We start from the raw sequence: 111,125 nt of genomic DNA, 5'->3' as shown, positions 1-111,125 counted from the left end.
CCGTCCCGTCGACGCGGACCGTCAGGTACGACGACCACGCGTCCCCGCCGCCGTACAGCAGGTCGGCGGTTCCGTCCCCGTCCGGCGCGGCGCTCTGGAGCGTGAACGTCCCGACCCCGCCGCGCGTCTCCGGGTCGTCGTCGACGTAGAGGACGAGGCGGGCGTTCGACACCGCGAGGTCCCCGTCGGGCGTCGGGGCGAGCGACGACGCGTTCGTCGTGTTCGTCGCGTTCGGCGTCCAGCCGGCGTCGTCGACGGGCGTCCGCTCCGGCGGGGCCGACACGCCCCCCGCTCCCGCTCTCTCCGGCCCGTCGTCGGCCGCCCCGGTCACCGCGGTCGCTCCGGGCGCCGCGACGGCCGGACCGACGCTCGCCGCCGCGAGCGCGAGACAACACAGCGCCACGGCGACGCCGCGCGTCAGCCTCCCGGTGTTCGCTCGCTCCTCTCGCCCCGTCTCCCCGAAGGACTCCCCCAGCATCGATGGTACGCGCGACGTGGTGCGAGCGGACGGGTTAAGCGCACCGCTCCAGTTATCATCGATCGATATTCGCGGCCGCCTTCCGGTCGGACCGACTCAGTACACGACCTCGCGTACGTCCCCCTGGCCCGCGCGCCGGACGACGGCGCGCACCGGGTCGCGGACGCCCGCGAGGTTGTCGGAGTCGCCGTCGAGGACGAGCAGGTTCGCCGACCGCCCCACCTCGACGACGCCGCAGTCCAGCCCGGCGACGTCGGCCCCGTTCGCCGTCGCCATCCGCAGCACCTCCACGGCACCGGCGTCGGTGAGTTTCGAGAGGAACTCCATCTCGCGGAACATCGACGGGGAGTTGAGCATCACGTTGTCCGTCCCGAGCGCGACGGTCGTCCGGTCGAGCAGGTCGCGGACCGGCGGGAGGCCGACGTCCGTGACGAGGTTCGAGCGCGGGCAGACGACGACCGGCGTGCGCGCGTCCGCGAGGCGGTCGAGGTGGTGCGGTTCGGGGTGGACCATGTGGACGAGGAACGCCGGCGAGAGGTCCATCGCGGCGTCGATGTCGTGCGGGTCGCGCTCGCCGGCGTGGATGCCGAACAGCTTCTCCGCCCCGGCGGTGGCGGTCCGCTCGCGCTCGAAGTTCGCGTCGCGCGCGCCGCTCGCGCCGAACCCGTCGGCGAACTCGTGCTCCATCGCCTCCACCTCCCCGCGTCCGAAGACGACGCTCCGAATCGGGACGTCCGCGCCCGCCTCCCGGAGCATCTCGACGCCCTCGACGCCGCCCTCGCGGAACTCGAGGTGCGCCGCGGTGCCCGTCTCGACCATGAACCGCAGCGAGCGGCGGACGGCAGCCACCTTCTCGCCGCGCGGGGTCTCGCGGAGCAGGCGGTGTTTCAGCCCGTCCGGCGGCGCGACGAGTTCGTCGAGCGACAGGCCGCGGCCGGCCTCCTTGGCGATGGAGTCGCCGACGTGCGTGTGGGCGTTCACGAACGCCGGGAGGACGACGTCCGTCGAGTCGATCGCCGTCTCCTCGACGCGTGTAATCTCGCCGTCCTCGACGACGACGCGCCCCCGGACCGGCTCGAACTCCCGGCCGCGGAGTATCGTCCCCTCGAACGCGTGCGTCCCCTCGCTCCCGTCGGTGAGCGTCGCGCCCTCGTCTCCCGCCCTCCCGCGGGTGCCGTCTCGGGACACGTCACTCGACCTCCCCGAACTCGTCGAGCGTGGTGTGCGCCCTCCGGCGCACGTCCGAGACGAGTGCGCCGTCGATGTCGAGTCCGAGCGCCGAGGCGGCGGCCGGTCCGACCCGGCCGGTGGCGTCGGCGGTGGTGTACACGCCGAGTCGCCACTGCTGGCGCTGTGCGGTCCGGAGCGCGGTCACGAGCGGCGACTGGTCCTCCAGCCGGCGGACGTCGCCGTTCACCAGCACCTCGGTCGTCGACTCCTTCATCGACGGCTCGTCCGGGACGTCGAGGATGACCGTCTCGGCCGACAGCCCGCAGTCGGCGGCCACCTCCGCCTCCACCTCCCGCACCTCGTCGTGGGCCATCCCGCGAACCGCCGCGGGCACGTCGTCGTACTCGGCCCAGACGGCGCGCTTGTACAGGTCGCGTGCGTCGTACCGCTCGGCGAACGCGCGGGTCGCCTCGTTCGCCCGGAGCGCCACGACCAGGTCGTGGTCGTCCATCCGGCGAACGTCGTCCGGGTCGATGTCGGGCGCGTCGAGCAGGCGCTCGGTCGCCCGGCGGAGCATCGACTTGCTGATGCGCGCGACGTGGTGGGTGTAGACGGTGGGGTTCATCAGCGCCCGCGCGAGCAGCAGCGACTCGGCCGTCTGGACGTTCCCCTCCGCGAGCACGAGTTCGCCGTTCACGAACGTGAGTTCGCGCACGAGTCGCTCGTGGTCGATGGTGCCGTAGGGGACGCCGGTGTGGTGGGCGTCCCGCACGAGGTAGTCCATCCGGTCCACGTCGAGTTCCCCCGACACGAGTTGGCCGTACTGCCCCTCGCCCCCGATGAGGCCGGCGACTCTCTCCGGGTCCAGTCCGTGGGCGTCGAGGACGTCGGACACCTCGCTCCGCTCGATGAGGCCGGCCACGTCGTCGTGGTAGAGGCCGGTCTCGCGGTGGAGCAACTCCTCGACGTTGTGGCTGAACGGCGCGTGCCCCACGTCGTGGAGGAGGGCGGCCGCGCGGACCCGTTCGGCCTGCACGCCGGCGACGCCGAGGTGCGAGAGCGCGCGGTCCGCGAGGTGGTACACCCCGAGCGAGTGTTCGAACCGCGTGTGGTTCGCGGAGGGATACACCAGCTTCACGGTGCCCAGTTGGGCGATGCGGCGGAGTCGCTGGACCGGCCGAGTGTCGAGCAGGTCGGCCGCGACGCCCGTCACCTCGATGTGGTCGTGGACCGAGTCCTTGATGGTCGTCACGGCTCCCCCCCTCCCGGCCTGAACCGAGCGCCGGCGGTGCCGCGGACGAACGGGGTCATGCCCGGGGGTTGGCCGCCATCGGGTAAAAAGGGTCGGCGACGAGAGCGCTCCGGAGCCGCGTCGCGTCGACGGTCGGTCGCGCCGGGAGCGGCGGGGTCGTTACCGGGTGGCGTGGACGCCCAGCACGTCCTCCGCGGCGACGGTCACTTCGGGGACGTGCTCGGCCGGCGCGTAGACGCCCAGCCGCCAGCCCGCGCGCTGTGCCGCTCGGAGCCCCGAGACGAGTTCGGAGGCGTCCTCCAGCCGCTGGGGGACGCCGTCGACGACGACCCGGCTGCCGGCCTCGGTGAACGCCGGTCGGTCGGGCACGTCGACGATGACCGCGTCGTCGTCGACGCCGGCGCAGGCGGCGATCTCCCGCTCGGCGTCGCGCTCGTCGTCGTGGTCGAACTCGACCACGTCCGCCGGCGTGTCGCCGAGGCCCGCCCAGACGGCCCGCTTGTACAGGTCGCGGTACTCGATGCGCCGACCGAGGTCCGGCACGTCCTCCCGGAGCGCCACGAGCAGGTCGTGGTCGGCCATCCGGCGGAACGCCTCCACGTCCGTGCCCGCCGCGAGCAGGCGCTCGGAGGCGCGTTCGAGCATCGCGCCCGCGATGCGCGAGACGTGGTGGCGGTACACCGTCGCGTCCATCAGCGCCCGCGCGAGCAGCAGCGCCTCCGCGGTCTCGAGGTTCCCCTCCGCGAGCACCAACTTCCCGTCGCGGTAGCCGAGTTCCCGGACCAGCCGTCCGTGGTCGATGGTGCCGTAGGGGACGCCGGTGTGGTGGGCGTCCCGCACGAGGTAGTCCATCCGGTCCACGTCGAGTTCCCCCGACACGAGCTGGCCGAGTTCCCCCTCCCCGCGGACGATGGCGGCCACCCGGTCCGGGTCGAGTCCGTGGTCGTCGAGCACCGCGGCGACGTCGGTGCTGGCGAGCAGGTCGCCCACCTCGTCGTGGTGCCGACCGGTGTGACGGCGGATGACCTCCTCGGTCTGGTGGCCGTACGGACCGTGGCCCACGTCGTGGAGTAGCGCGGCCGCGCGGAGGTGACGCGCCCGGTCGCCGGCGACGCCGAGGTGCGAGAGCGCGCGGTCCGCGAGGTGGTACACCCCGAGCGAGTGCTCGAACCGCGTGTGGGAGGCGGAGGGGTAGACGAGCCTGACGGTCGAGAGCTGTTTGACGTGTCGGAGCCGCTGCAGCGCGCGCGTGTCGAGCAGGTCGGTGGCGGCGCCGTCGAGGGTGATGTAGTCGTGGACGCTGTCCTTGATGGCCTTCATGCGCGGACGTACGCCCTGGGTGCGGTCGGCGTGAAACGGTGTCGGTCCGACCGACGGTTGTCGACGGGCGGCGACGAGCCGGGACGCGCCCCCTTCAGATGAGGACGCCGGACGCCTCGTAGTCGGTCCCGAGGATGACCATCGTCTGCGAGCGGTCGAACCCCTCCATGCCGGCGATGCCGCCGAACATCAACTCCCGGAGCGCGTCGGTGCTCTCGGCGTACACGCGCAACAGCACGTCCCACTCGCCGGTCGTCAGGTGAACCTCCCGGACGCCGTCGATGCCCCGGAGCCGTTCGAGCGTCTCGTCCTCGTGTCCCTGCTGGACCCGCAGACCGACGAACGCCGAAACGCCGTATCCGAGCGCCCTGGGGTCGACGTCCGCGTGGTAGCCACGCAGCACCCCCGCCTCCTCCATCCGCGAGACGCGGTCGTGGACCGTCGCGCTCGACATGTCGATCTGGCGCGCGATCTCGCTGAACGGCGTGCGCGCGTCCTCCTGTAAGATGCGGAGAATGGCCCGGTCCGTCTCGTCGAGTTCCATACGCCTCCTGTGAGAGCGGACCACTTCGTCGTTGTGTTCGAAACCCAATACAATCTGTCCGCGACCACGGTTCGTGGATGGCCTCGTCCGACGCGAGGGGTGTCGTGTCGGCGGTCACGCTCGCGCCCCGGACCGGTCGGACCCTCTTTCCCGATTCCACCGTACACGCCCACGCAGACTCGTTCCGGCGACGTATGGTCGGGATTTACGGTGGTCGGGGGTGAAATAGGGGACATGCACGCGTCCGATTCCCGGGGGGCGAGTTCGCCGTGAGCGACGAGGACGCCGACGTCCCGGCGGACGTGGACGACGCGCTGGTCGGTCTCGTCGAGGAGGCGCGGAACCACGCGCGCGACGGCGACACCGACGCCCTCCTCGAGTCGCTCGACGCGGTGGCAGCCGTGGCGCGCGAGCGACTCCCCGACGGGGAACGGAGGGACCAACTCCTCCACGGCTGTGAGCGCGTCGCGGTCAACGCCGGCGACGACTACGCCGTCGCCGCGGAGTACCTCCGCGCGATGGAGTCGGTGCTGGAGTGAGTCCGATTTACTCGATTTCGACTCAGAGTGAATTTATGAACGAGGGGACAGTACGCGTTCACATGCACTCTCCCGAGGCCGTTCGCCAGCTCGAATACGTCATCGACGCGACCACCACCGACGGCGGCCGTCGCTGCGCAGCGGGCTACCGCGCCGTCTTCGAGCGCGTCGAGGCCGACGCCGACGAGGCCGCCGTGTCTGACCTCGCCGCCGCGCTCGGTGCCGAGGTCCGCGCCGGCGCCCGCCCCTCCCCCGCCGAGGCCGAACGCGTCGCCGACCGGGTGCTCGGCGTCGCGACCGACGGCGGCGAGTAGGCGAGTAATCGAACTCTCGGACTATCGAACTCCTCGTTTCCGCCGCTGGGCGGCTGTAGTGTGTCGAACAGGAACGAGTTCTGGAGTTTTGCGAGGGAAGAACGCCCCTGGGGCGCCTTCCGCACTTTTTACAGTGCGAGGGAAGGGATTTGAACCCTTGGACCTCTACAGGAGCGGATCTTGAGTCCGCCGCCGTTTCCGGGCTTGGCTACCCTCGCACGCGCGCCGCCGAACAGCGGCGGTCGTGTCGGTCGTGTTCGTGCCGGGACTCTCGTCCCCGTCTCACCGTCGGGTACCGACTACATAAACTCCTGCGGAATCGACGCGTCTCCGGCGCGGCCGACCGGCGCTTCGACCGGTCGTGACTTCCCCGTCTCGGCCCCCACTCACCGAGCGTCGCCCACCCGACGGACCGGGATCCGACGGCGTCGAGCGGACTCCCGGAGTCGGAACTAATCGTCCGCGGCTTCGTCCGGCGGCACCACCAGGACGCTCCCGTCGTCGCGCACCGTGACCACGGTGCCCGCGTAGCGGAACGAGACGGACCAGTCGCCCTCGGTCGACCGCTGAAAGAGCGCGTCGAGCGCCTCCGGGTCGAGGACGTCGTAGAGAACCGGTAGCTCCGTCGGCGACAGCCCGGTCACGTCGGCGACGCTCGTCACCACGCGGTTGCTTACGTGCTCTGCGTCCGGATTCGGTGGGGGGACCCCGCCGTCGGTATCCCCGTCCCACTGAGTGTTTTCCATAGTGGCAACGTCAGTCGCTGGTCTGTTCCTCGGTGAGTACACCGAGCGGAAGTCGCTCGGAGGAGGTGATGGCCTCCACCGGGAGCTGTTCGACGATGGGCGTGAGTACGATTCGCTCCTCCTTCCGGTCCCACTCGACCAGACCCGCCGCGGCCAGTTTCGGGAGGTGGAGGTGGTGGAGTGCGACGACGATGCGGTCGAACTCGTCGCCCCCGTCGTCGCCGTCCCTCTCGAGGAGGTGTTCGGCTACTTCGGTCACGGTAACCCCCCCGGGCGTTCCGGCCAGATACCGGAGGAGAGCACGCCGTCGCTCGTCGGCCAGCGCATCGAACACGGCCGTCCAGTCGGTTCCGTCTTCCCGAGTCATACACACGGGAGTCGACATGGGGAGAGCGAGAAGATGGCGCTTGATATTTCAGGCATGATAAATCGAGTCCCTGTTAATCTCGGGTCCGCAGGTCGGACGCCGACCGGTCGAGCAGGAGTTTCTTCAGGACCTTGTTCGCGCCTCGCCGGACGTTCTCGGAGACGGACTGTTCGGTAATGTCGAGTCGCTCACTCAGTTCTCCGAGCGTGGTTCGGCGCGGCACTTCGAAGTAGCCCCCTTCGACGGCCATCACGAGCGCGCGCTGTTGAGCCTCGCTGAGGTCGAACACGTACCCGCCCTCCTGTTCGTCCTGGAGGGTGTACACCCGGTCCAACTGGAAGTGGATGCCGTGGTCGGTACAGTAGTTGTGGAAGGCGGTCAGTCCCGAGTGGTCGTCGAAGCGGATTCGGAAGAACCAGGCCTCGTTCCCGCGTGCCTCGAGGATTGTGGCGTCGGTCTCGGCCATGCCGTGGATGAGGCTCTCGACGCTCTCGTCCCACTCGACCCGGTAGAGCGCGCTCTCGCCGACGGTGTCGAGGGCGACGAGACTCCTGACGTAGTCGCTCGACCGGACCGCGGACTCGAACGCCTCGAAGCTCCCGCCGTGGACCCAGATGTACGGCATGACGCGGCGCGACGCCGGGACGACGCGCTCTATCTCGATGTGGGTGTTCGGGTCGCGGGCCAGGACTCGCCCGAGGACGAACTCGTCGGAGTCGATGGTGAACTCCGCGATGACGGTCATGACTGGTCGTACCGCTGACCGATGCATGAGTCCTTTGGCGCTCCACGTTGCGGACGCCGGGTGGGGCGGCGGCGCGGAACCCACGTCCGGGTCCGACTCACCGTCGCCGCCGGCCGCCGCCCGTTCCGGCCTGCCGGAGCGACATGTAGAAGATGACCCCGAGCGAGCCGAGTTGGAGACCGAACTCCGCGTCGGTGGGAGAGCCGCCGCCGCCGAGCAGGTACGAGACGAAACTCAGCGCCGCGAGCGCCAGCGCGAGCAGGTAGAGCGCCGCCGGCCGCGCCGCGTCGTCGGTCAGGAGGCTCCACAGGCCGGCGACGACTCGGACCGGGAGCGTGACGAGCCTCCGGAGCGTTCGGCGGAGGTACGCCGAGAGGGCGGAGATGCGTCGCACACGCCGGATTTACGGCCGAACGTGCATAAATCTCACTCGCCCGGTCGTCCGGTCCGCCCCGGCACCGGAACCCGGCTCGTCCGCCGCCCGAGGAGGACCGGCCGCCGATGGAGTTACGACCGCGGCCCGACCACGGACGCGCATGGACGACCACACCCGCGACCCGAGCGTCGCACCGCCGCTGGGGGACCCGACGGGGTGGCTGACCGAGCGGCGCGTCTGGGAGCACGCCACCCTCCGGCGGGCGACCGAACACGGGGTGCGGCTGTTCAACGCGGGCGAGTACCACGAGAGCCACGACTGCTTCGAGGTGGAGTGGTACAACTACGGGAGCGGGACCACCGAGTCGGCGTTCCTCCACGGGATGGTGCAGGTGGCCGCGGGCGCGTACAAGCACGTCGACTTCGAGGACGACGACGGGATGCGCTCGCTGTTCGAGACGGCGCTCCAGTACCTCCACGGCGTCCCGGACGACTTCTACGGCGTCGACGTGGCCGACGTGCGCGCGACGCTCCGGGCGGCGCTCGAGGACCCCGACGCGCTCGACGGCCGGCGCATCGCCATCGACGACCAGACGCCGGGGGCGTACGACGCCGACTACGAGTACGCCGAGTCGCTGGACCACTGATCGGGTGCCACGTCGAGCGGGGTCTCACAGGGGCGCGGCCGTGAGCGTCGTCGGCGCCCGCCGCTCAGTGGGGCCCCGCCTCGACGGTGGTCTTCAGGTTCTCCACGGTACGGCGGAGGCTCGGGGCTATCAGCCAACGAGCCACCCGTCTCTCGATCCACCGGCCGAGCGGACGAACCTCTGTCAGCGGGCCGAGTTCGACCGCTTGCCGGTACTCCGTCCCGCCGGCGGTCGGATCGAGGTGGATGCGGAGGAGCATCTCCGCTCCGGCGAACTCGCTCCGGTGGACCTGCCGGCGCGGCGGCTCCCAGTCGGTTATCAGCCACTCGCTCTCGAACGTGACCGGCCCGACCCCGCCGCGCTCGCGGTAGGTGGTCCCCTCGCCGACGGTGGTCCCGTCGACCGAGAGCATCTCGAGCGTGCCGACCCGCAGGAAGCCAAAGAGCCGCGCTTGTGCCCACTCGGGAACTCGTTCGAGATCGGCGACGTACTCCCACACCCGGTCCGGCGGTGCCTCGATGGTAGCGGTCGCTTCGACACGTGTCATGGTGCTGCTCGTGGAACGTTCGTCGGCGACACTATCAACGCTGGCACGGCGGCGAGGACCGACGCGGGGACAGGGTCGGGTTGTGGAGTCGTCCACCGTCGCCGTGCGGATGCGCCACACGCGTCCGGACCCCCGTTCCGCTTCCCGCGCGTTTTCCTCCGACGGCCGAACCGGTCGCCATGGACGAACTCGACGGGTTCGGTCTCCTCCGCGACCTCGCGGAGTCGCACGGCCCGGTCGGCTACGAGGACGAACCCCGCGAACTGGTGGCCGGCGAACTCGCACGCTCGACCGACCGCGTGCGGACCGACGCGATGGGGACCGTCGTCGGCACCGTCGAGGGCGACCCCGACGTCGACGCCGACCTGCTCGTGGCGGCACACGTCGACGAAATCGGGTTCATGGCAACGCGCGTCGACGACGAGGGGTTCGTCTGCGTCGACGCGCTGGGCGGGTGGAACCCGGAGGTGTTGCGCGCACAGCGGGTCCGCGTCCACGCGGACGGGGGCGCGGACCCGGTCGACGGCGTCCTCGGCGCGGTGCCGGCGCACGTCCGCGACGCGGACGAACCCCTCTCGGTCGCGGACACAGCGGTCGACCTCGGGCTGACGGCCGCGGAGGCGCGCGAGCGGGTGGCCGTCGGCGACGTGGTGACGATGCGCGCGCCGACCGAGCGGCTGGGCCACTGCGTGACCGGCAAGACGCTCGACGACCGGGCCGGAGTGTGGGCGATGCTCCGAGCGGCCGAGCGTGCGGACCCGGCGGCGACGGTCCACTTCGCCGCCACCGTCCAGGAGGAGGTCGGGTTGCGCGGCGCGGCGGCGGTCGGCGCGGACCTCGACCCGGACCTCGCGCTCGCGGTCGACGGGACGCTCGAGCGCGCGGTACCCGGCGTCGACGACGCCGACCGCGTGACGGAACTCGGCGCGGGCGTCGGCGTCAAACTGAAGGACGCGACGGTCCTCCCGACGCCGGCGGTCGCGCGTCGCCTCCGCGAACTGGCGGACGAGCGGGGAGTCCCGTACCAGGTGGAGGTCGCGTCGAACATCGGCACCGACACGGGTGCGCTCCAGACGGCGGCCGGCGCGACGCCGGTGGGCGCGCTGTCGGTGCCGGTCCGCTACCACCACTCGCCCGTCGAGACCGCACACGTCCGGGACCTCGCGGCGACCGTCGACCTCCTGACCGCGGCGGTCGAGGCGGGTCCGTCGGGACTGGTCTGAGCGCGGACGCCGAATCGGTCCGCACAAATACGGGACGGGCGGAGTCGGTGTATGCGGATTCACCAGCTGGGCGAGGGCGTCCCCGAGGTCGCCATCGTCGGGGGGATTCACGGCGACGAGCCGTGCGGTCCCGCGGCGGTCGAGCGACTCGTGGCGACCGACCCGGACGTGGAGCGGCCGGTGAAGCTCGTCGTCGCCAACGAGGAGGCGCTGGCGCGCGAGACGCGCTACCTCGACGAGGACCTCAACCGGGCGTTCCCCGGCGACGCGGACGCGGACACGCGGGAGGGGCAACTCGCGGCTCACCTCGCGCGGGAACTGGAGGGGTGTACGACGCTCGCGCTCCACTCGACGCAGTCGTACGCGGAGCCGTTCGCGCTCTGTGACACGGTCGACGAGATCGCCCGCGCGGTCGTGCCGTCGCTCCCGGTCGAACACCTCATCGAGACGGACCTGTTCACCGAGGGGCGGCTCATCGAACACCCGCACACGCTGGAGGTGGAGTGCGGGTTACAGGGGAGCGACCGGGCCGCGGAGAACGCCTACTGGCTGTCGCGCGCGTTCCTCACCGCCACGGGGGCGCTCCCCGTCCCGACGGCCGAGGAGGCGGACAGACTGAACGGCGGAGAGACGAGCGAGGTGTCGGTGTTCCGGCTGCTCGACCCCGTCGCGAAGCCGCCCGCCGAGTCGTACGAGGTGTTCGCGCACAACTTCGAGCGGGTCGCCCCCGGCGAGCGGTTCGCGACGGCCGACGGCGAGACGTTCACCGCGGACGAGCCGTTCTACCCGGTGCTCATGTCTGCGCACGGGTACGCGGACCTGTTCGGCTACGCCGCCGAACGGTGCGGCACGCTCGCGTGACCGGGCGGCGGTCCGGGACTCCGTTTCCTACTCGCCGACGTCGTCCAAGTCGTCGAGGTCCTCCAGTTCGCTCAGGTCGTTACTCATCAGTCGCTTGACGACGAGGAGGACGACGGCGACGAGGAGGAGCGCCCCGAGCGCCGCCAGGACGCCCGAACCGTCCGACTCGTCGTCCGTCTCGTCGACGTCCGTCTCGAGGTCCTCCTCGTCCGCGGGGGCGAACCCCCCGATGGTCGAACTGGGGCGGAAGTCGAACCCGTCGTTGAAGTTCAACTCGAAGAACGTGATGTCTGTCACGTCGTCCGGCTACGGCGCGAGGTGGCTTATTCGTTCGGGCGGCGGTCCGGCGGTGGTCCGGAGCCGACGGACGAAACGCGGCTCGCCCCCTCGCTTTCGCCGGCTTCTTGCCGCCTCCGTGGAAACGCCAGGCATGGACGCCGACCGCCGCGCCTTCCTCGAATCGCTGCTCGAGACGCCCTCGCCCTCCGGGTTCGAGACCGAGGGGCAACGGGTCTGGACCGAGTACGTCCGCGGGTTCGCCGACGACGTAACGGTCGACGCGTACGGGAACGCCGTCGCGGTCCACGAGGGGGGTGGTGAGGGACCGCGTATCGCCTTCGCCGGCCACGCGGACGAAATCGGGTTCGTCGTCAGGGACGTGACGGAGGACGGCTTCCTCCGTCTCGGCCGCGTCGGCGGGTCCGACCGCACCGTCTCGAAGGGCCAGCACCTGACGATTCACGCCGACGAGCCGGTTCAGGGGGTCGTCGGCCAGACCGCCATCCACCTCCGCGACCCCGCTGACGACGAGTACGAGGAGGTGACCGAGCAGTTCGTCGACGTCGGCGCGGAGAGCGCGGCGGAGGCCCGCGAACTGGTCGAGGTCGGCGACCCGGCGACGTTCTCGACTGACACGTTCGACCTCCACGGGACGCGGATGAGTGCCCGGGGGATGGACAACCGCGTCGGCACGTGGGCGGCCGCCGAGGGTCTGCGCCGCGCGGCCGAGACGGAGGTCGACGCCACCGTGTACGCCGTCTCGACCGTCCAGGAGGAGGTGGGGCTGAACGGCGCGCGGATGGTCGGGTTCGACCTCGACCCCGACGTCGTCGTCGCGGTGGACGTCACGCACGCCACGGACAACCCCGACGTGGAACGGGCGAAGCGCGGGCCGGTCGAACTCGGCGGCGGTCCGGTGGTCGGGCGCGGGAGCGCGAACCACCCGGCCGTCGTGGACCTCGCTCGGACCGCCGCCGAGGGGGCGGAGGTCGACTACCAGCTACAGGCCGCCGGGAGTCGGACCGGCACCGACGCCGACGCGTTCTTCACCGCCCGCGGCGGCATCCCGTCGCTGAACGTGGGCGTCCCCAACCGCTACATGCACACCCCGGTCGAGGTAATCGACACGGACGACCTGGTGGCGACCGCGGACCTGCTCCGCTCGATGGCCGAGCGCGCGGGCGAGTTCGCGCCGTTCCGGGTCGACGTGTAGGCTCGCGGGCGCGGCGGGCCGTCTCGCCCGGCGGCCCGCTCGCTCAGTAGCCGCCGCGCCACTCGTAGAACCACCACGCCGCCCCGAACAGCAGCAGGCCCGCGCCGAGCGTCGTGGTCGCCGGTTCGGGGATGATGAACAGGACGAACCCGACGAGGAGGACGGTCGTCGGGGCGATGTCGTCGGCGTGGTCGGACCAGTCGAATGCCATCGTCCGACCAGTGTGCGGGGACGGTCTTGTGCGTTTCCGCCGACCGGCGGGCCGAGTGGGTCGCGTCGACCGGTGCCGGCGCGCCAGTCCGGTACGCTACGCCCGGTCGAGCCGTATCTCCTGCCCCTCCAAGTCCTCGAGCGCCGCCACCAGGCCGCCGACGGTCACGCGGCCCGCCTCGGGGTCGTGGACCGTGAAGGAGGCCACCTGCTCGGAGGGGTCGTACTCGTACTCCACGACGGGACCCTCGACTCGAATCTCGGCGGCCGTCTCCACGTCCCGGCCCGAGACGACCGCCTCGAAGTCGCCGCCCAGGTCGTGAACGTCCTTGACGGCGCGCCGGATGGAGGCGTACGTCCGCGGGAACGGCCGCTCCTCGCCGTCCGTCGAGATGTTCTCGGCCGTGCTCCATAGCACCGTCCCGAAGAACCCCGAGACGAGGAAGCCGAGCGCCGAGCGGTTGAAGATGACGCCGTAGCGGTCCCGGTCGTCCCGGAGTGCGTCCTGGGTCGCGTACACCGAGTACTCGCCGTCGGCGACGGCGATGATGGGCGTCGTGATGCCGCGGCGGCCGCGGGCGGCCGTCGAGACGGCCTCGTAGTCGAACTCCGCCGGGGCGGGTGCCCGCGAGGCCGGCGTGACGAGCAGTTCGACGGCGACGCCCGCGTCGACGCGTTCGGCCAGTCGGTCGCGGAAGCGCCGGAGCAGGTCGGGCGTGAGCGACACCGCGAGTTCGTACTCCGCGCTCTCGATGACCTCCTCCAGGTACCGGAGGATGGTCGAGCGCGACTTCACCAGCGACACCGCCTCCGTGTCGCGGGCGGGGGCGGTGTAGCGCGCCTCCAGTTCGTCCACCATCTCCGAGAGCGACGACCTGATGTCGCCGAACGCCTCGTCGGGGTCGACGGCGACGATCTTCATCGGGCGCGACTCGCGGAGTTCGACCAGCCCGCGGTCGGCGAGGCTCCGCACAGTGTCGTACACGCGCGGCTGAGGGATGTCCGTCTGCCCGGCGATCTCGCTCGCCGTGAGTTCGCCGTTCTCCAACACCGCGAGGTAGGCGTCGATCTCGTACTCGCCGAGGTTGAACCGCTCCCCGACGCGTTCCATCGTCGAGCGCAGGTCGTCGGCCATACTACCCCCACCGTCGCCGGGTACAAGTGATTTACTGACACGCGAGTAGCACGGGGTTCCGAAACGTCCTCCACTCCGAGTCCGCCGCCGCACCGCCGCCCGTCGCGAGTCGTCGTCCGCGCGGGAACTGTGGACTTCGACGGACTACAAACTGGGGACTTCGACGGGCTACATGTACATCCGGTCGAGGGGCTGTTCCTCCTCGTGTTCCTCTTCCAGCCTGTCGGCGAGGTTCTGGTAGTACTCCTGCACCTCGGCCGCGAACGACTCCAGCGGTGCGGTGTCGACGTCGAGTCCGTAGACGGTCTCGACGGCGTCGAGCAGGCGGATGGCCGCCTCCACGTCCGGCACCTGCGCGTGGACCGGGGTGACGTAGACGCAGACGCCCATCTCCGTGTCCATCCCCCGCGCCATCAGCGCGGCGTTCGTCCCGTCGAGGAACCCGGTCCCCATCGGGCCGACCGGCGGGTCCTCGCCGCCGAAGTGACGCTCGCGGTAGTCGTCGGTGGCGACGTAGAACGTCCGGTGTTCGTTCGGCCCGTGGGGGACGGGGACGCCCGAGAGCACTCCCACCTCCCGGACGCCCGCCTGCTCGGTCCAGTCGAGAATCGCGTCGGAGAACGACTCCGCGGTCGACACCGGGACGAACAGCTCCCCGACGAGTACCGTCACGTCGAGGTCGGGACGCGAGTACAGCCGGGTCGGGTGGCGCGGCCGTCCCTGTTCGAACGGCGTGATGGACGGGAGCCCGTCGGCGCGGATGTGTCCCGTCTGCTCCAGGTTCAGGTGGTCGACCAGGAAGTCGACCGCCGTCAGTCCGGCGAGTCCGTACTGCGAGAATCCGGCGAGCACGACGGTCCCGGGTTCCGGCTGGCTGTCGACGTGAAAGGCGGCGCTCCGTCCGACCTGCGTGGGGGCCATACCGACGCGTAGGCGCGACCCGCTGTTAGTGATATCGGTGGGAGGTGTTCGGCGACGCCTCGGGAGCGGAGCGCCGGACTGCGTCGGGGAACGCGACGAGGACAACGCTTTTTCACCGGCGTTCCGTCGCCGGTGGTATGCAGGCCACGAACGCCACGAACCCACTCGGGGAGGTACTGCCCGACGCCGTCACCGCGGTGCCCGGGTGGGAGGGGGTCGCGTTCGCTCTCTCCGTGGTCGTGGGCGTGGTCGTCTCGAAGTACGCGGTCCGGTTGCTCGGTCGGCCCATCGCCCGCCGGTTCGTCAGACAGAGCGTCGCGCAGATCGTGCTCCGGGCGACGCGTCTCGGTATCGTCCTGCTGTTCTCGTTCGCCGGCGCGAGCGCCGTCGGGTTCGAACTCAGCAACATCGTCCTCTCGGTCACGGTGTTCTCCGCCGTGCTCGGTATCGTCCTCGCGCCCATCGTCGGCTCCGTCATCAACGGGCTGTTCGTGCTCGCGGACCGGCCGTACGAGATCGGCGACATGGTCGAACTCCCCGACGGCACGCGCGGGTTCGTCGACGACATCACGCTCCGGTACACGAAGGTCATCACCCTCGACAACACGTTCGAGGTCATCCCGAACTCGGTCATCCGCGAGGGCAAGGTCGAGAACTACTCCGCCGAGGACGAACGAACTCGACTGCGACTCCCGATAATCGTGACGTACGAGTCCGACATCCCGCAGGCGCGTCGACTCGTCGAGCGGAGTGCGGCCGACTGTGAGACCGTCATCGAGGGCGGTCCGGACATCCGTATCGGGAGCGCGCGTTACCCCGCAAAGCCCACGTGTTACATCGACGAGTACGGCGACCACGGCGTGAAGCTCACGCTTCGCTACTGGGCCCGGACGCCGTACAAACTACTCACGGTCCGCTCGCAGGTCCAGACGGCCGTCTGGGACGACCTCGAGGACGAGGACGTCGCCGTGGAGATCGCGTACCCGCACAGCCACCTCGTGTTCGACGACACGAGCGGGACCGCCCGGGTCGCGCTCGAACGGGAGACCGACGCGGTCGCCGACCCGGCGGCCGAGAGCGCGTCCGTGGACCGGACCGACGGCGCGCCCGGCGAACTCTCTGGCGACGGCGGCTGAGCCGGCGCGCCCGGCGGCGTTACTCCTGCAGTTCGAACGCGACTTCGACCTCGGCCTGGTACTGGCGGCCCTCGACCGACGCCACCTCGACGCCGAGTTCCGTCACCTCGACCCACTTCACGTCGTCGAGCGTCGCCTCCGCGCGGTCGATGGCGTCGTCCGTCGCGTCGTCGAAGCTCTCGTCGCTGCTGCCGATGAGCGTGATCTTCTTGAACACCATAGCGGCCCAAGCGTCGACGGGCGAGGACAAAAAGCTACCCGCACGGCTCCGCACCGTCGGGCGCCCCGACGGAGGAACTTCCACGCTCGCGTCTGTCGCGTCGCCGGCAGTACTCGACCACTGGCCTCTGGGTCTGGGTCGCCGGGTCGCGGTCACTCGCGCGTGTCGCGCCGCCGCCGGGACCGGTCGAGTCGCCGGGTCAGCGCGCCGGCCACGTCCGTCAGGTACGCGGTCCCCCACGCCGCGACGACGACGCCGCCGACGGTGTTGAACACCAGATCGAGCATCGTGTCCTCCAGCCCGTACTGGGTGAGCACGCTCCCCCGCCGACGAGGCTGGCGGCCCCCGAGAGGCCGAACTCGACGACCTCCCACGCCACCCCGAACGCGAGCACGAACAGGAGGATGAACACGAACATGAACTGCGGCGGGAGCGACACCGCGTCCGTGTGCTCCTCGATGGCGCGCGCGACGGTGTACCCCGTCGCGGCCACGACGGACGCCGAGAGCGCGTGCGTCACGTGGTCGTAGAACGGCAGCGGGCTGTCCGTCCCGTAGAAGCTCTCGACGAGACCGGGGATCCCGACCGTCCCGAGCGCGTGGAGGAAGACCGCCGAGCTTATCCACAGCGTCAATCCGGCGTCCATCGACAGGTCGTACTCCCGTTCGAGCAGCGCCGGCACGAACGTCACCCCGAGCGCGACGACGGCGTTCACGATGACCCCGGTGTTCCCGCGTTCGAGGCCGACACCGACGAACATCACGAGCAGGACCTGCATGACGCGGACCGCCTGTCGCTGGCGCGCGTCGGAGATGTGGAGTCGGTCGCGGACTCTCACGTCGGACCGACCTCCTCCGGGAGGCGCGCGGCGGGGTCGGCCCGGCGACGGAAGTAGTACTCGAAGAGGAACCCCGCGGCGACGCCCGCGAACGTCGCCGCGACGAAGTCCCACATCAGCGCCAACTCGACCACCCGCTCGGGGCGACTGTCGAGCAGGAACGTCGTCCCGAGGAACGTGTCGGAGGCGAACCGGAGGACCGCCCACACCCCGGCGGCCGCCATCGTGGCGAGGGTGACGAAGAAGACGGCGAACGAGTAGTTCATCCGCACGGGCGTGAACACGTCTATCTCCACGGCGACGATGAGCGCGACGGTCGCCACCGCGAGGTACGTCGTCACGCGGCCCGTGAACGGGATGCCGCCGACCGTCTCGCCCACGATGAGCGTCCGCACGACCGCCGGGAGCGCGGCGAGCGCGAGCACCTCCCACGGCAGCATCGCGGTCGGGTCCCGGAACGCGACCGGCGGAATCAGCGCGATGGCCGCGGCGACGAGCACGAGCACCCCCCAGACGAGTTCGCCGCCGACCACCTCGGTCGCACCCGCCGCGACGAGGAAGACCACGACGACCCACCCGAGCGCCGCGTTCGGGCGCCGCCCCTCGACGACGCCGCGCAGTCCGCTGGTCGACATGGCGGTGGGTAGCGCGTGGGGGGTAAAAAGCAATCCCCTCGCGGGCCGGCGAATCAGGCGACGCCGACGGCGTACGCCGCGGCGTACGCCAGGACCGCGAGCGTCACCGCGGTCAGCCCGGTGAACAGCGCCCGCTCGATCTCCGGGCGAGCGACCCGCCGGGTGCGGAGTCGGACGCGCGGCGCGAAGCCGACGAGACCGACCGCGAGCACCGAGAAGACGAACGGGTACGAGAGGTCGAGCGTGGGCGCCGGAATGACGAGCACGCTCGCCGCGTAGGCGGCACCCACGACGGCGCGGGCGTCGACCGCGGGGAGCCGCCGAGTCGACTCCCCGTACCGGCGGTCGGCCGCGGCCGACAGGCGGGTCCAGACGAGCGCGGCCGCCCACACGGTCGCGAGTTCGATGCCGAACGCCGCGAGCAGGTGGAGCGTCGGGTCCGGGCTGAGCGCCACCCGCTCGGTCACCAGCCGCGTGGCGAACGGGTAGAGCATCCGCGGCGGTTCGCCGGTGAACAGGTCGCCGAACGGGTGCGAGGCGAGCCCGAACAGCGCGAGCGCGAACACTCCCCTCGACGAGACGGTCGTCCGTCGCGCCACGGCCGCCGCGACGGCGAGCGCCGCCGTGACGAACGCGGCCGTGACGAACGCCGCGAGCGCGCCGTCGACGGCGAACACGACGGCGGTCGCGCCGACCGCGAGTGCCGGTGCCAGCGCGCGGGCGGACCGTCGGTCGTCGACCCACGCCGCGGCCGTCGCCGCCACGACCGGCGCGAGCACGAGCGAGTGGGTCACCGAGCGGTGGACGACGTTCCCCGTCTCCCAGAAGGAGGCGGCCATCCCGAGCGGGCCGGTCCCGAGGCTACCGGCGAGTCCGACGAGCGCGTAGCCGATGTCGACGTCGGGGACGGCCGCGAAGGCGGCGGCGACGACGCCGAGCGTCAGCGCCCGCCGCGGGCGGGTGCGACGCCCGGCGAGACCGGCGACCAGGGCGAACGCGATGAGCGCGTGCCCGACGAACATGCGCCAGGATTCGGCGCGAGGAAAGATAAGCTTCCTGTAGGGTTCGTGTCACGGTCACACGGCGCACCCGGAGCCGGACGCGGCGAGCGGCGGGGTTCCCGGCCGCGTCTCACGCCGGGCCGTCGGTGTCGTCCAGTTTCCGCCACTGCTTCTCGATTTCGGCGTTGCCGCGGACGACGGTGTCGTCGTCGACCGAGAGCCGGGTCTTCCGGAGTTCGATGCTCTTGACGACGCCCGTCGTCCCGCCGACCTCGACGGTGTCACCCGGCATGAAGTCGGGGTCGCGCAGGAGGTAGACGCCGGCGACGGCGTCGGCGATCATGCTCGACAGCGCGTACGAGACGCCGAGCGCGACGAACCCCGCGGCGGTGCCCAGCGACGCCGCGATGCCGTCGAGACCCACCACGGAGAGGAACGACAGCCCGACGGCGAACCAGAGGAACAGCGAGACGACCGTCGAGAGGAACTGACGGTAGACGGGCGACTCCTCGGGGAACGTCCGTCGGAGCGCGAACCGGACGACCACCATCACGACTCGCACGAGCACGAGCGCGACCACGAGAAAGACGATTCCGGCGAGCACGGTCGGCAGCGCGTTCGCCAGGTCGTCCACGAAGCCCGCGAGCGCCTGACGGACGATACCGGTCACCGACTGGAGCGGAACCCGGAGCATGCGCTCGGGTGCTCACGGGCGGAGTATAAAAGCGGTCGTCCGTTCGCCGGCCGGGGGCGGACGAACGGCGCGACGGTTACTCGGCTGCTCCGTCGAGGCGGACGCCGGCTTCGCGCGCCCCGGCGTCGACCGCCCCGGACTCGCCTCCCTCTCCGCCTTCTTCGTCACCTTCTCCGCCTTCTTCGCCTCCCTCTTCGCCCCCCTCCCCACCTTCGCCCGTGGACCCACACCCGGCGAGGGCGGCGAGCGAGAGGGTACCGGCGGCGGCGGCGGTCTTGAGCAGGTCGCGTCGTCGCGTCGTCTCGCGGTTCTGCACACGCGACGCAACCCGACCCGGCCGATTAACCGCTGTGGCTGACTACATACCGGTCGTCCGCTTCCCGACGACGAGATGGCGGCAATGGGCCGGCGTCACTCGTGTGCGGCGTCCCACTCCTCGGGCTTGCGGATGTTACCGCACTCGTTGCACTCGATGCGCCCCATCGCGTCCATCGCGTTGTTCACCGTCTCGCAGTTCCCGCAGAGGTATCCCCACCGAGTGTCGCCCGCCTCGTCGGCGTAGACGTGAAAGAACGGGGCTTTCGCGCCGCGCTCGCCGTCCGCGCGGTCGACGTAGAGGTCCCCCGCCGGCGTCTCCACGACGTCGAGTTCCATACGACCGGAAGCCGGTCGGCGGGGAAAAAGCTTCCCGAGCGCCGACGGCGCGTGAGCGACGGCGACGGCTCTCGGCCGGGTCGAGACGGACGAGTACGAACGAGCGCTCGACCGACGGGAAGCGGGGACTACGTCCGGAACGACTCGCCACACCCGCACTCGGCTTCGATGTTCGGGTTCTCGACGTGGAACCCCTGCGACTGGAGTCCGCTCTCGTAGTCGAGCGTCGAGCCACCGATGTAGTTCAACGAAGCCGGGTCGACGAACACCCGCAGGCCGTGCTGTTCGGTCACCCGGTCGTCCTCCTCGGGTTCTGTGTCGAAGCGCATCCCGTACGAGAGGCCCGCACAGCCGCCCTGTTGGACGAACAGTCGGAGTCCAGCGACGTCGGTGTCCATCCCTTCGCCGTCGAGGAGCGACACCGCCTCCTCGGCCGCGGCGGGAGTGACGGTCACGGTCGGTTCCGCCTCCACCCCGTCGGACGCGTCAGTGCTCATGCGAAACGCTACCGCACGGACGCGGTTAACTGTGACGCCGTCTCCCCTCTTCCGACGCTCACACGCGCGCCGAGACGACCAGCACCCCCGGCGAGGCGGGGCTCTCCTCCACCTCGACCGCCCGGAACCCGGCCGTCTCGACGGTCCGGGACAGTTCGACGGCTTCGAACGTCCGAATCGGGATGCGTTCTCGCGTCGTCGCCGACTCGTCGGTGACCCGGTCGGTCACGCGGTAGTCGGCGAACACCGCGAGGTCGCCCGTGCCGTCGCCGGCCGCCGACACGTCGACCGAGCGCTCGAGCGTGTAGCGCTCGCTCCGGTACACCGCCGGGGACGACTCGTCGACGGCGCGCGCGCGTCGGCCACGGCGTCACAGACGAGCGTACCGCCGTCGTGGAGGTGTTCTCGGAGGGTGTCGAGCGCGCGCCCGAACGCCTCGTCGTGGAGGTGGGCGGTGAGGAACTCCAGCGACACCGCGGCGTCGAACTTCCGGTCGAGGTCGAGTCCGGTTCGGTCACGTCGGCCTGCACCAGGTCGATTCCGGCGCGCGCGGCCACCCGGTCGGCCGCGACGGAGAGCAGTTCCGGCGAGTCGTCCAGCCCCACGGCGACGCCGTGGCGCTCCGCGAGGGCCGGGAGCAGTCGACCGACCCCGCACCCGACCTCCAGAATCGTGCGCGCGCTCACCGGGACGTGCACTTCGACCGTCCGCAACTGGGCGGCGTACTGCTCGTCGGAGGCGGCCATCATCCGCTCGTACAGTGGGGCGAGCGTGGTGTACAGCGAGTGGTCCCCACCGGGGTCCCGCAGGACCTCCTCGCACGCGTCCGCGAACGTCGGCATTCGGGCTGCGTTCGCCGGCATCCCTCAAAGCTCTACCCGCCGGTCGTCCGCCGTACCGATGTGCGGTCCGTTCGCCGGCGTCCGCCGTCCGGTGCCGTTCGCCGGGGCGGCGCGCGACTACCCCGCCAGTCGGATGAGCACGAACAGCGTCGCGACGGACGCGAGCGTCGTGACGAAGACGTTGAGCGAGGCGAACTCCTCGTCGCCCCCGAGTTCGTTCGCGAACACGAACGTGGAGACGGCCGTCGGCGTCCCGAGCATCACCACCACGGCGGTGAACGTCGCGTCGTCGACGGGTAGCACGGAGAAGGCGACCCACGCGAGCGCCGGCATACAGCCCGTCTTGAGCGCGACGACGGAACTGGTCGTCCCCAGGTCGACCGACCGGGAGCCGACGTCGAGCGCCGACCCGACACAGAGCAACGCGACCGGGAGCGCGAGCGTCCCCAGCGCGTCGAGGCCGCCGGCGACGGGGGCGGGGACGCCGACTCCGACCGACCCGACGAGGATGCCCGCCACCAGCGCGACCAGCACCGGGTTGGTCGCCAGCCCCCGCAGTTCCCCCCGCAGGGCGGCGTCCGCGTCGTTGGCCGCCGAGAGCACGAACACCGTCATCGGCACCTGCACGAGGGACAACACCCCGAGCACGACGCTGGCGACGGCGGTCACGTGCGCGTCGAACGTCGCCGCCACGAGCGGGAGACCCAGGTACCCCAGGTTCGAGTGGTACGACTGCACGACTGCGACGCTCCGTCGGGGGGTCGACGGGTGGCCCCGGTGGACGAGCCACGCCAGCCCCGCCGTCGCGAACAGCACGGACAGCAGACCGGCCACCAGCGCCGGCGAGAGGAGCGACCCGAGCGACCGGTCGTACGTGGCGACGAAGACGAGCGCCGGCAGCGCGACGTAGTACGCGAACCCGTTCAGCAGGTCCGCGCGCCGGTCGTCGAGGACGCCGCCGGCCCGCAGGCCCGCGCCGACCAGCAGGAGCACGAGCAGGGCCAGGAGGCGTTCCACGACTGCCATGGGTCGGCTCCACCGCCGAGTGGCTTCACAGTTGTCATTCGGTCCACTATTCGAGTATATCGTCCGTGAACGTTCACGAATATCCGGTTTATATCCGGAGACGTACGACGAGGGTCGCTCGAACGGTTCGTCCGGGGAGAGATGTCGACGACCGAGACGAACGGGCGGCGGCGGAGTGGGGGCCGACCGCCGTCCCGGTCACTCCTCCGCGTCGAACCGCGCGCGGACGCTCTCGGCGTGCCCCTCCAAGCCCTCCGCCGTCGCGAGCGTCGTCACCGTCTCCGAGAGGTCCGCGAGCGCCGCCTCGTCGAGTCGCTGGACCGTCGCGGAGCGCAGGAACGTCTCCGTCGAGAGGCCGCCGAACGACCTCGCGCCGCCGTTCGTCGGCAGGACGTGGTTCGGCCCGGAGGCGTAGTCGCCCGCCGCCACCGGCGTGTACGGACCGAGGAAGACGCTGCCCGCGTTCGTCACCCGGTCGAGCAACGCCTCGTCGTCGGCCGCCTGAATCGAGAGGTGTTCGGCGGCGTACTCCTCGGCGAACAGCACAGCCTCGGGCATCGAGCGCGCGACGAGCACGCCCGACGCGTCGTTCGCGAGCGCCGCGGCGACGGTGTCGGCGCGTTCGCGCTCGGGGACCTGCCGTTCGAGTTCCGCGACCACGCCGGTAGCCAGGGCCTCGTCGTCCGTGACGACGACGACGCTCGCGTCCGGGTCGTGTTCGGCCTGCGCGGCCACGTCGGCCGCGACGAACGCCGGGTTCGCGGTGTCGTCGGCGAGTACGAGCAGTTCGCTCGGCCCCGCGAGGAAGTCGATCTCGACCGTCCCGCGGACCTCCGCCTTCGCCGCAGTCACCCACTTGTTCCCCGGGCCGACCACCTTCCTGACGGCGCTGACCGTCTCGGTTCCGTACGCGAGCGCGGCGACGGCCTGCGCGCCGCCGACGGCGTACACCGCGTCCGCGCCGGCCTCGTGAATCGCGGCGAGCGTGACGGGGTTCATCTCGTCGGCGGGCGGCGTGGCGACCGCCACGTGTTCGACGCCCGCGACCACCGCGGGGACGACGCCCATGATTGCCGAGGAGGGGTACGCGGCCGTGCCGCCGGGGACGTAGACGCCCACCCGGTCGACGGGACGGAATCGCCGGCCGAGCGTCCGACCCGCCGAGAACTCGCGGCTCCAGTCGTCGGGAAGTTGCGCCTCGTGGAACTCCCGGACGTTCTCGACGGCGGTCCGTATCGCCGCGAGCGCGTCGTCGTCGACGCGGTCGGCGGCGCGTTCCGCCTCGTCGGTCACGTCGAGGTTGCCCACGTCGACGCCGTCGAACTCGCGGGAGAACTCCCGGAGCGCGGCGTCGCCCTCCTCGCGGACTCGCTCCGTGACGTCGCGCACGTCCGAGCGGACGGCGTCCACGCCCGCGTCGCGCTCGAAGAACGCCCGACGCTCGTCGGGCGAGAGGTCCGCGACGGCGCGGACGTCGATGTCGATGTCCATGTCCGCCCTCCGGCCGGGAATCGAAAAGACGTTCCGATACCCCTCACCCGTGAGCGGACGGCGCACCCCCCGAGCGCCGGCCGCACGGTGGGTGAGGGAGGGAGAGGAGCCGACTCGCGCGAATCGACCGGGAACCGCGCCGCGGTGGGAGCGTTTTTTCTCGGGTCGCGCCTATCGACTGACATGATCGATTCGCGCCCGACGGTCGCCGTCCTCGGCGGCGCCGTCGCGGGTCTCGCGGCCGCCGAGCACCTCCGGCGGTTCGGCGAGGTCACGCTGTTCGAGCGGCAGTCGTACGCCGAGAAGCGGGTGAACTGCGGAGAAGCCGTCAACGACGCCGGCCTCGTCCCGCTGGCGGAGACACCCGATAACGGCTTCCTGAACCGCGTGGAGGGATTCGACCTCGAGCTCCACCCCTCGACCGAGCGCGACCCGGGCGCCGCGCCGGTCGTTACCCCCCGGCTGGGGGTCGAACGCGGGTACATCACCGACAGAAACGTCGTCGAACGCCACCGGGCAGAGCGCCTCCGCGACCGGGGCGTCGACGTCCGCGAGGGGACCAACGTCTCGCCCGGCGACTACCCGGACGTCGCCGACGCGTACGACTACGTCGTCGACGCGACCGGCCAGCCGGCGCTGTCGCTGAAGGCGCGCGGCGAGACCGACCGCTACACGGGCGACATGGTCGCGCTCAACGCCGACGTCGCGGGCGACTTCTCGAACCACCGCCGCGTCCCGCGCATCGTCTTCGAGAAGTACGTCGGCTACGGCTGGGTGTTCCCCAAGTCCGACGACCGCGCGAACGTCGGCGTCGGCTGGGCGGGCGAGGAGCGCCCGGACGACTACCGCGCCGCGCTCCACGGGTTCTGCGACCGGGCCGGCGTCCCGCGCCCCGCCGACGGGACCGTGAACGTCTACACCATCCCGCGCGGTCCGTCGCTCGCCCCGGCGCTGGCGCACCCCGACCCGACCGTCTTCCTCGTCGGCGACACCGCCGGCATCGCCAACCGCTACCAGGGGGAGGGCATCTGTCAGGCCATCCGCTCGTCGCGGCTGCTCGCCGAGTGTCTCGCCGACGGTCGGGGGAGCGAGTACCCCGACAGGCTGTACGACCTGATGCGCGACGAGTACCGACTCGCGACGCTGCTGCGCGGCGTCTGGGAGGAGACGCGCGACCCGACCTTGCTCGCCGCGGTGGCGGACGCGGTCGACGACCTGACCGTCGACGACGTGACACGCCGTCCACGCCGCGTGTACGCTCGCCTCGCCGCCCGTCCCCGCTGCTCTCGCGGCTGGCGCGCGTTCCCGGCCTCCGGCGGCGGTTCCGCGACCGGTGGGAGTACGACGGGGTGACCCACTGATGGGGCGGCGCGACCGGTCGAACGACGCGGCCGAGGTGTCCCCCGGTGGAGCGGCGGACGCGAACGCGCGCGTCGACCCCCGCGAGCGGTACGACGACCTGTCGGTGACGCGGAGCGAGACGGAACTCCCGTCCGACGAACTCCGACGGCTCGCGGCCGAGAACGAGGCGGTCCGCGTGGGCTGGGTCGCCGTCGGCGTCGTCCGCGACCCCGACGGCAGAGTACTCCTCGTGGACATCGATGGGTACGACGGCTGGGTCGCCCCCGGCGGGGCGGCGGAGCGGGGGGAACCGCTCGCCGACGCGATGGTGCGTGAGGTGCGCGAGGAGACCGGCGTGACCGTCGACCCGACGCGTCCGTACGCCGTCCGGGAACGGGTCTTCGCGGCCGCCGACGGGAGCGTCGACCCGGTTGGGTTCACCGTCGTCTTCTTCGGCGGGCGGGCGGGCGACCCGGCGACGGGCGAGCCGTCGCGGCTGGGCGAACCCGGCGAGGTCGTCCGCGCCGTCGAGTGGTTCGAGTCGCTCCCGGAGGCGGTGTACGACCGCGAACGCGTCGAGCGGGTGCTCGACCGTCACCGCGCGTGAGGCCGGCGACTACGCCCCCGTCTCGCGGTCCATCGGTGCCTCCTCGCTCTCCTCGCACGCCTCGCTGACGTCCCGCCAGTAGAACCGCGGGCCGAGCGCCGCGTACCCGAGCGCGAGGAACAGCAGCGCGAACGCGAACACGCGTCCGGCCTCGCCCGGGAGGAGGACGGCGAGCGCCTGTACCGCGCCCATCACGAGCGCGTCCTGCGCGTGGAGGTCGGGGTACCGGATGGGGGTCACCATCAGCACCGCGAGCACCCCCGTCAGCGCGACGAGGACGGCGGGCGTGGCGAACCCGGCGAGCGTGCTCGCGGCGACGACGGTCGCCGCGAGCGTGGTCTGGACGCCGTGAGTCGTCTTCGCGCCCTCGTCGGTGACGTTGTACACCCCGAGGCGGACGACGCCCATCGCGACGAACAGCGCGGGGACGACGACGGCGAGGGAGAACAGGACCGGCGCGGCCGACCGGGTCCACGCGTCGGTCGCGACGACGGTCACGAGGAGCGCGGGCGCGACGCCGAAGGAGGCCACGTCGGCGAGCGAGTCGAGGTGCGGCCCGACGGCCGTCCCGCCGTACCTGCGCGCGAGCACGCCGTCGAGTCCGTCCGCGATGGCCGCCAGCAGGACGAGGCGCGCCGCGAGACCGGCGTCGAACGTCGCGGCCGCGGCTGCGCCGAACCCGAGCGCGGCGTTCCCCACCGTGACGGCGTCGGCGACGCCGAGACGGCTGAGAAAGCGCGGCCGGTTCGACATACCCCCATGGTCGGCGACCCCGGGCTTACGTCTTTACATCCATCACTCCCTCCGCGTTCGACGGCCGAACCACGCCGCCTAAACCCCGCGCCACCGAACGGAGGGTATGGACAGACGCGGGTTCCTCGCGGCGCTCGGGACCGCCGCCAGCCTCTCGCTCGCGGGGTGTGGGGGCGCGACCGGACGCGACGACTACGACGTGGGGATGACCGCCAGCGCGTTCCGCCCGTACGACCTCACCGTCGACGCCGGCGAGGAGGTGGTCTGGAAGAACACGTCCACGCGCGCACACTCGGTGACGGCGTACGCCGACGGCCTCCCCGAGGGCGCCGCGTACTTCGCCACCGGGGGGTACGAGTCGGAGGCGGCCGCCCGAGAGGCGTGGGACGGGCGGAACGGCGCCATCACCAGCGGCGAGTACTTCCGGCACACGTTCGAGGTGCCCGGCACCTACGCGTACTTCTGCATCCCGCACGAGCGCGGCGGGATGACCGGCAGCGTGACGGTCGAGGAGTAGCCCACCGCGGCCACACCCCACTCGACCCGTCGTCGAACGGGACCGGACGGAGCGTCGGCTCGCGACGACCCCGACCCGAAAAGTGAACGCGCGAACTACCGCACCCGACGCGCCGGCCGCGCCGGCAGGTCGCCCGACTACTCCTCGTCGTCGTCCTCGACGGCCACGTCCTCCTCGTCGACGTCGACGGCCGCCTCCTCCTCGGCGGCGACCTCCTCGGGACGCGCCTCGAGCGTGAGTTTCTGGACCTCGACGCGGCGCAGCGGGTACACCTTCTTCGCCTCGCCGTAGATGGCCGACGAGAGCCGACCCTGCACGACCGAGTCGACGAGTTGCTCGAACGTCCGCTCGCTCGCGGCCTCCTCGACGAGGTCGATCATGATCTGGCGGATGGCGTGCTCCTGCGAGCGGTCCGCCTTCTTCGTCGTGAACGCGACGGGCTGGACGCGCGCGCGGTAGTCGTCGGTCGTCCGCACGGTGATCGCGAGGTCGACCTTCGAGGCGCCGCGGCGCACCAGCGAGCGCAGGTAGTCGCGCGTGAGTTCGTGCTTGATGAACTCCGTGTACGCCGTGTCGGAGCCCACGTCGGTGATCTTGAACTCGAGTTTGGTGTTGTTCTGTCCCTGGTCGTCGGTCAACTCACCGAGCGTCGTCTCGATGGTGCGGCCGACGACCTGGTCCGGTTCCTCCGCGAGGGTCTCGCCGAGTTCGGCCCGGTCGAACTGCTCGGGCGCGAGCACGGTGTACCACCGCTTGTTCTGTCGCTGTCGTGAAACTGAACGTTCGCTCATGTGTCTGTGTTGGTCTCTGTGTCGTCCGTCGTATCGTTCGTCCGTTCGTCTCCGTCCGTCGCGTCCGTCCCCGCCGTCCCGTCGGCGGCGTCACCCGCCGCGTCCGACCCGTCGCCTCGCGCGTCCGCGACGACCGCCGTCGCCACCGCGAGGTTCACCAGGTAGTCGTCCGCGGAGGACTGCAGCCCGCCGGTCCGGTCCCGCTCGATGTGCGTGCGGACGGTCGACCCGTCCGCCTCGGTGCGTATCTGCGGGGTGTTGTCCGGTCGGAGCGCGGCCGCGACCGTCGCGGCCGTCGCCGGGTCCGCGTGGCGCGTCTCGAACAGCGCCGTCCGCACCCGTTCGCTGCTCACAGCGCCTCCCGGAACGCCCCGACGAACCCCTGCACGTCGTCGACGAACCGCGCTTCACCTCGACGGGCGTCGCCGGTCGCGCGCCCGTCGGTGGCCTCGGCGGCCGCCGCGAGTGCCGCGCGCGCGTCGGCGTCGTCGGCGCCGGCCGCGGCGGCCGCGCCCGTCGCCTCCCCGTCCACGCTGTCGGCGTCCGCCGGGACGCGAGCCACGACGAGCGCGAGTGGTTCGGGCGCGTGGAAGTCCCGAACCAGCCGCGCGGCCGTCGGGAGCGCCGGCACCGTCGCCGGCACCGCGTCGACCCGGACGACGAACGCGCCGTCGTAGCGGGCCGTCGTCGGGTCGTCGAGGAAGCCGTGGGCCGCCCGCGCGTGCGAGCGCCAGCAGTCGAGTGCGTCCTCGCGCGCCGCACCGTCGTCGAGACACAGCGACACGCCGAGTCCCGGCCGTTCGCGCGCCACGGCGTCGAGCACGTCCGCGTACCCGCCCACGGTGGCGAACGGGCCGGTCGGCGTCGCGTACGGGCGCAGCGCTCGCTCGACGGCCGCGACCGCGCGTTCGGGCGCGCCGGCCGTGGCGTCGAGTGCGACGACCGATGCGAGGTCGCGCGCGGCCGCCTCGTCCGAGTCGGCCGGGTAGTCGAGGTCCGCGAGCAGCGCGCGTGTGGCCTCCGCATCGCCGGAGAACGGCGCGTGAAACAGCGTCGAGTAGGCGAGTCCGTCGGCCGGGTCCGTCGGCGCGAGCGCGACGCCCGGCCGGCACTCGACGCTCCCGCGCCGCTCGGCGGTCTCCAGCAGCGACCCCGAGCCGTCCGCGCCGGGGACCGCCCCCGACGCGACGACGCCGGCGAGACCGACGAGCGGGTCGGGGTCGCCGCCAAGTGCGTCGACGGCGGCGGCCGCGACGGCCGAGACCGGGACGGTCCCGCCCGGAATCGAGGCCGCGCCGGGAGCGGTCCACCCCAGCGCGAGCGCCGCGCCGTCGCCCGCCGGGGGCGAATCGGCGTCCGTCGTCCGGACGTGGAACGGGACCCCCTGCTCGCGGAGACACCGGGCCAGCAGCCCGGCGGCCGCGAGCGCGTCGCCCGTCGGGCGCGCGCAGAGCCGAGCGAACTCGGCCCCGCGCAGCGCCGCGGCTACCTCCTCCGCGAGGTCGGTCGGGTCGGTGCGTCGTGCGGTCGACATCGGTTGGTCGGGTCGTGTGTGTCCGGTACGGTCGGCTGACTGACGGGGGCGACTGTCGGCTTACTCCTCGTCGAGGACGTCCTTCGCGACGTCGTAGCTGTACGTGAACTCCTCGTCGAGCGCGCCGCCGCGGTGGTAGTTCACCAACCGGCGGATCTTCGACTCCGTGTTCTGGAGCGCACGCTTGTTCTGTGCGTCCTGCGGGTTCGCGTCCATGTGCTCGCGGAGGCGGACCGCGCGCGCGAAGAGGTTCCGGAGGTCCTCGGGGAAGTCCGACGCAGCGTCGTTCTCCTCGAGGATCTCGGTGACTTTCTTGCCGGTCGCGAGTTTCACGTCGGGGACGGGCGTGCCCTTCACGCCCTCGTCGCGGAGCTTCAGGCCGATCTGGCTGGGGTCGTTCCCCTGCTCTGCGAGTTCGACGACGCGTTCCTCGACGTCCTCGGCGTCGACGTCGCTCCACTCGGGGGGGTCGTCTGCCACCGGGTGGTCCGAACCGGACGAACCGCGGCGGCGGGTGTGCATTCGTGCCATCGTTCTGGTTGGAACGTGGGCCGCAGAAGCGAGCCGCCGCCGACCCGACACCGCACGGGCGCCTCCGGCGCCGCGCGGCTGGTCGACGGGGGCACCTCCGCAATCTCGAGAGCCCCGCGCGAGCGGGACGGGTCAGATTTGCGGCCGTGCTGTTCCCACCGGAGCGTGGTGGCGACGCACGGTAAACCGTTTCGGGTTCGAGTCGTCGGGCGCTCGATTCGGAACCGTCCGTGTGTCGGTGTCTCGCGGCGTTGGACGAGTCGAAGGGCTTATTTACCGAACCGCGGTACGTGAGGGTGCAGCGCGGGCTCGTAGATCAGTGGTAGATCACTCCCTTGGCATGGGAGAGGCCCCGGGTTCAAATCCCGGCGAGTCCATCACCCTTCCTCCGCCGTATCCAGGGTTCACGACGACAGGCGCGTACACTGTCTCGGACCGACTCGTGTTCTCCGGGTAATGACCCCTCTCTCGGCTCCGAAGTTCAGTACCGATTTTCCGACGCGATTGCCGAGGGGGCATCGATCGCAGTGGTCCAGTCAAGGGCCGAGACGTGTGTTACTACGAACTTACTATTCGAACACCAATTAAAGACCCGACAGTATCAGCGCCAAGTAGCGCGGCGCTAGCCTCGTACATCGGTGAAACAGCGAATCGTACCATGCCCGTCACGTTCACCGAGGGAGACTACCGTACAGTCGTGGGCCTGCGTGACCAGTTCGATGCGAACGGTGACGAGGAGGAGGCACAGTTCTGTAGGAAGATTCTCGAATGACTCGAGCGGAACTAACGAAGGGAGGGGGCGGTCGACGGCCGTCCTCGGACGAGTTGCCGTCCCTCCTCGGCTGATATTCAACGGCGCAGATAGACTAAGATAGGATAGAATCGAATCGGAACGCTGTCGAGCGGTGGGTAAACACCCTACCTGAGGGACGGAGGGGCGCTACTTGTGGCCGCGACTGGCTTCGTGATACGACCAGACGGTGTCCATCGCTTCCACGAACGCGTCGAGATCGATGGACGTCGTCTTCCAGTCGCGGTCGTGCGCACGTCGGTACCGCTGGTCGCGTTCACGGTCGATCCGACGCTCGATGCCCGCCTCGTGGATCTTCTCGGCGAACAGCGGGCGAAACTCCGCGTCGTTCCGTGCGCGGACGACGTCCGACGGCGTGACGGCGCCCTCCTCGAGGGCGCGGACGACCACGCCGTTCGCGAAGTCGCCCTCGGCGAGTTCACGCTCCCACGTCGTCAGCCAGTTACCGATTCGTCCCAGCGGCTCGACCAACTCGATTGCCTCCCTGAGCGCCGGTTCGTCGTCCGGGTCGAACCCGGGCGAACAGAGCACGTCCACGGTCGCGAGCGCGTCCATGCACATCGTCGACGACTGGGCGAGGAGACACTCCTCGTAGTCGGCCGACCCGGGGTTGTCCGCGACGGTCACGGAGTGACGCTGTGCGTCGGCAGTGGTCGCGAGCGCGTCCCGGAGCGGTGCCAGATAGTCCTCGAAGTTCGGCGCGTCGGCGAGTCGGTCGACGAGCGTCTCCCACGCCGAGGCGGCGAGCCGGACCCCCGGCTCGTCCGCGGGGCTGCCGGCTTCGGGCGGCCCGTCGAGCGGAACCCGCGCGGCCGCTTCGAACGCGGTGTAGTCGGAGCGACGGTCGGAGAGGTCGTTCAGCGCCGTGACGTACACGCTGACGAGGAGCCGCCCCTCGTGAGCCAGATTCTGATACCTGGGCGGGACGCAGTCGAGTCGGAACTCCGGGAGGACTGCGTCGAGCCACCCCCACATGTAGCGGTCGCGACAGCCGAACGCCGACTCGTACTGGTCGACGAGTCGTTCGACTGACGACGGTAGCTGCCTGCTTCGTAGGTCGTCGGGCGTCGGTGCCGTCGTCCCCCCGCGACGGTGTGATGACATCCTGGCCGCGAGTTCGTTTTACCACGTATAACGTAACTGGCAGGTATGCGAGATATGATAATCGAGAATCGACGACTTCGAGAGCGGTCGAGCGCGTCCAGTCGGGGGTCCCCCTCCGTCGTTTACGGAATCAAGAGAGACGGGAGTGGGAAGGGACGGCGAATCATCCGGCTTCCCGTTCGCTATCCTTCGAGTTGTAGGTGTTGTCCACCCCGCGTGGACCCCGAGAGCGTCCGGGGGGCGTGGAATCGCGTCAGGTCACCCGCCGACCTTGCTCGACGAGGGTGGAGAGCGTGTGAGGCGTGTCTCCCGATAGACCCCCCTCGGCCATCCGAGCAGGGGTGCTGGCCGCAGAGGGTGAGGAGGACTCGAGAGGTGCGAGGGTGAAACGCCCGTCGGACCCGTCCTCTCGACTTCACGTCCCGTCTCCGGCACCGAATCCCGCTGGCGGCCGCCGATGCCCCGACGCCTGCTCGAACCCGTACCCCAACTCGAACAGGCGCGGTTCGGCGAACTCGCGCCCCAGCAGTTCGACGCCGACCGGGAGGCCGTCGTCGGTGAAGCCGGCGGGGAGGACGACCGCGGGTAGTCCCGTGTGCGCGGCCAGTTCGCAGTTCATCTCCGCGAACGGCTGGTGGTCGGGAATCTCGACCGGCGGAACCCTCGACGGGGGGTACAGCAGGGCGTCGAGACGCTCGTCGGCCATCCGTGCCAGAACACCGTCTTTCAGCCGCTCGCGGCGACGGAGCCGTCGGAGGTAGGCGGCGTTCTCGTCCAGTGACGCCGCGTCGACGTCGAGGATGTCGCTCTCGTCGAACCGCGCCGCGACCGACGGCTCGATGTCGCCAGTCTCGTACACGGCCGCCAGCGAGTCGTGCGGCGCCGCGTCGCCGAGTTCCGCGAGGTACCGGTCGAAGTCGCGGGCGAACTCGTACTCGAGGACGCGCGCGCTCTCGAGTCGACCCACGTCGACGACGTCGACGGGGTCGACGACCGTCGCGCCCGACGCCTCCATCTCCCCGATGGCGTCCTCGACGACGCTCGTCACCGCCGCGGCGTCGGCCGCCGAGCCGCTGTCCTCGTCGTGCAGGCCGAAGAACTGCCGGGCGACGCCGATGCGCGCCCCGTCGAGTCCGTCGGCGTCGAGGTGCGAGGCGTATCCGCCGTCGGGCACCCGGTCGACCCCCCTCGCCGTGACGGGGTCCGCGGGGTCGTAGCCGACCATGGCGTCGAGCGTCCGGGCGGCGTCGGCGACCGTCCGGGTGATGGGTCCCGCGGTGTCTTGCGTCTCGCTCAGCGGGACGATTCCCGTCCGGCTGACCAGCCCACGCGTCGGGCGGACGCCGACGAGGTTGTTGAACGCGGGCGGCGACCGGACCGAGGAACAGGTGTCCGACCCCGTCCCGACCGTCGCCAGGTTCGCGGCGACGGCCGCGGCCGTCCCGCCGCTCGACCCCGAAGGTCGCCTGTCGAGGTCGTACGCGTTCCGCGCCGCGCCGCCGAGGGAACTGACCGTGTCGACGCCGAACGACAGTTCCTGCAGGTTCGCCTTCCCGAGGACGACGGCGCCGGCCTCGCGGAGTCGCTCGACGACGAACGCGTCGCGCGGCGGCCGCGACTCGGCGAGGGCAACCGACCCGGCGGTGGTCGGCATGTCGTGGGTGTCGTGGTTGTCCTTGAGGAGCGTCGGAATCCCGTGGAGCGGTCCGACGAGGCCGTCGTCGTCGTCGAACCGCTCGTCGAGCCGACGGGCGCGTTCGCGGGCGCCGTCGTTCAGGGTCAGAATCGCGTTCAACTCGTCGTCGTACGCGTCGACGCGCGCCAGGTAGCGGTCGACGAGCGCTTCGGCGGTGACGCGTCCGTCCTCCATGGCGGCGTGGACGTCGGCGACGGTCGTCTCGACGGGGTCGAACGAGTTCGGGGTCGGTGTGGGCATCGTGCGGGTTACTCGCACAGAACAGTTCCGGACCGGCGAGGTGAATGTATCGTTCGCGGAAACGGAGCGGTCCAGTCCGGCGACGGAGACGCCCCCGGGAACGGTCGACGGTCGAGTGAAAGGATGGGCGCGCGGTCGATCGTCCGAGGCGGTTCGGGGTGTCGTCACCGGCGCCCGACGAGGATGCCGAGCAGGAAGCCGATGCCGACCGCGAGGGCGAGCCGCTTCGTATCCGTAAACCGGACGAACCGCGTCTCGTCCTCGGTGATTTCGAGCACCCCGACCGGTCGGGTGAACACGCCACCGCCGCCGCCGGCGCCCTCGCCGCCGTCCTCGTCCGTCTCGGCGCTGCTGCCGAACCCGCCGCCGAACCCGTACACGGCCCGGGCGACGGGGACGACGGTCTTGCCCTCGGCGACTATCGGGTCGCCGTACACGGTCTCGACGGTGGCGCTGTCGCGCAGTCCCCGGACGGCAGTCTCGACGAACCCGGCGTACCCGTCGTCGCGCTCGTCAGTCTGTCTGTCGATTGATTCGGTTGCCATGAGTCGCTCTCCGCGAGGGGCGGCGTCGGTGGTCCGGACCGGCCGAACTGGGGAACCCAGCGGACCCCCCGTCACCGCCCTGCTCACCGGGAGATACGGCTCCGGTCGGCTTAACCTCGCGCTCGGGGTCGTCCGTGGAGCGTCACTTCCCGCACGATGCCGCCGACGCCGGCGTGCTCTCGGCGGGAGCGACTTCGACGTGTTCCCACTGGGCCGGGCGAGCGCCGATTCGAATCCGCCCTCAGAACTCGTCGACGACGGGAATGCCGACGGTTTCGAACTCGGTCATGGCGTCGAGTTTCTCCGGCACCCGGTCGAGCGACACCGTCTCCGAGACCACCGCCATCGGGTCGAGCTTCCCGTGCGCTATCATCCGGAATATCTCGTCGTAACGAGGGCGGGGCATCCCGATGGTGCCGACGAACTCCAGTTCCTTGGCGACGATCTGGTCCGTCGGGAGCGACACCTCCCCGCCGTCCTCGCGCGAGGTGAGCCCTATCTGGAGGTGCTGGCCGAGTTTCCGGAGGCTGTCGACCGAGTTCCGGCAGGTCTCGGTGATACCGAGTGCGTCCACCGAGACGTCCGCGCCGCCGTCCGTTACCGCCCGTACCTCTCCGGGTACGTCGTCGACGGTTTCGGCGTTGACGGTCTCGACGGCGCCGAGGTCGGTCGCGACGTCCAGTTTCTCGTCGAAGAGGTCGACGGCGACGACGTTCGCTCCCAGCGCGTCGGCGATGTGGACCGCCGACAGCCCGATGCCGCCGCAGCCGTGGACCGCGACCCAGTCGCCGGCGGTCACGTCGGCCCGGTGAACCAGCCCGTGGAACGAGGTCATGAACCGACAGCCGAGGCCGGCCATCTCGACCGGCGAGACGTCCTCCGGGAGGGGGACGACGTTGAAGTCGGCCCAGGGGACGTGGAACCGCTCGGCGAACGCCCCCCGCGACTCGGGCGCGAGACCGAGCGGGATGCGGTTGTCGCAGATGTTGGCGTGGCCGTTCCGACACGACGGACAGGTCCCGTCGCCGAGGTTGAACGGGACGGTGACGCGGTCGCCCTCCCGGACGTGTTCCACCTCGTCGCCGACGGCGACGACGACGCCGGCGGGTTCGTGCCCGAAGACGTGCCCCTCGGTGAACCCCCGCGACTCCCAGAGCGGGTCGCCCTGCCAGGCGTGCCAGTCGCTCCGACAGACGCCGCACGCCTCCGTCTCGACCACCACCCCCGTCGGGTCGGGCTCCGGTTCCGCTACCTCTCTCAACTCCAGCGGCTCCCCGTGTCCGGTGAACACTGCTGCGCGCATCGTACCGTGCCAGTCGGTGTCGTGCATCATAATTGTAGAGGGACGCTGCCGTTGTCGATTCAGGTAGAGTCATGTACCCGGTCCCGGAGGGTCCGCGTAGGAATGGCCGAGGACGGAGTCTCCGCCGAGTCGTACACACTGCTCGCACTCGCCAGCGTCGGGTACTTCCTGTACACGTTCTCGTGGTTCTCGCTCGCCGCGTACCTCGTGCCCGTCATCGAGGACCTGGGGCTGTCGGGCACCGAGGCGGGCGTCGTCACGGGTGCCGTCCAGCTCAGCTACATCCCGCTCGCGCTCCTGTCGGGGCTGGCTATCGACCGACTCGGCTCGCGGACCTCCCTCGGGGCGGGGCTGTTCGTCATCGGGGTCGCGCACGCCCTCCGCGGCTCCGCGACTGGCTTCGTGACCGTCGTGGCCCCGACGCTCCTCCTCGGCGTCGGCGGGACGGCCGTCACGTTCGGGCTGCCGAAACTCGTCTCGGAACTGTTCCCCGCCGACCGGGCCGGGACGATGTCGTCGGTGTACATCGTCGGGGCGACGCTGGGGAGCGCGACGGTGTTCGCCGTCGCACGCCCGGTCGTCGACCCGCTGGTGACCGGGTGGCGGCAGTTCTTCGTCTACACCGGGGCGCTCGTCGCCGGGTTCGCCGTGACATGGCTCGTCGCCTCGTGGCTGCTGTGGGACCGCGCCGAGCAGTTCTCGGCGGGCGACGACGACCGGACCTTCTCGCTCGCGTCGATGGGGGGCGACCTCCGGCGCGTCCTCACCCACTCCGGCCTGTTGCTCCTCGTCGTCGTCGGGACGATGCGGCTGTTCATCAGCCACGGCCTGTCCAACTGGCTCCCGACCATCCTTGAAGCGCGCGGGGTGGCGCCGGCGCTGGCGGGGGCGCTGACGAGTTCGTTCGTGCTCGTTCGGGTCCTCGGAATCGTCGCGATTCCCGCTCTCTCGGACCGGTTCTCCACGCGACGTCTCCCCATCATCGCGTGCGGGGTGGCCGGGACCGTCGGGATGGTCGGCCTGCTCGTGGGGGGTGGGGTCTGGACGCTCTCGGCGTCACTCGTGCTCGTGGGCGTGTTCGTCATCGGCGGCCTGGCACCGCTCGTCCGCGCCATCCCCATCGAGATGGAGGGTATCGGTCCCGGCCTCACCGCCGTGGCGACCGGGCTGATATTCACCGTGGGCGAGGTGGGTGGGTTCCTCGGGCCGTTCTCCGTCGGGGTCGTCTACGACTACACCGGGGGGTTCGAGCCGGCGCTCGGGCTGCTGGCGGCGGCGAGTCTGGTGACGGCGCTCGTCGGGTACTACATGGACGAACCGGCCCAGGCCGGGCGGGGGGAGCCGTCCGGTGGGGTCGACGAGGCGGGCGAAGCGAGCGGTGAGTGACCGCGTCGAGCGTCAGCAGTCCAGTCGGCCGAAGTCGGACGCCTCGGCCTGTTCTCCGAACCGGACGGTTCCCTCCCGTCGGTCGTACTCGACCACGCCGCTCCGAGAAGTGCGACTCGCGGCGGTCCGCCGCAGGTGGTTTCGTTCCTCGGTCGTCACCTCCTCCGAGCCGTCGGTCTCCCGTGTCACCACCTGCCCGGTCAGCGTCTGTATCGCGACCGCCTCCCCGGGCCGGTACATGATACTACAGCGCGTATCGACGGCGCGGGCTGGAGGGAAGTCGCGGGATGGCGTCGACAGAGAGCGACGCGACTCCGTCCCGTGCCCCCTCGTGTCGGAGGCGTCGGGGGAGTGACCCGGCCGAGACCGGTCGCCGAGGGTCGCTCGGCGCACTCCGATTCGACGGAGAGTGCCGCGTCGATGCGGGACCGGGGCCACCCACGCTAAGCGGTCTCTCCGTCGACGGTGGTTTCGGTCCGCCAGAGGTCGACGAGCCGCTGGAGTTCCTCGAGGCTCACGGTCTCGCCACCGGTGTTCGGGACCGCCGCGCCGGTCCGCCACCAGTCGATGGCGGTCTGGAGTTCCTGGAGGCTGACGGTCGTGTCGTCCCCGTCACCGTAACTCGCTACCGCCTCCGCGACGGACGTGGTCTCGTCGGCGGTGTCCTGAACGGTAACGGTCACGGTGTCGGTGTCGGTGGCTCCCTCGGCGTCCGTGACCGTCACCTCGAACGTGAGCGTCGCGTCGGTGTCGACGTCCGGCGCGGTGAACGACGGTTGTGCGTCGTCCTGCGCGCTGAGCTGGACGGCCGGTCCCGCCGTCTGCACCCACGAGTAGCCGAGTTGGTCGCCGTCGGGGTCGGTCGACTCCGAGGCATCGAGGGGGACCGTCGACCCCTCGTCGACCGTCAGGTTCGACCCGGCGTCGGCGGTCGGTGCGCGGTTCGCGTCGGGTTCCATCACCGTCAGCCGGTCCCACGACACGGAGAACGTGTCGTCAGCGCCGTTGGCCGTGCTGATGAGACCCACCGCGAGTCCCCGGGTGTCGTTGGCGTACCAGCTGTCTGGCATCGTGAACGTCTGGTCGAGGTACGTTCGGTCGCCGTCGTCGACGGCGTAGCTCGCGACGACGGTGTCGTTCGACGGGTAGACGTCGAGGTAGAGCTCGATGGTCTGACCGCTCCCGAACACCGCGCTCTCGGAGCGCACGTGGTCGCCGGTTGCCGTCCCGTCGACCTCCTTCAGGAACTGGACGCCGCCGGTCGGAGCGCCGTCGGCGTCCTGTGCGCCGGCGACCAGTTTGATGTAGTTGTCCTGGTCGCCGAGCCCGATGTACATCCCGGCGGACTGGTAAGTCTCGGGCGTCGTGTCGTCGGAGAACGGCGACTCGACCGTCGAGTGGACGGTAAACGGTGCGTCGCCGGTCGCGTTCACGCCGTACTGGAAGGCGTACGCCTGCGTGTTCGTGCTCTGGTAGGCGTCGCCGAACGGCACCCCGTCCACCGACAGCCGCTGGGTCGCACCCCCGGCGCGAACCTTCGACTCGTCGTACAACTCCGCGTAGTCGGTCCCGTTGGTCATCAGACCGGTGAAACCGAGACCGAACAGCGACCGGGGATGCTGGCCGGCCACGAACTGCCGGTCGGTCGGGAGGTCGGTGTCGAGACCGTTCTGTGGGTCGAGCGCGAACGGGTCGGTGGCGTCGGGGAGTCCGTCGTCGTCGTCGTCCGAGTCGAGCGAGTCGGGAGTGTAGTCCCCGTCCCAGTCGGCGGGCTGGGAGGCCTGCGAACAGGGATTGGTCCCGACGGCGTTCTCGTCGGCGTTGGTGTATCCGTCGTCGTCGTCGTCACCGTCGGGGTCGTAGGTCGGCGACCCGGTCTCGTCGGCTGTACACACGCTCCCGGAACTCTCCCCGTAGTCGGTCGGTTCGAACACGGTAATCTCGTTGCTACCGTACGTCGCCGCCCAGACGGTGCCGGGGAACGCGTTGTCGTCGCCCTGCGCGTGAACGTCGAGCGGGTTGCTCCCGATGTTCTCGAAGACGGGGCCAGAGGAGGTGGCCTCCGTCCCCTCCGCGTTCAGTTCGACGCGCTCAACGTCGCCGGTGTTCCACATGGCCAACAGCAGGTCGCCCTGCATCGCGCCGTCGAAGTTCGACGCCGAGTAGACGTCCATCCCCTGCGGCGTCGGTCCGTACGTCACGAGCGCGGCGCTCTCGGTCGAAGCGTTCGTGGGCGAGACGTAGTCGCAGTTCACCGGGTCGTGGAGGGGCGCTTCGACCGCGGCAGCGAACTCGCTCGTCTCGTTCCCCCGCGTGGGGTTCGGGTGACCGCCGTAGTAGTCCTCGCCGTCGACGCGGTAGACGCCGGGCGGGGAGAACTCGTCCTGCTCGTTCTGCTCGTTCGTACACTCGCCCTGGGGCCCCTCGCCGGCGACGACACCTCCCCAGCCGGGGTTGGCACCGTTGTCGGTCGCGTACAACCGTCCGTCGTCGCTGAGCGCGATGTCGTACGGGTTCCGGTAGCCCGGGGAGTACACGTCGACCGGGCTGTCGGTCGTCCACATCGCCATGTTCTCGCCGTCCTGTCCGCCGAAGGGCGTCTCCGTGTCGTTCAGCGTCGGCAGGTCGTACAGGTACGTCGCGTCCGTGTTGGCGGCGTCCTTCTCGGGCATCGCGTTTATCGCGTCGAGGTCGACCGAGAGGATGGCCGCCGAGAGCGCGTACTCCGGCGTCAGCGCGAAGTTGTCCGAGGGAGCGCCCTTGTTCGTGTGCCCGCCCTGAGCGACGTAGAGGGTGTTGCTCCGCGCGTCGTACTGGATGCCGTTGGTGGCGTGATTCTCCTCGGACCGCGGGAGACCGCGCACGAGCATGTCGTGGTCCCAGCCGGGGTCCGTCCACGTGAGCCGCGAGATGACCCCGGAGTTGGTGTCGAGCCCCCTGTCCGTGTGACTGCCGCCGGCGCCGACTCGGATGTCGCTGGAAGTGACGTAGACGACCGGCGTCGACGCGTTACCCTCCACTGTGAGGCCAGTCACCTGTCGTCTGTTCACCTCCGGGTTGTACGACCCGTCGTCGTCGTGGTTCGGAATGTTCTTCACGGCCTCGATGACTTCGGTGTCGGTCACGTCGTAGTCGCTCGAACCGTTCCGGGTGATTTCGAACGCCTTGATCACTCCGTTCCGCTGTGCGACGTACAACCGGCCGTCGGGACCGAAATCGAGCGACGTCGGGTTCCCGAGCGCAACGTCGAGGCCGCTGACGTCGAAGCCGACCGGCACGTCGCTGGTACCCTCACCCGTGAGGTCGACGGTCAGCGGACTGGTGGTGTTCGGCGCGTCGTGTGCTACTTCGAGCCGTGCGGCTTTCGGTTTCGCGTCCATCGGCGCGAACGCGACGTCGACGTCGACCGACTCGCCCGGCGCGAGCGTGGTGTTCCCGGCGTAGTCGGTGGAGAACTCGCTCTTGTCGGCGCCCGTGACGGCGACGTCCGTGACGGTGATGGTCTCGTCGCCCGCACCGCCGGCGTTCGTGACCGTGACCGACTCCGTCCGGCTCTCGCCCGTGACGACCGTTCCGAAGTCGACGGCGCTCTGTGCGCCGAGTTCGCCGCCGTCGGGGGTCGACTTCACGATCTCGATGGCGTTCACCTGCGGGTTCTCCGTCACGTGCGCGAAGTCGACGTCGATCGTCCCGTCGCTGGTGACGGTGAACGCCTTCGTGCCGGCGGTCTGGTCGCCGTACTGTTCGATGACGTCGAAGTCCTCGGCGGTCCGGTCCTCGACGCTCACGTCGAATACCCGGTCGCCCACCTCACTGGTGCCCGAGAATCCGTCGTAGAAGTAGAGTCGGACCGTCACCTCCTGGCCCGCCGGGACGGGGAACTCGTACTGCATCTCCCCCCCACTGGACGGGTCGTACCGTTCGTCGGTCCAGATACCGGCCGGTGTGGTCTCCGGGACCGACTCGTCGATCAGCGTCGGCGCCGGGCTGGAAGCGACCTGACTGTTTCCCGCGACCAAGTACTCCGAGTCGTTCTCCCAGTTCGGACCGTCGCTGACGGACACGCTCCCGCCGGCGTTCGCCCGGTACAGCACGTCGCTGTCTGCCGGCTCTGCGCTCGCCACGCCGACACCCGACAGCGCACCGACGCCCACTGCGGACGTCACCAGTAGTGCCGCGAACGCGACCGCCAGGGAGCGAGTCACGTGTTTCGAACTGTCCATCCCGTCTCCGTTCGCTTCGGTGTCTGTGTTCCGAATCTCATGGTCGTTCGAACGCCGACAACCGTCCCCCCGACCTGTACGGTAGGCGGGGTGGGGCTCGTCACGGCCGGAAAACCAGTACCGGTGGGGTGACGGCACTCCGGCCCGAACCGCAACGGCTGGCGGGGGTAACTGATAGTCCAGACGACACGATTTTGTTATGACCCGCGTGACGGACGTCTGACCGACCGAGAGGGCCGTCCGAGACGAATCTGGTTGGGCGAGAAGGCGCTAGTCGGGTCCTACGTCCCCTCGGCCGACGAACGGAGGGAGGGGAGTCGGGTCAGTGACCGTCGGGGTTCCCGCCATCCCTCAGGGACGGGTCGTCTACCGGGCCGGGAGCGCCCCGAGGTGGGTCGACACTGGCGGCTACTCCGCGATGCCGTACACGTCGCCGGTCCAGTCGCGCGCTGGCGTGTCGTAGACCGGTTGGTCGCGGTCGAGCGAGTCGAGGCGCTCGCGGTCCGCCTCGTCGAGGTCCCAGTCGAACAGGTCGACGTTCTCCGCGATGTGGTCGGCCGACGACGACTTCGGGATGACGACCACGTCCTGCTCGACGGCCCACCGGAGCACGACCTGTGCGGGCGTCTTGTCGTACTCCTCGGCGAGTTCGGTCACGGTGTCGTCGCCCAGTATCTCCGTGCGGGCGAGGGGTGCGGCCGCCTCGACGACCACGTCCGACTCGCGGCAGTAGTCGACGAGGTCCGGCCGCTGGAACCACGGGTGGAACTCGATCTGGTTGACCGCGATGGGGACGTCCGAGACGTGGAGCGCGTTGCTGAGTTGGTAGGCGCTGAAGTTCGAGACGCCGACGTTGCGCACCAGCCCCTCCTCGTGCAGCGTCGCCATCGCGTCGAGCGTCTCGCGCAGCGAGACGGCCGGGTTCGGCCAGTGAATCAGGTAGAGGTCGAGGTAGTCGGTACCCAGTTTCTCCAGCGACGCCTCACACGACTCGACGACCGAGTCGTAGTTGAGGTTCGACGGGAGCACCTTCGAGGTGAGAAACAGGTCCTCGCGGTCGTAGTCGGTCAACACCTCGCCGATGTCGGCCTCGTTCCGGTAGCCCTCCGCGGTGTCGACGTGCGTGTACGACCCGTCGAGCGCGGCCCGGACGGAACTCTCGACACCCTCTCCGTCGAGGTCCCAGGTCCCTGCGCCCACTATCGGCATCTCGTCGCCGCTCGGCAGCGTCACGGACGGAACAGACATGCGGTCGACGGATTCGGCCAACGGGCGTTAATCGTTGTCGGCCGCGGCAGACGCGCGGTCCGCGAGGAGTGCCGGGGCGTCACCCGACCCAGACGCGGCCGAACGAGTCGAAGAAGTCCGCGCCGGTGTCGACGAGCGTGTGTGCCGCCCGGAGGCGACGACAGCGCTCCTCGACGGCCGAGACGTGCGCGTCGAGGCGCTCGCGGTACGAGGCGCTCCGCGCCCCGCCGAAGTACGTTCGGAGCGTCTCGGTCGTCTCCGGGTCGCGAAACAGCGTGTCCCCGCTCGGCTCCGGACGGAGTTCCCGCGGGGTGAGCACGGTCCCGACCACGACCCCGCTGCGGCTCACGCCCGCCAGTCCGGCCTCGACGGCGTCCGGGTCGGCGAGGCAGTCGCTCAACACGACCACGAGCGAGCGGCTCCGGATGGTGGCGCCGTAGCCGTCGAGCGCGCCCGCGAAGTCGCCCTCGCCGCTCGGGTCCACCTCGTTCACCCGGTCGACCAGCCGGAGCAGTTCGCCCCGGTTCGACCGCCCGGTGTCGAGGCGTTCGACCCGGTCGCCGAACAGCGAGAACTGGAAGTCGTTGTTCTCCTCGACCGTGAGGTACGCGAACCCCAGCCCGAGTCTGGCGGCGTACTCGAACTTGTTCTGGTCACCCTCCCCGTACGCCATCGATCCGCTGGCGTCGACGAGGACGTGGACGGTGAGGCTCCGCTCGGCCTCGAACTGCTTGATGAAGTACTCGCCCGTCCGGGCGTACAGCTTCCAGTCGACGAGCCGCGTGTCGTCGCCGCGGACGTACCGGCGGTAGTCGCTGAACGTCAGCCCCTCGCCGACGCTCTTCGAGCGCTGTTCGCCCTGCCGGACCGACGAACTCTGGCGTTTCAGCGCCGAGCGGAACCGGTCGAGTTCGTCGAGGAACGCGGGGTCGATCATCCGTCGGCGAGCAGCGACGCGACTGCGTCGTCCGGGGTGGTCCCCTCGCGTTCGGCGCGGAAGTCGACGAGGATGCGGTGGCGCAGGACGGGCGGCGCCATCGCCTCGACGTCCTCCCAGCTCACGTGCGTGCGGCCGCGGAGGAACGCCCGCGCCTTCCCCGCGAGCACGAGCGCCATGCTCGCGCGGGGGCTGGCGCCGTACTCGATATCGGGCGAGTCGCGCGTCGCCCGGACCAGCGTGATGGCCCGGTCGCGGATGTCGCTCGCGATGGGCACCTCCCGCACGAGCGACTGTATCGTCAGCAACTGCTCACGGGAGACGACCCGCTCGACCGGCGGCGCCGCCGTCCCCTCCGTGTAGAGGTCGACGATGTGGCGCTCCTCCTCGTACGTGGGGTAGTCGAGCAGGATCTTCAGCAGGAAGCGGTCGGTCTGCGCCTCGGGGAGCGGGTAGGTTCCCTCCTGGTCGATGGGGTTCTGCGTCGCCAGCACGAAGAACGGGTCGGGCAGCGCGTGCGTCTCGCCGGCGGCCGTCACCTGCTTCTCCTGCATCGCCTCCAGCAGCGCGGCCTGCGTCTTCGGCGTCGCGCGGTTGATCTCGTCCGCGAGGACGACGTTCGCGAACACGGGGCCCTCCTCGAAGACGAACTCCCGGCTGCCCGCAGTCTCGCGGATGATTTCGGTGCCGGTGATGTCCGAGGGCATCAGGTCCGGCGTGTTCTGAATGCGCGAGAAGTCGAGGTCGATGGCCTCCGAGAGCGCCCGAATCATCGACGTCTTCCCGAGACCGGGGTTGCTCTCCAGGAGCGCGTTGCCGTCACACAGCAGGCTGACGAGCAGTTGTTCCAGCACGTCGTGCTGGCCGACGATTCGCTTGCCGACCTCCTCGCGCACGCGCCCGAGGCTGTCCTGGAGGCTGTCGATATCGTCGGTCGCGGCCATCTCGCCGCCGTCGGTCTGGCTGTCGTCAGTCATCTGTCTGGTTGCGGAGTTCGAGGTTGTAGTCGCGGATGAGCTCCGAGTCCTCGACGCGCTCGGAGTCGCTGAAGCCGGCCTGCTGTCCCTCCACGTCGCCCGTCGGCAACCCGCTCGACTCGTACGAGCCGGGGACGCCGCCGGACGGTCCGTCCCCCTCGCCGGAGCCGGGGAGTTCGGCGTCGATGTCGTTGTCGCCCGCCGAGACGTTCTCGGCCTCGCCGAGCACCTCGTCGCCGTCGCGCAGCCCCTCGAAGTCGGGGTCCTCGGCGTCGCCGGGGGTCGTCGGGTCGTCGCCTGCGAGGCTCAGGTCGACGAGGACGACCTGGATGCCGGCGACGCTCACGAGCACGACCACCAGCAGCGTCGCCGACAGCCGGCGGAGGTCGACGAGGCCGAAACTCGACGTCTCGCGGAGGCGGTCGAGTACGTCCGCGTACAGCGCGCGGGCCATCCGCGAGTCCCGGTCGACCTCGACGGCGTCGCGGGCGGTCCGGAGCATCTCCCGGACCGCCGGGTTCGCCGCCTCGAACTGTTCGACGACCGGGCGGCGGAGCCTGAGCGCGACTTCGCCGCAGAGCACGAGCAGGCCGACGACGACCGCGGCGAGTACCGGCACCGGTACGGCGACGGACGCCAGCGCGACCGGACGAGTCGCCCACGCCGGCTCGCCGACCCGGAGCGCGAGGTTCACGAGCAGGACGGCGAGTGCCGCGTCGACGGCGGCGTAGACCAGCGCGACCTTGACCGCCTCGCGCCGTATCTCGCGGAGCGCGTCGGCCACCTCGCGGCCGGGAGCGCTCCGTCGCTCCTCGGGGTCGGACCCCGACCCCGCGTCGGCGTCGGACCCGAACTCGTCGCTCATCCGGGACACTCCTGTGGTCTCTCCCCCTCGATGGCGTTACAGACGCTCCGCAGGTCGGCCTGTAGGTCGTCCACCTGCGACTGGAGCGACTCGACCTGCGACTCCAGTTCGGTCACGCGGGTTTCGAGCCGGTCCAGCTCCGCCCGCTGTTCGGTGACCGTCTCGTTCAGTTCGTCGCGCTCGTCGACGAGGTCATCGCGCTCGTCGCGGAGGTCCTCGACCGTCGTCGTGAGGTTGTCCACCTGGCTCTCCAACGTCTGCACCCGCCTCGTGGCAGTCTGGAGGTTCTGGCGCGCCTCCAGAAGTTCCTCCTGGGTCCGCGACAGTTCCGCCTCGGTCGCGTTGAGCTCCGCCTGCGTCTCGGACAGCTCGTTTATCGTCTGGCTGAGCTGGCGCTCCGTCCGCTCGAGTTCGTCCGAGACCTGCCCCACGTCGCCCTCGGTGTCCTCGAGGGTCGCGTTCGCCTCCCTGAGGCGCGCTCGCGTGTTCGAGAGCGTCTGGCGCGTCGTGGAGAGCTGGTCTTCGAGTTCGGCGTTCCGGTCGCGGAGCCGCTCGTTCTGCCGTTCGAGCTGGTCCGCCGAGTGCTGGTAGAACAGCGACGCTCCGGCCGTTCCCGCGACCGAGAGGACCACGAGGACCACGAGTGCGAGGTTGATGGATCGTCCCAGATAACTCATGTGAGCCCACCACCGTCGGAGGTGCGTCCGGTGTAGACCCGGATTCGACGGGCACCCACTTCAAACAGGTAGACGAGCAGCCCGGCGAGGAGGAACGCCCAGTCCCACGTCCGCTCGACGTCGCGGACCCGCGTCGACTGCTCGCGGGCGAACGCCGCGATGTCGTCCGCCTGTCCCGGGCGGAACTGCGTCCCGTTCGTCGCCTGGACCAGGTCCGCGAGCGCCGGGTCCTGCCCGAACGCGGCGTACTCGGTGCGGTAGTTGACGGCGTACGTCGCCCCGAACAGCGAGTCGTAGCCCGCCTCCGAGGGCGTCACCGTCGCCCGGTACGTGTCGGGGGCGACCTGTCTGAGGGGGACGTCCTCGTCCTCGGTCTCGGGCGCGTCCGCGCCGCGGTAGGTGACGGTCGTCGGCTGGCCGACGCGCGTGTCGGCCGCCTCGGCGACGCCGGTCGCCTTGCGCTCGGGGTCGCCGATGACGTAGTTCGTCGACTTCGTGAGCAGCAGCGAGTCGGGCGGGGTCAACAGCCCGTCGAGCGTCCCCTGGTCGTCGTAGGCGGTGATGGTGGCGACCCGGCCGAGCCCGTAGCGCCAGGAGGCGACCGCCGGGCTGCCGGACCCCGACGCGACGAGGTAGTCCGCGCCGCTCCGCACCGACACGTCGTTCGTCCGCGGCGGGTTCGCGGTCAACTCGACGCCGCTCGTGACGAACGAGTTCCGGTCGACGACGGTCAGCGTCTCCCCCTCGTAGCGCCGGGAGGAGCCGCCGAACAGCAGCCGAAGGCGGTCGGTGTCGGTCGCGCGGAAGTAGCTCCCGCCGGACGCCTCCGCGACCCGCCGGAGCGTCGCCTCGTCCGGGTTGGTCCCCGTTCCGATGGCGATGACGCGGACGCCCTGTTCGCCCAGCCGTTGGGCGGCGGCCGTCGCCGGACCGACCGGGCCGTACCCGTCGCTGACGAGGATGACGGAGCCGCGTCGACCGCCGAGCATCTCCTCCGCCCCGAGGATGCCCGCGGCGAGGTCGGTGCCGCCGCCGCTCTCCAGCCGCCGGATGCGGTCTGTCACCCGCTCGCGGTTCTCCGCGAGCGGCGCGAGGCCGGCGACGGCGTACGCCTCGCGGTTGAATCCGACGACACCCACCTCGTTCTCGTCGCCGAGCTGGTCGAGCGCGTCGAGCGAGACGGCCTTCTGGACCCGCATCCCGGTCTTGGAACTCCGGGAGACGTCGATGGCGAGCACGAGGTTCGTGCTCCCGCCGACGCTCTCGCCCATCGTCACCGGGAGCATCGAGGCGACCGACGACCCTTCGTAGCCGCCGTTCTCGAAGGAGTTGTACCCGCCGACCGCGAGCAGGCCGCCGCCGTCGATGACGAACCGCTGGAGCGCGTCCACGTTCCCCAGGTCGGGCGCGGCGACGTCCTGCACCACCACCGCGTAGTACGGACTCAGGTCGTCGGGCACGGAGTCGGTCCGGTTCACCCGGTAGAGGTCCTCCAGGTAGCGCCCGAACGGGTAGTCCTGCCGGGAGACGTAGAGGATTCGCGGCTTCTCGACGACGCGGACCGTCTTCCGGAACACGTCGTTGTCGTCGAACGCGTCGTCCGCCTCGATTCTCGCCGTGACGCGGTGCGAGCCCGTCTCGTCGAACGCGTGGGAGAACTCGACGCTGCCGCCCGCCTCTGCCAGCGGCCGGTCGACCACCGTCTCGTCGTCGACGGTGACCACGAGACGGGCGTCGCCCGCGAGGTCGACTCCCTGCACCCGGGCGAGGAAGGCGTTCTCCACGCCCGCGCTGGTCTTCGCGGGTCCGGCGACGGTGACGTACCGCTCGGTCCGGCGCGGGTCGAGCGCCACCGACGCCACCGTCGCGTTGAGCGACGCGGCGAGTTCGCCGACCTCCGCGAGGTCCCGCCCCTCCGTGACGCGTCCGTCGCTGACGACGACGACGGTGCCGTTCTCCCGCAGGTTCGCCGCGATGCCGTCGCCGACGGGCGAGCGCGCTCCCTGCGCGATGGTCGACGTCGTCACCGGGACGCCGGCCGCCTCGACGTCCTCGGCGAGTCGCTCGCCCGCGTTCGGCATCACCTGCATGCTGTCGGAGTCGTCGACGAGCAGGGTCACTCGCGGGTCGCCGGTCGTCTCCGTCCGTTCGACGGTGTACGGGCCGGCGGCGGCGACGACGAGACAACAGACGACGAGGACGCGCGCGAGCGTCAGCAGGCGGCGCTCGCGCGCCGTCGCGGTGCCGTCGGCGTTCCGGTAGACGAGCGCCCACACGGCGAGCAGTCCCAGCGGCAGCGCCAGCAACAGCAGGGGCCGTGCGACCCCGACCGTGACGCCGTCGACGACGACCGACCAGCCGTCGGTCCACCCGGTCTGGAACGCCTCGAACGCCTCGAACAGGCCCGACGGGTCGAGCGAGTCCAGGACGTCCGATATCCCGGTCTGAAGCGCGAGCGCTCGCGTCACGACGGCGAGCGGGAGCGTCACAGGTCACCCCGCCGGCGCAGCACGCCGAGTTCGGCCAGTGCGACCCCGAGCGCCGCCAGCGCGACCCACTCGGTGAGCGGGTCCGGCACCCGCCGCTCCTCCTCGCGGCCGCGGACGACGCTGCCGTTGCGCGACTCGAGCGGTTCGGCGGCGACGGCCGACTCGGACTCGCTCACCAGCGACGCGCCGTACCGGCGGTCGCCGACCGCGTAGAAGCCGACCCGGTCCAGCGACAGCGCCCGCGCGGTCACCCGTCCCGTTGGGGTCGTCACGGTCCGCTCCCCGTCGAACCGGAGCGTCTCGCCCGTCGGTCGGTTCAAGACGGGCAGCGGGTCGCGGCCGGCGAGGTAGAACATCGCGCGCTTCCAGAACACGGGGTACTGGTAGTTGTACTTGAACGAGGACGCCTCCTCCATGTAGCCGTAGTAGAGGAGTCGCCCGCCGTTCCGCTCGGCCGTCGCGACCAGCGGCGACCCGTCGACCAGTCTGACGAGCGGCCGCGCGTCCGCCGTCGGCTCCGCGGTGAGGTAGCGTTCGGGCGGGGGGAAGTTGATGTCGCGGGTGAGTTCGTCGCTCGCGACGGCCGCGACCGACGGGGAGTCCGCGAGTTCGCCCGTCCGGACGGGGAGCAGTTGCGAGTAGCGGTTCGGCATGCTCTCCTGCGCCTGGACGACCACCCCGCCGCCGCGCTCGAGCGCCTGCCGGCCGTCCTCGACGTTCCCGCGGAGCAGGCGACCCCCCACGATGTTGCTGTACACGACCACGTCGTACCGCCCTTCGACGTTCGCCGGCGGCTCCTCCACCGTGAGTTCGACCTCCGGAATCACCGACAGCGCCGTCGAGAGGTACCGGTTCCGGTCGTTCGTCAGGAGGAGTACGTCGATGGTGGCGTCGTCGGGCGCGGCGACGTAGGCGACGTCGTCGGTGGGGAACGAGTCGCGGGGCGTCATCTCGACGGTGCCCCCACCGGTCGGCACCGGGAGCGTCACGGTCGTCACGTCGCCGCTCCCGAGCGTCACCGTCCGCCGCTGGGTCCCGAACCTGAGCGTCCGCTCGGCCTCGGTCTCGCCGTAGTTCTTCACCGTCAGCGTCACGTCGGTGCCGGTGAACGAGCGGTCGACGATGCCGACGTTGTTCCCCCCGCCGCCCGCGAACTGCCGCAGGTCGACGAGCAGCCCTCTGGCGCGGGCCGCCTCCACTGCCTCCTCCCAGCCGCCGTCGTCGGCGAAGTCGCTGAACACCACGATTCGGGCGTTCTCGCCCGCGACGGCCGTCGCCTGCGCGATGCCGTCGCGGAGGTCGCCCGCGGCGTCGGTGACGGCGAGACCGTCGAGCGCCCGCCGCGCCTGCTCGGACGTCCCGCCGCGGAGCGTCACCTCCCCCTCCTGTCCGACGAACACGACCGACGTGGTCGAGGTGGGTTCCTCGCTCGCGGCCGCGACGGCGCGGGCGAAGCGCGTCGTCCCCCCGTCCTCCGTCGCCATGCTCGCGGTCCCGTCGACGACGACGACCGTCTCCTCGACCGTCGACGCCTCGGAGACGAGCGTGTACGGCGTCGCCAGCGACGTCGCCAGCAGGACGAGCACCGCGAGCTGGAGCAGCAGGAGCAGGTCGCGGCTGAGTCGCTCCATGATGGGGCTGGACGCGTCTTCCCCCCGGTCGTCGCGCAGGAACCGCATCGTCGGCAGGTCGAGTTCGCGGGGGTCCGGCCGGATGAGGTACAGCAGCAGCAGGGGGACGACCGCGAGGAGGGCGACGAGGCCGAGCGGGGAGAGGAAGACGCCGTCGAGGACCATCGTCGTCCTTCACGACCGGCCGGGGTTTGGAAGTTGCGCTGCGTCGGTCGGGTCCGAGCGCGGCGGCGAGCCGCGTCGAGGACCGGCCGCGAGCCTCGCTCCGTGCCCCGTTCTGTCGCCTTCCCCTCCGTTCCCCTCCGCCCGAGCGTACAGCTACGTCGTCAGGGCGCGTACACGACGCATGGCAACCGGACGAGACTCGGCCCCCCCGGAGGCGTGGATGCTCGGCCCGCGCGACGGCGACCCGTACTGGTCGCTCGGCTCGCTCACCGTGCTCAAAGCGACGGACGAGAACACCGGCGGCGCGTTCTCGATGATAGAGGAACTCGTCCCCGCCGGGGCGTCACCGCCGCTGCACGTCCACCGCGACGACGACGAACTGTTCTACGTCCTCGACGGCGTCGTCACCTTCGAGGTCGGCGGCGAGCGGTTCACCGCGGCGGCCGGGTCGACGGTCTACGCTCCGCACGGTCTCCCGCACAGCTACCTGGTCGAGGAGGAGACGCGGTGGCTCATGTTCGTCCAGAACCCCGGACTCGAACGCCTCTGGGCGTCGGTCGGTCGCCCCGCGGAGTCGTGGACGGTGCCGGACGACGCGGACGCCGACCTCGCGGCGCAGATGGGGCGAGTCGTCGACGAGATGGACCGCTACGGCATCGAAATCGTCGGCGACCCGCTGACCGCCGAGAGCGACGGGACGGGGTGAGCGTCGTCCCGCAGCCCGCGCCATCCCCGGTCTCGCCCGGTTCGTACGTTCACTCCGCCGGACAGCCGACGTAGACGACGTGCGCCGTCTGGGGGGCGCCGCCGAACGGCGCGCCGACGACGAGCCCCGTGGTCGCGCCGCCGTGGACGGCGGCGAACCCGCTGGCGTGTCCCACCTCGTCGCCGGCCTCCGAACCGGTGTACGTCGCCGTCGCGTCCGCGAGCGACGTACTCTCGTCGGTGACGACGTACGTCGCGCCCGCGTCGCTCCCGCCCGCGTCGGTGCCCGGCGCACCCACCAGCACGTCGGGCCGGCCGTCGCAGGTGACGTCGCCCGCACCGCCGACTGTCCACCCGGCCTGGTCGCCCGCGGACGCACCGGTGTACGTCGCCGTCGCGTCCGCGAGCGACCCGCTCCCCCCCTCGCCGCTCGCGAGGAACGCAGCACCGGTTCCCTCGTACCCGATTGCTCCCACGAGCACGTCGCCGGTACCGTCGCCGTCCACGTCGCCCGGGCCGGCGACCGACCAGCCAGCCAGCGCGCCGCTCCCCGGTCCGCGGAGGACGCGTCCGGCGTCTCCGAGCGACGCGCGCCCGTCGAACGGCCCGGTGACGACGTACGCCGCGCCGGCGTTCTCCCCGGCGTCGGCGTTCCGCGGCGCGCCGACGAGCACCGCCGGGTCGCCGCCCCCGGTGGCGTCCGCCGCGACGCCGACCGACCAGCCTGCCTCGTCGCCCGTCGTCTCGCCGACGAGCGTCGCGTCGGCCTCGGACAGCGAGGAGAGCGCTCCCGCCCGCTCGCCGTCGACGACGTACGCCCGCCCCGCGCCGGGCCCGGCGTCGGTGCTCCCACGGGGCGACCCGACGACGACCTCCGCCCGCCCGTCGCCGGTGAGGTCGGCCGCGGCGACCGAGAAGCCGGTCAGCGAGTCGGGTACCGGTCCGGGGAGTTTCGCGTCGGCCGACCCGAGCGACAGTTCGCCGTCGAGATTCTCGCCGCCGTAGACGACGTACACCGCGCCGCCGTTCCGCGCGCCGCCGCTGTGGCGCGGCGCGCCGATGACGGCGTCGTCGACGCCGTCGCCGTTCACGTCCGCGAGCGCGACGCTGTTGCCCGCCCAGCCGCCGCGCGACTCGCCGACGAGCGTCACGTCGGCGTCCGCGACGGAGCGGTCGCCGGTGACGGGACCGAAGAAGACGAACGCGGCACCCGACCGGGGCGCGCTGGCGTTGTGGAGCGGCGCGCCGAGGACGACGTCGTCGACCCCGTCGCCGTTCAGGTCGCCGACGGCGGTCCCGAAGCCGAGTTCGTCGCTCCCGTCCCCCTCGACCGTGACCGCGGCGTCCGCGAGGCTCCGGGTCCCCCCGAGCGGGTCGCCCGCCGGGACCGACGCCGGCGTCTCGGGGGGTGCCGCCGTCGTCGCGGGGTCGGCAGTGTCGGACGGAGCCGACGTCGTCGCGGAGAACTCGCCGCCCGAATCGGTGCCGTTCGGCGTCGGTCGTACCGTGTCGTCCCCAGGAGGAGAGCCGCCGAGGAGGGCCAATCCGCCGCCGATGACCGCGATGCCGACGACGAGGAGCGCGCCCAATGCGAGCGCCAAGACGCGCCTGTCGTCGCCACCGCCGAGTCCGGACATACGTGCCGGTTGCCGAGGAGGCCCTTAGTTCGGGCTGTTCTACGCCGGGTAGGCGGCGTCTTCCGGCCGTCCGCGAACCGCGGGTTCTTGTCGGTCGGGGGCGTCGTGGCGGCCGTGCAGGTTGCTATCGTCACCGTCGGGGACGAACTCCTCGCCGGCGACACGGAGAACACGAACGCCTCGTGGCTCGCGCGGCAGGTGACCGAGCGCGGCGCGACGGTCGCGCGCGTCCTCGTCGTCCCGGACGACCCCGCGGTCATCGGCGAGTACGTCCGGCGGTGGAACGCCGAGTTCGACGCGGTGGTCGTCACCGGCGGCCTCGGCGGCACCCACGACGACGTGACGATGCGGGCGGTGGCCGACGCGTTCGGCCGCGAGTTGGTCGTCGGCGACGACGTGCTCGCCGACGTGACCGACACGGCGCGCGCGTTCGCGGAGGCGAACCCGGACGTCGTCGACGAGTACGACCTCGACCTCGACCTGGAGGCGTGGGCGGAACTCCCGGCCGGCGCGCGTCCGCTCGACAACCCGGCGGGGCTCGCACCGGGGTGTGCGCTCGACGGCGTGTACGTGCTCCCGGGCGTCCCCGCCGAGATGCGGGCCACGTTCGAGGGGGTCGCCGACGAGTTCGGCGGCGACGTCGTCTCCGAGACGTTCCACACCCCCGCTCCCGAGGGAGCGCTGACCGAGACGCTCGCGGCGGCCCGCGACCGGTTCGACGTGGCCGTCGGCAGCTACCCCGCCCCGAGCGGCGACCCCGGCCGCGTGAAGGTCACCGGCACCGACCCCGACGAGGTGGAGCGGGCGATAGCGTGGCTCCGCGAGCGGGTGGAGACGGCCCCGCCCGCGGAGAGCGCCGAATCGGAGTCGGCCCCTGACCCCGAGTCCGGGTCCGACGCCGAGTGACGGACCGCCGCTCGCTCTCGGACGCGTGACCGCTCGGCTCTCAGTTCTGAGTCGCGGGGGCCAACCCTTATCGGCCGACGTGACGCAGCGACGGGCGTGTCTCGGGGACGCTCGTGGGGAGACAGTCGTGGGGTCAGCGAGACGGTCGGGTTCGTCCTCGTCTTCTCGCTCGTGGTCGTCTCCGTCGGGACGACGTACGCGGTCGGGTACGCCGGCCTGGAGGAGGCGCGCGACGAAGAGCGGGTGGACAACGCCCAGCGAGCGTTCGACGTGCTCGCGAGCAACGTCGAGGACCTCACCCGGCGCGGGGCACGGAGTCGCGCGACGGAGATACGGCTCGCCGAAGCGGACCTCCGGGCCGGCGACCCGGTTCTGCTGAACGTCTCGGGCGACTACCGAACCGGGACCACGTCCGCGGCCGACTTCTACACGGGGAACGTGAGCCTCACGCCGCTGGTCTACGAGGCCGACGGGGCCACCGACCGCGTCCGATACGTCGGTGGGGCGGTGCTGCGCGGCCGCGAGACGATGGCGCTCGTCCGGGAGCCGAACGTCGTCGCCGACGACGGGACGTTACTCGTCCCGGTCGTCCAGACGTCCGTGACCGGGTCTCGGTCGGTCGGGGGGTCGACGACGGTGCTCGTTCGGACGCAGCGGTCGCTGTCGGACGTCGTCGTCGCGGAGAACGACCGGTACGACGCGGTGAACGTCACGCTCTACACGCCCCACACGCGACCCTGGCGTCGGTACTTCGAATCCGAGGGGTTCTCGTGTACGGTCCCGGCCGCGGGGACGCTCGACTGCACGGCGACGGACGTGACCCGGCTGTACGTCGTCGTCTACGACGTGGACGTGACGCTGGAGTGAGGCGGCGCGGCCGGACGCGTCGGACGAGTCGTCGAGACTCTCGGTAGTTGGGTGGTAGAGAAGGGGTCGGAGTCACTCGGCCGACCGGACGAACTCGACCGTGACTCGGCTCTCCGTGACGTGGAGGTAGGTGACGAACCGCGGCGACTGCGCGGTGTCGTACTCCAGTTCTCCGGAGGAGGCGTCCGGGTTGACGCGCGGGCCGTTCCCGGGACCGTAGTTCACCGTCAGGTCGACGTCCGGCCCGAGCAGCCCGAGGTAGTGACGCACGAGGTGGCGACTGCTCGTCTCGTCGCCGGAGCGAAACCGGACGGGTTCGCCGCTCTCGGTGTGGTTGAAGTCGGCGTGCGGTCGGACGCCGCCCTCCCAGTCGTGCCGCCACGTCGACCCGTCGTTCTCGGTCGTGAACCCGCCGTACGTGAGCGGCGTCCCTCCGGTGAAATCCGCGCGTAACTCGACGCCCTCCGCGCCGCACTGCAGGCGAATCGGGCCGTCGTTGCCGTCGACGGAGCCGTTCGTCCACGCGTGGTGTCCGCCGCTGTCGTCGGCGTAGTACACGTCGTACTCCAGCGTGACGGCGTCGTCGATGCTCCCGTCTTTGCAGGGGTTCCCGCCGAGACCGCTGGGGACGTGAATCAACAGTTCGAACTCGCCGTTCGCGTTCGACGCCGAGAAGGAGAAGTACATGTTGTTGAAGTTGTTCCCCGGGCTGAGCGCGACCGAGAAGTCCTGAACGGCGTGTCCCGACGCCATGCCGCGCGCCTCCACGGCGTTCGTCCGCGAGGGGAGTTCGAACGCCCCGACCTCTCCGCCCGTCTCCAAGACGACGTGGGCGGTTCGGTTGGTCCCGTACTCCGTCACCGTCCCCTCCGTTCGCGTCCGGAAGTACTCCGCCCACGCCCGGTAGTACTCGCTGTGGACGGTCACCTCGACCGTCCCGTTCTGGACCGTGTTCGAGTAGGTGCGCCCGTTCGGGTACGCGTTCGACTCGTTGGGGTACACTCTCTGCACGGGGCTCGTGCTCGTGATCCGGGCGACGGCCGACCCGGTGGCTCCGCCGTCGCCGCGGACGCGGGCGACCGGGAGGGTGAGCGTCGCGTCCCGGTAGTGGAACTCCGGGGGCGAGACCATCACCGACCCCTCGCCCGTCTTCCGCCAGACTCCCCCGCCCTGGTAGGCGACCGTCGTGTCGCCGCTCCGGTAGCGGACCGCCCCGAGGCTGGCGTCGTAGACGACGTGGTCGGTCCCCGCGGTGTAGTTGTGGTGGGTGACCCGAATCCAGCCGGCGTCCTCGTCGACCGCGAACGTCCCGTCGCCGCCGGAGGCGAACCGGACGGTCTGGGAGGGTGACCCTCCGAGCGCGACCATCGCCGTCCGCGAGTCGAACTGCGTCATTCCGTGTTCCACCCGGTCGACGTGCGTCTCCCGGCTCGCGTCGTCGAACGACTGTCCCCCCAGGGCGACGACCGTCGTCGCCCCGAGCAGGGTGAGTCCGATCAGGAGGACGAACCCGATAGTCGTCGACTGTGCACGCCCCGTCGGCGACCCGGCGTTCACGAGACGACCCCCCCGCCGAGCGTCGCCACTCCCGACGCGACGGTCTCGACCACGAGTTCGTCGGTCCCGTCGCCGTCCGAGTCGCGCAGCGTGACGGCGACGGCTCCCCCCTCGACCGTCCGCTCGACGAGTGCCACGTTGGACCGGATGGTGAGTTCTACCGTCGCCCCGACCGGGGGGCTGGTGAGCGAGAGCACGTACTCGCCCGGCTGGTCCGAGGGTTCGGTCACCTCCGTCACGCGGATTCGGTACCGACTCCCGGCCACGGTTCCCGGCAGGGCGACCCCGACGGAGACGTTCTCGCCGGTCGCGGCGAGGCGTTCCGCGTCCCCGATTCCGCCGGCCAACTGCTCGGCGCAGACGTCGAGTTGGTGGCGGGTCACCGAGTCGCGTTGCGCACCGAGGTAGTCCCCGCCGGCGACGAGCAGTCCGGATATCAGCAGTGCCGTGATGGCGAGCGCGAGGACGTAGTTGACCGTCACGGACACGCCGCGGTCCGTCCCGCGAGCGCGGAAGGGGGTCACTGGACCGCCCCCGGCGCGACGCGCGTCTGGGACCGGTAGTACACCGACGGACTCCGGTACACGACCTCCAGTTCGACCGCGTAGACGGCCGTCGACCGGTACGGACCCGGTCCGCCGAAGCCGGCGTAGTGGCTCGCGTCCACCTCGTCGACCGGGCGCGACACCGTGAGAGCGTACCGCCCGACGACCTGGTCGGTTCCGTGGAACGAGAGGTCGTACGTCCCGTCGAGCGTCTGGAAGAAGTCGAGGTCGTCGCAGGACGCGCCGCCGAACGTCGCTCCGGTGAGGTCGACGCTCACGGCGCTCCCGGTGTGTGCGCACGAGTCGCCGTCGACCGGTGCCCCGCCGGGTGCGAAGGTGCGGAGCGCGAACGCGTCGGGCGCGGTCCGGTAGACGTACACGGAGTAGTTCCCCCCTCCGCTCGCCGTCACGTTCAGGTGGAAGGCGGTGCCGGACAGCGTCGAACGCGTCTCGTCTGCGACCTCGGCCGTCCCGCCGCTCTCGACCACCATCGTGACGTTCCGTGCCCGCGCGTCCGAGACCAGCCGCCAGTCGGGGGCGCCGGTCGCGTCGGTGAAGTTCCGGGCGTCGGTCTGGACGATTCGCGTCCCGTCGTGCACCGAGGAGACGGAGACGTCCGAGACGCTGCCGCCGGCCGCGTGGTGTCGGCCGGCGGCGGCCGCCCACACCGCCATCCCGCTCGTGAGGTTCGCGTGCATCGAGGCGTACGTCTCGTTTCGCCCGACCGAGAGCGCCGTGAGGCTCCGGCCGGCCGCGTCGACCGCGCCGGCGCGGTACCCGAGTACGCTCCCCGCGCCGGCACCGGTCGAACGCGCGGCGATGGTCTCCGTGTAGATGGCGGCGTTCAGGAGGAACGCGAGCGAGACGAACACCACCGCGAGCCCCAGCGCTCCGACGAGCATGAGTTGCCCCCGGCCGTCCCCCCGCCGGCGGGTGAGACTCACATCCGCCATACGGTCACCTCCACCTCGAGGACGTTGTACACCGGCGAGTTCGGAGCGATGTCGGACGCGAAGAAGTCGTCGGTGTTCCGCAGCCGCGGTCCCGTCGGCGCACCCGACGCGTCGCGCAGGCGGTCGTCGTCGTACAGGGTGACCGTCCGCGAGACGACGGCGGCGTTGTCGCTCGGCGCTCCGAAGTTCACGAGTTCCACCCGCTCGCGCGTCCCTCCGTCCCGGAGGAAGTACACCGTCACGTCGAACGCGATTCCCCGCGAGCGGAACGTCCGGTCGAGCGCTCGTCCGAACGCGGTCGGCGGACCGCCGTTCACGTAGCCGTCGTCGCTCGCGCCGTGGAACTCCTCGCTGCTCGTGTTGTAGTAGAGCACCGTCGGCTTCAGGGTCCCGTTGGCGGCGTGTCCCGCGAGGATACCCTCGGCCATCGCGGCTTGCTGGCGCTCGATGTGCTGGTTCGACGTGCTGCCGGTGAGCGGGGTGACCGCAGTCACCTGCAGGGCGAACACCACCGACGAGAGGAGGATCATCGCCCCGACGACGGCCTCCAGCGTGTGGGCCTGCCCGCGGTCGGTCACCACACTCTCACCACCAGTCGGTACTGCGCTCCCCCGAGCAGGACGACCCGACGTGCCGTCGTGACACTCGTCGTGGTCCGCGGGGCACTCCCGGCCGCGAGCACGGTCCCGTCGAGCGTGGCCACGCCACCCGAGAGGTGTTCGACGGTCACGTTCACGTCGGTGGTGGGCCGACCGGTCAGCCGGGCGGGGTCGTGGACGCTCGCGTCGAACCGACATCCCGGGGGCGCGCTGGCGGCGTCGGTCCGCAGTTGCTCGAAGAAGCCCGACGTGCAGGTCTCGTTCAGCACGTACGGGGTCCCCGGGTCGCCGAGGCGGTCGGTCGCGAGCGATTCGGCGACCCTGTCGGCCGTCCCGACGTCGGAGGCGCCGTCGAAGGGCGCGAATATCCCCGGGACGAACGCGACGACGAACGCGGCGACGACCACGAACAGCCCGATTCCGACGGTGAAGTCGATGGTCGTCTGACCCCGGGCCGACGTCGGCGGCCGTCCGACGCTCACGCGACCACCATCCAGACGGCGAGTGCGACGGTGAGCAGGCCGACGACGAACTTGACGCCGGCGACGACGTCGGCGCTGCGGATGTACCCCGCGATGATGCCGGACATGACCGCCTGGAGCGTGACCGCGTGGAAGAACAGCACCGAGAGTTGGTCCACATCGACGTTGCCCGCGAACCCGCCGCTCGCCATCCCACCGCCCGCGCCGCCCGCGGCCGCCATCCCGCCGCTGCTGGCGCCCGCCTGGCCGGTCAGGCCGGTCATCACGTCGAGGAACTTGAGCTTCAGGATGGCCATCACCGCCAGCAGCGTGAGGTACGTCATCAGGATGATGGCGACCTGCATCCGGGTGCGCGACTTGCGCTCGCGGTCGATGTCGTCCTGGTTCTCGCTGGCCTGCGCGGCCGTCGTGAGCACGTCGGTTATCTGGCTGGACGCCTCCTGCGCCTCCGAGATGAGCTTCACCGTCCGCGCCAACCGAGGGATGTGGTACTCGTTGTTGAACTCCACGAGCGCCTCCCGGAGACTCATCCCGTAGTTGACCTTCGCGTACATCACCTCGAACTCCGCCGCGAGCCGCCCCGACGAGGTGTCCGCGACCGTCTCGATGGACTCCAGCAGCGTCTGTCCGGTGTCGTTGGCCGAAGAGAGCTTCCGGAGCACGTCCGAGAGCCTTCCGGTGATGCCGCCGCGGCGGTGCTCGTGCCACCCGTGGAACACCGCCAGCGGGACGAGCGTGACGTACGCCGGGACGTAGACCCACGCGAACGTCGCCCAGACCGGGTTCGCGACGAACCCGTCCCACGACAGCGGCGCGGACCCCGAGAGCACGGCGAGACCGACGAACACGAGCGCGGCGGGCGCGGTGAGTGCGAGCGTGTACAGCGGGTTGTCGCGGAAGAACCGGTGCGGGGCCCGCAGCAGTTCGCCCGTCTTGTGCGTCCCCTCGCGGGCGCGGATGCGGTCGAACACGCCGAACGACCCGGTGAACGACTCCACCAGCCCGAGGTGCAGCAGCCCCTCGCGCTGGCTCTCGGCGAACCGGTCGTCGACGCCCGACGGGTCGAGGTAGCCGTCGCCGGGTTCGTCCTGTTTGACCGTCGAGACCAGCACGAGGAAACCCACGCCGATGAGCGGCGTGAGCAGGTACACCGTCGCGAAGAGCAGGAACGGGTCGCCCTTCCCCATCATCGACATGATGACGAGGATGATGATGAGCAGCAGAGGGAACAGCGAGAGCGTCATGTACATCTCGCCGAACAGTTCGAGGGTCTCGAGCGTGAGTTCCTGCTGCTGTTTCGCCGTCCGGAGGTGCTTGTCCTTCTTGTCCTTCAGGAACTGCTCCATGTCGCCCCCGGAGTTGATGATGGAGAGCATGTCCGTGAGGAACTGCGAGAGTTCGTCGCTCGGTGTCTCGATGGCCTGCTCGCGCACGGCGTTCCGGTAGTCGGTCCCGAAGTACGTCGTCTCCTGGACGATGCTCTGGAACTCGCGGGCGACTTCGCCGTACGTGTCGTCCGCCTCGGCCATCGCTTCGAGGATTTCCAACTGGTTCAGCCCGCCCACGGACAGCGCGTACATGAATGAGACGGCGTCCGACAGCAGCATGTTTATCTCCCGCTCGCGGGCGCTGGCCCGCTGGTACGGGATTCCGAGGAGCGCGCCGAACCCGAGCCCGAACCCGACGCTCCCGAACACCATCCCGCTCGCGAACACGCCCACGGGAACCGTGAGACTCCTGAGCAGGTGGGCCGTGTCCGCCGACGAGACGGGAATCCCCAGACCGACGGACTCCGGCGAGACGACGCCGAGTGCGAACAGCCCGTAACCGAGGAGACAGCCGAGCAGCCAGAGCGCCCCCCCGACCAGGACGCCGACGCCGAGCGCGCGCGAGACGTAGAGTTCGACCGGCTGACCCATCCGCGCCTCCGTCAGCTTCTCGTCGACGCCCGCGACGAAGTCGCCGTCGGGATCGAACAGCCGCTTGAACAGCGGGTAGAACGCGTCCGCGAACCCCCGCGCGCCGCCGAAGTTCCCGCCCGCTTCGAGACTCATCTACGACTCACCCGAGCGCTCGACGTCGCCGAACCCCCAATCGTCGATTCCCTCCCCGTCCGTCGCGTCCGCGGTGTCGTTCGCGGTCGTGTCGTCCGCACTCGGTGTCCCGTCGGCGGCGTCGAAGTCGTCGACGGCGTCGAACGACGACTCGACCGGGGTCGGCTCCGCCTCGGATTCACCGCCCGTCGCACCGCCCGCTGGGTCGTTCTCGCTACCGACCGAATCGGTCGCCTCGTCCGACGGAGCGAGGTCCGCCCCCGCGCCCGTCTCGGCCTCCACGTCCGCGACCGGACGCCCGACGTCGAGCGCGTCGGCCACGTCGGCCGTGACCTCGTCGCGGTGTTCGTCGAGAATCGGTTCCGCCTCCGCGAGGATGTCGTCGACGAGCGCCGACATCTCCTCGCTCGCGTCCGGGCGGGGCACCATCTCCTCCTCATCGGGGTCCACGTCGATGAGGACCGACTCCATCTCGCGGAGGTCCTCGAGGCTCGACTCCAACCGGTCGGTCGCCATGAGCGAGAGGATGGTCTCGGGGTCGTTGATGAACGCCTGCAGCGTCGCCGCGACCTGCGTGTACGTGTTGAGCCCGCGGTCGATGAGGTACGCGAGCACCGCCCGGCGCCTGAGCAGTTCCTCCTCGAGCGTCTCGCGCGTCCACCCGCGGTCGAACTGAATCTCCCGGAGCGTGTTCGACTCGCCCATGTCCAGGAACTCGTCGGTCTCGGCCTGCCACTGGTAGACGTCCTGGACGTTGATCTCGTCGTTCTCGGCGTCGTAGTGGTTGATCTCCGTGAGCGACTTGTTCCGGCGGACCTTCCGCCCCTGCACGCGCGTCGCCGACTGGATGGAGACCAGGTCCAACGCCGTGAACATCGTCTTCGAGACGTTGATGGGGTCGGTGGTGAACCGCTTGAGCACCTCGCCCACGTTGTCGGCGTGGAACGTCGTGTACGTCGTGTGACCCGTGGACATGACCTGAAAGAGCGTCCGCCCCTCCTCGCCGCGCACTTCGCCCATCACGATATAGTCGGGCCGCTGGCGGAGCGCCGCCTCCAGCAGGTCGAACTCGTCCACGTCGCCCTTGTCGTCGTCCGAGAAGGAGGGCCGGGTGACGCTGGCAATCCAGTTGCGCTGCGGGAGTTCCACCTCGCGGGTGTCCTCGATGGAGACTATCTTCGAGTTCGAGGGGATGAACAGCGAGACGGCGTTCAGGCTCGTCGTCTTCCCGGACGCGGTGCCGCCCGCGAAGATGAGGCTCTTGTCGTTCTCGATGCAGAGCCAGATGAACGCCATCTCCTCCAGCGAGAACGTGTTCCAGTTGATGAGGTCGATGGGCGTGAACGGCACGTCCTTGAACTGCCGGATGGTGTAGTTGGTGCCGTGGTCCGACACCTCCTTGCCGAGCGTGAGCTGTGCGCGCGACCCGTCGGGGAGGGTGGCGTCGACCTGCGGGCGGCGCTTGGAGATGCCCTTCCCCGAGCGCTGGGCGAGTTTGACCACGAAGTCGTCGAGTTCCCCCTGGCCGTGGTAGACGTTCGAGATTATCTGCTCGTACTCGGAGTGGTAGACGAACACCGGGCTGTCGTAGCCGTCACACGAGATGTCCTCGACGTTGATGTCGTGTTTGATACCGTCGATGCGCTCGTAGCCGACGAAGTCGCGCTCCAAGAAGTACAGTAACTTCTGGACTGTGTACTCCGAGAGCGTGTCGGGGTCCTCGGCCAGCACCGCCGGTTCCGGGCGAGCGGCGATTCCGTCCAGCCCGCCGGCCGTGCGCGGCGTGTGGTAGCCGAGCGCGCGGACCAGCCGTCCGGCGGCTCCGTCGTCGGGATCGATGCCGAGCGCGTCCGCCAGCCTGTTCCCGAGACCGGGGCCGTCTTCGTGCTCGTAGAGGTCGTACCGGTCGAGCAGGTCGTACGCCTCCGCTCGGATGACCTCCCGGCGGTGTCGCTCGTCCGCGGCGACCGCGCCCTCGTCGGCGTACTTGATGGCCGAGCGGAGTTTCCCCTCGAGGAACTCGCTCAACTCCGCCTCGATGCCGTTGAGCCACGGCTCGACGACGTAGTACTTCTTCTCGTTCTCCTTCGTCGAGTGGAAGACGACGACGAACGAGTTCGGTTCGTTGACCCAGTAGCGCTCCACCTCCTGGAAGTGGGTCTTCTTGCGCATCGGTACCGCCTTCTCCAGGTCGTACCGGTTCGCGAGCGTCGTCTCCCCCGCGGCGTCCGAGAAGAAGGCGTCCTCGTCGACGTCCGGCGCGACGTTCACCGTCCGCTCGTCGACCACCTCGTCGAGTTCCGGTGCGCGCTGACTCAGGTGGCCGAGCACGTCCTCGACCGCGTCGGGGTCGAACCCGAGCGCGTCCGTCCTGTCCTCGTGGGTGAACGACAGCGGTTCGTCCTCGTCGTCGGTCGGCGGGTTGCCGTCCTCGTCGAGGAAGTACTCCCGCTCGTAGTCGTCCCACGTGTAGATGTCCTTCCACACCGGCGTCTGGTCGTACGCGAGCAGTGGCGAGGTCTCCGCCAGTCGCTCGCCCGCCGTCCCCGCCTCTGCGACCCGCGACGCCAGACCCGCGAGGTCGGTCCCGAGGTACTCGACCGGGTCGACCCCCACCGCCTCGAGGTCGTCGTCGGTGACCGGCCGGCGGCCGGGCGTCGCGTCCGGATCAGCCTCGTCGGGCACGTGTTCGACCCGGACGCGCGCCGCGAGCGCGTCCGCGGCGTCGGTCTCTCCCCGTTCCCGGAGGAACTCCACCCACGAGTATCCGCCGACGCCCCCATCCCCATCGTCACCGCCGGCGGGCCGACCGTCGAACCCCTCCGACGGCAACGCCGCCGCGTCGTCGGTTGCCATTACCACTGCTCACCCCGTCGACGGCCTTCAACGGTACCCTCCGAATATCAGGGGCGAGAACAGCGAGACGCTCGGGGACTGTCCGTCTCGTGCGTCGGGCAGCAATGCAGGCGTGACGGGATTCGAACCGCGGTCGCTCGGACAGAATAGCGGGCGTGACGGGATTCGAACCCGCGATCTAGAGGTTAGGAACCTCTCGCCGTATCCCCTTGGCCACACGCCCCACTGTCCGCTGTGGGGCGGCGATAGAAAAGCGGTCCGAACCCGGCTCAGTTCCGCTCGGTCTCCGACTCGGTCCGCGTGTCGGAGGTGGTCGTCTCGGTGGTGGTCGTGTCGGTTCCGGTCGTATCGCTCGACCCCACGTCGTTGTCGAGGTTGGTCATCTCCTCGGTCTCCTCCTGCATCTTCTGGAGTTCGTCCTCGACTTCCTCGCGACCCTTCTTGAACTCGCCCATCGCCTGCCCGGTCGAGCGGGCGAGTTTCGGTATCTTGTTGGCCCCGAACAGCAGGACGAGGACCAGGAGGATGATGAGCATCTCCGGCCCGCCCGGGATGGCGCCGAACAGGGGTGCTGTGGTGAGCATCTCTACTCTGGCTTAACTCGCTGGCAATTATAGGCTTTTTGGACCGCCGGGTTTCGGACTACGCGGCGCTCTCGCCGTCGATTCTAGTGGAACTGGGAGGGAGGACTGCGGGCTGGCAGGTCTTTCGTGGAGCCCGACGGACGACGTTCGGCGTATCGTGAGGGACCATTCCGGTAAGTAAACTACAAGTAATCGCCCCGCGTGAGTAGCGACGATGGTCGACGATCTCCTGCTCGCGGTGGCGGACCGGACCCGCCGTCTCGTCCTCGAACGACTCGAAGCGCTCGACGCCGGAGAGGCGTTCGACGTGGACGCCCTCCTCGACGACGTCGCCTCGGTCGATCGGCTCCACCTCCGGCACGTCCACCTCCCGAAACTGACCGACGTCGGCCTGGTCGACTGGGACGCCGAGACCGGACGCGTCGAGCGAGGCGAGGCGTTCGACCGGGTCGTCCCGCTGCTTCGAACCGTCCGAGAACTGGAAGCCGCCCCGGGGGAACGGTGCTCCTCACCGGTCTGACGACGGACGCGGAGGCGGGGGGCGGGTTCCCGCGTGTGGGGAGCGTCCCGCTCGTCGGACGGTCACCACGGAAACGGGGTCGCCGGGGGGAGGGCTTTTGCGGGCCGCCGCCGTGGGCCACCGTATGAGCGATTCCGACGAGCAACGGGTGGCGGAGGAGGCGAGCGCCCGGAAGTACGACCCGGACGCGGACCACGCCTTCCCCGACGGTCGACTCAACGAAGTGCTCGACGCGCTACTGTCCGACCCCGAGGTCCACACGTACCTCCGCGCACAGAACGTGAACGCGGTCAAGCGGAAGGGGTACAACGACCACGGCGCGAAACACATCGAAATCGTTCGGAACCGCGCGCTCCGACTGTACGACCTGCTGAAACGCGGCGGCGTCGAGTTCAACGGCGCCGCTCAGCAGGGGCTCCCGGAGGAGGACGAACCGGTCATCATCGCGCTCGCGGCGACGCTCCACGACATCGGTCACGTCGTCCACCGGGACGAACACGCGTACTACTCCATCCCGCTCGCGGCCGACGTCCTCGACCGGTTCCTCACTCAGTTCTACGACATCGAGGCGCAGGTCCGCGTGAAAGCCGAGGTGCTCCACGCGATCCTCTGTCACCACACGGAGGAGGACCCGCTCACCCGCGAGGCGGGCGTCATCCGCGTCGCGGACGCGCTCGACATGGAGCGCGGCCGGTCCCGCATCCCCTACGAGGAGGGGGGACGGGGAATCAACACGCTCTCCTCGCAGGCCATCAGCAACGTCTCGCTCAAGGCGGGAAGCGAGGAGGGCGAGGACGTGCCCGTCCTCGTGGAGATAGAGATGGTGAACGCCGCCGGGGTGTACCAGGTCGACAACCTCCTCAAGGCGAAGCTCAACCACTCGCTCATCGACGACGACGTCCGCATCGTCGCCATCAACACGAAAGCTGACGACCAGCTCGTCGAGCGCATCGAACTGTAGCGCGGACGACGACGCGGCCGTGACCGGGGTTCGATAGCTCGGGGCGCACGTACCCGCGAAGCCGTCCGAGAAGGCCGACTTTATCACGCGGGGTCCTGTTTCGAGACGTAACGTGGCACGGTTCGGAAGTTCGGTCGGCCTGCTGAGAGACAGGGAGTTCGGGGCACTCGCGGGGACGGCGTTCGCGCGGAGTCAGGCGTACTCGACGCTTCTCATCGCACTCGCGCTGTACGCGGACGCGTTCGGCACCACCGGGTTCGTCGAGGGGCTGTTCGGGACGGCGTTCGCCGCCGTCCAACTGCTCATCGTCCTGCCGCTCGGCCGGAAGATAGACACGAGCAACGCCAAACACTGGCTGCTCGCGGGGCTCGCGCTCAACGTCGTCGTGTTCGTCGGGTTCATGCTCGTGGAGAACGCGGTCCACGTCGTCCTCGTTCGGATGCTCCAGGGGTTCGGCGCGAGCATCCTCTGGATAACCGGGTCGACGGTCGTCGGCACCATCGCCCCCGACGGCGAGAACGGCCGGTGGCTCGGGTCGTACAACCAGGTGGCCGCGTTCTCGAGTCTCGCCGGCGACGCCGTCGGTGGGTACCTCCTCTACGCCGAGGGGTTCACGTTCACCTACGCCATCCTGTCTGTCGTCACCATCGCGGCGTTCCTCCTCGTGTTCGCGTACCTCCGCGACGACCCGGGCGGCGGTACCGAACGGGACGCGGGCGGCGGCGTGGAGACGTTCCGCGCGCTGTTGGACCTCCCGATGATTCGCGCGCTGGTGCTGTTCCGCCTCGCCTTCTCGGTCGGCAAGATGGCGGTCATCATCTTCCTCCCTATCCTGGCGAAGACGGAGTTCGGCATCAACGCGTTCGCCATCGGCTGGATTCTGGCCGGCGGGAAACTGACGAAGGCGCTCACGCAGGGGTACGTGGGCGACCTCTCGGACCGGGTCGGTCGAAAGCAGTACTTCGTCGTCGTCGGGGCGCTCCTGTACGGACTCGGAACCGCGCTCATCCCGTTCAGCTACTACTTCGAGGGGACGATAGAACCGTTCCGGTTCGCCGCGTTCGGCGACACGCAGGTGCTCGGCGGGGCGTTCTTCTCGCTGTTCGTCGCGTACATGGTACTCGGCGTCGCCGACAGCATCCGTCTGCCCGCGAGCATGTCGCTGTTCGTCGAGGAGGGGGAGAAGTACGACTCAGTCGCCTCGTCGATGAGCCTCCGGTCCATCTCCTGGAAGATCGGACAGGTCGCCGGTCCCATCACGGTCGGACTCATCATCGACTACGTCTCCGTGTCGGCCGCGTTCTACACCGCCGCGGGGTTCGTCGTCCTCTCCTCCGGCGTCTTCTGGATGGTGTTCTCCCGGGCGTCCGCTCGGGAGGCGGCTTCGCCCGCCAGCGCCGACGACTGAAAAGGCACCGTCGAAGACACTCGGGAGCTGACAGGGGTTGTGCGCCGACCACGGAGGCTGTACTCAATCAACCGTAGTCACGAGAGGAGTGTTCAGGAGGAGGTGCGTCTCTCCCGAACCCCGGGTCGTACGACGGACCCAAGAGGGTATCTACCCGGTCGAAGGATTCCGTTCGTGACACCCCCGACTCGGCGCGACGAGACAGTCACGGGGGTCGTCAGGCAGCAGTGGAACGGCCGCGCGACGACGTTCGACGAGGAAAGCCAACACGGAATCCACTTCGCCGAACAGCACGACCGCAGAATCCCGTCGCTCGTTGTGGGTTTCGACGAGACCGGAGAACCGGAACCTGAGACCCGGGCGGCGTCCAACCCCGTCACGTCACCGCGCCTTACGCCGAGGCGGCGTTCCGTTCGTTCGCCCGGTTCGTCGCCCAGTACCACAGCGCCCCGTTGAGCACCACTCCCGCGAGGAACAGCCCCCAGTTGGCCCACGGGTTGTTGTACCAGACGACGTCGATTCCGACCGACTGCTGGTAGACCGGCCAGAACGGTTCGACCGCTTGGGCGATGTCGGGCGCGGAGAGCATGTCCGCGAACACGTGCGCCGTCCCGGCGACGAAGACGACGACGAACCCGAACTGGTAGGCCTTGTCGGACGCCGCGGGCGAGAACCACTCGCTGTCGCCCAGCGCCGTCTTCCAGACCCACCCCAGTATCGGGCCGACGACGGCCGCGAACACCAGCGCGGCCAGTACCGTGTGGAAGACACCGTGGTGGTGGACGCCCAACCCGCCGATGTTCGAGAGCACGAGGTCGATGTCCGGGAGCATCCCGAACCAGAACCCGGTGAGGACCGCCGTAGCGGCGGTCTTCGGGCGGTCGACCGCGACCCACGTCGGTGCGAGCCATATCAACGCCATTCCGAAGTGGCCGATGACGTCGACCATGTCGTCCACGAGTTCGGCCGAACAGATAGGGGTGGTGGCTGCAGTCGCCGGAACACGGGGCGTCGCTGGGGGGGTCCCGTCGGTACTCACCCGTCGTGTCCGACGACCACGACTCCGACGCGCGGCTGACCGTCTACCGTTCGGACGGTACCGCCATCGGCTGTACGAAATTCGAAGCGATTGACAGCGGCGTCCTGCTGACCGAGGACCTGAAGGAGAACCGCGTGTGCGGGTACGTCCCCACGGCCAGGTGCGGTTCGTCCTACCCACCGAAACCGCAGAGCGTACTTCGATGGGACTCGCCGGGTCGAGTCTCTCCGTAGTCCCCCTCACTCCGTCAGACGGGAGTGCGCCGGGCGGGATTTGCACCACGGTCGCTGGCGCTCCCTGTTCAAATCGCCGTCGAGGCACGTTCGCTCGTCACGTCCGTCCTCGCAGAATGCGCCGGCCGGGATTTGAACCCGGGTCGTTGGCTTGGAAGGCCAAAGTCATACCAGCTAGACCACCAGCGCTCGCGTCCGTCGCTCCGACGGCCGTCGGTTACGACCGCATTCGGGCGACGGCAGAGTGTTGACGAACGAGGGATAAGGGCGTTTCGTTCTCCCACGGCCCGGCGGAACCGTCGGCCCGGGCCTCGGGCGGTAGCTGCCGGCGCTACGCCGGGCGCGCGCACCTCCTCCGCGGACCGGACTACTCCTCTTCCCACCCGAAGTCCGGGAGGATAGTCCAGTCGGTGACGTGTTCGATGGCGCGAGCGCCCCAGTAGCCCACCAGCGGACCGAACAGTATCGAGAGGAACACCCCGGTCAGCAGGTTCATCGGCGTCATCGTATCCGCTCCCTGCGCCGGGACCGACTCCCAGCGCGGTTCCGGTGGCTGCCACCCCGGTGCGCAGTGCTCCCCTCCCGTCCGTCGGCGCGACGGGGCGTCTCCGCGTCGCCCTGCCCGGCTCCGACGGAGCCGTTCGCTCTCATCGGGTGTCCGATTCACCGCACGGGTACTTACGTCTTGTTCAGTCGCCCACGCCGACGAGACCGACCGCCTCGGGAGCCAGCGCGGTCGACGACGGCGGGACGCGGCGTCAGTCGTCGGCCGCCGCCTCGCTCTCGTCGCCGTCGTCGCTCTCGGAGCCGGGCCGGGGTCCGGCGGCGTGACCCTCGTGGGCGACTGCGGTCGCCAGCAACTCCGGCGAGATGGCCGGCACGTCGTCCGCCGTCACCGGTCCGTCGCGCTCAATCTCCTCGACCGACCGCGGGAACGGGCGGAGGTCCATGTGGATGGCGATGCCCGCCTTCGCGCCCTCACCCATCGCGACGGGAATCTGGTTGTGGCCGGGCGTCAGGTCCCCGACGGCGTACACCCCGTCGACGCTCGTCCGGCCGTGGTCGTCGACCGAGACTGTGCCGTCGTCCTCGCGCGCCAGCCCCAGCGCGTCGACGAGTTCGGCGTTGTAGTTCGACCCGTACATCGGGAAGCCGCCGCGGTACTCGCGGACCTCGCCGTCCTCGAACTCGAACGACTCAAGCCAGCCGTTCTCGTCCTTGTTCATCGCGACGACCTCCTCGCGTATCACGTCCACGGGGTGCGCGTCGAGCATCTCGGCCGTCTCCTCGCTCCACGACGGCTCCGCCCCGCGGGTGAGGAGGTCCACCTCGTCGGTGACGTTCAGCATGATCATCGCGACGTACGCCGCCGAATCGCCGGCGCCCATGACGAACACCGGTTCGTCGACGAACATGTACGCGTCACAGTGGAGGCAGTAGTGGAGCCCCCGGCCCGTCGGCGGGAGGGGCGGGTCGGGTTCCACGTCCGAGAAGCCCGTCGCGAGGACGAGTCGCCGCGTCGTGTACGTCGCATCGTCCGTGGAGGCGCGGAACCCGTCGCAGTCGTCGACCGGTTCGACGTCGTCGACGAACGCCCGGTGGTAGTCGGCGCCGTAGTCGCGGACCTGTGACTCGGCCGTCTGCAGGAACTCGACGCCGCTCGTGTCCTCGGTGACGCCGATGACGTTGTGCGTGTCGCGCATCATCGCCGCCCGTCCGCCTCCGCGACTGACGACCGCCGTGTCGAGCCCCAGCCGGGTGGTGTACAGTGCGGCAGTCAGTCCGGCCGGGCCGCCGCCGACGACGGTCACGTCGTAGTCGAACTCCTCGTCCATGCTCCCAACTCCAGCCCCGCGCGCATAAAAACGCGCCCGGTCGTGCGGGTGGTCCGGTAGACCGGGGAGGGGCGAGAGCCACCCACCGGGCCGGCGCTACTCCTCGACCGGCGGCGCGACGACGGCGTAGCAGTTCCCGCTGGAGACGAACGACTCGACCGTCCGGAGGCCGCTCGCGTCGAGGTCGGCCCGGAACTCCGCGGGGTGGTAGATGTGGTAGAACCGCGGGACGGTCTCCCCCCCGGGGAGCGTCCAGTCGAGTTCGGTGTCGAACCCGGTCTCCGGCGTCGCCCCTGCCTCGCCGTCGAACCGGTCGTGCTCCGTGCTCCACGCGCTCACGAGGGCGCGCCCGCCGGGCGCGAGCGCACGGGCGAGGTCTGTGAGCGACGCGACGCGCCGCTCGCGCGGACGGAGGTGGTGGAGCGTCGCCACGTACACGGCGAGGTCGACCGTCGCGCCGCCGACCGGGAGCGCCGCGGCGTCGCCGCGCACGAGCGAGAGCGCGTCCGCGTACCCGCGCTCGACCGCGCGGCGTCGCGCCGCCGCGAGCAGTCCGCGGCTCGCGTCGAGCCCCACTACCCGCTCGGCGCGGGCCGCGAGCAGTTCGGCGTGGCGGCCGTTGCCGCAGCCGACGTCGAGTGCGGTCCGTGCTCCCCGCTCAGCGAGGAACGACTCCACCTCGGGCCACGGGTACTCGCGCGTCGCCGAGAAGTGCTCCGCGATGCGGTCGTACGTGGCGGCTCGCTCCCGAACGTCGCCGTCCGCTTCGTGCGAGTCCCCCTCGTCGTCCGGTTCGCGCTCTCCGGTCGAGCGGTCCCCGTCTCCGTTCCGGCTCATGCGATGAACGTGAAGACGAGGTGGGCGGCGAGGAGCATGAGTGCGGCGTGTTTCGCCCCGTCGCTCACCCGTCCCTCCCCGAGCTGGCCGGCGACGAGGCCCGAACAGACCGCCTGGACCGCGGATGCGTGGTAGAACAGCAGGGCGTACTGTCCGGTGTTCGCCCCGCCCAGTCTACCGAACACGCCGGCCGAGACGCCCGCACCCCCCGGCGCGCCGCCGGCCGCGCCGGTCGCAGCCGCGCTCTGGACCGCGGGGATGAACGCCACCGTGAGCGCGGCGATGATACCGAGGAACACCGCGAACGAGACGTAGATGACCAGCAGGTACGTCACCATGACCTGCCGCCGTTCTCGTCGGAGCCGCTCGGTCGCGCGCGCCTCGTCGGCCGCGATTTCGAGGACCGGTGCGACGTCGCCGGTCGCCGCCATCGCGTTCGTGACGAGCGTGACCGCCCGCGACACCATCGGCGAGTCGAGCCGCGACTCCATCCGTTCGAACGCGGTCCCGACGTCCGCACCCCACTGGACGTCCCGCCACGTCCGTCGCACCTCCGGGGTGAGTCGGTCGAGGTCCGACCGGGTGAGCCGGCGGAGACCGTCCACGACCGTCATCCCGGCGTCGTTGAGACTCGCCAGGCGGTCGAGGAAGTCCGGCACCGCTCGCTCGACGGCCCGGGTTCGACGCTCGTCGAGTTCGTACACCGCCGCGAACGCCGCGAGCGCGAACAGCGTCGCCTCGACGACCGCCGTGTCGACCGCTCGAACCAGCGGCAGCGGCGCGAGCGGGAGCGCCCCCGTCCGGAGGAGCACCCACGCGAGCCCCAGCGGGACCGTGACGAGCGCGGTCGCAGCCGGGCGGTCCAGCAGCGTCTCGACCGGCCGGTCGGCCCACGAGCGGACTCGCTCGACGCCGTGGCGCGTGGTGACCCGGCCGCGGGCGCTCGCCCGTCCGACGCCGGCCGCCGTCCCGCCGTCGGTCCGGGCCGACGAACCGCCGGTGCGGACGTTCGCGGCGAACGACCGACGCGGGTCGGTCGCCTCGCCGCTCCGGCCGCCGACGGTCGGACTGTCGGTGATGGAGTCGATGTAGACCACGAACCCGAACGTCGCGAGCGGGATGGCGAGGTAGACGACGAGTCGGAGGAGTCGGAGCGTGTCCTCCAGTACGAGACCGACGACGACGAGGATGGTGATGAAGAACAGCGGACCGGCGACCAGCACCGTCACGTACGCCTCGGCGAACGTCGAGAGCAGGTCGAGGTAGCGCTCCTGCTGGGACGCAGCCCGCTCCTGGTACCGCTCGTACTGGGTCCGCAGGAACGCTGGGAGGCTGCGACCGCTCCCGAGCACGGACGCGAGGTTCTCCGCGAAGTCGCTCGTCGTCTCGTCCGGCGTCCGCGCCGACGCCCGCTCGAGCGCGGTGAGCACGTCGGTTCCGAAGTTGTTCATCTCGCGGACGGCGACGCCGAGTTCGCGCGCCGCCTCGCCGTACACGTCCTCGTTCTCGGTCAGCGTGTCCAGCACGGCCGGGAGCGACATCCCCGAGCGCGAGAGCGCGTAGACGAACGCCACGGTTCGCGGGAGGGTCGTCTCGACCCGCCCGGCGCGGACGCTCGCCCGGTGGTCCAGCAGCGTCCACCGGAGCGAGTACGTCCCCGCCGCCGCCGCGCCTCCGACGGTCCCCGACGAGAGCAGGAGGGCGACGAACAGACCGAGGACGCCGAATCCGGCGGGGTCCGAGCGGGGGCCGAGAACCGCCGTCGACTGGGGGGCCGCCGCTCGAATCGCCTCGGCGCTCGTCTCGAGGAGCCCGAGCGTCGCTCCCGTCCCGTACGCGCCGAGAACGCCCCCCGTCACACCGGCGACGCTCGCGTACAGGAGCGTCCGCGAGGCGTACACCCGGTGGGTCGTCCCGACGTGGGCCGCCCGGAGCCGCTCGCGCTGACGGCGCGCGCGCGAACTCCGGGCGACGTGCTCGCCGAAGAGGGCGAGCGCGACCCGCGTCACGGCGAGGTCGGCCCGCGCGCTCACCGCCGCGAGTGCGACCGGCGCGAGGAGGAGTCCGACCACCACGAGCGGGAGGACCGCGACCCCGGAGACGGTCATCCGGAAGTGTCACCCTGCCCGTCGTGTCGGTCGTCAGCCCGCCCGGGCGCGGCGACCGCCTCCCCGTCGACGTCGACGCGCTCCATCGCCCGGTCCGGGTTCGCGTAGTACTCGTTCACGAGCGCGGTGAACCGCCTGTAGTCGGAGATGCCTCGCTCGCGCAGCGCCGAGAGGAACGCCTCCCGCCGGCGGAGTTCGCCCAGGAGTTCCGCCCGGGTCCACCCCCGCTCGTCGGCGATGTCGTCGAGCAGGTCGGAGTCGGTGTGCGCGTGCGTGTCCGTCTCCGGGTTCCACGAGAACGCCGCGGCGTAGTCGAGTTCGCCGGTCCGCTGGTCGATGCCGCCGATTTCGCCGACGGTCCGGGTGCGCCGGACCCGCTCCTCGTCGAACCGGGTGAGCGTCTGTATCGAGAGGACGTCGAGGCTCCGGACCATCGCCCGGGGGACGTTTATCGGCTCGTTCTCCAGCCGGTTGATGACCGTCTCGATGGAGTCGGCGTGCATCGTGGAGAGCGTCGTGTGGCCGGTGTTCATCGCCTGGAACAGCGTGACCGCCTCGGCGCCGCGCACCTCGCCGACGACGATGTACTCGGGCCGGTGGCGGAGCGCGGACCGGAGGAGGTCGTACATGTCGATGTCGTTCCCCTCCGAGAGGCGCTCGCGGGTCACCGAGGAGAGCCAGTTGTCGTGGTACAGCGACAACTCGCGGGTGTCCTCGATGGTGAGCACCTTCGCGCGCGGCGGGACGAACATCGACACCGCGTTCATCGAGGTGGTCTTCCCGGAGGCGGTGCCGCCCGCGAAGATGAGGTTCTTGTTGTGCTCGATGCAGAGCCAGAAGTACGCCATCTGCTCGACGGAGGACGTCCCGTGTTCGACCAGGTCGACGGGCGTGAACGGCTCGTCGGCGTACTGGCGGATGGTGAACGCCGACCCCCTGGGCGTGACCTCCTCGCCGAGTGCGAGTTCGGCGCGCGACCCGTCGGGCAGCGTCGTCTCGACGATGGGGTCGCCGACCGAGACGTGCCGGCCCGACTGCTGGGCGAGGCGGACGACGTAGCTGTCGAGTTCCGCGGGGCCGAAGCGAACGCTCGTCTCGACGTCGGTGTACTCGTCGTGGTAGACGAACAGCGGGAGGTCGTACCCGTCGCACGAGACGTCCTCGATGTGGGCGTCGTTGAGCAGGGGGTCGACCTTTCCGAACCCCCGGAAGTCCCGCGCGAGGTAGTACGACAGCGCGTGGAACGTCGCAACGTCCGCGTCCACGCCGTACTGTTCGAGCAACGTCGTGAGTTCCTCGCGGAGCGTCTCCTCGTCGGCGTGGTCGACGTCCGACCGGAACAGGAGCGGGTCGCGGATGTCGTCGACGACCCGGCGGAGGAGCGCCTCGTCCCCGCCGGCGAGGTCCGGTTCCACCACGTTGTACCGGTGCTCGCTCTCCGACTCGTCGTAGGTGACGACGACGTACGCGTACGGTGCGTTCACCCAGTAGCGGTCCACCTCTTCGTGGCCGTGTGGAAGGTCGAACGACGAGAGCGGGCCGTCCTCGCCGGGACGGAACGGGCGGACGTTCAGGTCCCCACCGCGGAGCACTTCGACGGTCCGCGAGAGCCGCCGCCGCAGCGCACCGACGCGCCCCCCGAGCGCTCCCTCCTCCTCCGTGAGTTCCCCCGACATGCGTCAGTCGTCGGTGGTTGCCCGGGTCCGGACTTAAATCCGCGACTCGGGTTATCAGTCCGGAGAGTCGGCGGAGTCCGCGTGGCCGGGCCGTTCCACCCGCTCGGCTCGCAGGAGGACGACCCCGAGCGCGCCCGACACGGGGACGCCGACGGGCAGTGAGAGCCCCGGGAGCCCGCGGCCGAGCAGCGCCCACGCTCCCCCGAGAACGAGTCCGGTCGCCAACAGGAGCGCGCCGAGCAGCGGAACGGGGTGGACCGGCCACGACGCGGCGCGCTCTTCCGCGCGGTAGTAGGCGACGGACGCCGCGAGCGCCGCGAGGTAGACTGCCGCACCCACGAGCCACGCGAGGTACGCCGGAGCGACGCTCGTGCCCGCCTGCGTGAGATACGCGGAGAGCGGGTCGGCGACGGCGACGGCGTTCGCGACCGGGAGACCGAAGGCGTAGCGCACCTCGACCAGCGGGAACCGGAGGTAGACGACGCTCCCCCCGGCGACCGCGCCGTAGTGGACGTTCCAGGGCACGAACGCGACGAGCCACGTCGAGAGCACCGCCAGTTCGCCCGCGTACTCCGAGCGGACCCAGACCATAGCTTCAGGCTGTATCGGCACGATATAAAACCGTGCGGAGTCGCGCGGTCGTGGACGAGCGGCGTCGGGTCGCCCGGTCCGTCCGCTGGACGGCCACACCGGCGGCGGACGCCCGCGAGCGGCGGCGTGCGGCGTTACGTTCATACCGCCGTGTACCCAACGCCAGCGTACGGAATGAGGCGCGACTACTTCGAACTGGAGGTGGAGAACATGGACTGGGTCGAGTCCGGGGAGGAGCCCCGAAAACCCCGGGTGTACATCGACTTCCACGGTCCCGACGAGGTGCTCCGCGAGCGGCTCACGGGGACCGACGGCGACCTGTTGGCGGCCGGGGAGACGGACGTGGCGTTCCGACTACAGGGGTCGCCCGACGACCCGACGGCGACCGGGGTGGTCGGCGTGACCAACCGACTCACGGGCGACTTCGTGCTCGAACTCAACGAGGACGCGGACGACGTGCTCCGGTTCATCAGCGCCGCCCGCGAGTACGGCCGTCACGACGACGCGGACGGGCGGTACCGCGTCGAGATCAACGTCGACGGCGAACCGCTCGTCACCTACGAGAAGGAGACGTTTCTCGTCTACGACGCCGAGGGGAACCTCCTGCGCCACGAGAGCCTCATCCCCTCCGGCGTCGAACTGTAACCGTCCGCCGGTCGACCCGCGGGACGACGCGCGCAACGCACGCCGGACGGGCGCCGGAATCGCAAGGCACATCCCGGGGACGCCCGCGTGTTCCCCCCGTGAAGAACGTCACCGACCGCGTCTCGAACCCGTTCGGGATGCGCCCCGACTGCGCCCGGTTCGTCCCGGGGTACGGCGACGCGAACGCCCACTTCCACGTCGTCGGCGACCACCCCGGCGTCCACGGCGGAAGCGAGACGGGCGTCCCGTTCACGGGTACCGAAGCCGCCGCCCGCCTGCAGGACGCACTGGTTCGCGCCGGTCTCCTGCGGGAGGGGGGCGACGAACCGTCGGTCGACCGCACGTTCCTCTCGTATCTCCACATGTGCGTCCCCGACGGCGACCCGACCGAGGCCGACTACGTCGACATGGAGCGGTTCTTCGACGCCGAGTTGCGCGCCATCGCGGCCCACGTCCTCCTCCCGGTGGGCGCGCGCGCGACGGACCACGTCCTCCGGACGTACACCGCGCAGGCGTGGAAGACGGAGGTCGACATGGACGCGCTCCACGGCCGGGAGATACGCGGCGCGGGGTGGCTCGTCGTCCCCATCGAGGACCCCGTGGAGTGGGACGACGCCGACGCCGACGCACTCGTCGAGGCGTTGGAGACGCTCCAGGCGACCGACTACCGCCGCGAGTCGGACCTCGGGCGGTTCGTCGCCGGGGACGAACCGTATCGAGTCCGGTGACGCGGCCGGGCGACCACAATATTTGACACGGTACCGCACCCTTTTGCGCGGCCGTGCGCGTGGTGTACGACGACGGTCGTCGGTCCGCGTCTGACTGTCAGACCGCACGCGAGACCACCCGCGAACAGCGGCACCCGACCGTCCACGAACCGGTGCGTCCGGCCGCCGCTCTCGCGGCCGGTTCTCACGACGCGACGGCACCCGAGAGCGACGCCTCCGCTCGCCCGTCGGCGGGAGTCGAACGGTGACCGCCGTCCCCGAGACGCCCATCTCGACGTCGCCGTCCGACTCCTCGACCAGCCGCGTCACTCGAGCGGACCGAGTTCCACCCGCCCGTTCCCGGTTCGGCCGAGGAGACGGGGACCGCCGTCGTTCAGTCGCCCGACGATGCGGCGACGACCGTACGTCGCGTCCGTCAGGTCGAGGTCCTCGACGGCGACGGACCCGTTGCTCGTCTCCAGAACGACGTCGAGGTCGAGCGACTCGTCGACCAGCAGGTCCACCTCGCCGTTCGTCGTCTCGGCCGTCACGTCCTCCCGGACCGCGCGGACCTCGGCCTCGACGCTGCCGTTGACCGCACTCGCGCCGTCGAACCCGGCGGTCCCCGTCGCGGCCGCCCGCCCGTTCACCGTCCGGAGCGCGACGAACCCCTCGACGTCCTCGGCGGTCGCGTCGCCGTTGGTCGTCGCGACGGTGGCGTCCCCGGTCGTTCCGCGCACCGCCGCGTGCCCGTTGACCGTCTCGGCGCGCGTGACGGCGAGTCCGGCGGGCACGCGGACGTCGAGCGTCACGGAGACGGACGGGAACGAGCGCTCCGGCACCACGGTCTCGACGGCGAGGGTTCCGTCCTCGCGGCTGGTCTCGACGCCGACGCGGTTCACCGCCTCCTCGGAGGGGCCGCGCTTCAGGACCTCGAGCACGACGGCGTCGCCGTCGTGCGTTTCGACGGTCACGTCGCCGTTGCGGTTCGAGACCGTCAGCGCGGTCGCACCGTCGACGGGTTCGGTCCGTCGCTCGCTGCGCTCGAACCCCGGGGTCCCCGGAACGTCGATACACCCGGCGAGACCGAGCGTCGCTCCCGCCGTCACCGTGGAGAGGTAGGCCCGACGAGTGAACTCCATGACAGATTCGAGGCTCGGTCGGAACTTAACGTTCGTGCGAACCGTGCGAGCACGTCCCGTGGGTCTCGCCGACTGGAAGCCGCACCCGCCGCCGAGTCAGCCGTCGCGTGCGAGACGAGCGAGTTCGTCGAGTCCCGCCTCGCGGACGGGGTCGCCGTGACCCACCGCGAGCACGTCCGGTCCGTCGGGTCCGAGGGCGGCGACGAACCGACCGATGCTGGCGCGGTTCTCGGCCGTGTCGTACGACGTGAGCCACGGCGACGGGCGGAGCGACCCGTCGGACTCGCGCACCATGTCGCCGACGAACGCCACGCCGAACTCCCGGTGGACGTACGCCGTGTGTCCGGGCGTGTGCCCCGGCGTCCGGTACGCGGTGAACCCGCCGAGTTCCTCCCGGTCGCCAACCCGTCGGACGCGGACGTCGGGCGGCGGGGTCAGGAACGCGCCGACCCGCTGGAGGAACGCCTTGTGTGGCGTCCACGGCGGACGGGCGCCGTCGAGGTAGGTCGCGTCGGGGTCGGCGATGTGGACCGTCGCGTCGAGACCGAGGTCCGCCAGCGAGCCGACGTTGTCGAGGTCGTAGTGGGTGAGGAGGACGCGGTCGACGTCCGGCGTCTCGTAGCCCGCGTCCGCCAGTCTTCCCACCAGGCGCTTCGCGTCCCACGGGGTTCCCGCGTCCACGAGCGTCACCTCCCCGTCGTCGACGAGGTAGGCGTTGACGCCGGTCAGCCCGAAGCGGAAGACGTGGTCCGGCGGGATAGCCATACGGGCGTATTCAGCCCCGGGTATTTAATTTCGTCCGGCCGACGACGGAGCGTTCGGCGTTCGAGAGACCCGACGGCGAGACGGAGACGCGGAAACGGCACCCCAACCCGTCGTAATCCGTCCCTTCGAACGGCGACGGTCGTGAACTATTCGGCCGGTATTAGTCGGTCCGCATCGCATCACGGCCGGGATATTCCATGAATTCGAACGACTCGCTGTCGAGGCGGACCGTCCTCAAGGCGGGTGCAGCCGCGGTGGGTCTGCTCGGCGTCGGCGCGCAGAGCGCGGCGGCTCAGTCGGACGACCACCAGTACTACCAGGTCGACCTCATCGAGGGCGACCCGATCGAGACGCTCGGGGAGACGAGAAGGGACTTCTACGGTCGGCAGAACCGGCTCGTCCAGTACGCGCACCTCGATGGCGACGAGGTCATCGAGCGCGACACGTGGCTCAACTCGCTTCGCCCCGGCCTCCGTCAGTCTATCACCGCAGAGCCGATCCAGGTAGCGGACGGGGTCGCCTCCGTGGAGTTCGAGACACGGAACACGCACATGCTCTCGCTTGTGGTCTACCCGCTTCCCGAGGGGGAGTTCTCCTTCGACGACGAACAGGAACTCATCGACTTTTCGACGGTCAACGTCAGTGGACGCTCTCGATTGGCGGTGACGCTCCCGTACGCGGCACCGACCGGGATGGAGGCGCTGGTGGTGAGGGGACTCGACGAGGGAGATGAGTTCGGGAGAGCAGTCGGGCTCGACGGGTCGACCCTGCTCGTCGCCGCGCCAACGTATACGGTCTCTCCGCGTTCGGGGTCCGGTGCGGTCTACGCCTTTGAGCGGGCAGGCGGGGAATGGACACAGGCACAGAAGCTCCTCGCACCGCCGGGATACTCCCGTTTCGGGACGAATCTCACCGTTGCGGGTGACACCGCGTTCTTCGGCAGTGATTACGCGGACAAGGTCGCGTTGTTCGAGCGAGAAGCCGAGACGGGAGCGTGGACGCTGCGGGACCAGTTCGCGTTTCCATTCAACCTCGGTGACTCATATGACGTGGACCGATCGGACGGTTCGGTCGACACCGATGGGTCGACGCTACTCGTGACGGCGAGTGCGTTTGTGTACGAGATCCCGTTTTTTGAGGTGGAGGAGGAAGAGCTGAGGGAATTCGCCTACAGCGCAGCTTACTTCCTAGAGTCAGATTGGGGGATGTGGCAACGGACGGCCACGTTTGCCGGTGAGGTAGGTAACGACTTTCCGTACATCGGCGACGGAGCGGTCTCGGGCGACGCCACCGTCGTCGGGACGCCGCTTCGGCGCGACGAGCAGGGGGCAAACCTCGTCGGCGGTGCGTACGTGTTCGAGCGGTCCGGCGAGGACGGCGAGTGGACCCGAGGACCGGTACTCGAAGGCGACTCTGCCGCGCCCTTTTTCGGCGAGTACGTCGACATCGACGGCGACCGAGTCGTCGTCGCGGGGAGTGATACGTCGGGGGGAGTCGACGTGTTCGAGCGGACCGGAACTGGATGGACCCGGACGGACACGTTGTCCGACGTCGGCGGTCCCGTGGTACTCCAGGGGGAGAGACTCCTGGCCCGCGGTCCGGGCACGGTGTACCTGTTCGAGAAACGCGGCGACACCTGGACGCGACTGGCGAGGGTCGACGACGAACCGTACCTGCAGTCGGGCCCCCGATTCGCGAGCGCCCTCGCTCTCGACGGGGACCGTGTGGTCGTCGGTGCCCCCAGCACGAACCGTCCGAACCGTCAGCAGGGAGCCGTCTACGTCGCCGACGTCTGACGCTCGCACCCACGACCGGGTTCCGACTCACCGGAACGACCGAGGGTCGGGTTCGGGTCCGAACCACTCTTCCCCGCCGCCCCCGGAGCGTCCCCGTGGAGCGAATCCGCCTGCACAACACCGCGTTCGAGGGGCAGAACGACGTCTACCTCCTCGACGGCCGCGACGGGAACGCCGGAGACGCGACCGGAACCGAGACGGTCCTGGTCGACACGGGCGTCGCGCTCCCGTCCGTCCGCGAGGACCTGGAGGCGGGGCTGGCGACCCACGGCCACGCGCTCGCGGACGTCGACCGCCTGCTCCTCACCCACTGGCACCACGACCACGCGGGGCTCGCGGGCGAGATTCAGGCCGAGTCGGGCGCGACGGTCCACGTCCACGAGGCGGACGCGCCGCTCGTGTCCGGCGAGGAGTCCCCGCTCGAACAGCGCGAGCGACTGCGCGCCACCGTGGAGTCGTGGGGGATGCCCGACGGTCCGCGCGAGGAGTTGTCCGCGGTTCTCGCCGACCACGCCGCCCTCGGCGGCGAACCGGTCGACGTGACGCCGTTCGTCGACGGCGACGCGTTCGACGTGAACGGGCGGTCGCTGGAGGCCGTTCACCTCCCCGGGCACGCGGCCGGGCTGACCGCGTTCGCAGACGCCGACGCGGACGAGGCGTTCGTCGGCGACGCGATTCTCCCCGAGTACACGCCGAACGTCGGCGGCGCGGACGTGCGCGTCGAGCGTCCGCTGGGGCGGTACGTCGAGAGTCTCCTCGAGATACTCGACCGCGACTGGGCGGCGGCGTGGCCCGGCCACCGCGACTGCATCGCCGACCCGGCCGGGCGCGCGGCGACGATACTCCGACACCACCGCGAGCGGACGGCGAACGTCGTCGACGTACTCGGGCGGGGACCGGCGACCCCGTGGGAGGTGAGCGCCGACCTCTTCGGGACGCTCGACTCCATCCACGTCCTCCACGGACCGGGCGAGGCGTTCGCACACCTCGACCACCTCGCGGCCAGTGGCGTCGCGGACCGCGACGGACGGGAGTACTACCTGACCGGGTCGAACCCGGACGTCGACGCGCTGTTTCCCGACGTGGACGCGGAGCGCGTCGACTGAATTCGACCGAATTCGCCGGCGACGACTGGCGGACCGCGTTCGAGGGCGACCCGCCGTCGGCGGACCCGGCGAACGCAACACTGAAACGCCGGAGCGGTCAATCCGGGGGCATGGAACTCCGCGTGCTCGACAAGACCGACGAGGAACTCCGCATCGAAGTCGCGGACGAGGACCACACGTTCATGAACGTCCTCAAGGGCGAACTCCTCGAGACGGACGGAGTCGTCGCCGCGACGTACGACATGAACCCCGAGCAGTCCGGGGGACAGACCGAACCCATCCTCTCTATCACCACCGACGGCAGCGTCGACCCGCTGGACGCGCTCGAGACCGCCGCGAACGGCGTCTCCGACCGCATGACCGCGCTGTACGACGAACTCGAGGCCGGCCTCGCGGGCGCGGTCTGACGGGACGAGACGACCGGCCCGACGGTCCGGTCACCCGTCGTCGCTCGGCGCTCTCTCGCCCGCGCGCACCGCGACGTCGAGCCAGTTCGCCGTCGGGACGAGCGGACACTCGTACGCCTCGGAGTACGCGCAGTACGGGTTGTACGCCTCGTTGAAGTCGAGCACCCAGTCGCCCTCGTCGGTCCGGTCGTCGGGGTCCTCGAGATCGAGATACCGACCGGCGGGGTACGTCTCCTCGCCGTTCGTCGCGTCCCGGAACGGCACCCACAGGCGGTGGTCGTCGCCCGCGGCGCGGTACGCCTGAACCGTCACATCCTCCCCGTCCACCCCCGGCCGGAACTCCCCGACGTTGCGGTAGCGGCGCTCGCCGTCGTGTGTCGTCTCGACCAGTATCTCCTCGGCGTCGTCGTGTTCGTGGAGCGGGAGTTCGAACCGGTACGCCGGGTCGGGGTCGAAGTACCGGAGGCCGGCGAAGTCGGCGCGCTCGGCCGCCGGAACCGGTGATTGCGGGTGGCCGGCGAAGAACTCGTCCTTCTTCCGTCGCTGTTCCCGGACCCGGTCGGCGTAGTCGGCGTCGACGGTCATACCCGTCGTAGCGCCTCGGTCCGGAAGAACGTTCCTCGAGCCTCGGTCGACGGCCGTCGTCACCCGACGGCCCGACCGACCGGCAGCGCCGGGGAGCGGGGAGGTCGGTGGTTCCCGGGTACGTCCGCGTATATCCCCGCGGCCTGCGGGCTTATCGCCCCCCCGTTCGAACGCCGACCGTGACCACCTCGACTGACCGCGGGAGCGTCGACGCGCGCACCGCTGGCAAGTCACTCGTCGGGTTCCTCGTCGCCGGCGTCGTCCTCTACCTGTTCGGCCGCGTCGTCGGGTGGGAGGAAATCGCCCGAACGCTCCGCGGTGCCGACCTGCGGTGGCTCGCGCTGGCGTGCGTCTCGACGGCGGTCTGCCTCGTCGTCTGGTCGAAGGCGTGGGACGTCATCCTCGCGGCCGTGGACGTGGAAATTCCGTTCCGGACCATCGTCGTCACCTACTTCGCCGCGACGTTCGCCGACTACGTCACGCCGTTCGGCAAGGCGGGCGGCGGTCCGTTCGTCGCGTACGTGCTGTCGACGGACGACCGCGCCTCCTTCGAGAACGCGCTCGCGTCGGTCGTCGTGAGCGATACGCTGAACCTCGTCCCGTTCTTCACGTTCGCGGGCGTCGGGTTCGTCGCGCTCGCGGCGACCGACAGCGTCCCCTCGAACGCGCAGAACCTCATCTACGGGCTGGCGGCGCTGCTGTTCGTCCTCCCCGGCGTCGGCTACCTCCTCTGGACGCGGCGCGACGCGGTCGAGGCGCTCCTCGTCCGGCTGCTCGCCCCCGTCGCCAGCCGGACGGACCGTCTCGACGTGGCGGGCGTCCGCGAGCGACTGGAACGGTTCTACGCGCAACTGGAGGTCATCACCGACACCGGACACACGGTCTGGTACACGCTCGCGTACGCGTACGCCGGGTGGGTGTTCTTCGCGGTACCGCTGTATCTGGCCTCGCTGACCGTCGGCGTGCGTATCGACCCGCTGCTCGTCCTGTTCGTCGTCCCCGCCAGCACGCTGGCGTCGTTCGTCCCGACCCCCGGGGGACTCGGCGGCGTCGAGGCGGCCGTCACCGGCCTGCTGGTCGCGCTCGCGGGCGTCCCGGTCGCCACGGCGGCCTCCATCGCGCTCCTGTACCGCGTCGCCTCCTACTGGTTCGTCGTCGCGGTCGGCGGGGGAGCGGCGCTGGTGCAGGTCCGCCGGACCTGAGCGAGCGGAGTCGTGGACTCGCCGCCGTCCGCGAGTACCGCGACTACTCCCAGTCCTCCCGGTCGTCCGTCTCGGGGTCGTCGAACGGGGCCGGGAGGTCGTCGACCGACTCCGCGCCGAACGCCCACCCGAGCCAGTAACCGACGTGCCACGCGAGGTGGTCCTCGTCGACGTCCGCGAGGGTGATCTCGTACCGCTCGAACCGTTCGAGCGCCGGGTCGGTGTCGTTGTCGTACCCGTATCGCTCCCCCGACGAACGGAACGACCCGTCCCGAGGGAACTCGACGACGACGTCCGCGGCCGCGCGGTCCGTCGTGAACTCCAGGCTCGCGCCGGGTGGGAGCGTCGACCGCTCGTCGGTCCGGTAGAACGCGACCGCTCGCTCGACCGCCTCCTCGTACTCGACGCGCTGACTCTCGACCACGTCCGGGTAGTCGGCGTACACGAACAGGCTGTCGTCCGCCCACGGGTTGTCGAGCGACGTGGCGTTCGGATCGGACAGGCCGACGACCCGCCCTTCTGCCGCCATGAACCCATACTCGTCCGCGTCGTCGTGGTCGTAGCCGAGGGTGTGTCCGAACTCGTGTTTGAGCGTGGCGAGCGTCGACTCGTCCGTGTACCCGGTCTCCACTCTGACGACCGTCGGGTCGGGCGCGGGCTCGCCTCTCTCGACGTTCGGCGCACAGCCCACCGACCGCTCCCCCCCGCACGCCGTGGTGACGTCGGCGACGAACCGGACCGTCACGTCGGCGTCCTCGTCGTCCGTGAGTCGGTAGGTGAGTTCGTAGCCGGTAGACTCGTTCTCCCAGAACCGGAGCGCCCGTCCGACGAGCGACCGATACTCTCGCGTCGCGTTATCGGGGGCGACGACGTCGACGGTCACCGGGGTGGCGCGCCACGGGTTCGACGGCGGCTCCGGGACGGCCGTCGGTTCCGGGGTCGGTGTCGTGGTCAGTGGTGTCGCCGGAGCGGGCGTCTCCGTTCCGGTCGCCACCGGTGTGGGCGTCGAATCCGGAGTCGCCGTCCCCGGCGGGGAAGTCGTCTGACCCTCTACCGGCGTCGCGCCGTCGGCCTGCGTCGCCGGCGGACCGTCGAGTACCGCACCGCCGCACCCGGCGAGAGCGACCAGTAGGCAGAGGAGGGCTGCCGTACGCATTCGTGTGCGGACGGACCCCCGACCGCTACTTCAATGCTCCCGACCGATTATCGCCGCTCGAACCGAGCGACGGCGCTCGCCGGCGTTCGCGGACGCTCGCAGGCTCACAGCCGGACGGGAACGTCCCGTTCGGCGAGGTACTCCTTGACCTCGCGGATGCCGTACTCGTCGAAGTGGAAGATGGAGGCGGCGAGCGCCGCGTCGGCACCGGCCTCGGTGAACACCTCGTACATGTCCTCCGGGCCGCCACAGCCCGAGGAGGCGATGACGGGCGTCGACACCGCCTCGCAGACCGCCCGCGTCAGCGGGACGTCGTAGCCGTCCTTCGTCCCGTCGGCGTCGATGGAGTTCACGAACAGTTCGCCGGCCCCGCGCGACTCGGCCTCCGCGGCCCACTCGACCACGTCGAGACCGGTCCCCTCGCGGCCTCCCTTCACCGTGCACTCGAACCAGCACGACTCCCCGTCGACGTCGACGTAGTGTTCCCCCTCCTCGTCGAAGCGGCGGCGGGCGTCGACCGAGATGACGATACACTGGCTCCCGAACGCGTCCGCGCCGGACTCGACGAGCGTCGGGTCGGCGATGGCGCCCGAGTTGATTGACACCTTGTCCGCGCCCGCCCGGAGCGTCTCCTTGATGTCCTCGCGCGTCCGGATGCCGCCGCCGACGGTGAGCGGGATGAAACACTCGTCGGCGACGGCCGACACCGTGTCGAGCATCGTCTCGCGTCCCTCCGCGGAGGCGGTGATGTCGAGGAAGACGAACTCGTCCGCGCCCGCCTCGTTGTACTTGCGCGCCATCTCGACGGGGTCGCCCGAGTACTCGAGGTCCGCGAAGTTGACGCCCGTGTACACCGCGGCGTCACCCTCCTCGTCGAGGTCCACGTCGATGCAGGGGATGATTCGCTTCGTGAGGGTCACTACCGGGGGTAGTTCCGACCGGTGCTTCACGGTTTCGACTGGGGTGGCCTGCCCGGCGTCGTCCGACGAACGAGAGCGGCCGGAGCGCCGACGCGCGGCGACCCGCCCGATGGGGACGTTCAAATAGCTTCGACCGCCAGTGGACGGTCGTGCGCCGTATCTCGACCGCCGGGCTCGCGGCCCTCGCCGTCGGCGCGAGCGCCGTCGGGATGGCCGCCGGCGCGGGGTCCGTCTTGCTCGGCGGGTCGGCCGCCGGCTGGAACCTCTTTCTCGTCAGCTTCGCGGTCTGGATGGGAGCGTTCGTCGCCGGGTTCCTCGTCCTCTGGAACCGCGGGTTCGTCGACCAGTGAGCGTCGACCGACGAGCGAACCACGAGCGATTAAGTGGCCGCGAGCGTCAGGTCCGAGTATGGCCGACCACCACGACCACGAGCACTTCCGCGAGTTCGACGACGACCGCGTGACCTCACCGATGCAGCCGTTCTCGACCGGCCGGGCGGCGGTCGGCGCGGGCATCGCGCTCGTCGGCCTCTTCGTCGCGTTCGGACTCCCGCTGCTCCTCCTGTAACCGACCCCGCGTACCCGCCGTCACGCCGGGCGGACCGGGCGGCGGTCGACCGCCGCCCGGTCGGCGTCGGTCGCGTTGCGCTCCCTGCCACGCCCTGCGCCGCCGGAGCGGTCGTCACCGTCTCGCCGGGCGGCGACAGCGGGGTTCCCGGGGTGCCAGGCGTCGGGGCGGGCGTCCCGGTCAGGCTCCCCTCCGGCGGCCCGGGAGTGGGGTCGGGCGGTGGCCCGGCACAGCCGACGAGCAGCACACACAGACAGCACGTGAGCAGGAGGGCTGAGCGTCGCACACCCCTCGTTCGACGGGCCTGCCTTTAACCGCTTGTGTCCGACCGACGGCCGCGGCGTGCGCCGCTCGACCGGCCGGGGTCGAACCGGTGGAGGTCTCCGACGCTCAGTCGAGTTCGCGTTCGATGACCGCGCGGAGGTCGCGAATCTCGGCCGCGTCGTACGCCAGTTCCGCCTCGCCGAGACTCACCGAGAGCGTGCCGTCGGTCGTCGCCTCGCCGAGCGTCTCGACGGGTGCGACCCCGTCGAACGCCGCGCGGACCGCTTCGGGGTCCGTCGTCTCCACGACCGCCCGACCCGGCGTCTCGTCGAACAGCGCGAGCCGACCGGGCACACTCACGACCGCGCCGGCGTCGTCGGTCACGCCCTCCGCGAGTGTGACCGCCAGCCCGCCGTGGCTCACGTCGTGGACCGCGAGCGTGTCCCCGCGGGCCGCGACCGACGAGAGGGCGTCGACGACTGCGGCGGGGTTCTCCGGGAGCGTGGGGAAACGGTCGCTCCCGCCGGCGTGCGCGAGGTACTCCGACCCGCCGAGCGCGCCCCCCGGAGCGCCCACGTGGAGGAGCGTCCCCTCGCCCGCGAACGCCGTCGGGGGCGCGCCGTACCCGTCGGTCCCGTCGGTCGTCCCGACCATCGCCAGCGTCGGCGTCGGCGGTACCGGGCCGGCCGCGGAGTCGTTGTACAGCGAGACGTTCCCGCCGACGACCGGCACCGAGAGAGCCGAACACATGTCGGCGAGACCGTCGACGGCCGACGCGAACGCGCCGTACACCTCGGGCTTCTCGGGGTTGCCGCCGTTGAGACAGTCCACCGCCGCGAGCGGCGTCGCCCCGACCGCTGCGAGGTTGGTCGCGTTCTCCAGCGCGACGGCGCGCGCGCCCTCGTACGGGGCGGCCTCGGTCCACCGCGGCTCCGCGCCCGACGACAGCGCGAGCCCGGTCTCGGCCTCGCGTATCGCCAGCACGGCGGCGTCCTCGCCGGGACGGACGACCGTCCGCGCGCCGACCTCGTGGTCGTACTGGCGGTACACCCAGCGCTTGCTCGCGGTGTTCGGGTGGCCGACGACCGCCTCGAACGCCGCCGACAGGTCGGAGTCCGGCAGGTCACGCTCGGGAGCGGTCGGCTCCGTCCGGTCGAGGTCGTTCATCGGCGCGCCGTCCCCGAGGAACTCCGCCGGGGCGTCGACCACCGTCTCGCGTTCGCCGTCCGCGCCGGCGAACGTGCAGACGTAGTTCCCCTCGGTCACCTCGCCGATAACCGAACAGCCGAGGTCGAAGCGCTCCGCGAGCGCCGCGACCCGGTCCACGTCACCCGGGCGCACCTCGTACACCATCCGCTCCTGAGACTCCGCGAGCAGTATCTCGGTCGCGTTCATCCCGGACTCGCGCTGGTGGACTGCGTTCAGGTCGATGCGCGCGCCGAGCCCGCCTTTCGCGACCAGTTCGCAGGACGCGCCGCCCAGCCCCGCCGCTCCCAGGTCGCGCGCGGAGACGACGAGGCGCTCGTTCAGCAGCGCCTCGTTGCACTCGACGAGCCGCTTCTCTGCGTAGGGGTCGCCCACCTGCACGGCGGGCCGGTCCTCGGTCTCGGCGTCCTCGCTCAGGTCCTCGGAGGCGAACGACGCGCCGCCCAGTCCGTCGCGACCCGTCGCGTTCCCGACGAGAACGAGCGCGTTCCCCGGTTCCTCGGCGACGGCCGTCACCAGCCTGTCGGCCGTGGTGAGCCCGACGCAGGCGACGTTGACCAGCGGGTTTCCCTCGTAACCGTCGTGGAACGCGACCGACCCGGCGACCGTCGGGACGCCGATGCAGTTGCCGTAGTGGCCGATTCCCTCGACGACCCCCTCGAAGAGGTACCGCGAGTGGTCGCGGTCGAACCCGCCGAAGTACAGCGAGTCCGCCAGCGCGACGGGGTACGCGCCCATGCTCATCGTGTCGCGGACGATGCCGCCGACGCCCGTCGCGGCCCCGTCGAACGGGTCGACGTACGAGGGATGGTTGTGGCTCTCGATGCCCAGCGTGACGTACGTCTCCTCGTCCAGCGAGACGACGGCCGCGTCGTCGCCCGGCCCGACGACGACCGACTCTCCCTCGGAGTCGAACGCCGACAGGAGCGGGCGCGACGACCGGTACGCGCAGTGTTCACTCCAGAGGTTCTCGAACAGGACGGCCTCGGTCCGCGTCGGCTCGCGACCGAGTTCCGCGACGACGAGTTCGCGGTCGGCGTCGGCGAGTGGCATTCACGTTTACGCTCGCATCCGGCGATGAAATGGCTTTCTATGCGCACGTTCGTGCACCCCGAGCGGCGGGCGTCCCGGTCCGACACGCCGGAAGGGAGTACCGGCGACGGGACGTCGATGGGGCGGCTACATGAAGCGCTCGGGGAGGTACGGCCGGACGGGAGCGGGGAGGGCGGCGGCGACCCGTTCGGCGAGGGTGGCGAGCGGACGCCGGAGCGCGACGTACGCCGCGGAGGCGACCACCAGCGCGACGACTCCGCGGCGAACGAGGGGCGCGTCGGCGACGACGAACGGCGGGACGGCGGCCGCGCCCGCCACGAGCAGGTCCTCGGGCGCGCCGTCGTAGCGCACCCAGCGGCGGGGGGCGAGCCACCGCCCCCGGAGGTGGTCGTACACCGCCCGCTCGGAGGTGGTCTCCCACGGTCGGAGTTCGAGGCCGCCGCCGAACGCGTCCATCCCGGAGTGGAGCGCCGCCGCGAGCAGGAACACCGCGGCCGCGACCGTGACCGGCGTCGGCGCCGCGAGCGCGAACGCGCCCGCGAGCAGGGCGACGGGCCAGTAGTAGACGGGGAAGTGGAGCGTGCGCCGGTGACCGGCGTAGAGGTCCAGGTCGGGAAACAGCCCGCCGGCCGCGCCGGCCGGGAGCGCGACCGGTGCGAGTTCGGGCGCGAGGAGCGACACCGCCGCTCCCAGCGTCCCCCCGACCAGCGCGTGTGTCGTCGCCATCATGCGAACTGGCCGCGAGTACGCCCCGGCGGTACTTATCCGTCTCGGGGGCTGCCGGTCGGCGCGCACTCGCTCTCACCACCCCGCAGCGGGCGCTCGACCGGCCGTCGTCGCCGCGTTCGTCCCCCGGACGGGACGCGACGGCGTGGACGGACCGCGCCGCTTTTCTATCACCCCCCAGTAGCTCCGCCCGTGTTATCGGTCGAGCTGCACAGCCACTCGGAGCAGTCACACGACGGCCGCGACCCGGTCGAACTCCTGCTCGAGCAGGCGGCCGCAGTCGGACTCGACGCGCTCGCGGTCACCGACCACGACCAGCTCGACGCCAGCCTCGACGCCGCCGAGCGGGCCGACGAGTACGGACTCGTCGGCATCGTCGGGATGGAAGTCACGAGCGCCGCGGGGCACGTCCTCGCGTTCGGCATCGACGAGCCGGTTCGGCCGGGCCAGTCGTACGACGAGACGCTCGCGGCCGTCCGCGACCAGGGGGGCATCGCGGTCGTCCCCCACCCGTTCCAGAAGTCGCGCCACGGCGTCGCGCCGCACGTCTCCGCCGAGCAGTTGGCCGACGCGGACGCCATCGAGGTGTACAACTCCCGGCTGCTCACCGGGCGGTCGAACCGGCAGGCGCGGGAGTTCGCGCTCACCCACGACGTCCCGATGACCGCCGGGAGCGACGCCCACATCGCGGAGATGGTCGGACAGGCCGTCACCGAGGTGGGGGCGACCGAGCGCTCCGCGGACGCCATCCTCGACGCCGTCCGCGACGGGCGGACGAGCGTCGTCGGACAGCGCACGCCGTGGCACGTCTCCTTCCGACAGGCCGCCGGCGGGGCCAAGCGCCGCGTGCGCCGGCGGCTGACCGAGATGCTGTAACCGTGCCGTCCGCTCCCCGCATCGACGGCGCGGACCCGGCGACCGTTCGCGCGGCGGTCGACCGGACCGACCCGCTCCCGGGGACCGCCGGGTTCGCGGGGGAACTCGACGGAACGCTCGTGCGCGACGTGCTCGGCCGCCGCCCCCTGTTCACCGAAGCGACCGACCCGGCACGGTGGGCGTTCGACCCGACCGCGCTGACCGACGCGCAGTCGTTCCCGGCCGGGAGCGTCCGCGACGTGGACGGGAGGGAGACGGAACGGGTGTGGGCGCTCCCCGACCCGCCGCCCACCCCGGGTGACGACGCGCTCGGAGCCGTCGAGGAGGCGGTTCTCCGGAGCACCCGCGCAGTCGATTCGGGGGGGACGGCCGTCGCGTTCTCTGGCGGCGTCGACTCGGCGCTCGTGGCCGCCGGCGTCCCGGACGCGCCGCTGTACGTCGGCGGGTTCGAGGGCTGTCACGACGTCGCCGCGGCCCGGGCGGCCGCCGCGGCGATGGACCGCGGCCTCACCGTCGTCGAGTTCACCCACGACGACCTGCGCCGGGCGGTCCCCGAACTGGTGCGGGCGACCGGACGGAGCAACCCGATGGACGTCGCGATTTCGCTCCCGCTGTATCTCGTCGCCGAGCGCGCGGCCGCCGACGGCCACGACCGACTCGCCGTCGGTCAGGGCGCGGACGAACTGTTCGGGGGCTACGCGAAGGTGGTCGACCCGGCCGACGACCACCGGGTCGACGCCGACACCGTCCGGGGCGCGCGACGGGAGACGGTGGCGACCCTCCCCGACCAGTTGGAACGCGACGTGCTCGCGCTCCGCGCGGCGGGGGTCGAACCGGTCGCGCCGCTGCTCCACGACCGGGTCGTGACCGCGGCGGTCGCGCTCCCGGGCGACCTGCTCGCGACCCGCGACGAGCGGAAGGTCGCCCTGCGCCGGGCCGCGGCGGGCGTCGTGCCCGCGTCGGTCCGGTCGGCGGACAAGAAGGCGGTCCAGTACGGCACGTACGTCTCGCGCGAACTCGACCGGCTCGCCCGGCGGGCGGGGTTCAAACGACGGATGGAGAACCACGTCGGGCGGTACGTGGCGTCGCTGGTCGAGTGAGTACGGGCGGGCCATCGCTCCGACGACGCTCGTTGCCCGGGACCTCCCGTTTCACTTCACGCGACGTCGGTCTCGGCGACGGTCTCGATGGCTTCGATACCGATTTCGACCGTGTCCGCGTCCACGTCGCGCTCGCGGAGGTCGGCGGGCGTGTACCACTCCCAGGCGGCCGCGGGTTCCTCGTCGTCGCCCGCGGGGTCGATACGGCGGGAGTCGGCCGCGGCGAAGTAGACGAGGTCCACGTGCTGGTGACCGACGGTCCCGTCCGGGTGGACGTTGATGTCGTACAGCATCGTGTACCGAGGAGTCGGGAGCGTCTCCCCGTCGGGCGCGGGGACGGGGACGGTATCGTCGACGAGCGTCGCCTCCAGCCCCGTCTCCTCGTACGCCTCGCGGAGCGCCGCCTCGTGCGGGAGTTCGTCCCGGTCGACGTGTCCCCCGGGCGGGATGCGGATGCCGAGACGGGGGTGTTCGTGGAGGGCGAGCGCACCGTCGTGGACGAGGTAGACCGTCGCGGTGAAGTGCCGGGTGGTCTCCATGGCGGCGGCTCGCGTGCGCGCGGTTTCGGTGTTGCGTTACGGCGCGAGCGACGAAAACGAGCGGTCGTCCTCGAAGGGCGTGGAAAGTTCTCGGGTGGCTCTCAGAGGTGGACTTGCTCTTCGGCCTCGAGGAGTTCGTGGTAGCGGTTGCGGATGGTCACCTCGGAGATGTTGGCCACGTCGCTCACCTCGCCCTGCGTCACCTTCTCGTTCGTCAGCAGCGAGGCGGCGTACACCGCGGCGGCCGCGAGGCCGACCGGCGACTTGCCCGAGTGGATTCCCTCCTCCTTCGCCGTCTGGAGGAGCTGGCGTGCGCGCCGCTCGGACTCCTCGGAGAGCCCCAGGTCGGACGCGAACCGGGGGACGTAGCTCTCGGGGTCGGCGGGCTGGATTTCGAGGTTCAGCTCGCGGACGACGTAGCGGTACGTCCGGGCCACCTCGTCCTTGCCGACGCGCGAGACGCCGGATATCTCGTCGAGCGAGCGCGGCGTTCCCGCCTGCCGCGCGGCGGCGTAGAGGCTGGCGGTGGCGACGCCCTCGATGGAGCGGCCCGGGAGGAGGTCCTCGTCGAGCGCGCGCCGGTAGATGACCGACGCCGTCTCCCGGACGTTCTCGGGCAGTCCCAGGGCACTGGCCATGCGGTCGATTTCGCCGAGCGCCTGCTTGAGGTTGCGCTCCTTCGAGTCGCGCGTGCGGAACCGCTCGTTCCAGGTGCGCAGCCGCTGCATCTTCTCGCGCTGGCGGCTGGACAGGGAGTTGCCGTACGCGTCCTTGTCCTGCCAGCCGATGTTGGTCGACAGCCCGTTGTCGTGCATCATGTTCGTCGTCGGGGCGCCGACCCGACTCTTCTCGTCTTTCTCGCTGGCGTCGAACGCGCGCCACTCCGGCCCGCGGTCGATCTCGTTCTCCTCGACCACGAGCCCGCAGTCGCGACAGACGGTCTCCCCGCGTTCGGAGTCGTTGACTAACTGCCCACCGCACTCGGGACACGAGAGCTCCGTCTCCTGTCGCTCCCCCTCGCTCTCGGTCTCGTCTGCCTGTCGGGCACGCTCGTCCGTGTAGCCGCGGACGTTCTCACTCATTTTTGGGTTAGGTGGATCGGAGAAACGCCGTCTTGTCCCGGTCCGTCCGAGTACTCTGTTGGTCCGGAAACGACTTATATCTGGTGGCAGATTCTGGTATCCACAATCGTGAAAATTACGAGACGGAGATGGAATGTTTGGAAATGGTCTTGTTCTGATACAAAACGCGTGTACCGATGAAGACACGCTGATCGACCGTGTAGGAGGCGTTGCTCCCGTACGGCAGTCGCCACGGCGATTCGGGCGTTCCCGTTCGGTTGTTCCAGTCGACGCCGTCCACGGTGGCGTCTTTCGATTCCCGCCGCGACAGGCTCGTCGGTCGCTGGTCGTCCGTCTGAGAGGCGGCGGCCGGTGCCGCGAGCGGTCGGAGACCCGAGGGGCGGCGGTCCGGCTGCGGGCATCGAAACCCTTACTCCCCGGCCGTGGCACCTCCCGAGCATGGCAGACGCCGTCGACCCCGACGAGGTCCGGCACGTCGCGGACCTCGCGCGAGTTGACCTCTCGGACGAGGAAGTAGCGGAGTTCGCCACGCAGTTCTCAGAGGTGCTGGAGTACTTCGAAGCGCTCGACGAGGTGCCGGCGGTCGAGTCCGAGCCGGACCTCGTGAACGTGATGCGCCCCGACGAGGTCCGCAGGGGACTCACGCAAGAGGAGGCGCTGGCGAACGCCCCCGAGTCCGAGGAGGGGTACTTCAAGGGGCCGCGGGTGTCGTAGATGGCCGACCTGAACGCCTTCGTCACCGAGGAGACCGTCGCGGGCGACGACGACGGCCCGCTCGCCGGACGGACTATCGCGGTCAAGGACAACATCTCGACGGCCGGCGTGCGGACGACCTGCGGGTCGGCGATGCTCGCCGACTACGTCCCGCCGTACGACGCGACGGTCGTCGACCGGGTGACGGCGGCCGGCGCGGACGTCGTCGGGAAGACGAACATGGACGAGTTCGGGATGGGCGGGACGACGGAGACGTCGGCGTTCGGACCGACGAAGAACCCGGTCGACCCCGAGCGCGTCCCCGGCGGGTCGTCGGGGGGGTCCGCGGCGGCCGTCGCGGCCGGCGAGGCCGACCTGGCGCTCGGAACGGACACCGGCGGGTCGGTCCGGAACCCGGCGGCGTTCTGCGGCGTCGTCGGAATCAAACCCACCTACGGGCTGGTGTCGCGGTACGGCGTCGTGGCGTACGCGAACTCGCTCGAACAGGTCGGCCCGCTCGCGCCGACCGTCGAGGAGGCCGCCGACCTCCTGAGCGTCGTCGCCGGCCCGGACGAGAACGACGCGACGACGCGAGACGAGGGCGCGGACGTCGACTACGCCGCGGCCGCCGACGGCGACGTCGACGGGCTGACGGTCGGCGTCCCGACGGAACTGGTCGATGGCGCCGACGACGCCGTCGTCGACGCGTTCGAGGACGCGCTCGCGGCCCTCGAAGCCGACGGCGCGGAGACGGTGGAGGTGTCGCTCCCCTCCGTCGAACACGCGGTGCAGGCGTACTACGTCATCGCGATGTCGGAGGCGTCGTCGAACCTCGCGCGGTTCGACGGGGTGCGCTACGGCGTCCACGGCGGCGACGGCGACTGGAACGAGTCGTTCGCTCGCTCCCGCGAAGAGGGGTTCGGCCCCGAGGTCAAGCGGCGCGTCCTGCTCGGGACGTACGCGCTCTCGGCCGGCTACCACGACAAGTACTACAAGAAGGCGCAGGACGCCCGCGCGTGGGTGACGCGGGACTTCGACGAGGCGTTCGAGGCGGCCGACGTGCTCGCCACGCCGACGATGCCCGTCGTCCCCCCGAAGCGCGGCGAGAGCCTCGACGACCCGCTCTCGCTGTACCTGATGGACGCGAACACGGTCCCGGTGAACCTCGCGAACCTCCCCGCCATCTCGGTGCCGGCGGGCGAGGCGGACGGGCTCCCGGTCGGGATGCAGTTCGTCGGGCCGGCGTTCGGCGAGCGGACGGTCATCCGCGCGGCGAGCGCCGTCGAGGACTGAGCCGCCCGGTCACCGCTCCCGCCCCTCGGAGGGGTCCGCTCGTCAGCCCCGGAGGAGGTTGAGTACCTCGTCGGCGACGTCGGACTCGACGGCGACGACGTAGCGGTTACCGGGGTCGAGGACGGCCTCCGGGCCGCCGATGCGGTTCCCCCGGTAGTCGACGACGATGATGCTCCCCCGCGGGAGCGTCACTTCGTCGAGGCGCTTCCCCGCGACGGGGGCGTCCTCGGCGCGCCAGCAGGAAATAGACGACCCCGCCGAGCGCCAGCCAGCCGACGGCGAGCGCCCACGTCTCCGCGTCGATGAACAGGCCGAGCAACAGGTTACAGACGATACCGAGCGCGGGCGTCACCGGGTAGAACGGTACCTCGAACGGTCGCCTGAGGTCGGGCTGCTGGCGCCGGAGGCGGAACAGGGCGACGTTCACGAGCGAGAACCCCAGGAGCGAGAAGAGGCTGGCGAGTCGCCCGACGGTGTCGATGGAGACCACGAGGACGGCGACGAGCATGACGACGGCGCTCGCGAGGATGGCCACGAACGGCGTCCCGTAGCGGTGGTGGAGTCGCCCGAGCACCGCCGGGAGCTGTCGTTCTCGCCCCATCGCGAACGCCACCCGACTCGACTCGATGACGACCGCGTTGAGCGCGCTGACGGTCGAGAAGACGGCACCGAAGGCGATGATGGCCGCCCCCGTCCCGAGCACCGAGAGCGACGGCATGAACCCCTCGGCGGCCTGCGCGACGGCCGTCTCGCCCGCGGCGGCGAGTCGCTCGGCGCCGAGCGTCCCGACGGCGACGGACACGACGAACAGGTAGACGACGACGGTGACGACCACCGACAGCAGGATGGCGCGCGGGATGTTCACCGTCGGGTTCTCAACCTCCTCGGTCACCGTCGCGATGAGGTCGTACCCTGGAACGCGATGAACGTCAGCCCCATCGCGGGGAGCACCGCCAGCGTCCCGTTCGGGAACAGCGGCGAGAACTCGGTCCCCCGGGCGACCGGAAGGCCGAGGACGACGAACAGCCCGAGGATGGCGATTTTGACGAGCGTGATGGCCGTCTCGGCGCCGCCGCTCGCCTCCGTCGACAGCGCGTTCAGCGCGACGAGTGCGGCGACGGCGAGCAGGGCGTACGCGACGGGCGGGCCGGGGAGCGTCACCCCGTAGAGGTGGACGAACTCGACGAAGTTCGAGGAGAAGCCGAGCGCGTACAGCGCGCCGGCGACCATGTACGTGAACCAGCGGGTCCACCCCATCACGAACGAGACGGGCGCGGAGAACACCTCCCGGACGTAGGCGTAACCGCCACCGTTCCTGGGAATCGCGGCAGCGAGTTCGGCGTACGAGAGCGCGGTGAGCGTCGTCACGCCGCCGTTGAGCGCGAACGCGACGATGGCCCCCAGACCGGCGATGTCGGCCGCGAGCCCCGTGAGGACGAAGATACCCGCGCCGATCATCGCACCGATGCCGACCATCGTCGCGTCGAGCAGGCCGAGGCTCGTGGCCGGCGCGCGCTCGCCGGCCCGGCTCACGACTCACCTCCCGTGCGGCTCGTCCGCCGACGAGGACTCACACACCCCGGAGGGACGAGTGCGCGGGAGCAAAACGTTACTGCAGAGCGGGCACCGCCGGAGCGTCCGTCGGAGCGCGACCGCCCGAGAGAACGGTCGTCGCCGTCCGTCGGTCGCCGACGGAACGGTAGCTTTTCGGAAACCGGCGCTGGAGCCACGCACGAATGTACCTGGTCATCGTCGGCGTGGGGAACATCGGCACCCCGCTGACCGAGATGGCGACCGCGGGAGGCAACGAGGTGGTCGTCATCGAGCGTGACCCCGAGAAGGCGGAGACGGCCGCCGCCGAGTTCGACTGTCTCGTCATCAACGACGACGCCACGTCCAAGGAGGTCCTCGAGGACGCGGGCGCCGGGCGGGCAGACGCGCTCATCTCGACGACCGACCACGACGCGACCAACGTGATGGTCTGCCTGCTCGCGCAGGAACTCGACGTGCCGGACATCGTCTCGGTCGTCCACGACGAGGAGCACATGGACCTGTTCCGGCGCATCGGCGTCAACACGATGGAGAACCCTCAGCGGCTCATCGCCGAGTACCTCTACCGCGCGGTGAAGCGCCCCTCCATCGTCGACTTCATGCGCGTCGGCGACCGCGCGGAGGTGTTCGAGATACGGGTGAGCGAGGACGCCCCCATCGCGGGCAAGACGATGCAGGAGGCGACGGAGGCCGGCCTCCTCGGGGACGACATGCTCGTCGTCGCCATCGAGCGGAACGGGGCCGGCGACCCCATCACACCCCGCGGGGCGACGAGGGCCGAACCGGGCGACCTCTGTACCGTCTACTGCGGGCGGGGGGCGACGCCGGACGTGACCGACGTGTTCGGCCACTTCGAGGACCACGCGGACGGCGAGTCGCCGGGCAGACTGGCGAACGACGTCGGCGACGAGGGATGAACCGGCGGAGGCGAGCGGCGCTCCGGAGCGACGCCGCGACCGTCGCGCGGGACGTCGGCTCGCTGCTGGCGATGCAGGCGACGATGATGACCGCCTCCGTCGCCGTCGCGCTGGCGGCTCGCGAGTGGTACCAGGCGCTCGCGTTCCTCCTCGCGGGCGGACTCACCGCAGCAGTCGGCTTCGGCGCGCGGCGCCGCTTCGCGGGGTCGCCGGCGCCGAAGCTGAAACACGGGATGGTCATCGCCGCGAGCGGGTGGTTCGCGACGGCGCTGTTCGGCGCGCTCCCGTTTCTCCTCTCGGCGTATCTCACCCCCGCCGAGGTCGCGGCGTCGTTCGTGCCGACGGGGGCGGCGTACGACCGGTCGAGCCTGCTCTACTTCCGGAACCCGCTCCACGCGCTGTTCGAGTCGATGTCCGGGTGGACCGGGTCGGGGCTGACGATGGCCGTTCACGAACCGTCGCTGCCCCGGGCGCTCCAGTGGTGGCGCTCGTTCATCCAGTGGGTCGGCGGTGTGGGCGTCATCGTCCTCACCGTCTCCATCCTGGCCCGCCCGGGGAGCGGGAGCTACGCACTCTACCGGAGTGAGACGCGCGAGGAGCGCATCCACCCGAGCGTCGTCTCGACCGTTCGGACGGTCTGGAAGATATTTCTCGGCTACACCGCGCTGTCGGTGGCGCTGCTGTTTCTCGCCATCGTCCTCAGCGACCACGGCTCGCGCCTCCCGCTCTGGGAGGCCGGCTGGCAGGCGCTCAATCACGCGATGACCGCGCTCTCGACCGGCGGGTTCTCCGTGACCGACGACTCCATCGCCACGTACGACTCGCCGCTCATCGAGGGGGTGCTCCTACCGGTGATGACGCTCGGGGCCGTCGCGTTCCCCGTCCACTACGTCGTCCTGCGCGAGCGTGACCTCTCCCCGCTGTACGGAGACCTCCAGACGCGCTGGCTGTTCCTCCTGCTCGTTCTCGGCGCGCTGACGCTCTCCGCACAGAACGTCGGGACACTCTCGGGGACCGACGGCGCGTTCACGCCGACCGGGTGGCTGGGGCTCGGGCCACTCGTCGGTGCGGCGAACGCGGACGCGCTCCGCGACTCGGTGTTCCAGTTCGTCAGCGCGCTCACCTGTACCGGGTTCCAGTCGTCGCCCATCGGCGCGTGGGCGGCCGGCGGGAAACTCGTCGTCGCCGGCGCGATGGTCGTCGGCGGGGCCGCCGGGTCGACGGTGGGCGGCATCAAGATCATCCGGGCGTACACCATCGCGCGGGGCATCCGCTGGCAGTTCGGACGGGTGTTCCTCCCGGCGAACGCCGTCGTGAACGCGAGAGTCGGTGACCGGTCGCTGAACCGCGAGGAGATGAACCGCGAGTTCGCCGAGGCGTCCATCGTCTCGCTGCTGTGGCTGCTCGTCCTCGTCGGGTCGTCGCTCCTGTTGGTCAACCTGGTGACCCCCGAGTTCACCTACACGGACGCGCTGTTCGAAGTCGCCTCCGCGCAGGGGAACGTCGGGCTCTCGACGGGCATCACCGGCCCGTCGATGCCGCCGCTCGCGGAGGCGATGTTCCTCGTGAACATGTGGGTCGGCCGACTCGAGATCATCCCGGTGCTCGTCTTCGCCCGGTCGCTCCTGTTCGGGATGGACCCGTAAGGAGTCGTTTCGTCCCCTGTATTGAAGTCCTATTCCGACGCGAATTCCCCTCCCGTCGGCGGTATGTCGGTCGTAATTCAGCTGTTTCGGTCCAGTCGAGTGCAGGCCGAAGACGGACCGGGCTTCGTCGGTGACGCGACGGCTGTAGGTGCGGTCTGCAAACCGAACGACGGAGAGTAGGATGCTCATATCTTTCTGTACCCGGCACTCTGAAAGGAATGTCATGTCCGACAACCCGGTGACGGAATACCTGGCACAGAACCCGAAAGCCTGCGGCGCCGTCTTCACGATGTGCATGCTGCTCGCGAGCGCGGGCAACGCGGCCGCCAGCGGTAACGTCACGCCCGGTCCCTGATCAGATCGAGTCGAGATTCATTTCGTCCGACCAGCGCAGTTCGTGATTCAGGAGGATGGGATTCCTCCGTTCTTCCGCGACGTTTTTCAACTCCTCCCGGGACACCTCGTGGTGTGGAGGGGTGCCACCGACGACGTAGTGGACGTGGTCCTCTCGGAACCAGTCGGTGAAGAGGCTCCCGACGCCGAAGTTCCGCGTGGGGTAGACGGGGTGGTCGATCTCGAACGTGTCGGGACCGGGCGCGTCGTACGTGTTCAGCACGATTAGCGCCGGCGCGCCGCTGCTCGCCTGACACAGCGTCGCGCCGGCGTCGCCGACGACCGAGTAGGACCCGCCGACGATGTGGACCCGCTTCGCGACGTCGAGGACGCCGTGGAGGTCGAACCCGTAGTCCAGCAGTTTCGCCATCGTGCGGCCGACGTTGGTCGCCATGATGTTCCCCACGTCGCTCGTCGTCACCAGTCCGCCGATGGCGCCCGCACGGACGAGTTCCATCCCCTGCTCGTACGACGAGCAGGCGTTGAGCAGGAACACCTTCACGCCCGTCGTGTCGAGCGTGTGGACGTCGAGGTAGCCGTCGGGGCACTTCATCCCCTCCGGGTCGACGTGACCGACGAAGTGGAAGAGGTCGTGGTCCTCCGCGAGCAGAGCGCGCAGGTCCTCGGTCTCCAGGTCGAGTTCGAGGTCGATGTCGAACTCCAGGTGGTCGCGAAAGCCGTACAGTCGCTCGGTCTCCTCGCGCATCGACCGTTCGTTACAGACCACGGTCACGTCGATGATGGCCGACTCGGAGGCCTGCTGGTCGAGTCGGCGCCGGTAGGCGCCGACCGTCGGCTTGGACGCTCCCGTCGGGTACCCCTCGCCGACCCAGACGTGCCCGACCGTCCCGGCCGGTTCGGGTGCGATGACGTGTTCGTCCGGTTCGCCGGGGGTCCCCGCCTCCGAGCGCAAGAACGACCCGAGCGAGTCGTCGCTCGCGGCGTCTTCGTCGTCACCGACCGCCGTCGCCGGGTCGCGGATGGACGCCATGTCGTTGACGACGAACGGCAGCAGTTCGGCGCTCGCCGGCGTCGCCTCCACGTCGGCGGTCAGGTGCCAGTCGAGGACGTCCGTCAACGGGTCGACGGGCACGTCGAAGTACGTCGCCAGTCGCTCGTCGAGCGGCCGGTCGTACAGTCGTTCAGGGTCGAGCGCGACACGGTCTTCGACGACCCGGCGCTCGTGGAGGTCGACGTCGTAGAACCCCTCGGTCCGGACGACGCAGTCGAGCAGGAACGCGTGTTCGAGGAGGCGCTGGACCGGCTTCGAGAGTGGGTCGCCCTCCAGCGAGTACGACTCCCCGGCCGCACGGACGGCTGGTCGGTCCCCCGGGACGACCGACGCTCCGAGGTAGTACGCGAGCGTCGCGACGGTGTACACGTCGCTCCACCGCTCCGGCACGACCACCTCGACGCCGGTGTCCGGCGGCTCCGCGAACGCGGGAATCGCCTCCGTGTCGTCGAACGCCACCAGCGGCGGGTGCCCGCGGAGCGTGGGGAACGACCGCTCGGGCGAGGTGGTCGCCAGCGCGGACCCGAACGTCGAGACGGCCCGCATGAGACCCCGGGGCGTCTCGGGGACGGTGACGGTGCCGGCAGGCTGCGTGTGGAACGACCGCATCCCGACGAGCACGTCGCGCGTCCCGTCGAGCGCCAGTTCCGTCCGCTGGCCGTCGTCGTCGATGCGGAGCGGCCCGTCGACGCGCAGGTAGAGTTTCACCGGCGCGGCGGCGACCTCCAGTTCGTACGTCCCCGGTCCGAGGTCGACGCCGTCGTTCGCGCTGGTCTCGGCGACGATATCGCCCGACTGGCGGGCCCAGAGCACGAACGACTGGTGGAACGCCAGCCGGTCGGTCCGCACGCGGCAGGCCGACTCGACCGGGAAGTAGAACGCGTCGGGCGACGCGTCCGCTGGCTCCCCGTCGGTGACGAGGTGGAAGACGACGTCCTCGATGTCGTCGCGCACGACGAGGTCCCCGTCCGCCCGGGAGAACGTTATCAGCGGTGGGCACCTCCTCGGAATCGCATCGAGTGAGTTCCTCTCCCGCGGGGGATAAAAATGACTCGTGACGCGAAATTCGTGTCACCGCCGCCAGTACTCCGGCGTGAGACAGACGAGGACGGGGAGGATTTCGAGCCGACCCAGCCACATGAGTACGACCATCACGAACTTCCCGAACCCGGAGAACGACCGGTAACTCCCCATCGGTCCGACGACCCCGAACCCGGGACCGACGTTCCCGAGCGTCGCCGCGACCGCGCTCATCACCTCGTACGCGGTCGTCGCCTGTCCGACGCGAACCCCGTCGAGGAGCAACACAAGCACGCCGAGGACGAACAGAACGAGATAGAGGACGGTGAACGCGAAGATGCCGCGGACCGCCCGCTCGTCGACCGCGCGCCCGTTGAGCCGGATGGGTCGAACCGCCTCCGGGTGCGCGCTCGTGAACAGTTCGCGCCGGACGGCTTTCAGGATGACGAGCCAGCGGACCATCTTCACCGCCCCGCCGGTCGACCCGGCCGACCCGCCGACGAACATCCCGAACAGGAGGACGAACTGGGCCGACTGGCTCCACGCGTTGAAGTCCATGCTCGCGTACCCCGTCGTGGTGACGATGGAGACCACCTGGAACAGCGCGTGCCTGACGGCCGGTTCGACGCTCCCCTCGATGGTGCCGCTCCACCGTGCGAGGTACGCCGCGTCGTACGTCTCGGCGGCCGGCGCGACGTCGACGAAGCCGCCGCCGGCGAACAGCAGCGCCGAGAGGAGCGCGGTGAGCGCCGCGACGACGCCGAGGTAGAAGCGGAACTCCCCGTCGCGCGCCATCCGGCGCGGGTCGCCGGTGAGCGCGTGCCAGAACAGAGCGAAGTTGGTACCGGCGGCGACCATGAACGGGATGATGACCCACTGGACGGCCGCCGAGAACGCCTCGATGGAGCGCGCCTCGGGCGAGAACCCGCCCGTCGGCATCGTGGTCAACCCGTGCGCGACGGCGTTGTACAGCGTCATCTCCGGCGCGGCCCCGGCGAGGTTGAGTCCGTACAGCAGCGCGATTTCGAGCGCGGTGAAGCCGACGTACGCACCCCACAGCACCCGTGCGGTCTCCGCGATGCGGGGCGTGAGCTTCTCGATGCCTGGTCCGGGCGCCTCGGCGTCCATGAGCTGTGCGCCCCCGACGGAGAGTTCGGGGAGGATGGCCACCGCGAGGACGACGATACCCATCCCGCCGAGCCACTGGGAGAGCTGTCGCCACAGCAACACCCCGCGGGTGTGGCCCTCGAAGGAGATGTTCCCGACGACCGTCGCGCCCGTGGTCGTGAACCCGGACATGGACTCGAACAGCGCGTTCACCGGGTCGGCGAGCGCGGACGACGGGCGGGCGGGCGCGACGAGCGGCGGGACGCCGTGCGCCTCCACCAGGTACGGCACCGCGCCGACGCAGGCGACGGCGAACCACGTGACCGCCACCATCAGGAACCCCTCGCGCGCGCCGAGGTCCGGGTCCGGGTCGAGGCGTTCGAGTCCGAAGCCGGCGCCGGCCGCGAGGAGAATCGTCACCACGAACGGAGCGACCGTTTCGCCGTAGTACAGCGAGACGACGAGCGGCGCGAGCAGCGGGACGGAGAGGTACCGGACGACCGTGCCGACAAGGCTCAGGCTCGCGCGGTAGTCGACGCGGAGGTTCACTCTGGCACAACGGCGGGCGGCCTCGATTTGAACCTACCGCTACAGCTTCGGCGTCACGGCGTCGGCGACGCTCGACTCGAAGAAGACGACGACGTGGTCGCCGGGCCGGATGACGGTCCCGCCGCGCGGAACGACCAGGTCGTCGTCGCGCGTGATGGCGCCGACGACGAGACAGTCGGGCAGGTCGGCGATGGACTCCTCGATGGGACGGTTCGCCAGGACGCTGCTCTCGTCGATCTCGACTTCGAGCACCTCCGCACGGTCGGACTCGATGATGGCGATGTTCTCCGCGCCCCCCTCGCGGGTGAACCGGGTTATCTCCTCTGCGACGACCGCCCGCGGGCTGACGCCGATGTCGACGCCGACCGTCTCGAACAGGTCCACGTAGGCGGTCTGGTCGACGACCGCCACCGTCCGCTCGACGCCGAGACGCTTGGCGAGCAGACACGACAGCAGGTTCTTCTCGTCGGAGTCGAGCGCCGCGACGAGCACGTCAGCCTCCCCGACGTGCTCGCGTTCGAGGAAGCTCACGTCGGTCGCGTCCGACTCCATCACGACCGTTCCCGGGAGGTCCTCCGCGAGCGCGCGAGCGCGGTCGGGGTCCTGCTCGACCAGTCGCGGGTCGAACCCGCGTTCCTCCAGCAGGCGCGCGGTGTGGTAGCCGATCTCGCTCCCGCCGACCACGACCACCTCCTCGTTCGTCCCGACGTGTTCCGCCGGAGCGACGTCGGCGGCGAACGCCCGGACGCTCTCGGGGCTCCCGATGACGACGACGCGGTCGCCGGCGGCGATGGTCGTCGCCCCTCGGGGGATGACGACCTCGTCGTCACGGAGCAGTGCCGCGAACGTGAGCGAGTCGAACCGGTCGGCCTCGCTCACCGTCTGGTCGGCGATGGGACTCCCCTCCGCCACCTCGAACTCGGCCATCTGGACGCGCCCGTCGGCGAACGGGTCCACGTCGCGGGCGGCCGGCAGGCCGATGACGCGGACGATGGCCTCCGCGGTGAGGAGGTTGGTACACACCATGAAGTCGATGCCGAACGCCGCCCCGGAGCGGCGCCACGTCTCCAGGTACGCCGTCTGCTTGATGCGCGCGATGGTGAACGCGTCGCTGGCCGCCTTCGCGGTCGAGCAGGCGACGATGTTCGTCTCGTCGTCGTCGGTCGACGCGATGACCATGTCCGCCTCCGCGACGCCGGCGTCTTCGAGCGTCGAGATGGCGGTGCCGTCGCCGTTGACCGTGAGCACGTCCAGCCGGTAGGTGAGTTCGTCGCACCGCGCCGGGTCCGACTCGATTATCACCACGTCGTGGCTGTCCGCGAGGTCGGCGGCGATGGACTCCCCCACCTGCCCCGCCCCGATGATGAGGACGCGCACTACGGCGTCACCTCGGTCATGTGGGCGTATGAGTCGAAGGGGAGGTATGAGGATTCCGGAGTCGCCCGGCTCACAGCGCGTCCGAGTCGGTGTGAACGTCCAGCCTGACGGGGCGGTCGCCCCCCTCCAAATCCCTGACGGCCCGCTTGACGACGCGCTCTGCCTCCTCGCGGACGAGCGGCTTCACCTTGTCCAGCACCCAACCGAACGACACCATCGCCGGGAGCGACACGGCCGACGCGTCGGCCGACTCCGCGTCGAAGCGGACCTCGAACGTCACGGTACACCCCGCGTCGGCGTCGGACGGCGCGTCCGCGGGGAGGTCCTCGAACGGGTCGATGCGCCACGCCCCGTTCGCGTCGATGTCCTTCAGCACGCGCCAGTCGATGCGCGTCGGCGGGTCCACCTCTGTCACCTCCGAGCGGGCGGTGTAGGTGAGCTTCCACCACGAGAAGCGCATCGCGTACCTGCTCCCCGCCCCGCCGTCGCCGGCCGTCCGCTCGACGCGGTCGAGGTACTCCGAGTACCGCTCGTACCGCGGAAAGTCGAGCAGGAACTCGTACACCACTTCCGGGTCGGCGTACACGTCGGTCGAGACGACGAGTCGGTCCATGCTCGCGGGTCCGCACACGAGTCGGGTAAGCGTTCCGGCGCCCGAGAGGGAGTTTGGCCCGCCTAAAATTCGGTGGGCTTATGGTGGTTTAGGCTAGCCCAAATCGCATGGGTGACAGAACACCGAACCGACGACGGTTCCTCGGCGCGAGCGCCGGGGTGTTGGCCGCGCTGGCGGGCTGTTCCGGCGGCGGCGAGACGACCGAGGCGGCGGGGGCCGGCGGCACCGAGAGCGCCGGGTCGACGGCCACGCCGACGGCCGAGAACGGGAGCACGGCGACGGAGGCCGCGACCGAGGCCGAGACGGAGGCGTCCGGGACCGAGGCGGCGTCCGGCGAGAGCTACACGGTCTCGATGGAGCCGGTCGGCGAGGTGACGTTCGACTCGGTCCCCGAGGCGTGGGTGGCCAACAACGGGAGCTGGGGTGACATGGGTGTCGCGCTCGGGCGGGAGCCGCCGCTCGGCGTCTGGCTCCCCAGCCGGTGGCACACGCGGTACTACGACGACATCCCGGACGTGAGCGTCGACCAGGGCGGCCTCCAACGACTGTGGGGCGAGAGCGGCGTCGGCAAGGAGCAGTTCTACGAGATGGACGCGGACGTCCACGTGGTGGACCCCAACTTCCTCACGAACCGGGGGACGTGGGAGCAGTCCGACATCGACGAGATAGCCGAGAACGTCGCGCCGTTCTTCGGCAACAGCATCTTCTCGACGGGTTACCCCTGGCACGAGAGCTACCAGTACTACTCGCTGTACGAGGCGTTCGGGAAACTGGCCGAACTGTTCCAGGAGACCGAGCGCTACGAGGCGTTCCGGTCGCTCCACGACGAGTTCCAGTCCGCCGTCGCGGACGTCGTCCCCGCGGAGGGCGAGCGCCCCGGCGTCGCCGTCGTGTGGGCCAGCGGGAACGAACCGGAGACGTTCTCGCCGTACCTCGTCGGCGACGGGACGAGTTTCAAACAGTGGCGCGACCTACAGGTGAACGACGCGCTCGCGAACACGGAGGTCCGCGACTTCCACGCCAACCGGGGCGAAATCGACTACGAGACGCTCCTGGAGATCGATCCCGACGTGCTCCTGTTGCGTGGCCACGAGTCACAGACCGCCGAGGAGTTCCGGAACACCGTCGTCCAGTTCATGAGAGACCACGAGGTGGCGAGTTCGCTCACCGCCGTCCAGGAGGGCGAGGTGTACCGCGGCGGACCGCTGTACCAGGGCCCCATCACGAACCTCGTCGTGACCGAACGCGCCGCGCGCGACCTCTACGGCGTCGAGGAGGACCTGTTCGACCGCCAGCGCGTCTCCGACATCGTCAACGGGGAGTTCTGATCGCGGCGGTCGGTGACGAGCGTCGTCCAACGGTCCGCGGGTGAGTCGTGCCCGCGCTCGCGTGACGCGAGTCAGTGGGAGTGCGTCAGTCCTCGAACGCCCGCCCGTGGAACCTCTCGGCCGACTCGCGCACCAACCGCTCGGTCCCGTCGTGGTCGTGCAGGTCCCCCGCCCCGAGACCGTCGTTCACCGCTTCGACCGTCTCCGGGGACACCTTCTCCGTCACCTCGAACTCCTCGACCGGGCGCACGACGCCCCAGAGCGCCCCGACGGCGTGGACCACCACCACGACCGGTGTGAGCGCGAGGAACACGGGCCACAGGAGGGGGTTCTTCCGGTACGCGGCGACGCCGAGGAGCATGTGGCCGCAGAGCAGTCCGAACGCCCCGAGCGAGAGGGAACCGTACAGTTCGGTCGTCGGCGAGACGCCGAGCGCGAGGAACGCGGCCCCGGCGAGCAGCGGCGCGAACGGAGAGAACGCCCACGCGAGTACTCGTGTGGCACAGAGCGGTCGGTACCGGGCGGGAACGAGGTGACCGTCGGCGACGGTCCCGGACATCCACCGCCGTCGCTGTCTCACCGTGGCTCGGACCGAGGGCGGAGCCTGGTTCCGGAACCGGCTATTCACCAGCCGGTAGTCGACGTCGCGCGACGCGGCGGCCGCCCAGACGAAGTTCGTGTCCTCGGTAATCGTCCGTCGGTCCCACCCGAGGTCCGCCTCGAGTTCGTGGCGGACCGCGGACCCACCGCCCCACGCGTACAGGGGGTACCGCAGGCGGTGGAAGCCGAACTGTTCGAACTGGTACCCGATACGGAACACCTCACAGAGGTACGACAGACGGGACCCGGTGTAGAGCGGTTTCTCGGTGAACTGGACGACGTCGGCGTCCGGGAGGCCGGTGAGGTCGGTGACGATGGTGTCCTCGTCGAGGTAGAGGACGTACTCCGCGTCGCAGTCGAGGCTCCGACGCGCCCACTCGCGGCCCGTCCCTTGTTTCTCGCCCGGCAGTCGAACTCCTCGGGGACGACGTGGACCGTCGCCCCGGCGACGGCGACGTCGCGCTCAGCGATGACCCGGATATCGGAGACGCCGTCCGGGACCGAGTCGACGGTCGCTTGAACGACCGACTCGGCGTCGACGGTGAGGACCCGGACCTGGAGCTCGTCTAATCCCCATCCTCGTCGTCCGACCGCCACCCCCGGGAGAGCACCCCTGTCTCGACCAGCCACCAGCGCGACGAGAGCAGGAAGACGGCCAACACGCTCCAGAGCAGGAACCCGACACTCGACCGGAGCCACGACGCTTCGAGCACGTTGGCCCCTGCTCGAAGGTGCAGATAAAACCGGCCGTCGAATTATCAATCGTGGCCACGCCCTGTGACGTTCGACCGGCGACCTCGCGTCTCACTACGGAAATAGCGGACCGAAGCGCTTTTGCGGTATTAGGGACGCCTAAATCGTATGCAGCGTACGGGCTCGGGAGGGCGATAATGGCCAGCGAGACGCGACAGTCCCACGGCACCGACGCCGGGCGTCTCGACTGGTTCAGCCTGCCGCTCGTGAGCGTCGTCCTCGGGAGCGTCGCCGTCGTCGTCGGGTCCGGCCTGGTGCAGGTCAGCTTCGGCGCGTACTCGATGAGCGTCGGGCAGGTGTGGGCCGCGGTGGTCGACCCGGCGGTGTGGACCCACCCGCAGTTCTTCCTCCGGTTGTTCCTCGGCGACGGCCTCGGCACGGAGGCGGCGCGCGTCCTCGGGCTCTCGACGGCGACGGTGGACCTCTCGCGGGAGTCGCTCGTCGTCTGGCGGATTCGGATGCCACGCGTGCTCGTCGGCGTGTTCGTCGGCGCCAACCTCGCCGTCTCCGGCGGCATCTTCCAGGCGGTGACGCGGAACGAACTCGCCAGCCCGTACATCCTCGGCGTCTCCTCGGGCGCCGGGCTGGCCATCCTGCTCACGCTCGTGGTCTTCAGCGGCCTCACCGCGTTCCTCCCCCTGATAGCGGCGCTCGGTGGGACGGTAGCGTTCCTGCTCGTCTACGCCATCGCGTGGAAGGGCGGGACGAGTCCGGTCCGACTCGTCCTCGCGGGCGTCATCGTCTCGACGGTGTTCCAGTCGCTCCAGACCGCCCTCTTCCTCTTCGCGGACGACCTCGGGGTGGTCCAGACGGCCATCGCGTGGACGACGGGGTCGCTCACGGGCGTCGACTGGGAGCAGGTCAGGATGATTCTGCCGTGGACGGTCCTCAGCCTCGTGCTCTCGCTCGCGGGCGCGCGGCAGTTGAACGTCCTCCTGCTGGGCGAACGGACGGCGAAGTCGCTCGGGATGCGCGTCGAGCGCACGCGCTTCCTGCTCTCGGGCGTCGCCATCCTCGCGGCGGCAGCGGCCATCGCCGCGGCGGGCATCGTCGGGTTCGTCGGCCTCATCGTCCCGCACACGGTCCGACAACTCGTCGGGTCGGACTACAAACAGCTCACCGTCGGCTGCCTGTTCGCCGGTCCCGCGCTCGTCACGCTCGCGGACGTGGGCGCGCGACTGGCTCTCAACCCGGTTCAGCTCCCGGTCGGCATCGTCACGGGCCTCGTCGGCGGGCCGTACTTCCTCTACCTGATGCGCAAACAGGACGCGCTGGGGGACCTGTGATGAGCGCGTTCGACGACCCCGAGAACGGGAGCGGGGACGAGAGAACGGACCCCGAACGCAGCCCGGACGCCGACGGCCCCGAACTGTACGTCGAGGACGTCGCGCTGTCGTACGGGTCCGACGACCCGGTGGTGGAGGCGGAGACCATCGTCGTCCCCGCCGGCGAGGTGACGGCACTCGTCGGGCCGAACGGGAGTGGGAAGTCGACGCTGCTGCGCGCGATGTCGGCCGAACTGACGCCCGACCGGGGGAGCGTCCTCCTCGACGGGCAGAGCGTCCAGGAGTACGGCACCAAGGAACTCGCGCGCGAACTCGGCATGCTCTCACAGGAGAACGTCGCGCCCAATTCCACCACCGTCCGCGAACTCGCGACGCACGGGCGGTACCCGCACCGCGGGTTCTTCGAGTCGGTGAACGAGGACGACGAGCGGGCGGTCGAGCACGCGTTGCAGCTAGTCGGCGTCACCGACCTCGCGGACCGGACGGTCGGCGACCTGTCCGGGGGACAGAAACAGCTGGCGTGGCTGGCGATGGTGCTCGCACAGGAGACGGAGACCCTGCTGCTCGACGAGCCGACGACGTACCTCGACTTACACCACCAGCTCCGGGTGCTCGACGCGGTCCGAAAGCTGAACGACGAACGGGGGGTGACCGTCGCGGTGGTGCTCCACGACATCGGACAGGCGGCCCGGTTCGCGGACAACCTCGTCGCGCTCAGGGACGGCACGCCCTACGACTGGGGACCGCCCGACGAGGTGGTGACGGCCGACCTCTTACGGGAGGTGTTCGGCGTCGACGCCGAGGTGGGATTCGGCCCGGACGGTCCGCGCGTCACCCCCCGACGCGCGCTCGACGAGGACGAGGAGTGAGCGCGGGACTGCGCGTCGACGAGGACGAGGAGTGAGCGCGGGACTGCGCGTCGACGAGGACGAGGAGTGAGCGCGGGACTGCGCGTCGACGAGGACGAGGAGTGAGCGCGGGACTGCGCGTCGACGAGTGAGTGGACGGGTGTGGGACCGCCCGTCGACGTGCGGTCCGCTCCGGGCGCACGAACCCCCGTCAATTGTCAGAGCCGTGGAGCATAAGGCCGCGCGCCGTGTTTCGATTCGTATCGAATGAGTGCGGACGAGGAGAGCGTCTTCGACGTCTACCGCGACCGGGTCGAACGACCGCTCTACCGACTGTTCACGGAGTACGGGACCGACGAGTGGCCCTGGCTGGTCGTCGGGATGACGGGCAACGTCGTCGCCCGGGCGGCGAGCCTCCTCCCCCCGGTGGTCCTGGGAGCGGCCATCGACAGCGCGCTCGACGGCGACGACCCGTACGCGCTCCCGCTGGTTCCCGCCTCGCTCCTCCCGACGAACGCGCCGGACGTCGAGCAGTTCTGGTTCTCGGTGAGTCTCATCGTCGCGTCGTTCCTCGTCACGGCGGTGCTGACGTGGGTGTACGGCGTCTCCGCGAACAACTTCGCCCACCGCGTGATGCACGCGGTCCGGACGGACTCGTACGCGAAGATGCAGGACCTCGACATGTGGTTCTTCGACGACAAGCAGACCGGCGAGGTGATGTCGGTGCTGAACAACGACGCGACGAATCTCGAACGCTTCCTCGACGACGCGCTCCAGAACTCCGTCCGAATCGGCGTCATGTTGGTGGGCATCGGCGTCGTCCTCTTCTTGGAGAACGCACAGCTCGCGGTCGTGACGCTCATCGCCGTGCCCGTCATGGTGGCGTTCACCTACTGGTTCATGAAGGCGGTCGAACCGCGGTACGCCGCCCAGCGCGAGGCGGTGGCCGACCTCAATACGCGCCTCGAGAACGCCGTCGGCGGCATCCAGTTGGTCAAGGCCAGCGGCACCGAGGAGTACGAGACCGACCGGGTGCGCGACACGTCGTACG

At 70.4% G+C, this 111,125-nt stretch carries 110 protein-coding genes, 4 tRNA genes and 4 pseudogenes (2 of these 118 cut by a window edge); 38 read left to right on the top strand and 80 right to left on the bottom strand.

Annotated features, from left to right (window positions below; genetic code table 11):
- The 5 genes from AC6RUA_RS00880 to AC6RUA_RS00860 all read right to left on the bottom strand — a co-directional run.
- On the bottom strand, positions 1-478 hold the start of the coding sequence (locus AC6RUA_RS00880; protein WP_499814075.1) for a DUF7282 domain-containing protein. It extends 1,781 nt beyond the left edge of the window; the window shows 478 of its 2,259 coding nt (coding positions 1-478); its start codon is at positions 476-478; the stop codon falls past the left edge of the window.
- A gap of 96 nt (positions 479-574) precedes the next feature.
- A complete protein-coding gene (locus AC6RUA_RS00875; protein ID WP_499815466.1) occupies positions 575-1,576 on the bottom strand; it encodes an amidohydrolase family protein in 1,002 nt (333 codons plus the stop codon).
- A 91-nt stretch (positions 1,577-1,667) separates the two neighbouring features.
- Entirely contained in the window at positions 1,668-2,900 is a 1,233-nt protein-coding gene (locus AC6RUA_RS00870; RefSeq protein ID WP_499814074.1) for an HD domain-containing protein, read from the bottom strand.
- Between the two features lie 159 nt (positions 2,901-3,059).
- Positions 3,060-4,220 carry an HD domain-containing protein gene (locus AC6RUA_RS00865; protein ID WP_499814073.1) on the bottom strand — a complete coding sequence of 387 codons (1,161 nt, stop codon included), beginning with the start codon at positions 4,218-4,220 and terminating at the stop codon, positions 3,060-3,062.
- Between the two features lie 94 nt (positions 4,221-4,314).
- Positions 4,315-4,764: an Lrp/AsnC family transcriptional regulator gene (locus tag AC6RUA_RS00860; protein ID WP_499814072.1), complete on the bottom strand. Its 450-nt coding sequence runs from the start codon at positions 4,762-4,764 to the stop codon at positions 4,315-4,317.
- 269 nt (positions 4,765-5,033) lie between these two features.
- Here AC6RUA_RS00860 and AC6RUA_RS00855 point away from each other — a divergent pair, with 269 nt between their 5' ends.
- On the top strand, positions 5,034-5,303 hold the full coding sequence (locus AC6RUA_RS00855) for a DUF8101 family protein (RefSeq protein WP_499814071.1): 270 nt from the start codon (positions 5,034-5,036) through the stop codon (positions 5,301-5,303).
- Between the two features lie 62 nt (positions 5,304-5,365).
- Positions 5,366-5,617, top strand: coding sequence for a hypothetical protein (locus AC6RUA_RS00850; RefSeq protein WP_499814070.1), 252 nt, complete (start codon positions 5,366-5,368; stop codon positions 5,615-5,617).
- Between the two features lie 134 nt (positions 5,618-5,751).
- On the opposite strand, the gene AC6RUA_RS00845 is transcribed toward AC6RUA_RS00850, so the two are convergent.
- The 5 genes from AC6RUA_RS00845 to AC6RUA_RS00825 form a co-directional block, all read right to left on the bottom strand.
- Positions 5,752-5,835: transfer RNA gene (locus AC6RUA_RS00845), tRNA-Leu, on the bottom strand.
- Between the two features lie 234 nt (positions 5,836-6,069).
- Positions 6,070-6,363 (bottom strand): DdfA family disk-determining factor, encoded by a 294-nt coding sequence (gene ddfA / locus AC6RUA_RS00840; RefSeq protein WP_499814069.1) that lies wholly within the window; start codon positions 6,361-6,363, stop codon positions 6,070-6,072.
- Between the two features lie 10 nt (positions 6,364-6,373).
- Positions 6,374-6,730, bottom strand: a complete 357-nt coding sequence (locus AC6RUA_RS00835) for a DUF7344 domain-containing protein (RefSeq protein WP_499814068.1) — start codon at positions 6,728-6,730, stop codon at positions 6,374-6,376.
- Between the two features lie 73 nt (positions 6,731-6,803).
- The gene (locus AC6RUA_RS00830; RefSeq protein ID WP_499814067.1) at positions 6,804-7,475 is read right to left on the bottom strand and encodes a helix-turn-helix domain-containing protein; all 672 of its coding nucleotides are present in this window, start codon (positions 7,473-7,475) and stop codon (positions 6,804-6,806) included.
- A 97-nt stretch (positions 7,476-7,572) separates the two neighbouring features.
- A complete protein-coding gene (locus AC6RUA_RS00825) occupies positions 7,573-7,869 on the bottom strand; it encodes a hypothetical protein (protein ID WP_499814066.1) in 297 nt (98 codons plus the stop codon).
- 142 nt (positions 7,870-8,011) lie between these two features.
- On the opposite strand from AC6RUA_RS00825, the gene AC6RUA_RS00820 reads away from it, so the two are divergent.
- On the top strand, positions 8,012-8,497 hold the full coding sequence (locus AC6RUA_RS00820; RefSeq protein WP_499814065.1) for a DUF309 domain-containing protein: 486 nt from the start codon (positions 8,012-8,014) through the stop codon (positions 8,495-8,497).
- Between the two features lie 64 nt (positions 8,498-8,561).
- Here AC6RUA_RS00820 and AC6RUA_RS00815 read toward each other — a convergent pair whose 3' ends face one another.
- Positions 8,562-9,044, bottom strand: coding sequence for an SRPBCC family protein (locus AC6RUA_RS00815; protein WP_499814064.1), 483 nt, complete (start codon positions 9,042-9,044; stop codon positions 8,562-8,564).
- A gap of 179 nt (positions 9,045-9,223) precedes the next feature.
- Between AC6RUA_RS00815 and AC6RUA_RS00810 the strand changes: the two genes are divergently transcribed.
- Positions 9,224-10,267 carry a M42 family metallopeptidase gene (locus tag AC6RUA_RS00810; protein WP_499814063.1) on the top strand — a complete coding sequence of 348 codons (1,044 nt, stop codon included), beginning with the start codon at positions 9,224-9,226 and terminating at the stop codon, positions 10,265-10,267.
- Between the two features lie 51 nt (positions 10,268-10,318).
- On the top strand, positions 10,319-11,128 hold the full coding sequence (locus AC6RUA_RS00805) for a M14 family metallopeptidase (RefSeq protein ID WP_499814062.1): 810 nt from the start codon (positions 10,319-10,321) through the stop codon (positions 11,126-11,128).
- Positions 11,129-11,155: 27 nt separating this feature from the next.
- Here AC6RUA_RS00805 and AC6RUA_RS00800 read toward each other — a convergent pair whose 3' ends face one another.
- Complete coding sequence (locus AC6RUA_RS00800) at positions 11,156-11,425, bottom strand: hypothetical protein (protein ID WP_499814061.1); 270 nt, start codon at positions 11,423-11,425, stop codon at positions 11,156-11,158.
- 133 nt (positions 11,426-11,558) lie between these two features.
- Between AC6RUA_RS00800 and AC6RUA_RS00795 the strand changes: the two genes are divergently transcribed.
- Positions 11,559-12,620 carry a M20/M25/M40 family metallo-hydrolase gene (locus AC6RUA_RS00795; RefSeq protein ID WP_499814060.1) on the top strand — a complete coding sequence of 354 codons (1,062 nt, stop codon included), beginning with the start codon at positions 11,559-11,561 and terminating at the stop codon, positions 12,618-12,620.
- Between the two features lie 43 nt (positions 12,621-12,663).
- Here the strand turns inward: AC6RUA_RS00795 and AC6RUA_RS00790 are convergent, their stop codons facing one another.
- From AC6RUA_RS00790 to AC6RUA_RS00780, 3 genes are all read right to left on the bottom strand, one after another.
- Positions 12,664-12,831, bottom strand: a complete 168-nt coding sequence (locus tag AC6RUA_RS00790) for a hypothetical protein (protein WP_499814059.1) — start codon at positions 12,829-12,831, stop codon at positions 12,664-12,666.
- 96 nt (positions 12,832-12,927) lie between these two features.
- Entirely contained in the window at positions 12,928-13,965 is a 1,038-nt protein-coding gene (trmB, locus tag AC6RUA_RS00785; RefSeq protein ID WP_499814058.1) for an HTH-type sugar sensing transcriptional regulator TrmB, read from the bottom strand.
- Between the two features lie 168 nt (positions 13,966-14,133).
- A complete protein-coding gene (locus AC6RUA_RS00780) occupies positions 14,134-14,886 on the bottom strand; it encodes a proteasome assembly chaperone family protein (protein WP_499814057.1) in 753 nt (250 codons plus the stop codon).
- Between the two features lie 137 nt (positions 14,887-15,023).
- Here AC6RUA_RS00780 and AC6RUA_RS00775 point away from each other — a divergent pair, with 137 nt between their 5' ends.
- Positions 15,024-16,022: a mechanosensitive ion channel family protein gene (locus AC6RUA_RS00775; RefSeq protein WP_499814056.1), complete on the top strand. Its 999-nt coding sequence runs from the start codon at positions 15,024-15,026 to the stop codon at positions 16,020-16,022.
- A gap of 19 nt (positions 16,023-16,041) precedes the next feature.
- Here AC6RUA_RS00775 and AC6RUA_RS00770 read toward each other — a convergent pair whose 3' ends face one another.
- The 12 genes and pseudogenes from AC6RUA_RS00770 to hisD form a co-directional block, all read right to left on the bottom strand.
- Positions 16,042-16,242 (bottom strand): dodecin, encoded by a 201-nt coding sequence (locus tag AC6RUA_RS00770; RefSeq protein WP_499814055.1) that lies wholly within the window; start codon positions 16,240-16,242, stop codon positions 16,042-16,044.
- A gap of 152 nt (positions 16,243-16,394) precedes the next feature.
- Positions 16,395-17,080: pseudogene (locus AC6RUA_RS00765) on the bottom strand (DUF2238 domain-containing protein).
- A complete protein-coding gene (locus AC6RUA_RS00760) occupies positions 17,077-17,715 on the bottom strand; it encodes a hypothetical protein (RefSeq protein ID WP_499814054.1) in 639 nt (212 codons plus the stop codon). The pseudogene AC6RUA_RS00765 and the gene AC6RUA_RS00760 overlap by 4 nt, the downstream one beginning before the upstream one ends.
- A gap of 53 nt (positions 17,716-17,768) precedes the next feature.
- Positions 17,769-18,737 (bottom strand): metal-dependent hydrolase, encoded by a 969-nt coding sequence (locus tag AC6RUA_RS00755; RefSeq protein WP_499814053.1) that lies wholly within the window; start codon positions 18,735-18,737, stop codon positions 17,769-17,771.
- Between the two features lie 109 nt (positions 18,738-18,846).
- Positions 18,847-19,410 carry a mechanosensitive ion channel domain-containing protein gene (locus AC6RUA_RS00750; RefSeq protein WP_499814052.1) on the bottom strand — a complete coding sequence of 188 codons (564 nt, stop codon included), beginning with the start codon at positions 19,408-19,410 and terminating at the stop codon, positions 18,847-18,849.
- 76 nt (positions 19,411-19,486) lie between these two features.
- Positions 19,487-19,726, bottom strand: a complete 240-nt coding sequence (locus AC6RUA_RS00745) for a hypothetical protein (RefSeq protein WP_499814051.1) — start codon at positions 19,724-19,726, stop codon at positions 19,487-19,489.
- A 95-nt stretch (positions 19,727-19,821) separates the two neighbouring features.
- Positions 19,822-20,064 (bottom strand): DUF5816 domain-containing protein, encoded by a 243-nt coding sequence (locus tag AC6RUA_RS00740; protein WP_499814050.1) that lies wholly within the window; start codon positions 20,062-20,064, stop codon positions 19,822-19,824.
- 128 nt (positions 20,065-20,192) lie between these two features.
- Complete coding sequence (locus tag AC6RUA_RS00735) at positions 20,193-20,561, bottom strand: HesB/IscA family protein (RefSeq protein ID WP_499814049.1); 369 nt, start codon at positions 20,559-20,561, stop codon at positions 20,193-20,195.
- Between the two features lie 58 nt (positions 20,562-20,619).
- On the bottom strand, positions 20,620-20,886 hold the full coding sequence (locus AC6RUA_RS00730) for a hypothetical protein (RefSeq protein ID WP_499815477.1): 267 nt from the start codon (positions 20,884-20,886) through the stop codon (positions 20,620-20,622).
- Positions 20,887-21,127: 241 nt separating this feature from the next.
- A pseudogene (locus AC6RUA_RS00725) lies at positions 21,128-21,307 on the bottom strand (class I SAM-dependent methyltransferase); the annotation flags it as partial.
- A 213-nt stretch (positions 21,308-21,520) separates the two neighbouring features.
- On the bottom strand, positions 21,521-22,429 hold the full coding sequence (locus AC6RUA_RS00720; RefSeq protein WP_499814048.1) for an AEC family transporter: 909 nt from the start codon (positions 22,427-22,429) through the stop codon (positions 21,521-21,523).
- 198 nt (positions 22,430-22,627) lie between these two features.
- Positions 22,628-23,914 carry a histidinol dehydrogenase gene (gene hisD / locus AC6RUA_RS00715; protein WP_499815465.1) on the bottom strand — a complete coding sequence of 429 codons (1,287 nt, stop codon included), beginning with the start codon at positions 23,912-23,914 and terminating at the stop codon, positions 22,628-22,630.
- 189 nt (positions 23,915-24,103) lie between these two features.
- Between hisD and AC6RUA_RS00710 the strand changes: the two genes are divergently transcribed.
- Entirely contained in the window at positions 24,104-25,273 is a 1,170-nt protein-coding gene (locus AC6RUA_RS00710) for an NAD(P)/FAD-dependent oxidoreductase (protein ID WP_499814047.1), read from the top strand.
- 7 nt (positions 25,274-25,280) lie between these two features.
- A complete protein-coding gene (locus AC6RUA_RS00705; RefSeq protein ID WP_499814046.1) occupies positions 25,281-25,868 on the top strand; it encodes an NUDIX hydrolase in 588 nt (195 codons plus the stop codon).
- A gap of 9 nt (positions 25,869-25,877) precedes the next feature.
- Here AC6RUA_RS00705 and AC6RUA_RS00700 read toward each other — a convergent pair whose 3' ends face one another.
- On the bottom strand, positions 25,878-26,621 hold the full coding sequence (locus AC6RUA_RS00700) for a protein sorting system archaetidylserine synthase (RefSeq protein WP_499814045.1): 744 nt from the start codon (positions 26,619-26,621) through the stop codon (positions 25,878-25,880).
- Between the two features lie 106 nt (positions 26,622-26,727).
- Here AC6RUA_RS00700 and AC6RUA_RS00695 point away from each other — a divergent pair, with 106 nt between their 5' ends.
- Positions 26,728-27,138 (top strand): cupredoxin domain-containing protein, encoded by a 411-nt coding sequence (locus AC6RUA_RS00695; RefSeq protein WP_499814044.1) that lies wholly within the window; start codon positions 26,728-26,730, stop codon positions 27,136-27,138.
- A 137-nt stretch (positions 27,139-27,275) separates the two neighbouring features.
- Here the strand turns inward: AC6RUA_RS00695 and AC6RUA_RS00690 are convergent, their stop codons facing one another.
- The 4 genes from AC6RUA_RS00690 to AC6RUA_RS00675 are packed head-to-tail and all read right to left on the bottom strand — an operon-like array spanning position 27,276 to position 29,994.
- A complete protein-coding gene (locus tag AC6RUA_RS00690) occupies positions 27,276-27,929 on the bottom strand; it encodes a 30S ribosomal protein S3ae (RefSeq protein WP_499814043.1) in 654 nt (217 codons plus the stop codon).
- Entirely contained in the window at positions 27,926-28,282 is a 357-nt protein-coding gene (locus AC6RUA_RS00685; RefSeq protein WP_499814042.1) for a KEOPS complex subunit Pcc1, read from the bottom strand. Before AC6RUA_RS00685 ends, AC6RUA_RS00690 begins: the two co-directional genes overlap by 4 nt.
- The gene (locus AC6RUA_RS00680; RefSeq protein WP_499814041.1) at positions 28,279-29,463 is read right to left on the bottom strand and encodes an exonuclease RecJ; all 1,185 of its coding nucleotides are present in this window, start codon (positions 29,461-29,463) and stop codon (positions 28,279-28,281) included. Before AC6RUA_RS00680 ends, AC6RUA_RS00685 begins: the two co-directional genes overlap by 4 nt.
- A gap of 60 nt (positions 29,464-29,523) precedes the next feature.
- Positions 29,524-29,994 carry a 30S ribosomal protein S15 gene (locus tag AC6RUA_RS00675; protein WP_499814040.1) on the bottom strand — a complete coding sequence of 157 codons (471 nt, stop codon included), beginning with the start codon at positions 29,992-29,994 and terminating at the stop codon, positions 29,524-29,526.
- A gap of 305 nt (positions 29,995-30,299) precedes the next feature.
- On the opposite strand from AC6RUA_RS00675, the gene AC6RUA_RS00670 reads away from it, so the two are divergent.
- A tRNA-Ala gene (locus tag AC6RUA_RS00670) sits at positions 30,300-30,371 on the top strand.
- A gap of 563 nt (positions 30,372-30,934) precedes the next feature.
- Here the strand turns inward: AC6RUA_RS00670 and AC6RUA_RS00665 are convergent.
- From AC6RUA_RS00665 to AC6RUA_RS00650, 4 genes are all read right to left on the bottom strand, one after another.
- Positions 30,935-31,909 (bottom strand): hypothetical protein, encoded by a 975-nt coding sequence (locus AC6RUA_RS00665; RefSeq protein WP_499814039.1) that lies wholly within the window; start codon positions 31,907-31,909, stop codon positions 30,935-30,937.
- Between the two features lie 415 nt (positions 31,910-32,324).
- Complete coding sequence (locus AC6RUA_RS00660; RefSeq protein ID WP_499814038.1) at positions 32,325-33,845, bottom strand: amidase family protein; 1,521 nt, start codon at positions 33,843-33,845, stop codon at positions 32,325-32,327.
- Positions 33,846-34,009: 164 nt separating this feature from the next.
- Positions 34,010-34,390 carry a spore germination protein GerW family protein gene (locus tag AC6RUA_RS00655; RefSeq protein WP_499814037.1) on the bottom strand — a complete coding sequence of 127 codons (381 nt, stop codon included), beginning with the start codon at positions 34,388-34,390 and terminating at the stop codon, positions 34,010-34,012.
- A gap of 241 nt (positions 34,391-34,631) precedes the next feature.
- Positions 34,632-35,693, bottom strand: coding sequence for a zinc-dependent alcohol dehydrogenase family protein (locus AC6RUA_RS00650; protein WP_499814036.1), 1,062 nt, complete (start codon positions 35,691-35,693; stop codon positions 34,632-34,634).
- Positions 35,694-35,795: 102 nt separating this feature from the next.
- On the opposite strand from AC6RUA_RS00650, the gene AC6RUA_RS00645 reads away from it, so the two are divergent.
- Positions 35,796-37,079, top strand: coding sequence for an MFS transporter (locus AC6RUA_RS00645; protein ID WP_499814035.1), 1,284 nt, complete (start codon positions 35,796-35,798; stop codon positions 37,077-37,079).
- A 12-nt stretch (positions 37,080-37,091) separates the two neighbouring features.
- Here AC6RUA_RS00645 and AC6RUA_RS00640 read toward each other — a convergent pair whose 3' ends face one another.
- The 9 genes from AC6RUA_RS00640 to AC6RUA_RS00600 all read right to left on the bottom strand — a co-directional run bounded on the left by AC6RUA_RS00640 (position 37,092) and on the right by AC6RUA_RS00600 (position 50,291).
- The gene (locus AC6RUA_RS00640; RefSeq protein WP_499814034.1) at positions 37,092-37,319 is read right to left on the bottom strand and encodes a hypothetical protein; all 228 of its coding nucleotides are present in this window, start codon (positions 37,317-37,319) and stop codon (positions 37,092-37,094) included.
- A 203-nt stretch (positions 37,320-37,522) separates the two neighbouring features.
- Positions 37,523-41,284 carry a PKD domain-containing protein gene (locus AC6RUA_RS00635; RefSeq protein WP_499814033.1) on the bottom strand — a complete coding sequence of 1,254 codons (3,762 nt, stop codon included), beginning with the start codon at positions 41,282-41,284 and terminating at the stop codon, positions 37,523-37,525.
- A gap of 426 nt (positions 41,285-41,710) precedes the next feature.
- Positions 41,711-42,550 (bottom strand): aldo/keto reductase, encoded by an 840-nt coding sequence (locus AC6RUA_RS00630; RefSeq protein ID WP_499814032.1) that lies wholly within the window; start codon positions 42,548-42,550, stop codon positions 41,711-41,713.
- A 79-nt stretch (positions 42,551-42,629) separates the two neighbouring features.
- Positions 42,630-43,487: a DUF58 domain-containing protein gene (locus AC6RUA_RS00625; protein ID WP_499814031.1), complete on the bottom strand. Its 858-nt coding sequence runs from the start codon at positions 43,485-43,487 to the stop codon at positions 42,630-42,632.
- Positions 43,484-44,464 (bottom strand): AAA family ATPase, encoded by a 981-nt coding sequence (locus AC6RUA_RS00620; RefSeq protein ID WP_499814030.1) that lies wholly within the window; start codon positions 44,462-44,464, stop codon positions 43,484-43,486. The genes AC6RUA_RS00625 and AC6RUA_RS00620 overlap by 4 nt, the downstream gene beginning before the upstream one ends.
- Entirely contained in the window at positions 44,457-45,329 is an 873-nt protein-coding gene (locus AC6RUA_RS00615) for a DUF7502 family protein (protein WP_499814029.1), read from the bottom strand. The genes AC6RUA_RS00620 and AC6RUA_RS00615 overlap by 8 nt, the downstream gene beginning before the upstream one ends.
- Complete coding sequence (locus AC6RUA_RS00610) at positions 45,326-46,006, bottom strand: chromosome partitioning protein (protein ID WP_499814028.1); 681 nt, start codon at positions 46,004-46,006, stop codon at positions 45,326-45,328. Before AC6RUA_RS00610 ends, AC6RUA_RS00615 begins: the two co-directional genes overlap by 4 nt.
- Positions 46,003-48,408, bottom strand: a complete 2,406-nt coding sequence (locus AC6RUA_RS00605) for a VWA domain-containing protein (RefSeq protein WP_499815464.1) — start codon at positions 48,406-48,408, stop codon at positions 46,003-46,005. Before AC6RUA_RS00605 ends, AC6RUA_RS00610 begins: the two co-directional genes overlap by 4 nt.
- An 83-nt stretch (positions 48,409-48,491) precedes the next feature.
- Positions 48,492-50,291, bottom strand: coding sequence for a DUF7408 domain-containing protein (locus AC6RUA_RS00600; RefSeq protein ID WP_499814027.1), 1,800 nt, complete (start codon positions 50,289-50,291; stop codon positions 48,492-48,494).
- Between the two features lie 181 nt (positions 50,292-50,472).
- Here AC6RUA_RS00600 and AC6RUA_RS00595 point away from each other — a divergent pair, with 181 nt between their 5' ends.
- The gene (locus tag AC6RUA_RS00595; protein ID WP_499814026.1) at positions 50,473-50,997 is read left to right on the top strand and encodes a cupin domain-containing protein; all 525 of its coding nucleotides are present in this window, start codon (positions 50,473-50,475) and stop codon (positions 50,995-50,997) included.
- Positions 50,998-51,046: 49 nt separating this feature from the next.
- Here AC6RUA_RS00595 and AC6RUA_RS00590 read toward each other — a convergent pair whose 3' ends face one another.
- Complete coding sequence (locus AC6RUA_RS00590; RefSeq protein WP_499814025.1) at positions 51,047-52,633, bottom strand: hypothetical protein; 1,587 nt, start codon at positions 52,631-52,633, stop codon at positions 51,047-51,049.
- A 114-nt stretch (positions 52,634-52,747) separates the two neighbouring features.
- On the opposite strand from AC6RUA_RS00590, the gene AC6RUA_RS00585 reads away from it, so the two are divergent.
- Together AC6RUA_RS00585 and AC6RUA_RS00580 are read left to right on the top strand one after the other, a co-directional pair.
- A complete protein-coding gene (locus AC6RUA_RS00585; protein ID WP_499814024.1) occupies positions 52,748-53,539 on the top strand; it encodes a competence/damage-inducible protein A in 792 nt (263 codons plus the stop codon).
- Between the two features lie 96 nt (positions 53,540-53,635).
- The gene (locus AC6RUA_RS00580; RefSeq protein WP_499814023.1) at positions 53,636-54,406 is read left to right on the top strand and encodes a DUF7289 family protein; all 771 of its coding nucleotides are present in this window, start codon (positions 53,636-53,638) and stop codon (positions 54,404-54,406) included.
- A gap of 72 nt (positions 54,407-54,478) precedes the next feature.
- Here AC6RUA_RS00580 and AC6RUA_RS00575 read toward each other — a convergent pair whose 3' ends face one another.
- The 9 genes from AC6RUA_RS00575 to AC6RUA_RS00535 all read right to left on the bottom strand — a co-directional run bounded on the left by AC6RUA_RS00575 (position 54,479) and on the right by AC6RUA_RS00535 (position 64,036).
- A complete protein-coding gene (locus tag AC6RUA_RS00575; RefSeq protein ID WP_499814022.1) occupies positions 54,479-55,963 on the bottom strand; it encodes a DUF7289 family protein in 1,485 nt (494 codons plus the stop codon).
- Positions 55,960-56,487 carry a DUF7266 family protein gene (locus AC6RUA_RS00570; RefSeq protein WP_499814021.1) on the bottom strand — a complete coding sequence of 176 codons (528 nt, stop codon included), beginning with the start codon at positions 56,485-56,487 and terminating at the stop codon, positions 55,960-55,962. Before AC6RUA_RS00570 ends, AC6RUA_RS00575 begins: the two co-directional genes overlap by 4 nt.
- Positions 56,484-57,461 carry a hypothetical protein gene (locus AC6RUA_RS00565; RefSeq protein WP_499814020.1) on the bottom strand — a complete coding sequence of 326 codons (978 nt, stop codon included), beginning with the start codon at positions 57,459-57,461 and terminating at the stop codon, positions 56,484-56,486. Before AC6RUA_RS00565 ends, AC6RUA_RS00570 begins: the two co-directional genes overlap by 4 nt.
- The gene (locus AC6RUA_RS00560) at positions 57,449-57,991 is read right to left on the bottom strand and encodes a DUF7288 family protein (protein WP_499815463.1); all 543 of its coding nucleotides are present in this window, start codon (positions 57,989-57,991) and stop codon (positions 57,449-57,451) included. Before AC6RUA_RS00560 ends, AC6RUA_RS00565 begins: the two co-directional genes overlap by 13 nt.
- Before the next feature lie 44 nt (positions 57,992-58,035).
- On the bottom strand, positions 58,036-58,542 hold the full coding sequence (locus AC6RUA_RS00555; RefSeq protein WP_499814019.1) for a DUF7287 family protein: 507 nt from the start codon (positions 58,540-58,542) through the stop codon (positions 58,036-58,038).
- Entirely contained in the window at positions 58,539-60,596 is a 2,058-nt protein-coding gene (locus tag AC6RUA_RS00550) for a type II secretion system F family protein (protein ID WP_499814018.1), read from the bottom strand. The genes AC6RUA_RS00555 and AC6RUA_RS00550 overlap by 4 nt, the downstream gene beginning before the upstream one ends.
- On the bottom strand, positions 60,597-63,452 hold the full coding sequence (locus AC6RUA_RS00545; RefSeq protein WP_499814017.1) for a type II/IV secretion system ATPase subunit: 2,856 nt from the start codon (positions 63,450-63,452) through the stop codon (positions 60,597-60,599). It abuts the gene before it with no gap.
- Positions 63,453-63,602: 150 nt separating this feature from the next.
- Positions 63,603-63,675, bottom strand: a tRNA-Arg gene (locus AC6RUA_RS00540).
- Between the two features lie 46 nt (positions 63,676-63,721).
- Positions 63,722-64,036: a Sec-independent protein translocase subunit TatA/TatB gene (locus AC6RUA_RS00535; protein WP_499814016.1), complete on the bottom strand. Its 315-nt coding sequence runs from the start codon at positions 64,034-64,036 to the stop codon at positions 63,722-63,724.
- 214 nt (positions 64,037-64,250) lie between these two features.
- Here AC6RUA_RS00535 and AC6RUA_RS00530 point away from each other — a divergent pair, with 214 nt between their 5' ends.
- The 3 genes from AC6RUA_RS00530 to AC6RUA_RS00520 all read left to right on the top strand — a co-directional run bounded on the left by AC6RUA_RS00530 (position 64,251) and on the right by AC6RUA_RS00520 (position 66,925).
- Positions 64,251-64,556 (top strand): DUF7344 domain-containing protein, encoded by a 306-nt coding sequence (locus AC6RUA_RS00530; RefSeq protein WP_499814015.1) that lies wholly within the window; start codon positions 64,251-64,253, stop codon positions 64,554-64,556.
- Between the two features lie 124 nt (positions 64,557-64,680).
- Positions 64,681-65,517 (top strand): HD domain-containing protein, encoded by an 837-nt coding sequence (locus tag AC6RUA_RS00525; RefSeq protein WP_499814014.1) that lies wholly within the window; start codon positions 64,681-64,683, stop codon positions 65,515-65,517.
- Positions 65,518-65,629: 112 nt separating this feature from the next.
- A complete protein-coding gene (locus tag AC6RUA_RS00520) occupies positions 65,630-66,925 on the top strand; it encodes an MFS transporter (protein ID WP_499814013.1) in 1,296 nt (431 codons plus the stop codon).
- 391 nt (positions 66,926-67,316) lie between these two features.
- Here AC6RUA_RS00520 and AC6RUA_RS00515 read toward each other — a convergent pair whose 3' ends face one another.
- The 8 genes from AC6RUA_RS00515 to AC6RUA_RS00480 all read right to left on the bottom strand — a co-directional run bounded on the left by AC6RUA_RS00515 (position 67,317) and on the right by AC6RUA_RS00480 (position 75,244).
- Positions 67,317-67,874 (bottom strand): metal-dependent hydrolase, encoded by a 558-nt coding sequence (locus AC6RUA_RS00515; protein ID WP_499814012.1) that lies wholly within the window; start codon positions 67,872-67,874, stop codon positions 67,317-67,319.
- A gap of 440 nt (positions 67,875-68,314) precedes the next feature.
- A tRNA-Gly gene (locus AC6RUA_RS00510) sits at positions 68,315-68,386 on the bottom strand.
- A gap of 178 nt (positions 68,387-68,564) precedes the next feature.
- Positions 68,565-68,702, bottom strand: a complete 138-nt coding sequence (locus tag AC6RUA_RS00505; protein ID WP_499814011.1) for a hypothetical protein — start codon at positions 68,700-68,702, stop codon at positions 68,565-68,567.
- 253 nt (positions 68,703-68,955) lie between these two features.
- Positions 68,956-70,032 carry an NAD(P)/FAD-dependent oxidoreductase gene (locus tag AC6RUA_RS00500; protein WP_499814010.1) on the bottom strand — a complete coding sequence of 359 codons (1,077 nt, stop codon included), beginning with the start codon at positions 70,030-70,032 and terminating at the stop codon, positions 68,956-68,958.
- A gap of 96 nt (positions 70,033-70,128) precedes the next feature.
- Positions 70,129-70,869 (bottom strand): class I SAM-dependent methyltransferase, encoded by a 741-nt coding sequence (locus tag AC6RUA_RS00495; protein ID WP_499814009.1) that lies wholly within the window; start codon positions 70,867-70,869, stop codon positions 70,129-70,131.
- Positions 70,866-72,977: a type II secretion system F family protein gene (locus AC6RUA_RS00490; protein ID WP_499814008.1), complete on the bottom strand. Its 2,112-nt coding sequence runs from the start codon at positions 72,975-72,977 to the stop codon at positions 70,866-70,868. Before AC6RUA_RS00490 ends, AC6RUA_RS00495 begins: the two co-directional genes overlap by 4 nt.
- A complete protein-coding gene (locus AC6RUA_RS00485) occupies positions 72,974-74,653 on the bottom strand; it encodes a type II/IV secretion system ATPase subunit (protein WP_499814007.1) in 1,680 nt (559 codons plus the stop codon). Before AC6RUA_RS00485 ends, AC6RUA_RS00490 begins: the two co-directional genes overlap by 4 nt.
- Positions 74,654-74,707: 54 nt before the next feature.
- Positions 74,708-75,244: a DUF7549 family protein gene (locus AC6RUA_RS00480; RefSeq protein WP_499814006.1), complete on the bottom strand. Its 537-nt coding sequence runs from the start codon at positions 75,242-75,244 to the stop codon at positions 74,708-74,710.
- Between the two features lie 174 nt (positions 75,245-75,418).
- Here AC6RUA_RS00480 and AC6RUA_RS00475 point away from each other — a divergent pair, with 174 nt between their 5' ends.
- Both AC6RUA_RS00475 and AC6RUA_RS00470 read left to right on the top strand, forming a co-directional pair.
- Positions 75,419-75,889, top strand: coding sequence for a DUF5793 family protein (locus AC6RUA_RS00475; RefSeq protein WP_499814005.1), 471 nt, complete (start codon positions 75,419-75,421; stop codon positions 75,887-75,889).
- A 98-nt stretch (positions 75,890-75,987) separates the two neighbouring features.
- Positions 75,988-76,617 carry a uracil-DNA glycosylase family protein gene (locus AC6RUA_RS00470; protein WP_499814004.1) on the top strand — a complete coding sequence of 210 codons (630 nt, stop codon included), beginning with the start codon at positions 75,988-75,990 and terminating at the stop codon, positions 76,615-76,617.
- Between the two features lie 305 nt (positions 76,618-76,922).
- Here AC6RUA_RS00470 and AC6RUA_RS00465 read toward each other — a convergent pair whose 3' ends face one another.
- Both AC6RUA_RS00465 and AC6RUA_RS00460 read right to left on the bottom strand, forming a co-directional pair.
- Positions 76,923-77,738: a DUF4097 family beta strand repeat-containing protein gene (locus AC6RUA_RS00465; RefSeq protein ID WP_499814003.1), complete on the bottom strand. Its 816-nt coding sequence runs from the start codon at positions 77,736-77,738 to the stop codon at positions 76,923-76,925.
- Positions 77,739-77,834: 96 nt separating this feature from the next.
- A complete protein-coding gene (locus tag AC6RUA_RS00460; protein WP_499814002.1) occupies positions 77,835-78,503 on the bottom strand; it encodes an MBL fold metallo-hydrolase in 669 nt (222 codons plus the stop codon).
- Between the two features lie 197 nt (positions 78,504-78,700).
- On the opposite strand from AC6RUA_RS00460, the gene AC6RUA_RS00455 reads away from it, so the two are divergent.
- The 3 genes from AC6RUA_RS00455 to AC6RUA_RS00445 all read left to right on the top strand — a co-directional run bounded on the left by AC6RUA_RS00455 (position 78,701) and on the right by AC6RUA_RS00445 (position 81,812).
- On the top strand, positions 78,701-80,299 hold the full coding sequence (locus AC6RUA_RS00455; RefSeq protein WP_499814001.1) for a hypothetical protein: 1,599 nt from the start codon (positions 78,701-78,703) through the stop codon (positions 80,297-80,299).
- Between the two features lie 95 nt (positions 80,300-80,394).
- Positions 80,395-81,405, top strand: coding sequence for an MBL fold metallo-hydrolase (locus AC6RUA_RS00450; protein ID WP_499814000.1), 1,011 nt, complete (start codon positions 80,395-80,397; stop codon positions 81,403-81,405).
- 110 nt (positions 81,406-81,515) lie between these two features.
- Entirely contained in the window at positions 81,516-81,812 is a 297-nt protein-coding gene (locus tag AC6RUA_RS00445) for a DNA-directed RNA polymerase subunit L (protein ID WP_499813999.1), read from the top strand.
- Between the two features lie 30 nt (positions 81,813-81,842).
- On the opposite strand, the gene AC6RUA_RS00440 is transcribed toward AC6RUA_RS00445, so the two are convergent.
- Positions 81,843-82,397 (bottom strand): DUF1684 domain-containing protein, encoded by a 555-nt coding sequence (locus tag AC6RUA_RS00440; RefSeq protein WP_499813998.1) that lies wholly within the window; start codon positions 82,395-82,397, stop codon positions 81,843-81,845.
- 179 nt (positions 82,398-82,576) lie between these two features.
- On the opposite strand from AC6RUA_RS00440, the gene AC6RUA_RS00435 reads away from it, so the two are divergent.
- Positions 82,577-83,599, top strand: a complete 1,023-nt coding sequence (locus tag AC6RUA_RS00435) for a lysylphosphatidylglycerol synthase transmembrane domain-containing protein (RefSeq protein WP_499813997.1) — start codon at positions 82,577-82,579, stop codon at positions 83,597-83,599.
- Positions 83,600-83,642: 43 nt separating this feature from the next.
- Here the strand turns inward: AC6RUA_RS00435 and AC6RUA_RS00430 are convergent, their stop codons facing one another.
- Together AC6RUA_RS00430 and hisF are read right to left on the bottom strand one after the other, a co-directional pair.
- The gene (locus tag AC6RUA_RS00430) at positions 83,643-84,755 is read right to left on the bottom strand and encodes a zinc metalloprotease (protein WP_499813996.1); all 1,113 of its coding nucleotides are present in this window, start codon (positions 84,753-84,755) and stop codon (positions 83,643-83,645) included.
- Between the two features lie 104 nt (positions 84,756-84,859).
- A complete protein-coding gene (gene hisF / locus AC6RUA_RS00425; protein WP_499813995.1) occupies positions 84,860-85,675 on the bottom strand; it encodes an imidazole glycerol phosphate synthase subunit HisF in 816 nt (271 codons plus the stop codon).
- Between the two features lie 149 nt (positions 85,676-85,824).
- On the opposite strand from hisF, the gene AC6RUA_RS00420 reads away from it, so the two are divergent.
- On the top strand, positions 85,825-86,025 hold the full coding sequence (locus tag AC6RUA_RS00420; protein WP_499813994.1) for a hypothetical protein: 201 nt from the start codon (positions 85,825-85,827) through the stop codon (positions 86,023-86,025).
- Positions 86,026-86,083: 58 nt separating this feature from the next.
- Entirely contained in the window at positions 86,084-86,242 is a 159-nt protein-coding gene (locus tag AC6RUA_RS00415) for a DUF7550 family protein (protein WP_499813993.1), read from the top strand.
- 390 nt (positions 86,243-86,632) lie between these two features.
- On the opposite strand, the gene purL is transcribed toward AC6RUA_RS00415, so the two are convergent.
- Positions 86,633-88,765: a phosphoribosylformylglycinamidine synthase subunit PurL gene (gene purL / locus AC6RUA_RS00410; protein ID WP_499813992.1), complete on the bottom strand. Its 2,133-nt coding sequence runs from the start codon at positions 88,763-88,765 to the stop codon at positions 86,633-86,635.
- A 126-nt stretch (positions 88,766-88,891) separates the two neighbouring features.
- The gene (locus tag AC6RUA_RS00405; RefSeq protein ID WP_499813991.1) at positions 88,892-89,494 is read right to left on the bottom strand and encodes a metal-dependent hydrolase; all 603 of its coding nucleotides are present in this window, start codon (positions 89,492-89,494) and stop codon (positions 88,892-88,894) included.
- 189 nt (positions 89,495-89,683) lie between these two features.
- Between AC6RUA_RS00405 and AC6RUA_RS00400 the strand changes: the two genes are divergently transcribed.
- Positions 89,684-90,367 (top strand): PHP domain-containing protein, encoded by a 684-nt coding sequence (locus tag AC6RUA_RS00400; RefSeq protein WP_499813990.1) that lies wholly within the window; start codon positions 89,684-89,686, stop codon positions 90,365-90,367.
- A gap of 20 nt (positions 90,368-90,387) precedes the next feature.
- Complete coding sequence (locus tag AC6RUA_RS00395) at positions 90,388-91,467, top strand: asparagine synthase C-terminal domain-containing protein (protein ID WP_499815462.1); 1,080 nt, start codon at positions 90,388-90,390, stop codon at positions 91,465-91,467.
- 56 nt (positions 91,468-91,523) lie between these two features.
- On the opposite strand, the gene AC6RUA_RS00390 is transcribed toward AC6RUA_RS00395, so the two are convergent.
- Together AC6RUA_RS00390 and AC6RUA_RS00385 are read right to left on the bottom strand one after the other, a co-directional pair.
- Entirely contained in the window at positions 91,524-92,006 is a 483-nt protein-coding gene (locus AC6RUA_RS00390) for an NUDIX hydrolase (RefSeq protein WP_499813989.1), read from the bottom strand.
- Positions 92,007-92,107: 101 nt separating this feature from the next.
- Positions 92,108-93,088: a transcription initiation factor IIB gene (locus tag AC6RUA_RS00385; RefSeq protein WP_499813988.1), complete on the bottom strand. Its 981-nt coding sequence runs from the start codon at positions 93,086-93,088 to the stop codon at positions 92,108-92,110.
- A gap of 438 nt (positions 93,089-93,526) precedes the next feature.
- Here AC6RUA_RS00385 and gatC point away from each other — a divergent pair, with 438 nt between their 5' ends.
- Positions 93,527-93,802, top strand: coding sequence for an Asp-tRNA(Asn)/Glu-tRNA(Gln) amidotransferase subunit GatC (gene gatC, locus AC6RUA_RS00380; protein ID WP_499813987.1), 276 nt, complete (start codon positions 93,527-93,529; stop codon positions 93,800-93,802).
- Positions 93,803-95,074: an Asp-tRNA(Asn)/Glu-tRNA(Gln) amidotransferase subunit GatA gene (gatA, locus tag AC6RUA_RS00375; RefSeq protein WP_499813986.1), complete on the top strand. Its 1,272-nt coding sequence runs from the start codon at positions 93,803-93,805 to the stop codon at positions 95,072-95,074. It abuts the gene before it with no gap.
- Positions 95,075-95,116: 42 nt separating this feature from the next.
- Here gatA and AC6RUA_RS00370 read toward each other — a convergent pair.
- Positions 95,117-95,305 (bottom strand): annotated as a pseudogene (locus tag AC6RUA_RS00370) (TrkA C-terminal domain-containing protein); the annotation flags it as partial.
- A pseudogene (locus AC6RUA_RS00365) lies at positions 95,301-96,607 on the bottom strand (APC family permease); the annotation flags it as partial. The pseudogenes AC6RUA_RS00365 and AC6RUA_RS00370, both read right to left, overlap by 5 nt.
- A 203-nt stretch (positions 96,608-96,810) precedes the next feature.
- Between AC6RUA_RS00365 and AC6RUA_RS00360 the strand changes: the two are divergent.
- The 3 genes from AC6RUA_RS00360 to AC6RUA_RS00350 all read left to right on the top strand — a co-directional run bounded on the left by AC6RUA_RS00360 (position 96,811) and on the right by AC6RUA_RS00350 (position 99,543).
- On the top strand, positions 96,811-97,542 hold the full coding sequence (locus AC6RUA_RS00360) for a potassium channel family protein (protein WP_499813985.1): 732 nt from the start codon (positions 96,811-96,813) through the stop codon (positions 97,540-97,542).
- Complete coding sequence (locus tag AC6RUA_RS00355) at positions 97,539-99,188, top strand: TrkH family potassium uptake protein (RefSeq protein ID WP_499813984.1); 1,650 nt, start codon at positions 97,539-97,541, stop codon at positions 99,186-99,188. Before AC6RUA_RS00360 ends, AC6RUA_RS00355 begins: the two co-directional genes overlap by 4 nt.
- A gap of 223 nt (positions 99,189-99,411) precedes the next feature.
- A complete protein-coding gene (locus AC6RUA_RS00350) occupies positions 99,412-99,543 on the top strand; it encodes a DUF7503 family protein (RefSeq protein WP_499813983.1) in 132 nt (43 codons plus the stop codon).
- Here the strand turns inward: AC6RUA_RS00350 and AC6RUA_RS00345 are convergent, their stop codons facing one another.
- The 4 genes from AC6RUA_RS00345 to AC6RUA_RS00330 form a co-directional block, all read right to left on the bottom strand.
- A complete protein-coding gene (locus AC6RUA_RS00345; protein WP_499813982.1) occupies positions 99,544-101,547 on the bottom strand; it encodes a hypothetical protein in 2,004 nt (667 codons plus the stop codon).
- A gap of 117 nt (positions 101,548-101,664) precedes the next feature.
- Positions 101,665-103,269 (bottom strand): TrkH family potassium uptake protein, encoded by a 1,605-nt coding sequence (locus AC6RUA_RS00340; protein ID WP_499813981.1) that lies wholly within the window; start codon positions 103,267-103,269, stop codon positions 101,665-101,667.
- Positions 103,270-103,308: 39 nt separating this feature from the next.
- Complete coding sequence (gene trkA / locus AC6RUA_RS00335; protein ID WP_499813980.1) at positions 103,309-104,646, bottom strand: Trk system potassium transporter TrkA; 1,338 nt, start codon at positions 104,644-104,646, stop codon at positions 103,309-103,311.
- A gap of 70 nt (positions 104,647-104,716) precedes the next feature.
- Entirely contained in the window at positions 104,717-105,259 is a 543-nt protein-coding gene (locus tag AC6RUA_RS00330) for an SRPBCC family protein (protein ID WP_499813979.1), read from the bottom strand.
- Positions 105,260-105,366: 107 nt separating this feature from the next.
- Between AC6RUA_RS00330 and AC6RUA_RS00325 the strand changes: the two genes are divergently transcribed.
- Positions 105,367-106,587, top strand: a complete 1,221-nt coding sequence (locus AC6RUA_RS00325) for an ABC transporter substrate-binding protein (protein ID WP_499813978.1) — start codon at positions 105,367-105,369, stop codon at positions 106,585-106,587.
- An 85-nt stretch (positions 106,588-106,672) separates the two neighbouring features.
- Here AC6RUA_RS00325 and AC6RUA_RS00320 read toward each other — a convergent pair whose 3' ends face one another.
- A complete protein-coding gene (locus AC6RUA_RS00320; RefSeq protein ID WP_499815461.1) occupies positions 106,673-107,503 on the bottom strand; it encodes a glycosyltransferase family 2 protein in 831 nt (276 codons plus the stop codon).
- A gap of 113 nt (positions 107,504-107,616) precedes the next feature.
- On the opposite strand from AC6RUA_RS00320, the gene AC6RUA_RS00315 reads away from it, so the two are divergent.
- Positions 107,617-107,757, top strand: a complete 141-nt coding sequence (locus AC6RUA_RS00315) for a hypothetical protein (RefSeq protein WP_499813977.1) — start codon at positions 107,617-107,619, stop codon at positions 107,755-107,757.
- On the opposite strand, the gene AC6RUA_RS00310 is transcribed toward AC6RUA_RS00315, so the two are convergent.
- Complete coding sequence (locus AC6RUA_RS00310; RefSeq protein WP_499813976.1) at positions 107,754-107,900, bottom strand: hypothetical protein; 147 nt, start codon at positions 107,898-107,900, stop codon at positions 107,754-107,756. The two genes, AC6RUA_RS00315 and AC6RUA_RS00310, sit on opposite strands and share 4 nt — an antisense overlap.
- Before the next feature lie 177 nt (positions 107,901-108,077).
- Here AC6RUA_RS00310 and AC6RUA_RS00305 point away from each other — a divergent pair, with 177 nt between their 5' ends.
- The 3 genes from AC6RUA_RS00305 to AC6RUA_RS00295 form a co-directional block, all read left to right on the top strand.
- Positions 108,078-109,226, top strand: a complete 1,149-nt coding sequence (locus AC6RUA_RS00305; protein ID WP_499813975.1) for a FecCD family ABC transporter permease — start codon at positions 108,078-108,080, stop codon at positions 109,224-109,226.
- A complete protein-coding gene (locus AC6RUA_RS00300; RefSeq protein ID WP_499813974.1) occupies positions 109,226-110,095 on the top strand; it encodes an ABC transporter ATP-binding protein in 870 nt (289 codons plus the stop codon). Before AC6RUA_RS00305 ends, AC6RUA_RS00300 begins: the two co-directional genes overlap by 1 nt.
- Before the next feature lie 246 nt (positions 110,096-110,341).
- Positions 110,342-111,125: the 5' portion of an ABC transporter ATP-binding protein gene (locus AC6RUA_RS00295; protein WP_499813973.1), read on the top strand. 1,187 nt of this gene lie beyond the right edge of the window; only the first 784 of its 1,971 coding nucleotides appear in the window; the start codon lies at positions 110,342-110,344; the stop codon falls past the right edge of the window.

Source organism: Halorarum sp. SLYT50, from assembly GCF_059821265.1.
The sequence above is the reverse complement of the archived record's forward strand: the minus strand, read 5'-3'. Positions and strand labels throughout refer to the sequence as shown.

Excerpts from the sequence above, each read along its gene's own strand:
- AC6RUA_RS00865 (WP_499814073.1), bottom strand. The coding sequence starts at position 4,220 with ATGAAGGCCATCAAGGACAGCGTCCACGACTACATCACCCTCGACGGC.
- AC6RUA_RS00860 (WP_499814072.1), bottom strand. The coding sequence starts at position 4,764 with ATGGAACTCGACGAGACGGACCGGGCCATTCTCCGCATCTTACAGGAG.
- AC6RUA_RS00850 (WP_499814070.1), top strand. The coding sequence starts at position 5,366 with ATGCACTCTCCCGAGGCCGTTCGCCAGCTCGAATACGTCATCGACGCG.
- ddfA (WP_499814069.1), bottom strand. The coding sequence starts at position 6,363 with ATGGAAAACACTCAGTGGGACGGGGATACCGACGGCGGGGTCCCCCCA.
- AC6RUA_RS00835 (WP_499814068.1), bottom strand. The coding sequence starts at position 6,730 with ATGACTCGGGAAGACGGAACCGACTGGACGGCCGTGTTCGATGCGCTG.
- AC6RUA_RS00830 (WP_499814067.1), bottom strand. The coding sequence starts at position 7,475 with ATGACCGTCATCGCGGAGTTCACCATCGACTCCGACGAGTTCGTCCTC.
- AC6RUA_RS00820 (WP_499814065.1), top strand. The coding sequence starts at position 8,012 with ATGGACGACCACACCCGCGACCCGAGCGTCGCACCGCCGCTGGGGGAC.
- AC6RUA_RS00815 (WP_499814064.1), bottom strand. The coding sequence starts at position 9,044 with ATGACACGTGTCGAAGCGACCGCTACCATCGAGGCACCGCCGGACCGG.
- AC6RUA_RS00810 (WP_499814063.1), top strand. The coding sequence starts at position 9,224 with ATGGACGAACTCGACGGGTTCGGTCTCCTCCGCGACCTCGCGGAGTCG.
- AC6RUA_RS00805 (WP_499814062.1), top strand. The coding sequence starts at position 10,319 with ATGCGGATTCACCAGCTGGGCGAGGGCGTCCCCGAGGTCGCCATCGTC.
- AC6RUA_RS00795 (WP_499814060.1), top strand. The coding sequence starts at position 11,559 with ATGGACGCCGACCGCCGCGCCTTCCTCGAATCGCTGCTCGAGACGCCC.
- AC6RUA_RS00790 (WP_499814059.1), bottom strand. The coding sequence starts at position 12,831 with ATGGCATTCGACTGGTCCGACCACGCCGACGACATCGCCCCGACGACC.
- trmB (WP_499814058.1), bottom strand. The coding sequence starts at position 13,965 with ATGGCCGACGACCTGCGCTCGACGATGGAACGCGTCGGGGAGCGGTTC.
- AC6RUA_RS00780 (WP_499814057.1), bottom strand. The coding sequence starts at position 14,886 with ATGGCCCCCACGCAGGTCGGACGGAGCGCCGCCTTTCACGTCGACAGC.
- AC6RUA_RS00775 (WP_499814056.1), top strand. The coding sequence starts at position 15,024 with ATGCAGGCCACGAACGCCACGAACCCACTCGGGGAGGTACTGCCCGAC.
- AC6RUA_RS00770 (WP_499814055.1), bottom strand. The coding sequence starts at position 16,242 with ATGGTGTTCAAGAAGATCACGCTCATCGGCAGCAGCGACGAGAGCTTC.
- AC6RUA_RS00760 (WP_499814054.1), bottom strand. The coding sequence starts at position 17,715 with ATGTCGACCAGCGGACTGCGCGGCGTCGTCGAGGGGCGGCGCCCGAAC.
- AC6RUA_RS00755 (WP_499814053.1), bottom strand. The coding sequence starts at position 18,737 with ATGTTCGTCGGGCACGCGCTCATCGCGTTCGCCCTGGTCGCCGGTCTC.
- AC6RUA_RS00750 (WP_499814052.1), bottom strand. The coding sequence starts at position 19,410 with ATGCTCCGGGTTCCGCTCCAGTCGGTGACCGGTATCGTCCGTCAGGCG.
- AC6RUA_RS00740 (WP_499814050.1), bottom strand. The coding sequence starts at position 20,064 with ATGGAACTCGACGTCGTGGAGACGCCGGCGGGGGACCTCTACGTCGAC.
- AC6RUA_RS00735 (WP_499814049.1), bottom strand. The coding sequence starts at position 20,561 with ATGAGCACTGACGCGTCCGACGGGGTGGAGGCGGAACCGACCGTGACC.
- AC6RUA_RS00720 (WP_499814048.1), bottom strand. The coding sequence starts at position 22,429 with ATGGCAGTCGTGGAACGCCTCCTGGCCCTGCTCGTGCTCCTGCTGGTC.
- AC6RUA_RS00710 (WP_499814047.1), top strand. The coding sequence starts at position 24,104 with ATGATCGATTCGCGCCCGACGGTCGCCGTCCTCGGCGGCGCCGTCGCG.
- AC6RUA_RS00705 (WP_499814046.1), top strand. The coding sequence starts at position 25,281 with ATGGGGCGGCGCGACCGGTCGAACGACGCGGCCGAGGTGTCCCCCGGT.
- AC6RUA_RS00700 (WP_499814045.1), bottom strand. The coding sequence starts at position 26,621 with ATGTCGAACCGGCCGCGCTTTCTCAGCCGTCTCGGCGTCGCCGACGCC.
- AC6RUA_RS00695 (WP_499814044.1), top strand. The coding sequence starts at position 26,728 with ATGGACAGACGCGGGTTCCTCGCGGCGCTCGGGACCGCCGCCAGCCTC.
- AC6RUA_RS00690 (WP_499814043.1), bottom strand. The coding sequence starts at position 27,929 with ATGAGCGAACGTTCAGTTTCACGACAGCGACAGAACAAGCGGTGGTAC.
- AC6RUA_RS00680 (WP_499814041.1), bottom strand. The coding sequence starts at position 29,463 with ATGTCGACCGCACGACGCACCGACCCGACCGACCTCGCGGAGGAGGTA.
- AC6RUA_RS00675 (WP_499814040.1), bottom strand. The coding sequence starts at position 29,994 with ATGGCACGAATGCACACCCGCCGCCGCGGTTCGTCCGGTTCGGACCAC.
- AC6RUA_RS00665 (WP_499814039.1), bottom strand. The coding sequence starts at position 31,909 with ATGTCATCACACCGTCGCGGGGGGACGACGGCACCGACGCCCGACGAC.
- AC6RUA_RS00660 (WP_499814038.1), bottom strand. The coding sequence starts at position 33,845 with ATGCCCACACCGACCCCGAACTCGTTCGACCCCGTCGAGACGACCGTC.
- AC6RUA_RS00655 (WP_499814037.1), bottom strand. The coding sequence starts at position 34,390 with ATGGCAACCGAATCAATCGACAGACAGACTGACGAGCGCGACGACGGG.
- AC6RUA_RS00650 (WP_499814036.1), bottom strand. The coding sequence starts at position 35,693 with ATGCGCGCAGCAGTGTTCACCGGACACGGGGAGCCGCTGGAGTTGAGA.
- AC6RUA_RS00645 (WP_499814035.1), top strand. The coding sequence starts at position 35,796 with ATGGCCGAGGACGGAGTCTCCGCCGAGTCGTACACACTGCTCGCACTC.
- AC6RUA_RS00640 (WP_499814034.1), bottom strand. The coding sequence starts at position 37,319 with ATGTACCGGCCCGGGGAGGCGGTCGCGATACAGACGCTGACCGGGCAG.
- AC6RUA_RS00630 (WP_499814032.1), bottom strand. The coding sequence starts at position 42,550 with ATGTCTGTTCCGTCCGTGACGCTGCCGAGCGGCGACGAGATGCCGATA.
- AC6RUA_RS00625 (WP_499814031.1), bottom strand. The coding sequence starts at position 43,487 with ATGATCGACCCCGCGTTCCTCGACGAACTCGACCGGTTCCGCTCGGCG.
- AC6RUA_RS00620 (WP_499814030.1), bottom strand. The coding sequence starts at position 44,464 with ATGACTGACGACAGCCAGACCGACGGCGGCGAGATGGCCGCGACCGAC.
- AC6RUA_RS00615 (WP_499814029.1), bottom strand. The coding sequence starts at position 45,329 with ATGAGCGACGAGTTCGGGTCCGACGCCGACGCGGGGTCGGGGTCCGAC.
- AC6RUA_RS00610 (WP_499814028.1), bottom strand. The coding sequence starts at position 46,006 with ATGAGTTATCTGGGACGATCCATCAACCTCGCACTCGTGGTCCTCGTG.
- AC6RUA_RS00600 (WP_499814027.1), bottom strand. The coding sequence starts at position 50,291 with ATGGTCCTCGACGGCGTCTTCCTCTCCCCGCTCGGCCTCGTCGCCCTC.
- AC6RUA_RS00595 (WP_499814026.1), top strand. The coding sequence starts at position 50,473 with ATGGCAACCGGACGAGACTCGGCCCCCCCGGAGGCGTGGATGCTCGGC.
- AC6RUA_RS00590 (WP_499814025.1), bottom strand. The coding sequence starts at position 52,633 with ATGTCCGGACTCGGCGGTGGCGACGACAGGCGCGTCTTGGCGCTCGCA.
- AC6RUA_RS00565 (WP_499814020.1), bottom strand. The coding sequence starts at position 57,461 with ATGGCGGATGTGAGTCTCACCCGCCGGCGGGGGGACGGCCGGGGGCAA.
- AC6RUA_RS00560 (WP_499815463.1), bottom strand. The coding sequence starts at position 57,991 with ATGATCCTCCTCTCGTCGGTGGTGTTCGCCCTGCAGGTGACTGCGGTC.
- AC6RUA_RS00550 (WP_499814018.1), bottom strand. The coding sequence starts at position 60,596 with ATGAGTCTCGAAGCGGGCGGGAACTTCGGCGGCGCGCGGGGGTTCGCG.
- AC6RUA_RS00545 (WP_499814017.1), bottom strand. The coding sequence starts at position 63,452 with ATGGCAACCGACGACGCGGCGGCGTTGCCGTCGGAGGGGTTCGACGGT.
- AC6RUA_RS00535 (WP_499814016.1), bottom strand. The coding sequence starts at position 64,036 with ATGCTCACCACAGCACCCCTGTTCGGCGCCATCCCGGGCGGGCCGGAG.
- AC6RUA_RS00530 (WP_499814015.1), top strand. The coding sequence starts at position 64,251 with ATGGTCGACGATCTCCTGCTCGCGGTGGCGGACCGGACCCGCCGTCTC.
- AC6RUA_RS00525 (WP_499814014.1), top strand. The coding sequence starts at position 64,681 with ATGAGCGATTCCGACGAGCAACGGGTGGCGGAGGAGGCGAGCGCCCGG.
- AC6RUA_RS00515 (WP_499814012.1), bottom strand. The coding sequence starts at position 67,874 with ATGGTCGACGTCATCGGCCACTTCGGAATGGCGTTGATATGGCTCGCA.
- AC6RUA_RS00505 (WP_499814011.1), bottom strand. The coding sequence starts at position 68,702 with ATGACGCCGATGAACCTGCTGACCGGGGTGTTCCTCTCGATACTGTTC.
- AC6RUA_RS00500 (WP_499814010.1), bottom strand. The coding sequence starts at position 70,032 with ATGGACGAGGAGTTCGACTACGACGTGACCGTCGTCGGCGGCGGCCCG.
- AC6RUA_RS00495 (WP_499814009.1), bottom strand. The coding sequence starts at position 70,869 with ATGAGCCGGAACGGAGACGGGGACCGCTCGACCGGAGAGCGCGAACCG.
- AC6RUA_RS00490 (WP_499814008.1), bottom strand. The coding sequence starts at position 72,977 with ATGACCGTCTCCGGGGTCGCGGTCCTCCCGCTCGTGGTGGTCGGACTC.
- AC6RUA_RS00485 (WP_499814007.1), bottom strand. The coding sequence starts at position 74,653 with ATGTCGGGGGAACTCACGGAGGAGGAGGGAGCGCTCGGGGGGCGCGTC.
- AC6RUA_RS00480 (WP_499814006.1), bottom strand. The coding sequence starts at position 75,244 with ATGGTCTGGGTCCGCTCGGAGTACGCGGGCGAACTGGCGGTGCTCTCG.
- AC6RUA_RS00475 (WP_499814005.1), top strand. The coding sequence starts at position 75,419 with ATGAGGCGCGACTACTTCGAACTGGAGGTGGAGAACATGGACTGGGTC.
- AC6RUA_RS00465 (WP_499814003.1), bottom strand. The coding sequence starts at position 77,738 with ATGGAGTTCACTCGTCGGGCCTACCTCTCCACGGTGACGGCGGGAGCG.
- AC6RUA_RS00460 (WP_499814002.1), bottom strand. The coding sequence starts at position 78,503 with ATGGCTATCCCGCCGGACCACGTCTTCCGCTTCGGGCTGACCGGCGTC.
- AC6RUA_RS00455 (WP_499814001.1), top strand. The coding sequence starts at position 78,701 with ATGAATTCGAACGACTCGCTGTCGAGGCGGACCGTCCTCAAGGCGGGT.
- AC6RUA_RS00445 (WP_499813999.1), top strand. The coding sequence starts at position 81,516 with ATGGAACTCCGCGTGCTCGACAAGACCGACGAGGAACTCCGCATCGAA.
- AC6RUA_RS00440 (WP_499813998.1), bottom strand. The coding sequence starts at position 82,397 with ATGACCGTCGACGCCGACTACGCCGACCGGGTCCGGGAACAGCGACGG.
- AC6RUA_RS00430 (WP_499813996.1), bottom strand. The coding sequence starts at position 84,755 with ATGCGTACGGCAGCCCTCCTCTGCCTACTGGTCGCTCTCGCCGGGTGC.
- AC6RUA_RS00415 (WP_499813993.1), top strand. The coding sequence starts at position 86,084 with ATGGCCGACCACCACGACCACGAGCACTTCCGCGAGTTCGACGACGAC.
- purL (WP_499813992.1), bottom strand. The coding sequence starts at position 88,765 with ATGCCACTCGCCGACGCCGACCGCGAACTCGTCGTCGCGGAACTCGGT.
- AC6RUA_RS00405 (WP_499813991.1), bottom strand. The coding sequence starts at position 89,494 with ATGATGGCGACGACACACGCGCTGGTCGGGGGGACGCTGGGAGCGGCG.
- AC6RUA_RS00390 (WP_499813989.1), bottom strand. The coding sequence starts at position 92,006 with ATGGAGACCACCCGGCACTTCACCGCGACGGTCTACCTCGTCCACGAC.
- AC6RUA_RS00385 (WP_499813988.1), bottom strand. The coding sequence starts at position 93,088 with ATGAGTGAGAACGTCCGCGGCTACACGGACGAGCGTGCCCGACAGGCA.
- gatC (WP_499813987.1), top strand. The coding sequence starts at position 93,527 with ATGGCAGACGCCGTCGACCCCGACGAGGTCCGGCACGTCGCGGACCTC.
- gatA (WP_499813986.1), top strand. The coding sequence starts at position 93,803 with ATGGCCGACCTGAACGCCTTCGTCACCGAGGAGACCGTCGCGGGCGAC.
- AC6RUA_RS00360 (WP_499813985.1), top strand. The coding sequence starts at position 96,811 with ATGTACCTGGTCATCGTCGGCGTGGGGAACATCGGCACCCCGCTGACC.
- AC6RUA_RS00355 (WP_499813984.1), top strand. The coding sequence starts at position 97,539 with ATGAACCGGCGGAGGCGAGCGGCGCTCCGGAGCGACGCCGCGACCGTC.
- AC6RUA_RS00350 (WP_499813983.1), top strand. The coding sequence starts at position 99,412 with ATGTCCGACAACCCGGTGACGGAATACCTGGCACAGAACCCGAAAGCC.
- AC6RUA_RS00330 (WP_499813979.1), bottom strand. The coding sequence starts at position 105,259 with ATGGACCGACTCGTCGTCTCGACCGACGTGTACGCCGACCCGGAAGTG.
- AC6RUA_RS00325 (WP_499813978.1), top strand. The coding sequence starts at position 105,367 with ATGGGTGACAGAACACCGAACCGACGACGGTTCCTCGGCGCGAGCGCC.
- AC6RUA_RS00305 (WP_499813975.1), top strand. The coding sequence starts at position 108,078 with ATGGCCAGCGAGACGCGACAGTCCCACGGCACCGACGCCGGGCGTCTC.
- AC6RUA_RS00300 (WP_499813974.1), top strand. The coding sequence starts at position 109,226 with ATGAGCGCGTTCGACGACCCCGAGAACGGGAGCGGGGACGAGAGAACG.